Source organism: Mangrovimonas aestuarii (assembly GCF_028767185.1).
Lineage (GTDB): Bacteria > Bacteroidota > Bacteroidia > Flavobacteriales > Flavobacteriaceae > Mangrovimonas_B > Mangrovimonas_B aestuarii.
In genome coordinates this window covers 1-115,343 of sequence record NZ_JARACK010000003.1, presented here as the reverse complement: position 1 = coordinate 115,343, position 115,343 = coordinate 1, and the positions used below count along the sequence as shown (strand labels likewise).

General features: G+C 36.7%; 101 protein-coding genes (1 of these 101 running past the window's edge). 55 read left to right on the top strand and 46 right to left on the bottom strand.

The window, feature by feature from the left end; translation table 11 throughout:
• A protein-coding gene (locus PWU04_RS05225; RefSeq protein ID WP_274474796.1) for a lysophospholipid acyltransferase family protein crosses the window boundary here: on the top strand, window positions 1-325 show its final stretch. 446 nt of this gene lie to the left of the window's left edge; the window shows 325 of its 771 coding nt (coding positions 447-771); its start codon lies beyond the left edge, outside the window; the stop codon is at window positions 323-325.
• A gap of 44 nt (window positions 326-369) precedes the next feature.
• Here PWU04_RS05225 and PWU04_RS05220 read toward each other — a convergent pair whose 3' ends face one another.
• The 4 genes from PWU04_RS05220 to recA all read right to left on the bottom strand — a co-directional run bounded on the left by PWU04_RS05220 (window position 370) and on the right by recA (window position 3,808).
• A complete protein-coding gene (locus PWU04_RS05220) occupies window positions 370-1,692 on the bottom strand; it encodes an outer membrane beta-barrel protein (protein WP_274474795.1) in 1,323 nt (440 codons plus the stop codon).
• Entirely contained in the window at window positions 1,685-2,236 is a 552-nt protein-coding gene (locus PWU04_RS05215; protein WP_274474794.1) for an RNA polymerase sigma factor, read from the bottom strand. Before PWU04_RS05215 ends, PWU04_RS05220 begins: the two co-directional genes overlap by 8 nt.
• Before the next feature lie 24 nt (window positions 2,237-2,260).
• Complete coding sequence (locus tag PWU04_RS05210) at window positions 2,261-2,677, bottom strand: hypothetical protein (RefSeq protein ID WP_274474793.1); 417 nt, start codon at window positions 2,675-2,677, stop codon at window positions 2,261-2,263.
• A gap of 120 nt (window positions 2,678-2,797) precedes the next feature.
• Window positions 2,798-3,808, bottom strand: a complete 1,011-nt coding sequence (gene recA / locus PWU04_RS05205) for a recombinase RecA (RefSeq protein ID WP_274474792.1) — start codon at window positions 3,806-3,808, stop codon at window positions 2,798-2,800.
• A gap of 529 nt (window positions 3,809-4,337) precedes the next feature.
• Here recA and PWU04_RS05200 point away from each other — a divergent pair.
• The gene (locus tag PWU04_RS05200) at window positions 4,338-5,264 is read left to right on the top strand and encodes an OmpA family protein (RefSeq protein WP_274474791.1); all 927 of its coding nucleotides are present in this window, start codon (window positions 4,338-4,340) and stop codon (window positions 5,262-5,264) included.
• A gap of 434 nt (window positions 5,265-5,698) precedes the next feature.
• Here the strand turns inward: PWU04_RS05200 and PWU04_RS05195 are convergent, their stop codons facing one another.
• From PWU04_RS05195 to PWU04_RS05160, 8 genes are all read right to left on the bottom strand, one after another.
• Window positions 5,699-6,838, bottom strand: a complete 1,140-nt coding sequence (locus tag PWU04_RS05195) for an ATP-binding protein (RefSeq protein ID WP_274474790.1) — start codon at window positions 6,836-6,838, stop codon at window positions 5,699-5,701.
• Window positions 6,839-6,840: 2 nt separating this feature from the next.
• On the bottom strand, window positions 6,841-7,593 hold the full coding sequence (locus PWU04_RS05190) for an SDR family NAD(P)-dependent oxidoreductase (RefSeq protein ID WP_274474789.1): 753 nt from the start codon (window positions 7,591-7,593) through the stop codon (window positions 6,841-6,843).
• 5 nt (window positions 7,594-7,598) lie between these two features.
• On the bottom strand, window positions 7,599-8,462 hold the full coding sequence (locus PWU04_RS05185; RefSeq protein ID WP_274474788.1) for an aldo/keto reductase: 864 nt from the start codon (window positions 8,460-8,462) through the stop codon (window positions 7,599-7,601).
• Between the two features lie 352 nt (window positions 8,463-8,814).
• A complete protein-coding gene (locus PWU04_RS05180; protein WP_274474786.1) occupies window positions 8,815-9,813 on the bottom strand; it encodes a HupE/UreJ family protein in 999 nt (332 codons plus the stop codon).
• Window positions 9,800-10,690, bottom strand: a complete 891-nt coding sequence (locus PWU04_RS05175) for a peptidylprolyl isomerase (protein WP_274474785.1) — start codon at window positions 10,688-10,690, stop codon at window positions 9,800-9,802. Before PWU04_RS05175 ends, PWU04_RS05180 begins: the two co-directional genes overlap by 14 nt.
• Before the next feature lie 17 nt (window positions 10,691-10,707).
• On the bottom strand, window positions 10,708-12,609 hold the full coding sequence (locus tag PWU04_RS05170) for a DUF3604 domain-containing protein (protein WP_274474784.1): 1,902 nt from the start codon (window positions 12,607-12,609) through the stop codon (window positions 10,708-10,710).
• A gap of 251 nt (window positions 12,610-12,860) precedes the next feature.
• Window positions 12,861-14,762 carry a DUF3604 domain-containing protein gene (locus PWU04_RS05165; RefSeq protein WP_274474783.1) on the bottom strand — a complete coding sequence of 634 codons (1,902 nt, stop codon included), beginning with the start codon at window positions 14,760-14,762 and terminating at the stop codon, window positions 12,861-12,863.
• A gap of 268 nt (window positions 14,763-15,030) precedes the next feature.
• On the bottom strand, window positions 15,031-15,855 hold the full coding sequence (locus tag PWU04_RS05160) for a THC0290_0291 family protein (RefSeq protein ID WP_274474782.1): 825 nt from the start codon (window positions 15,853-15,855) through the stop codon (window positions 15,031-15,033).
• Between the two features lie 214 nt (window positions 15,856-16,069).
• Here PWU04_RS05160 and gdhA point away from each other — a divergent pair, with 214 nt between their 5' ends.
• The 3 genes from gdhA to recO all read left to right on the top strand — a co-directional run bounded on the left by gdhA (window position 16,070) and on the right by recO (window position 20,601).
• Window positions 16,070-17,413: an NADP-specific glutamate dehydrogenase gene (gene gdhA / locus PWU04_RS05155; protein WP_274474781.1), complete on the top strand. Its 1,344-nt coding sequence runs from the start codon at window positions 16,070-16,072 to the stop codon at window positions 17,411-17,413.
• A 123-nt stretch (window positions 17,414-17,536) separates the two neighbouring features.
• Window positions 17,537-19,882: a type IX secretion system anionic LPS delivery protein PorZ gene (gene porZ / locus PWU04_RS05150; protein ID WP_274474780.1), complete on the top strand. Its 2,346-nt coding sequence runs from the start codon at window positions 17,537-17,539 to the stop codon at window positions 19,880-19,882.
• A complete protein-coding gene (gene recO / locus PWU04_RS05145) occupies window positions 19,882-20,601 on the top strand; it encodes a DNA repair protein RecO (protein WP_274474779.1) in 720 nt (239 codons plus the stop codon). The genes porZ and recO overlap by 1 nt, the downstream gene beginning before the upstream one ends.
• A 25-nt stretch (window positions 20,602-20,626) precedes the next feature.
• Here recO and PWU04_RS05140 read toward each other — a convergent pair whose 3' ends face one another.
• Entirely contained in the window at window positions 20,627-24,697 is a 4,071-nt protein-coding gene (locus tag PWU04_RS05140) for a choice-of-anchor D domain-containing protein (RefSeq protein ID WP_274474778.1), read from the bottom strand.
• Window positions 24,698-24,776: 79 nt separating this feature from the next.
• On the opposite strand from PWU04_RS05140, the gene PWU04_RS05135 reads away from it, so the two are divergent.
• Window positions 24,777-25,250: a regulatory protein RecX gene (locus PWU04_RS05135; RefSeq protein ID WP_274474777.1), complete on the top strand. Its 474-nt coding sequence runs from the start codon at window positions 24,777-24,779 to the stop codon at window positions 25,248-25,250.
• An 83-nt stretch (window positions 25,251-25,333) separates the two neighbouring features.
• On the opposite strand, the gene fbp is transcribed toward PWU04_RS05135, so the two are convergent.
• Entirely contained in the window at window positions 25,334-26,344 is a 1,011-nt protein-coding gene (fbp, locus tag PWU04_RS05130; protein WP_274474775.1) for a class 1 fructose-bisphosphatase, read from the bottom strand.
• Between the two features lie 121 nt (window positions 26,345-26,465).
• On the opposite strand from fbp, the gene PWU04_RS05125 reads away from it, so the two are divergent.
• From PWU04_RS05125 to PWU04_RS05115, 3 genes are read left to right on the top strand one after another with little or no spacing between them, the layout of a single operon-like run.
• Entirely contained in the window at window positions 26,466-26,945 is a 480-nt protein-coding gene (locus tag PWU04_RS05125) for a GNAT family N-acetyltransferase (protein WP_274474774.1), read from the top strand.
• Window position 26,946: 1 nt separating this feature from the next.
• Window positions 26,947-28,197, top strand: a complete 1,251-nt coding sequence (locus PWU04_RS05120) for an aspartate kinase (protein ID WP_274474773.1) — start codon at window positions 26,947-26,949, stop codon at window positions 28,195-28,197.
• A gap of 46 nt (window positions 28,198-28,243) precedes the next feature.
• The gene (locus PWU04_RS05115) at window positions 28,244-30,058 is read left to right on the top strand and encodes a lysophospholipid acyltransferase family protein (protein WP_274474772.1); all 1,815 of its coding nucleotides are present in this window, start codon (window positions 28,244-28,246) and stop codon (window positions 30,056-30,058) included.
• Window positions 30,059-30,159: 101 nt separating this feature from the next.
• Here PWU04_RS05115 and PWU04_RS05110 read toward each other — a convergent pair whose 3' ends face one another.
• The 3 genes from PWU04_RS05110 to PWU04_RS05100 are packed head-to-tail and all read right to left on the bottom strand — an operon-like array spanning window position 30,160 to window position 32,316.
• Window positions 30,160-30,546 carry a VOC family protein gene (locus PWU04_RS05110; RefSeq protein ID WP_274474771.1) on the bottom strand — a complete coding sequence of 129 codons (387 nt, stop codon included), beginning with the start codon at window positions 30,544-30,546 and terminating at the stop codon, window positions 30,160-30,162.
• A 20-nt stretch (window positions 30,547-30,566) separates the two neighbouring features.
• Window positions 30,567-31,031, bottom strand: coding sequence for a DUF1801 domain-containing protein (locus PWU04_RS05105; protein ID WP_274474770.1), 465 nt, complete (start codon window positions 31,029-31,031; stop codon window positions 30,567-30,569).
• Window positions 31,032-31,068: 37 nt separating this feature from the next.
• Complete coding sequence (locus tag PWU04_RS05100; protein WP_274474768.1) at window positions 31,069-32,316, bottom strand: porin family protein; 1,248 nt, start codon at window positions 32,314-32,316, stop codon at window positions 31,069-31,071.
• Window positions 32,317-32,505: 189 nt separating this feature from the next.
• Between PWU04_RS05100 and PWU04_RS05095 the strand changes: the two genes are divergently transcribed.
• Entirely contained in the window at window positions 32,506-33,021 is a 516-nt protein-coding gene (locus tag PWU04_RS05095; protein WP_274474766.1) for a ferritin, read from the top strand.
• A gap of 292 nt (window positions 33,022-33,313) precedes the next feature.
• Here the strand turns inward: PWU04_RS05095 and PWU04_RS05085 are convergent, their stop codons facing one another.
• Window positions 33,314-33,646 carry a single-stranded DNA-binding protein gene (locus PWU04_RS05085; protein WP_274474764.1) on the bottom strand — a complete coding sequence of 111 codons (333 nt, stop codon included), beginning with the start codon at window positions 33,644-33,646 and terminating at the stop codon, window positions 33,314-33,316.
• A gap of 764 nt (window positions 33,647-34,410) precedes the next feature.
• Between PWU04_RS05085 and PWU04_RS05080 the strand changes: the two genes are divergently transcribed.
• The 3 genes from PWU04_RS05080 to PWU04_RS05070 all read left to right on the top strand — a co-directional run bounded on the left by PWU04_RS05080 (window position 34,411) and on the right by PWU04_RS05070 (window position 35,931).
• A complete protein-coding gene (locus tag PWU04_RS05080; protein WP_274474763.1) occupies window positions 34,411-34,971 on the top strand; it encodes an HNH endonuclease in 561 nt (186 codons plus the stop codon).
• Between the two features lie 10 nt (window positions 34,972-34,981).
• On the top strand, window positions 34,982-35,332 hold the full coding sequence (locus tag PWU04_RS05075; protein WP_274474762.1) for a hypothetical protein: 351 nt from the start codon (window positions 34,982-34,984) through the stop codon (window positions 35,330-35,332).
• Window positions 35,333-35,412: 80 nt separating this feature from the next.
• Window positions 35,413-35,931 (top strand): hypothetical protein, encoded by a 519-nt coding sequence (locus tag PWU04_RS05070; RefSeq protein ID WP_274474760.1) that lies wholly within the window; start codon window positions 35,413-35,415, stop codon window positions 35,929-35,931.
• Between the two features lie 2 nt (window positions 35,932-35,933).
• Here the strand turns inward: PWU04_RS05070 and PWU04_RS05065 are convergent, their stop codons facing one another.
• Window positions 35,934-36,404, bottom strand: coding sequence for a CBS domain-containing protein (locus tag PWU04_RS05065; protein ID WP_274474758.1), 471 nt, complete (start codon window positions 36,402-36,404; stop codon window positions 35,934-35,936).
• A gap of 122 nt (window positions 36,405-36,526) precedes the next feature.
• Between PWU04_RS05065 and PWU04_RS05060 the strand changes: the two genes are divergently transcribed.
• Window positions 36,527-38,824 carry a M28 family peptidase gene (locus PWU04_RS05060; RefSeq protein ID WP_274474757.1) on the top strand — a complete coding sequence of 766 codons (2,298 nt, stop codon included), beginning with the start codon at window positions 36,527-36,529 and terminating at the stop codon, window positions 38,822-38,824.
• A 55-nt stretch (window positions 38,825-38,879) separates the two neighbouring features.
• Here the strand turns inward: PWU04_RS05060 and PWU04_RS05055 are convergent, their stop codons facing one another.
• The 3 genes from PWU04_RS05055 to PWU04_RS05045 form a co-directional block, all read right to left on the bottom strand.
• On the bottom strand, window positions 38,880-40,976 hold the full coding sequence (locus tag PWU04_RS05055) for a M13 family metallopeptidase (protein WP_274474755.1): 2,097 nt from the start codon (window positions 40,974-40,976) through the stop codon (window positions 38,880-38,882).
• A gap of 141 nt (window positions 40,977-41,117) precedes the next feature.
• Window positions 41,118-41,684 (bottom strand): nuclear transport factor 2 family protein, encoded by a 567-nt coding sequence (locus PWU04_RS05050; RefSeq protein ID WP_274474754.1) that lies wholly within the window; start codon window positions 41,682-41,684, stop codon window positions 41,118-41,120.
• Window positions 41,647-42,168, bottom strand: a complete 522-nt coding sequence (locus PWU04_RS05045) for a hypothetical protein (protein WP_274474753.1) — start codon at window positions 42,166-42,168, stop codon at window positions 41,647-41,649. The genes PWU04_RS05050 and PWU04_RS05045 overlap by 38 nt, the downstream gene beginning before the upstream one ends.
• A 135-nt stretch (window positions 42,169-42,303) precedes the next feature.
• Here PWU04_RS05045 and PWU04_RS05040 point away from each other — a divergent pair, with 135 nt between their 5' ends.
• The 4 genes from PWU04_RS05040 to PWU04_RS05025 all read left to right on the top strand — a co-directional run bounded on the left by PWU04_RS05040 (window position 42,304) and on the right by PWU04_RS05025 (window position 46,006).
• Entirely contained in the window at window positions 42,304-43,266 is a 963-nt protein-coding gene (locus PWU04_RS05040) for an NAD-dependent epimerase/dehydratase family protein (RefSeq protein ID WP_274474752.1), read from the top strand.
• Window positions 43,267-43,302: 36 nt separating this feature from the next.
• On the top strand, window positions 43,303-43,890 hold the full coding sequence (locus PWU04_RS05035; protein ID WP_274474750.1) for a HupE/UreJ family protein: 588 nt from the start codon (window positions 43,303-43,305) through the stop codon (window positions 43,888-43,890).
• A gap of 95 nt (window positions 43,891-43,985) precedes the next feature.
• Window positions 43,986-44,417 carry a deoxycytidylate deaminase gene (locus tag PWU04_RS05030; protein WP_274474748.1) on the top strand — a complete coding sequence of 144 codons (432 nt, stop codon included), beginning with the start codon at window positions 43,986-43,988 and terminating at the stop codon, window positions 44,415-44,417.
• Window positions 44,417-46,006 (top strand): S41 family peptidase, encoded by a 1,590-nt coding sequence (locus tag PWU04_RS05025; RefSeq protein ID WP_274474747.1) that lies wholly within the window; start codon window positions 44,417-44,419, stop codon window positions 46,004-46,006. Before PWU04_RS05030 ends, PWU04_RS05025 begins: the two co-directional genes overlap by 1 nt.
• A 56-nt stretch (window positions 46,007-46,062) precedes the next feature.
• Here the strand turns inward: PWU04_RS05025 and PWU04_RS05020 are convergent, their stop codons facing one another.
• The 3 genes from PWU04_RS05020 to PWU04_RS05010 are packed head-to-tail and all read right to left on the bottom strand — an operon-like array spanning window position 46,063 to window position 47,459.
• Window positions 46,063-46,671: an FAD-dependent oxidoreductase gene (locus PWU04_RS05020; RefSeq protein ID WP_274474746.1), complete on the bottom strand. Its 609-nt coding sequence runs from the start codon at window positions 46,669-46,671 to the stop codon at window positions 46,063-46,065.
• Between the two features lie 3 nt (window positions 46,672-46,674).
• Window positions 46,675-46,875, bottom strand: a complete 201-nt coding sequence (locus PWU04_RS05015) for a hypothetical protein (RefSeq protein ID WP_274474745.1) — start codon at window positions 46,873-46,875, stop codon at window positions 46,675-46,677.
• 2 nt (window positions 46,876-46,877) lie between these two features.
• Window positions 46,878-47,459: a MarC family protein gene (locus PWU04_RS05010; protein ID WP_274474744.1), complete on the bottom strand. Its 582-nt coding sequence runs from the start codon at window positions 47,457-47,459 to the stop codon at window positions 46,878-46,880.
• A 129-nt stretch (window positions 47,460-47,588) separates the two neighbouring features.
• On the opposite strand from PWU04_RS05010, the gene PWU04_RS05005 reads away from it, so the two are divergent.
• A complete protein-coding gene (locus PWU04_RS05005; RefSeq protein WP_274474743.1) occupies window positions 47,589-48,155 on the top strand; it encodes a DUF3109 family protein in 567 nt (188 codons plus the stop codon).
• Between the two features lie 3 nt (window positions 48,156-48,158).
• Here PWU04_RS05005 and PWU04_RS05000 read toward each other — a convergent pair whose 3' ends face one another.
• Window positions 48,159-50,156, bottom strand: a complete 1,998-nt coding sequence (locus tag PWU04_RS05000) for a tetratricopeptide repeat-containing sensor histidine kinase (protein WP_274474742.1) — start codon at window positions 50,154-50,156, stop codon at window positions 48,159-48,161.
• Between the two features lie 3 nt (window positions 50,157-50,159).
• Window positions 50,160-50,900, bottom strand: coding sequence for a LytR/AlgR family response regulator transcription factor (locus PWU04_RS04995; protein WP_274474741.1), 741 nt, complete (start codon window positions 50,898-50,900; stop codon window positions 50,160-50,162).
• Window positions 50,901-51,520: 620 nt separating this feature from the next.
• On the opposite strand from PWU04_RS04995, the gene PWU04_RS04990 reads away from it, so the two are divergent.
• Both PWU04_RS04990 and PWU04_RS04985 read left to right on the top strand, forming a co-directional pair.
• Window positions 51,521-52,501, top strand: a complete 981-nt coding sequence (locus PWU04_RS04990) for a ribonucleotide-diphosphate reductase subunit beta (protein WP_274474740.1) — start codon at window positions 51,521-51,523, stop codon at window positions 52,499-52,501.
• Between the two features lie 207 nt (window positions 52,502-52,708).
• Window positions 52,709-55,174, top strand: a complete 2,466-nt coding sequence (locus PWU04_RS04985; RefSeq protein ID WP_274474739.1) for a ribonucleoside-diphosphate reductase subunit alpha — start codon at window positions 52,709-52,711, stop codon at window positions 55,172-55,174.
• An 80-nt stretch (window positions 55,175-55,254) separates the two neighbouring features.
• On the opposite strand, the gene PWU04_RS04980 is transcribed toward PWU04_RS04985, so the two are convergent.
• The 12 genes from PWU04_RS04980 to PWU04_RS04925 form a co-directional block, all read right to left on the bottom strand.
• Entirely contained in the window at window positions 55,255-56,160 is a 906-nt protein-coding gene (locus tag PWU04_RS04980; RefSeq protein ID WP_274474738.1) for a DUF3078 domain-containing protein, read from the bottom strand.
• Between the two features lie 85 nt (window positions 56,161-56,245).
• Entirely contained in the window at window positions 56,246-56,749 is a 504-nt protein-coding gene (locus PWU04_RS04975) for a DUF2480 family protein (RefSeq protein ID WP_274474737.1), read from the bottom strand.
• Window positions 56,749-57,075 carry a DUF59 domain-containing protein gene (locus PWU04_RS04970; RefSeq protein WP_274474735.1) on the bottom strand — a complete coding sequence of 109 codons (327 nt, stop codon included), beginning with the start codon at window positions 57,073-57,075 and terminating at the stop codon, window positions 56,749-56,751. The genes PWU04_RS04975 and PWU04_RS04970 overlap by 1 nt, the downstream gene beginning before the upstream one ends.
• 1 nt (window position 57,076) lies before the next feature.
• Complete coding sequence (locus tag PWU04_RS04965; RefSeq protein WP_274474733.1) at window positions 57,077-57,499, bottom strand: SufE family protein; 423 nt, start codon at window positions 57,497-57,499, stop codon at window positions 57,077-57,079.
• A 38-nt stretch (window positions 57,500-57,537) separates the two neighbouring features.
• Window positions 57,538-57,987, bottom strand: a complete 450-nt coding sequence (locus PWU04_RS04960; RefSeq protein ID WP_274474732.1) for a hypothetical protein — start codon at window positions 57,985-57,987, stop codon at window positions 57,538-57,540.
• Between the two features lie 81 nt (window positions 57,988-58,068).
• Entirely contained in the window at window positions 58,069-59,142 is a 1,074-nt protein-coding gene (locus PWU04_RS04955) for a zinc metalloprotease (protein ID WP_274474731.1), read from the bottom strand.
• Window positions 59,143-59,372: 230 nt separating this feature from the next.
• A complete protein-coding gene (locus tag PWU04_RS04950; RefSeq protein ID WP_274475014.1) occupies window positions 59,373-60,587 on the bottom strand; it encodes an aminotransferase class V-fold PLP-dependent enzyme in 1,215 nt (404 codons plus the stop codon).
• Between the two features lie 34 nt (window positions 60,588-60,621).
• Complete coding sequence (gene sufD / locus PWU04_RS04945) at window positions 60,622-61,935, bottom strand: Fe-S cluster assembly protein SufD (RefSeq protein WP_274474729.1); 1,314 nt, start codon at window positions 61,933-61,935, stop codon at window positions 60,622-60,624.
• Between the two features lie 47 nt (window positions 61,936-61,982).
• On the bottom strand, window positions 61,983-62,738 hold the full coding sequence (gene sufC, locus PWU04_RS04940) for a Fe-S cluster assembly ATPase SufC (protein WP_274474728.1): 756 nt from the start codon (window positions 62,736-62,738) through the stop codon (window positions 61,983-61,985).
• Window positions 62,739-62,743: 5 nt separating this feature from the next.
• A complete protein-coding gene (locus PWU04_RS04935; RefSeq protein WP_274474726.1) occupies window positions 62,744-63,151 on the bottom strand; it encodes a hypothetical protein in 408 nt (135 codons plus the stop codon).
• A gap of 14 nt (window positions 63,152-63,165) precedes the next feature.
• Window positions 63,166-64,614 carry a Fe-S cluster assembly protein SufB gene (gene sufB, locus PWU04_RS04930; RefSeq protein WP_274474725.1) on the bottom strand — a complete coding sequence of 483 codons (1,449 nt, stop codon included), beginning with the start codon at window positions 64,612-64,614 and terminating at the stop codon, window positions 63,166-63,168.
• Window positions 64,615-64,664: 50 nt separating this feature from the next.
• Entirely contained in the window at window positions 64,665-64,994 is a 330-nt protein-coding gene (locus PWU04_RS04925) for a HesB/IscA family protein (protein ID WP_274474724.1), read from the bottom strand.
• A 166-nt stretch (window positions 64,995-65,160) separates the two neighbouring features.
• On the opposite strand from PWU04_RS04925, the gene thiL reads away from it, so the two are divergent.
• On the top strand, window positions 65,161-66,216 hold the full coding sequence (thiL, locus tag PWU04_RS04920) for a thiamine-phosphate kinase (RefSeq protein WP_274474723.1): 1,056 nt from the start codon (window positions 65,161-65,163) through the stop codon (window positions 66,214-66,216).
• Here the strand turns inward: thiL and PWU04_RS04915 are convergent.
• The 3 genes from PWU04_RS04915 to PWU04_RS04905 all read right to left on the bottom strand — a co-directional run bounded on the left by PWU04_RS04915 (window position 66,197) and on the right by PWU04_RS04905 (window position 68,013).
• Window positions 66,197-66,457, bottom strand: a complete 261-nt coding sequence (locus PWU04_RS04915; RefSeq protein ID WP_274474722.1) for a hypothetical protein — start codon at window positions 66,455-66,457, stop codon at window positions 66,197-66,199. The two genes, thiL and PWU04_RS04915, sit on opposite strands and share 20 nt — an antisense overlap.
• Before the next feature lie 61 nt (window positions 66,458-66,518).
• Window positions 66,519-67,295 (bottom strand): alpha/beta fold hydrolase, encoded by a 777-nt coding sequence (locus tag PWU04_RS04910; RefSeq protein ID WP_274474721.1) that lies wholly within the window; start codon window positions 67,293-67,295, stop codon window positions 66,519-66,521.
• 61 nt (window positions 67,296-67,356) lie between these two features.
• Window positions 67,357-68,013: a hypothetical protein gene (locus PWU04_RS04905; protein WP_274474720.1), complete on the bottom strand. Its 657-nt coding sequence runs from the start codon at window positions 68,011-68,013 to the stop codon at window positions 67,357-67,359.
• 104 nt (window positions 68,014-68,117) lie between these two features.
• On the opposite strand from PWU04_RS04905, the gene PWU04_RS04900 reads away from it, so the two are divergent.
• Window positions 68,118-69,440 (top strand): aspartate kinase, encoded by a 1,323-nt coding sequence (locus PWU04_RS04900; protein ID WP_274474719.1) that lies wholly within the window; start codon window positions 68,118-68,120, stop codon window positions 69,438-69,440.
• Between the two features lie 64 nt (window positions 69,441-69,504).
• Here PWU04_RS04900 and PWU04_RS04895 read toward each other — a convergent pair whose 3' ends face one another.
• Entirely contained in the window at window positions 69,505-70,797 is a 1,293-nt protein-coding gene (locus tag PWU04_RS04895; RefSeq protein ID WP_274474718.1) for an aminopeptidase P family protein, read from the bottom strand.
• 168 nt (window positions 70,798-70,965) lie between these two features.
• Here PWU04_RS04895 and PWU04_RS04890 point away from each other — a divergent pair, with 168 nt between their 5' ends.
• From PWU04_RS04890 to PWU04_RS04820, 15 genes are all read left to right on the top strand, one after another.
• Window positions 70,966-71,841 (top strand): hypothetical protein, encoded by an 876-nt coding sequence (locus tag PWU04_RS04890; protein ID WP_274474717.1) that lies wholly within the window; start codon window positions 70,966-70,968, stop codon window positions 71,839-71,841.
• Between the two features lie 128 nt (window positions 71,842-71,969).
• Complete coding sequence (locus PWU04_RS04885) at window positions 71,970-72,650, top strand: succinate dehydrogenase cytochrome b subunit (RefSeq protein WP_274474715.1); 681 nt, start codon at window positions 71,970-71,972, stop codon at window positions 72,648-72,650.
• Between the two features lie 12 nt (window positions 72,651-72,662).
• A complete protein-coding gene (locus tag PWU04_RS04880; RefSeq protein WP_274474714.1) occupies window positions 72,663-74,675 on the top strand; it encodes a fumarate reductase/succinate dehydrogenase flavoprotein subunit in 2,013 nt (670 codons plus the stop codon).
• A 9-nt stretch (window positions 74,676-74,684) separates the two neighbouring features.
• Window positions 74,685-75,431, top strand: a complete 747-nt coding sequence (locus PWU04_RS04875) for a succinate dehydrogenase/fumarate reductase iron-sulfur subunit (protein ID WP_274474713.1) — start codon at window positions 74,685-74,687, stop codon at window positions 75,429-75,431.
• 242 nt (window positions 75,432-75,673) lie between these two features.
• On the top strand, window positions 75,674-76,747 hold the full coding sequence (locus PWU04_RS04870; RefSeq protein WP_274474712.1) for a helix-turn-helix domain-containing protein: 1,074 nt from the start codon (window positions 75,674-75,676) through the stop codon (window positions 76,745-76,747).
• Between the two features lie 316 nt (window positions 76,748-77,063).
• A complete protein-coding gene (locus tag PWU04_RS04865; protein WP_274474711.1) occupies window positions 77,064-77,618 on the top strand; it encodes a hypothetical protein in 555 nt (184 codons plus the stop codon).
• A gap of 135 nt (window positions 77,619-77,753) precedes the next feature.
• Window positions 77,754-78,677, top strand: coding sequence for a tRNA epoxyqueuosine(34) reductase QueG (gene queG / locus PWU04_RS04860; RefSeq protein WP_274474710.1), 924 nt, complete (start codon window positions 77,754-77,756; stop codon window positions 78,675-78,677).
• Between the two features lie 55 nt (window positions 78,678-78,732).
• On the top strand, window positions 78,733-81,027 hold the full coding sequence (locus PWU04_RS04855) for an NADP-dependent malic enzyme (RefSeq protein ID WP_274474709.1): 2,295 nt from the start codon (window positions 78,733-78,735) through the stop codon (window positions 81,025-81,027).
• Between the two features lie 56 nt (window positions 81,028-81,083).
• On the top strand, window positions 81,084-81,665 hold the full coding sequence (gene ruvA / locus PWU04_RS04850; protein WP_274474708.1) for a Holliday junction branch migration protein RuvA: 582 nt from the start codon (window positions 81,084-81,086) through the stop codon (window positions 81,663-81,665).
• A 6-nt stretch (window positions 81,666-81,671) separates the two neighbouring features.
• On the top strand, window positions 81,672-89,153 hold the full coding sequence (sov, locus tag PWU04_RS04845) for a T9SS outer membrane translocon Sov/SprA (RefSeq protein WP_455027818.1): 7,482 nt from the start codon (window positions 81,672-81,674) through the stop codon (window positions 89,151-89,153).
• Window positions 89,154-89,219: 66 nt separating this feature from the next.
• Window positions 89,220-89,600 (top strand): glycine cleavage system protein GcvH, encoded by a 381-nt coding sequence (gene gcvH / locus PWU04_RS04840; RefSeq protein WP_274474706.1) that lies wholly within the window; start codon window positions 89,220-89,222, stop codon window positions 89,598-89,600.
• A complete protein-coding gene (locus PWU04_RS04835; RefSeq protein WP_274474705.1) occupies window positions 89,572-89,967 on the top strand; it encodes a VanZ family protein in 396 nt (131 codons plus the stop codon). The genes gcvH and PWU04_RS04835 overlap by 29 nt, the downstream gene beginning before the upstream one ends.
• Before the next feature lie 63 nt (window positions 89,968-90,030).
• Window positions 90,031-90,756 (top strand): energy transducer TonB, encoded by a 726-nt coding sequence (locus PWU04_RS04830; protein ID WP_274474703.1) that lies wholly within the window; start codon window positions 90,031-90,033, stop codon window positions 90,754-90,756.
• Between the two features lie 105 nt (window positions 90,757-90,861).
• The gene (locus tag PWU04_RS04825; RefSeq protein WP_274474701.1) at window positions 90,862-91,656 is read left to right on the top strand and encodes an energy transducer TonB; all 795 of its coding nucleotides are present in this window, start codon (window positions 90,862-90,864) and stop codon (window positions 91,654-91,656) included.
• 109 nt (window positions 91,657-91,765) lie between these two features.
• Entirely contained in the window at window positions 91,766-93,862 is a 2,097-nt protein-coding gene (locus PWU04_RS04820) for an energy transducer TonB (RefSeq protein ID WP_274474700.1), read from the top strand.
• Window positions 93,863-93,981: 119 nt separating this feature from the next.
• Here the strand turns inward: PWU04_RS04820 and PWU04_RS04815 are convergent, their stop codons facing one another.
• The gene (locus tag PWU04_RS04815) at window positions 93,982-94,155 is read right to left on the bottom strand and encodes a hypothetical protein (protein WP_274474699.1); all 174 of its coding nucleotides are present in this window, start codon (window positions 94,153-94,155) and stop codon (window positions 93,982-93,984) included.
• A 73-nt stretch (window positions 94,156-94,228) separates the two neighbouring features.
• Between PWU04_RS04815 and cyoE the strand changes: the two genes are divergently transcribed.
• The 15 genes from cyoE (at window position 94,229) to tsaB (ending at window position 107,388) form a co-directional block, all read left to right on the top strand.
• The gene (gene cyoE / locus PWU04_RS04810; protein WP_274474698.1) at window positions 94,229-95,122 is read left to right on the top strand and encodes a heme o synthase; all 894 of its coding nucleotides are present in this window, start codon (window positions 94,229-94,231) and stop codon (window positions 95,120-95,122) included.
• A gap of 2 nt (window positions 95,123-95,124) precedes the next feature.
• The gene (locus PWU04_RS04805; RefSeq protein ID WP_274474697.1) at window positions 95,125-95,706 is read left to right on the top strand and encodes a cytochrome c oxidase subunit 3; all 582 of its coding nucleotides are present in this window, start codon (window positions 95,125-95,127) and stop codon (window positions 95,704-95,706) included.
• A gap of 45 nt (window positions 95,707-95,751) precedes the next feature.
• Complete coding sequence (locus PWU04_RS04800; protein ID WP_274474696.1) at window positions 95,752-96,738, top strand: cytochrome c oxidase subunit 3; 987 nt, start codon at window positions 95,752-95,754, stop codon at window positions 96,736-96,738.
• 20 nt (window positions 96,739-96,758) lie between these two features.
• Window positions 96,759-97,139, top strand: a complete 381-nt coding sequence (locus PWU04_RS04795) for a cytochrome C oxidase subunit IV family protein (RefSeq protein ID WP_274474695.1) — start codon at window positions 96,759-96,761, stop codon at window positions 97,137-97,139.
• 66 nt (window positions 97,140-97,205) lie between these two features.
• Window positions 97,206-97,922 carry a hypothetical protein gene (locus tag PWU04_RS04790; RefSeq protein WP_274474694.1) on the top strand — a complete coding sequence of 239 codons (717 nt, stop codon included), beginning with the start codon at window positions 97,206-97,208 and terminating at the stop codon, window positions 97,920-97,922.
• Window positions 97,915-98,658 (top strand): SCO family protein, encoded by a 744-nt coding sequence (locus PWU04_RS04785; RefSeq protein ID WP_274474692.1) that lies wholly within the window; start codon window positions 97,915-97,917, stop codon window positions 98,656-98,658. Before PWU04_RS04790 ends, PWU04_RS04785 begins: the two co-directional genes overlap by 8 nt.
• Window positions 98,651-99,187 (top strand): DUF420 domain-containing protein, encoded by a 537-nt coding sequence (locus tag PWU04_RS04780; protein WP_274474691.1) that lies wholly within the window; start codon window positions 98,651-98,653, stop codon window positions 99,185-99,187. The genes PWU04_RS04785 and PWU04_RS04780 overlap by 8 nt, the downstream gene beginning before the upstream one ends.
• A gap of 5 nt (window positions 99,188-99,192) precedes the next feature.
• On the top strand, window positions 99,193-99,414 hold the full coding sequence (locus tag PWU04_RS04775) for a hypothetical protein (protein WP_274474690.1): 222 nt from the start codon (window positions 99,193-99,195) through the stop codon (window positions 99,412-99,414).
• Window positions 99,415-99,558: 144 nt separating this feature from the next.
• Window positions 99,559-100,260 carry an ABC transporter ATP-binding protein gene (locus PWU04_RS04770; protein ID WP_274474689.1) on the top strand — a complete coding sequence of 234 codons (702 nt, stop codon included), beginning with the start codon at window positions 99,559-99,561 and terminating at the stop codon, window positions 100,258-100,260.
• Window positions 100,253-101,482: an ABC transporter permease gene (locus tag PWU04_RS04765; RefSeq protein WP_274474688.1), complete on the top strand. Its 1,230-nt coding sequence runs from the start codon at window positions 100,253-100,255 to the stop codon at window positions 101,480-101,482. The genes PWU04_RS04770 and PWU04_RS04765 overlap by 8 nt, the downstream gene beginning before the upstream one ends.
• 6 nt (window positions 101,483-101,488) lie before the next feature.
• Entirely contained in the window at window positions 101,489-102,754 is a 1,266-nt protein-coding gene (locus PWU04_RS04760; protein ID WP_319946477.1) for an ABC transporter permease, read from the top strand.
• A gap of 27 nt (window positions 102,755-102,781) precedes the next feature.
• Complete coding sequence (locus tag PWU04_RS04755) at window positions 102,782-103,900, top strand: efflux RND transporter periplasmic adaptor subunit (protein ID WP_274474687.1); 1,119 nt, start codon at window positions 102,782-102,784, stop codon at window positions 103,898-103,900.
• Window positions 103,901-103,969: 69 nt separating this feature from the next.
• Window positions 103,970-105,400 carry a TolC family protein gene (locus PWU04_RS04750; protein WP_274474686.1) on the top strand — a complete coding sequence of 477 codons (1,431 nt, stop codon included), beginning with the start codon at window positions 103,970-103,972 and terminating at the stop codon, window positions 105,398-105,400.
• Between the two features lie 5 nt (window positions 105,401-105,405).
• Window positions 105,406-106,707, top strand: a complete 1,302-nt coding sequence (locus PWU04_RS04745; RefSeq protein ID WP_274474685.1) for an efflux RND transporter periplasmic adaptor subunit — start codon at window positions 105,406-105,408, stop codon at window positions 106,705-106,707.
• Between the two features lie 3 nt (window positions 106,708-106,710).
• On the top strand, window positions 106,711-107,388 hold the full coding sequence (gene tsaB, locus PWU04_RS04740; RefSeq protein WP_274474684.1) for a tRNA (adenosine(37)-N6)-threonylcarbamoyltransferase complex dimerization subunit type 1 TsaB: 678 nt from the start codon (window positions 106,711-106,713) through the stop codon (window positions 107,386-107,388).
• On the opposite strand, the gene PWU04_RS04735 is transcribed toward tsaB, so the two are convergent.
• Window positions 107,385-108,191 carry a mechanosensitive ion channel family protein gene (locus PWU04_RS04735; protein WP_274474683.1) on the bottom strand — a complete coding sequence of 269 codons (807 nt, stop codon included), beginning with the start codon at window positions 108,189-108,191 and terminating at the stop codon, window positions 107,385-107,387. The two genes, tsaB and PWU04_RS04735, sit on opposite strands and share 4 nt — an antisense overlap.
• Window positions 108,192-108,314: 123 nt before the next feature.
• Entirely contained in the window at window positions 108,315-109,217 is a 903-nt protein-coding gene (locus PWU04_RS04730) for a NifU family protein (RefSeq protein ID WP_274474682.1), read from the bottom strand.
• 252 nt (window positions 109,218-109,469) lie between these two features.
• On the opposite strand from PWU04_RS04730, the gene PWU04_RS04725 reads away from it, so the two are divergent.
• Both PWU04_RS04725 and PWU04_RS04720 read left to right on the top strand, forming a co-directional pair.
• On the top strand, window positions 109,470-112,541 hold the full coding sequence (locus PWU04_RS04725) for a choice-of-anchor L domain-containing protein (RefSeq protein ID WP_274474681.1): 3,072 nt from the start codon (window positions 109,470-109,472) through the stop codon (window positions 112,539-112,541).
• Between the two features lie 373 nt (window positions 112,542-112,914).
• Window positions 112,915-115,343 (top strand): choice-of-anchor L domain-containing protein (locus PWU04_RS04720; RefSeq protein WP_274474680.1); only part of this gene is annotated, 2,429 nt, incomplete at its 3' end.

Below are 115,343 nucleotides of genomic sequence, written 5' to 3'. Positions count from 1 at the left end.
AAGTGTTTGTATTTTTCCAGAGGGAGGTGTTCCAGATGAAGAAATATTCTTAGATGATTTCAAAGATGGTGCATTTAGGTTAGCCATTAATCATAAAATACCGGTTGCTCCTTTAACCTTTGCAGACAATAAAAAGCGTTTTTCATATAACTTTTTTAGTGGAAGTCCTGGGCTCATGCGGGTTAAAATACATCGTTTTCTTCAGACCAATACATTAACCGTTGCTGATACCAAAGCACTTAATGTGCAGGCTTGGGAAGTTATTTATGATCAATTGATTGTATTTAATGGTAAAACTAAAGCCGCTCAATTAGAGCGGCCTTAATCATCATTGCTCCCCAAGGCACAGTAAATGGGGAAACCATCTAACTAAAACTTAAAACTAAAGCCTGTATACACCCCTAAAAAGTAAGGTTTAAAATCTCCAGAGGTGTTTTTAAAAGTGTTTAATTGATATTTAAAAGTAGGTTCTAGATTTAATTTAAATCGTTTGCTGAACTTGTAATCCAATCCTAAACCTAAATTTGCACTATAACTAGTTTGGTTAATATTATTAGCTTCCCCCAAATAGTCACGAGAACCACTAACTTCTGTATAAATGGAGTTTTTGTTTAAGAATAATGAGCTAAATCCACCTATAAGATTTACCCCTAATCTTCTTTCACTTAACTTATACTCCAATTCTAAAGGTATTTCCAAAAAGCCCATTTGCTGGTCAATACTTCCTTGAACCTCTTCCTTAAAGGCTGTAGCTTCATTCGAAGCAAACGAACTAGAGCTTGTCACTGATACCTGATCTCTGCTTGTTGAAACATTTTGTAATTCTTGACTTTGAGGGGATCGACTTAGTGCATCGTACACATAAACGTTTGTAGTATTGTAGCCTAGAGCTACATTGTTTATTCCTGAGCGAATGCTCAATTTATCAGTTATGGAGTAGCTTGCTTTAAAACCATAGCTCATGTTAACATCGCCTTGTTTTTTATTTTCATTGAACTGAGGGTCGATTGAAGACCCTTTACCTAAGGTGTTGAAGTAAACAGGAGCTACATTTGGCGATACTTGCCAGCGGAGATAATCTTTGGACTCTTTTATTGTATTATCAGTTTGGGCAATAGCTTCCTCGATTGTCAATTCTTCTGTTTCAGTATTTTCTATGGTTAAATTTGAGTTAGGAAGCGGACTGTTAAATGAAAAAGGATGTGTGGTTAAATATGATGTTGAGATTAAATTTGGTAGTTGGTTTTCTGCTGTGTTTTTTTCGCTTTTATTGATTTTTGTTGATGCAAGAGCATTATTTTGGTTAAAACCTGAGTTTTTATGAGGGTCTGATTTTATTTGGTTTAGCACCGAGTTTATAGGTTCGGGTTGTGAATGAGTTTGTCTCTCTTTAAAATCAATCTTTGAATCTTCTTTTTGTTTTATAGATGGATTAATTTGCTCTTCCTGCGAATTAACTATAGTGGGATTGTTTTCAACACTGTTAAAGGAGAATCTGCTCCCAATAATGAGGGATAAGAGCAATAAAGCTGCTACACCTGCATAGCGCCACCAAATTGGGACAATACGTTTTTTTCTTTTATCGTTGCCTAGTTCTTTTTGGATGTTGTCCCAAACTTTGTCACTTGGTTTAGCTTCAAAGTTTTTAAATTGTTCCTTAAACAGGCGATCTATATGTTTCTTGTCATTCATTATATAGCTTGCTTAATCGTTTTACCTTATCCTGCTCTATTTTTTCCTTAAGTATATATCTTGCTCTTGCCAAATTGGATTTTGAAGTACCTGTACTTATTTCTAGCATTCTTGATATTTCCTTATGTGAATAGTCGTCAAGTACATAGAGGTTGAATACTAGCCTGTAACGGTCGGGAAGCTGTTGGATTAGCCCCAGTAAGTAATCTAAGGATAAGCTTTCTTCCTCAATGGAGAGTGTAACTTCTGTATCTTCTATTTCTTCATGAACCAAACTAAACACTCCTTTTTCTCTGTAGCGCTGTAATGCTGTGTTGATGACGATTTTTTTCATCCAGCCTTCAAAGGAACCTTTATGTTTATATTGAGATATTTTATTGAAAATAGTTAAAAAAGCATCCTGGAGGTTGTCTTCAGCCTCTGAGTAATTGCGTGAGTATTTTAGACAAACAGAAAACAACTTGCCCGAAAAGAGCTTGTAAAGTTCGCTTTGCGCATTAGTGTTATTACGCTGGCATTGCTTTATCAGTTGTTCTAAGGTCAAATGGTTGTTTTGTTTGTTAAAAATCTATTCTGTTACCGGTATTTCATAAGTTAAATATTGGTCAACATCATTTTCATCTACACCCTGCCAGAATTTAAAAATATACGTTCCCGTTTGAGTGACTATAAAATTAAAAGATTTTTCCTCTAGGTCGTTTTCCAGATTTTGACAGTTATCCCGAACTTCAACCCAATTCACTACTGCAATAGTGCGTTCGTTTTCAGATTTTTCAAAATAGAATTCACTAAAATAGTGGCAGGTTGTTGGTCTGAAATACTCTACCGTAATCGTGTAGGTTTCACCTAACTGGAACGACTCAGGAACTTCTGCATTTTCTATTGGGATGAATTCGTAGTAATAATCATTGTAATTATTATCATCGTCAAGACTGCAGGATGAAATCATTAATGCCAATACACTTAAAAACAGTAATTGCTTCATTACTAAATTAATAATTTTATTGTTTAGTAGTTAGATGTTTGTTTGCGGAAATGGTTGCGTTGGCCAAAAAAAAATCCCGGAAAATGTCCGGGATTTTATTATATAATTATAAGAAGGGAATTAAGACTCTGAGGCAGCGGCAATAACTTCTTTTATTTTAACCTCCAATTCCTCCATCAACTCTGGATTGTCTTTAATAATGGCTTTTACAGCATCTCTACCTTGGCCTAGTTTAGTGTCTTGATAACTAAACCAAGAGCCACTTTTCTTGATGATATCGCTTTCTACGGCAATATCGAGAACTTCTCCTACTTTTGAAACACCCTCGCCATACATGATATCAAACTCAGCGGTTTTAAATGGTGGTGCTACTTTGTTCTTAACAACCTTAACTCTTGTTTTGTTTCCGGCAACCTCACCAGCACTGTCTTTAATCTGGGTAGAACGTCTTATATCCAGTCTCACAGAGGCATAGAACTTAAGTGCGTTTCCACCAGTTGTAGTTTCTGGATTTCCAAACATCACACCGATTTTTTCACGTAATTGGTTAATGAAAATCATCGTACAGTTAGTCTTGCTTATTGAGGCTGTAAGTTTACGTAGGGCTTGAGACATTAAACGGGCTTGAAGTCCCATTTTAGAATCCCCCATTTCTCCTTCTATTTCACTTTTTGGGGTCAATGCAGCAACAGAATCAACTACAATTATATCTATTGCTCCAGAGCGAACCAAGTTATCGGCAATTTCTAAGGCCTGTTCTCCATGATCTGGTTGTGAAATAATTAAGTTGTCTATGTCAACGCCCAATTTTTTAGCATAAAACCTGTCGAAGGCGTGCTCTGCATCTATAAAGGCAGCAATACCACCAGATTTTTGTGCTTCAGCAATAGCGTGAAGGGTTAGTGTTGTTTTACCTGAAGATTCAGGTCCATATATTTCGATGACACGACCGCGTGGATACCCGCCTACACCTAAAGCCAAATCAAGGCCTAGTGACCCAGAGGAAATCGCTTCCACATCTTGAATGGCAGCGTCGCTCATTTTCATTACTGTTCCTTTTCCGTAGGCTTTATCTAGCTTGTCCAGTGTAAGTTGGAGTGCTTTTAGTTTTGCTTCTTTTTCTTTGCTCATTTCCATTGTTATCTTAATAGATTTCACGCTAAAATAATACTTCTTTTATGAGCACACAATTTTTAACACGCAACCTTTTTTACTACAACGCATCTATTTTGTAACTGTAGGGTTATGAAGGTGTCGTGAACAGGTTGTGTGTAATTATTTATAGTTTGTGAAAGAACCTAACCCTTCTGGTTTTGAGGATTTGATAATTGAAAATTATTCAATGATGAAATTTTTAAGAAGAACCTTGCTTGTGAATTCTTGCGGCCCATTAAAACTGGCTGTCGTAAGTAGTGGCTGTAAAGCCGATGGCGGCTAACTCGTTTTACCTTTTATTGATTTTAAATAAAATAAATAGTAATAACGAGTTAGTCTTTAAAAAGCACTTTGAAACACCTCAAAGTGCTTTTTGTTTTTATTGAGTTTTACGTTGATTGTGGGTAAGGCCTTTGTTGACTGAAAGACAATGATTTTGAAATCATGTGTTTTGTCGATTATTATCTGCTTTTTGGGGTTATTCTATTGATATTTAATATATTAAATGTCTATTTTTTGGTTTGTTATGAAGGTTAAGTTGTTTTATCTTTTCTGTATTGTTGTCGTTACGGGGATTGGTGTGGCCTTAAATTGGTCAATCTGCTGTAAGAATAATCTTTCTGCTTTCGAGAACCAAAAGAACAATAAAATAGGCGAACTTCCAGTTTATCCCTTTTCAATTACCGATCAGGATGACCTGTTTGAATACCATTGTAAAGACAATCTCATGTTTTATGTCTCCGATTATAAAATTATGAAACCTTTGGAAAAGAGTGTAATTATTGGAGTTGATTCCTTAGGGGCTTATTTGAAGAGATCGCCTTCTAGAATGGTCAAGGTAACAGGTTTTTACGGTAAAAATGAAACAAATACTTCTGCTTTATCAAGTCTTGGGCTTGCAAGAGCCTTTCAGGTGAGAAACTTTTTGGTTTCCTACGGGGTGCCGTCTAACCAAATAGATGTTGCAGAAGAGCAGCGGGATTCGTTACAAATGTATAATAAGATTTGTATAGGTCCTTTGTCTTTAGTTGTTTTTGAAAGGGATGCTGTTTTGGAGGAACAGTTAAAAGCTACCTTTGATAAGGTTAAAGCTAAGCCTTTGATCTTGTACTTTAAAGCTGATGGGAGCACTATTGAACTTACGGTAGAACAGCGTGAGAAAATTTCGGGTTTGTTTAAGTATTTGAGTATGAATGTAGAAGCTAGTTGTAATATTGTGGGATATTCATATGATATAGAAAATCACGAAGATAATATGGTTTTGGGAAGAAGCTTGGCCAATTTTGCTAAGACATTTTTGGTGGCTCACGGTTTGCCAAAAAGTAGTGTAAATGTGGGAGGCAGAAGAGGATGGGACGAACCAGAAGCTAATGGAAATAAGGCTGAAGAATATAATTTAAAGAGCCGTGTGGTTATAACAGTCGATAAATAAGTTAAAGATTAATATGAATTGGTGTATTATAATCCCTTTGTTTACTGGACTCTTCGGAGCTTTTTTTGGTTATTTGTTAGGTATAACAATATCTAAAGATGGAAATAAAGTTGGTATAGATGTTTGGAAAAATAGGGTGAAAAAATTAGAACAGGAACTGAGCGACTCCAGGGATTCTAAATAGGGAATTGGCAGGTATGGATTTGACTTTTTGATATAAAAAAAACCGCCCAGGTCATGAGCGGTATTTTTAAATAAGAGTTGGTTTTTCAAAAACCTTGTTCCTTTTAGCGCTAGCCTTGCAGAGACAAGATTGTTTTGTACTGATTATTAGCTGGAGTAAAAGTATGTTTTATTATATAATCAGCTAGGGTAGGTAGGTATTGTTGGTTGGTAAAACTATATTGTTGGTCAGTTTTAGTGTATATTTTGACTTAGTTGTATTTCATTTTACGTAGAATTCGCATCACATCTTTATAAAGAATGTAGACTTCTTTACTATGGGCTCTAATGTAGGGTTTGGCTTCAGTAAGCTTGTCAATAGCTTCATGAAACAGGTTTAAGTAGCATATTAAATATGTGGCGGGTAGGTTTTTAAGGTCTTTTTCCTCATTTGAAGTAAGTGTAATTCCTTTTTTTAATTTTGAGAGTAAGGCATTGTTGCTATTGTATATGTGATGAAGAACTTTTTTGTCGTATTGCGGGGGTTGAAATAGTAGCTGAGTTTCTATTGAGTAGGAAGCGTTGTTGTTAAATTTTATTAGTGTTTCTTCAAGTTCGTAATATTTGTAAGAGTTTTGGAGCCCAAGATGAACATATTCTACAATTTTGAAATAATCGTTGTCATAGGTAATGGTAACTTCGTCTTGATTTGAGAAAAAAAGTCTAACCTGCTCGTTTACCAATTCAATGTCTACACGTGAAAAATAAACTTTATCCTTGACTGCTTTTTTCTGGCCGGCCCAACAAACTACGAAGTACTCTTTGAAAACCTTATATTGAGGGTTGTAATCTTGGCGTTTGTTCATGAATAGGAAAACACCATCCAGAGTATGTTCAATGTTGTTTTGTGCGTGATCTTCAATAGATTTTACAATAGGAGAATTTGTGTCCTTTATCTCAATGTCAAAAACTTTAGGCATGCTCATGCTACCATCTCTAAAAAAAACGGAACCTCCATAATACTTCCATATGTTTTTACGCAGGGAAGTAACCTCATTGTTTCCTTTAGGTCTTATGGTTACCAACCCTACAACTTTGTCATCGGGGAGATGGGGGAATGGTATGTTTTCGTATTGAACAATAGGGGGGTTGGTTAGATAGGCATTAATTAGGTTTTGGATTTTACTATCGTCAAAAAAATCAACACCAATTATTTTGTTGTCGTCATCCTGAACCCCAATAACGATATATGAATTGTTGTTGGGGTTGCTGTTGGAGAGCGCACAGATATGTTTGAGAAATTTAGCCTTTCCTTCCTTTTCACCAATATCAATACGGAGCTTTTTGTCGTAAAAGCTGTTCTCGTCATTATGGGCCAAAAGGTTTTTTATCAAAAGGCGTTTGTTAATCATTTTTATAGGTTTTTCTTTACCGTTGTACTGTTGGCCTGTGCTGTGGGAAATACCAAAATATCGGCAAGATTAACGTGTGCAGGACGCGATACGGTAAAGTAGATGATGTCGGCTATGTCTTCTGGTTGAAGTGCTTCGTAACCTTTATAAACATCGTCGGCTTTTGCGTCGCCTTTGAACCTTACTTTAGAGAATTCGGTTTCTACAAGTCCAGGATTAATTGCTGATACTTTAATGTTATAAGGATTAAGGTCTATGCGCATACCTTCGGTAATAGCCAAAACAGCGTGTTTGCTTCCGCAATATACATTGCCTTTAGGGTAAACCTCCTTGCCAGCAGAAGAACCTATATTTATTATGTGGCCCGATTCCCTTTCTGTCATTTGTGGAATAATAGCTTTGCTCACATAAAGAAGTCCTTTTACATTAATATCCATCATTGCATCCCAATCTTCAATAGCGCCTTCATGTATTGGATCTAAACCATGCGCATTTCCAGCATTATTGATTAATATGTCGATGGTTTTAAACTCATTGGGCAGCGACGCTATCGCTTTACTCACTGCTTCTTTATCTCTTACATCAAAAGTGAGTATGTAAACATTGGTTTGTGTTTTGAGTTCATTTTTTAAATTTTCTAATCGGTCCTTACGGCGACCGCATAGAATAAGGTTGATGCCGTGTTTTGCAAATTCGTAAGCCGTAGCTTTCCCTATGCCACTGGTTGCTCCAGTTATCAGTGCTGTTTTATTCATTTGTTTTAAGGTACTTTATGGCCTTGGCTGGCTACTAGTATTAAAAACCAGTCCTCCAAATCCAAGGTGATGTTTGCTGCTCTGGCAGCATTGGTTATTCTTGTGTTATCTGTTGTTCCAAAAACTGGATGTATGCCAGCAGGGTGTTTTAAAATCCAAGCCAGTAAAAGTTGGCTTATGGAGGCATTGTACTTTTCGGTTAAAGGTTCGAGCTGATTTAAAATTCTTTCGCTTTGTTCGCCTTTAGTTTTAAAAACACTTCCCAAAGGTGACCAAGCCATAGGGGTAATGTTATTTAAAGTCATCTGATCTAAGCTTCCATTGTGCATTGCTTCATGTTGTGTGATAGAGAACTCAATTTGGTTAACCGAAATAGTTACAGTCGAAGCAATAAGTTCGGTTTGTGAAGGTGTAAAATTAGAAACGCCAAAATCCTTGATTTTTCCAGATTCCATTAAGAGTGTAATAGCTTTAGATATTTCCACAGGCTGCATTAACGGGCTGGGCCTGTGTAATAAAAGCAAATCAAGGTAATCTGTTTGGAGGTTTTTGAGTGAGTTTTCAACAGACCAAATAATGTATTCAGCTCTATAATCGTAATGCTTAACCTTATTGTTTCGGTTTTCAGTAAGATATTGTATGCCGCATTTGGAAATGAACTGTACGTCTTCCCGTTTTATGTTGCTTTGTTTATAAGCTTTGCCAAAATCCGCTTCAGTGGTATAACCGCCATAGATATCGGCATGGTCAAAAGAAGTAATACCATTATCCAAGCAATGATGAATAAGGGTGTTCATTTGGGATGTTGATAGATTTTTACCCCAACTGCCCCAAGTCATGGTTCCGGCTATTAATTTGGAATAATTCAATAGGAAATAAACATTATGTTATATAAAATCAAAACACCCTAAAAATAATTAAAGCGAACTAAACATTAGTAGTGATAAAAGGAAATTTGGAAAAATTGTTTATGAAGCTGGTTTTGTGGTTGTTTATGTAATACCCATGAATCCAATTAACTGATTGTGTTAATTGGTTAAGAGTTATTAGATCAGGGATAACCGTTAACAAAGAATGACCATCTCATAAGTTTCTTTTTGTTAGTGACGGTTTTGTACTTAATTATCCGGGAAAATAAATAATTCAAATAGGTTCATGTTTTTAGAAATTGATATTCATTACTCAATTATTAATAGAGTGAAAGAAAAGGGTCTAGCTTTTTTAAATCCAAAATCCGATTATACGTTCTAAAGTCCAAAAGGCGGCAATCGATCCTATGGCATAAGCGGGAATTTGTTTTAAAGTTGGAGACCAATCTTTTTTAAGTGATAGAATTTTAAGAAGGCCCAAAACAACCACTACAAAAACAATTTGTCCCAATTCTACTCCTACATTAAAAAAAGCCAATGCTAATGGAATTTCCGTTGGAGGTAAGCCTACTTCAGCCAATGCTCCAGCAAAGCCAAAACCATGAAGTAGTCCAAAAGTAAAGGCTACCAACCAAGGCTTTTTGCTGGTAAGTGTTTCTTTTCCTTGAATGTTTTTTATTATCTCTGAAGCCAAAAAGACAATACTTAACGCAATGACTGCCTCCACCGGGGGGGCGGGTAAATTAGCAATTCCTAAAACAGCCATACTTAAAGTGATGCTATGTGCAATAGTAAAGGCTGTAATGGTTTTTACAATTTTTTTAAATCCTACGGTAATAATGATTAGGGCCAATACAAATAACAGATGGTCAATACCAAACCAAATATGTTCTACTCCCAATACCAAGTAGTTTTTTATTACGGATAGTTTGTCCTCTGCCTTGGGGAAATTGCCGCTATTGGAACTGGGTTTGAGCATAAGTGAAATTTTTTCTCCATTCAGGTATGTCCCGGTAACCAATACATCCACCAAAGTTTTTTCAAGACCATTTATAAAAACCTTCTGGCCATACAAAGGTTTGTCTGTTTTCAGTTCGAATGTATAAACCATAGCACCATCCATTATCTTGGGGAGTTCGGTTTGAATCAAATCAGTCGCCTCCGGAAAAACCGGCTGCAGCCTAATTACCATTTCTCCTTTTCTGGGCACTTTCCAATAGACCTGAAATGTATTTTCGTCTATTTGGTTCAAGTGTAAAGAGGCAGGCCGTACTTCGTGAGCCATGCTGTTAACTCCAAAAAATAAAAGGAACAAAAGTATTAGGTAATGGTGTGGTTTATTTGCTTTCATTGTTTTGGTTTAAGGTGGCAAATAGTTTCCCTTTATCAAAGTCCTTAAAATTTTCAGACTTGATAATGATGTCATAATTCTTTTTCAGTTCCTTATAGATAAGTTCCTTGTTCTTGGATTCTATGGCGTATTCATAGTCTCTTTTAACGACGTCACGAATTTCCTTAAGAGCAGGAATGTATGCTGGGGTTTTAGCACTAATAAAAACCAAATGCTCACCAAAACCTGAGGTAATGGGGCCGGCCCATTCATTTGTTGGGAGGTCTTCTAAGCTATTATAAAAATCGGTGCCTAAATTTCTGATTATGTCATGTTCAGAGGCGTTTGTAAAATTTAATGGAATCGAAACGTTGTCGCCTTTTCCCTTTATGTTTTTCACAGCGCTTTTTTCATTTTTGTTTAACACTTCTTGCGCCTTGTTAAACGGGGCTTCATGAAAGGAAGAAGTGAAAAGTTCATGGTTAAAACTATACTGACAATTTACCCGGAACTTTTCCTTGTTTTCAGTATAGTATTTTTGCAGGTTTTCGTCGGTAACAGGGGCCATCATTTTTGTTAAATCGCTGGTCATGAATTCCATTTTCTGAGACAGACGGCGCTTCACTATTTCGTCGTTGTGGTCCAGATTCATTCTAAGCGCTTCCCTGTAAAGAACTTCCTGTTTAATGTAGTTCTCTACCAAATGTTGCATTTCTTCATCTGTGGGTTGACGTTTCCATTGAAGTTCCCAGAGGGCGTTTATGTGCTCCAACTTATTATCGTCTATAACAATCTGGTTTTCATTATTCTCGTTTGGAGAAAAAAGAAAATACACTGCAAAAATTGTAGCGCCCAAAAGCATAAAGTGGAAAAGGGGCTCTTTAAATATTTTTTTCATATTGTAGGTGTTTTGTTTTATTGAGGAATATACCATATAGGGGAAGTGTATGCTCTTTCCTGAAGTGTTGTGGTTACTTCTTCTTCCAGTTCAAGGTTGAATCGCACAGCATCATAGGCCGTCCATCTGGGAGTGGGTATTTCCAGAACGCGTAAATAATAAAACGCCTTTAAGGAAGGGTCAAAATCGGGGTCTGTCCAAACTGTTTTCAGTTCTTCTGCACCAATTGTATTGCTCCAGGTTGCATCTTCCAGATTTACAGTATTACCTACATCCGGTAGTTTGCCATCAGCAGAGATTTGGCGCTTATCCTGATCTCCCCAAACCACATTATATATTTTTTCATGGGTTTTACCATCGGCGTCCAGCCAGCCTTTTACAACCTGTACTCTGTCTAAATTGGCACCTTCGGCATCTTTTCGTGCATAAATCATAAAGTTTGGAGTCGCTTCTTGATTTGCTTTAAGGTCACCTCCCATGGGTACACCTTTTTGATATCCTATTTCTGCCATATTATTGGCGTTTAAATCGTCTTCGCTATAGCCATAGCCTGCAAAGAATCTTACAGTCATGCGAGGACCGGTAGAAGCATAGGTTTCTCTTCGCTTCATGGCATCCCATAATGCTTCGCGAGTGTTGGATGTTGCCCAAACGCCCGTATACCCTGATGCGCCTAACTTCCAGGCCATAATAAATCCCGATGGAAAGTCTAATGCTTTTTCTTCTGTACGTTCCGGACTGGGCTCTTCATTTGCGTATTTTCCCCAAAAATTATCTTCTTCAGCGGCACTCATACCGGTATGGGTGTCGGTGCCACCTACTAAGCCATATTTAAAGGGATTAACGCCTACTTTTTCTTCAAGTTTTAACCCATTTTTTAAGGCCTCCCGGATATATTCGGTTTTTATCATGCTTTGCTTTTTAGGAACCATTACCAAATTACCTTTGTCCCATAATTCAAAGTCCGCAAATTCATCATTAGGCGATAAAAGTGGGTGGGATTCACTGGTTCCCTTACCTTGAGTTGTTTCATATAACACTTCATATTTGTTTCGTAAAGCCGCTAGCTCAGGTGTTAATGGGCTGCCGTCGAAAGCGGTTTCTTGGAACATTAATCCATTGGATAAATTTCCGTTATGTGGGATGGCTAAAACCTGCCCTCCTGTTGTTTCTTCAAAATTGGCCATCCATTTCCAAAGTTCTTCAGGGTTTTCAGAATCGAATGTGGTCATTGGGCTAGCCTGTTTCCCTTTACTGGGGCCATCTCTATAAATTACGTTTCTGTGTAAATTATTTCCACCTCCGTAATTAGAAGTCCATTCGTAAGAGATAAATGCGGTAAATTTTCCGGGATCGTTGTATTTTTCAACAATGTCGATGTTTCTGTTCCAAGTAGTTTTGGCAAACTCAGGGTCGGTAAATACCTCAGGAAGATTATTGTTAGATTGTCTATTGATTAGATCCATCATGACTGCAGCAGCTTTTTCGCCCCCTGCATTAATGTCCTCATGATATTGAGCAACTATAGGGTCGCCCATTACTTTCGGGTCTCCTTCAATTACAGCGTTGATCACTCCCGCACCATCGGAATGGTCGGTAATGGCAACCCAATCTAATGCCCTATTTAGTTTGGCTTTTTTATTCGTATTACTGGTAATTTCCTCCCCTCTGGCAAAGCGTAAGGCTTCTTCCGGGCCTACCCGCGTTCCTGCGGCTCCTGCATCGGCAGACCAAGCCGTATGTACATGTTGATCACCCCAATATACATCACGGTTGGGGTTTTCCTTTACCTCATTGGTAGTTGTAGCGGTGGTATCGGTAGCGATGCCTTCATTTTGATTGTTGGAGCTTCCTTCTTGTTTGCAGCTGTTAAAAATGAGTAGAGCAAAAAAGATAATTAAAACAAATACGTTTTTCATGGTTTTAATTTTTTTATAAGGGTTAAGGAGGGATCACTATATTTTGTTGATTAACTGGTTTTGTGCAATAGAAATGGTGCCTTTTAAATGTACATAAAATATTTCAAAAAAAAACATATAAAGGTTTGTTAATGAGTGTTTTGTTTATAGGTGGTGAAGGGTCTAAAAAAACAATTGTAAGAGCAGCCTTTAAACTATTCTTACAATTGTCATCAAATGAAAAAATCTTTCTTTTTTTAGTTTGTAGTGTATTACGGCGTATACCAAATGGGAGAACTATAAATCCTTTCTTGAATAGTGGCTGGATGATTAGTTTCTTTGACATCAATATCCAGTTCAATAGCGTCATACAAAGAATATCTGGGTGTTGGAATCTCCAAGACTCTTACATAATAAAAAGCGCTTTGACTAGGGTTAAAGTCTGGATCTGTCCAATACACTTTTAATTCGGCCTCGCCAATGGTATTGGTATATTTACCGGTTTTAATGTCTACGGTGTTTCCTACTTTTACGTTTCCATCTGTTCTGCCATCAGATAAGGCAACATCATATATTTTCTCATCGGAAGTGCCATCTGCATTCAACCAACCCTTTACCACTTGAATTCTATCTAGATTGGCACCATCAGGATCTTTTACTGCGGATATCAAAAAACCAGGGGCCGTGTCATTTGCAGTTTTATTTAAATCGCCACCCATAGGAACGCCTTTGCCATAGCCTGTTTTTACCATTTCAGCATTCAGGTCACTTTCGGTAAAATTATAGCCGCCAAACACACGTAAGGTGATGCGTGGCCCGGTGGTAGCATAGACTTCTTTACGTTGAAAGGCATCTACAATACTCTGGCGGGTATTACTTTCGGCCCAAACGCCCACCCATCCGGCAGCACCCATATCCCATCCTTTGGAGGAACCAATGCCTGTGGGGTGTGCACGTTTTTTAGGTTCGGAATCATGTTGACCTTTCCCTGCAAAGTTGGTTTCTTCAATGGCAGACATTCCGGTATGGGAATCGGAGCTTCCAACAAATCCAATTTTATAAGGGTTTTTGCCAATTTTCTTTTCAAGTTCTAATCCAGTCATCAAACCAGAGCGTACATAATCTGCTTTGGTTGGAGCAGGTCGTGTCCCATCTGGGGTTAGAGCAAAATCATAGGTTTCAAAATCGGCAAACTCATCGTTGGGCGATAGAGCTGGGTGGGTTTCAGAGTCTCCTTTAATTTGGGTAATCTCTACAGAACGCTCCCACTTCATTCGGGTTTCAGCATAAGCCTTATCCACAGGTTTACCATTCAAACGGGTTTCGGGAAACATGAGTCCCAAACTAATATTCGGGTTATGGGGTATCGCAACGAATTCTGCTCCAGTACGCGCACTTGTTTCGTCTAGCCAAGCCCATAGATTTTCAGGGTCGTCACTGTCAAGTGCGCTATAAGGAATGAACTGATTTGCAACGTCACCTCCTTGAGGCATAAATACCACGCGGTGTAAATTGGCACCACCATTGTTTGAGGACCATTCCCATCCTATGAGAGAGGTAAAGGTTCCGGGGTCATTATGAGCTTCGGCAGTTTCAATATATCGCGACCAGGCTTCAGAAACCTTTGTGCCACCAAAATCACCAACAAGATCTTTACTCGTTAGATTAGCCTCGTTAGGTTGGTCGAAAGCTGCATAATTTAGGATATCGTAGATTTTTTGCATGTTTTCTTCCGATTTATTTGGGGCAATTCCTAAAAAGGCCTTTCCTGTTTTTGTGTCGCTTATTCCTGCGGTATTTTCATACATTAAGGATATAGAGCCTAGCAATTCCGCATGGTCTGCAACTACAAGAAAATCTAAAGGTTTACTTATTTGCATGGTTTTCCCAGTAGTTGGGCTGGTAACTTCCTCTCCTTTTGCAAAGCGGTAAGCTGTATCTGGTGTTGAGTTTGGCGTGCCAAATAAATAAACGTCAAACGAATTCCCTGTGTGGTTGTGGGTTTCTCCCCAATACACATTTTTTAAGGGGTTGGACTCAGGAATGGTTTCATCTGAAGTTGTTGCAGGTTGCTCTTGATCTACAACCGTCTCATTGCTAGAGTTGGTGTTTTTTTTGCAACTTAAAGTGATGAATAGAAATAGAACCCCAAAAAGCAATGACAAATTTTTCATAATAGATAGAATTTAGAAATTAAGTTGTGGGGTAGAAAGGGAAAGTAAAGTTGTGCTAACCGTAAAGTTAAAAAAAAACAGGGTTTAATGGGGTGGCTTGTAGTTTTTTAGGTGTAAAAGTAATGGGTTGCTCTGGTAAGGGCTGTTAATGTTTTTGGTAACCCTAAAAAAGCAAGATTATTCTGGTAGTTTACTTAACGGATACTTAATGGATACTGTATGGATAGAGTATCCATAATATATGAAGTAAAATATGGGAAATAGGAAGTTAGTCCAGATAATAAATATACCCAAAATTAAGCCAGACCAACCAATCGTTAAATTTGTTGTAGCTAAGTTGGTGGTTTAATCCATCAACCCAATCATCAAAATACAATTGCCATCGTAAGTCTAACATTAAATCAGATAAGGTAGTAAGCTTATACCTTACTCCAACACTGGTAACCATAGACCATGTGGTGCCGTGTTCAGGATTGATTGAGCCCGGTTCCCAATAGGAATAAAAATTACTGGGGTCATTAATGTTGCCTACATCGTTTGGTCCCATTGTATCGATAAATTCAGGGCGGCGCACATAATCTGTGCTAGCTTGGGGTTTGAAAGCTGTATAGTGAACACCTAAACTGAAGAAAGGAGCGAATCTATAACTAAATGCCTGAAATGAGCGAATGCTTCTTGGGAAGTATTCCAGCTGCGTACCAATGTCAAAATTCTCAGCAACACCGTGATGTCCTCTAAGTCTATCCGCATTATCACTGGTGCGGTGAGGTTTTATCCAAGTGCCATGGTGGTCAAGTACGGTATAGTTCCAGGAAATTTCGTTTCTAATTTTAAAATGATCGTTGAAATAAGTTTCAGTAGAATAACAGTTACAGTCTGCCCGATAAGCAAAGTTTATGTAGTGTATAATTCCAATGCCAATACCTGAGTTGCCAAAGTTGGTTTCCTCGTCATTACGACTTCCAAAATCGGCTCTGAATTGCACGGGTCCTATTATCGCACCAATTTCATGGGAAAAACCCAATTGAGGATAAGCAGAAACCGTGAAAAAGAGTAAGCAAAATAGTGCTCCAATTAGGGGTAGTTTAGGCATGAGAATATGCAGTTGGGTTAAAACGGCTTAGCTTAACAAATATAGGAAAAGGAATTTATCCTACAAATTTTATCAATGCCTAAACTGAGCAATAAATAAGCCTAACTATAATTATTTGTGAAATTGAAAAAAAATGAACTTAATCATTTAAGATACTGTATATTTGCGGGGAATTAACAACCTAAGTATAGTAGTACTACAATTTTTTACATAAATGAAAAATAAAATTGATGCATTTTTAGATCTTGTTAAAAAGACTAATGGTAGCGAACCTGAGTTCTTACAGGCTGTACACGAAGTGGCAGAAACTGTAATTCCGTTTATTGAAGAGAACCCACAGTATCAAGGTAAAATGTTACTTGAACGTATGGTTGAGCCAGAGCGCACAATTATCTTTAGAGTACCATGGGTAGACGACCAAGGTAATACACAGGTTAACCGTGGTTTCCGTGTTGAGTTTAACTCGGCTATAGGGCCATATAAAGGAGGGTTAAGATTTCATCCTTCTGTGAACTTGAGCATCCTAAAGTTTTTAGGGTTCGAGCAGGTGTTTAAAAATTCTTTGACTACTTTGCCTATGGGTGGAGGAAAAGGAGGAAGTGACTTTGATCCAAAAGGAAAGAGTGATAATGAGGTTATGCGTTTTTGTCAATCATTTATGACTGAGTTGTTCCGTCATATAGGGCCAAATACAGATGTTCCTGCAGGAGACATTGGAGTAGGTGGTCGTGAAATAGGATATATGTTTGGGCAATACAAAAGACTTAGAAATGAGTTTACTGGTGTATTGACTGGAAAAGGAATGACTTACGGTGGTTCTTTAATCCGTCCTGAAGCTACTGGTTACGGATGTGTGTACTTTGCTAAGAATATGTTGGCTACTATCGGGCACACTTTCGAAGGTAAAATGGTTGCTATCTCTGGTTCTGGTAATGTAGCGCAATACGCTTGCGAAAAAGCCACGGAATTGGGTGGAAAAGTAGTTACTATGTCTGATTCATCAGGATTTATCCATGACGCAGACGGTATAGATGCTGAGAAATTGGCGTTTATCATGGAACTTAAGAACGTGAAGAGAGGAAGAATTAATGAATACTGTGAGGTTTACCCATCAGCTACTTTCCACCAAGGAGAGCGTCCTTGGAGTGTAGCTTGTGATGTGGCTTTACCATGTGCTACCCAAAACGAATTGAACGGAGAGGAAGCTAAGGCATTGGTAGCTAATAAAGTTATTGCTGTAGCAGAAGGTGCTAATATGCCAACAACTCCAGAGGCTATTGAGGTATTCCAAAAAGCAGAAATATTGTTTGCTCCAGGTAAAGCATCAAATGCTGGAGGAGTAGCAACATCTGGATTGGAAATGAGCCAAAACTCACTACGTCTGAATTGGACACGTGATGAGGTTGATGCTAAATTGAACCAAATTATGGACGATATCCATGAAGCTTGCGTTACTTATGGTAAGCAAGAGAGTGGTTATGTAGACTATGTAAAAGGTGCAAACATTGCTGGTTTCGTAAAAGTGGCAGATGCTATGTTAGCTCAAGGAGTAGTGTAAATCATTATTCACAATAAAAACAAAAAGCCCTCCTTGAACAAGGAGGGCTTTTTGTTTTTATGTATATTATTTTAATTTAAAAACCGTTAGATATGGATATATTTGAGCGTTTAAAATAAAAATATGATTAAAAGAATATTAATCACCCTAATATGTGTATGGTCTATTGTATGTAAGGGGCAGGATTATTCCCAATCTTGGGAGGGCTTTTTTTCCTACTACAACATTAAAGATATTACCCAAAGTTCATCAAAAATTTATGCGGCATCAGAAAATGCAGTGTTCAGTTATGATGGTCAAACGCATCAAATGGAGGAGCTAACTACTATTAATGGGCTTTCTGGGGAAACAATATCAACCATTCATTATAGCACAGAATTTGGACTTTTGATGATAGGGTATGAAAATGGACTTATAGAAATTGCTTTCGATAATAATGATGATATATTGAGTATTGTTGATATTGTGGAAAAAAATACGATCCAACCCGATAGGAAATTTATAAACCATTTTAATGAGCATAATGGTAAGGTATACATATCATCTGGTTTTGGAATATCTGTTTATGATTTAGAGGGATTGGAATTTGGAGACACCTATTATATTGGTGATTTCGGTTCTCAGGTAGCTGTTGAGCAGACCGAAATTTTTGGAGACTTCATTTATGCTGCTTGCCGAGATAATAATGGGTTTAAGCGTGCTTTGTTTAATGGCGTTGACTTAATTAATTATCAGAATTGGAGTACTATTTCATCAGGGAATTTTTTAGCTGTTCAAGGAGTTCAGAATGAACTTTACGTTGTGAGGAATGATAATAGTTTGTTTGAAGTTAACGGCGCCAATTTGTTGTTGAAAAATCAATATAGCCAAGAGCCTAGAGATGTGAGAAATGTGATGGACTATCTTATTGTGACGACTGCGCAAAAAGTATTCATTTACGAAAGTGATTTTACGTTAGTATCATCAATTCCGATGTTATCCGATTTTAATACTAAATACACATCTGCATTGATTTTTGAGGATAACATTTACATAGGTTCAGAAGATTTTGGTGTGCTGTCAACAAATTTGTTTTCTTCAGAAGCATTAGAGGAAATCCACCCTGAAGGTCCCTTGTTAAATAGTGCGTTTTCAATTACTGCTTTACCTAATCAGTTATGGGTGACTTTTGGGGATTATACAGAATATTTTGACCCTTACCCATTAACCAGGCAGGGTGTTAGCCACTTGATAAATGAGGAATGGGTTAACATTCCTTACGATAGTCTTTTGGGGGCAACCGATCTCAACTGGGTAAGTGTGAACCCTTTTAATTATAATAAAGTTTATATTAGTTCATTCTTTAGTGGATTGTTGGAGCTTGATTCAAACTCTGCTGAAATTTTATATAATCAAACCAATAGTAGTCTTGAGTCATTATCAGTCCCAGGGAATCCGGATTATGTTGATGTAAGAGTTGGAGCATCTGCATTTGATTCCTCAGGCAAGTTATGGATGATGAACTCAAGGGTTCTAGCACCTCTTAAATCTTATGATCCTAGCAGTGGTCAATGGCAATCATTTGATTTTTCTGATATTTTTCCTGATTCAGATTCTGAACTTGGCTTTAATGATTTGGCCGTTGATAATAATGGTACAAAGTGGATTGGAGGGAATAATTTTGGAATTATTGGTTATAACGAAAACATCAGTGGGACTAATCTTAAATACTTAAGGTCTGAAGAGTCTAACATGCCTTCTTGGGCTGTTAAAGCTGTTGCCTTAGATGAAAACAACCAAGTTTGGATAGGGACAGCAAAAGGTCTGAGAGTGTTGTATAATACTTCAAACTTTTTTAGTAATCCTAATGTTCAAGTGAATGAAATCGTCATATTGGATGAAGGTGAGCCTGCTGAGCTTTTGTATCAACAATACATAACAGATATAGAAGTTGATGGGGCAAACAATAAGTGGATTAGTACTAATGATTCAGGGGTGTTCTATTTGTCTTCAGATGGGCAAGAAACCATATTTCATTTCACAAAAGATAACTCCCCTTTGCCATACAATAGTGTTAGGGATGTTTCAATAGACGCATCAACTGGTAAAGTGTATTTTGCTACAGACAAAGGCTTGGTGGCATTTTTTTCAGGTAGTTCAGAACCAAAGAGCGGGTTGGAGGATGCTTTCGTATATCCTAATCCTGTAAGACCAACTTTTAATCTGAATTTAGATAAGGTAAAGATTAAAGATCTTTCAGAGAATGTAAATATAAAAATTACAGATATAGAAGGGAACATTGTGGCAGAAGCCCAATCGGGAACCAACTTGAGGTATAAGGGATACAATTTGGAAATTGACGGAGGTACGGCATATTGGAATGGAAGAAATCTAGCTAATAATGAAGTGAGATCAGGCGTTTATTTGATAATGATTTCCGATTTGGATACTTTCGAAAGTAAAGTCCTTAAACTAATGGTGATAAGGTAATGTTAGTTGCAACTAAGGTTATAGTTTTATCAAAGTTTAGATATAGGGACAATGATCTTATAGTAAAATGTTATTCTGAAACCAGTGGTGTAGTAAGCTATTTGTTAAGAGGAGTTTTAAAAGGGAGGAAGGGGCATGTAAAAGTAGCTTATTTCCAGCCATTATCTCAATTGCAATTGGTAACCGATTATAAAGAGAGTAGGTCATTGCAGTTTGTTAAAGAGGTTAAGACGGCCTATATGTATAGTAGTCTTCATACTCAGGTTCAAAAAAGTGCGATTGCTATGTTTTTGTCAGAAGTGCTAACTGAAGCATTAAATGAAGAAGAACCCAATAATACACTATTTCAGTATTTAGAAGCATCGTTGCAATGGCTGGATACACATGAATCGTTTTCAAATTTTCATTTATTGTTTCTTTTGGGACTAACTAAACACTTGGGGTTTTATCCTGATTTAAATCAAACGGAATCACAAATATTTTGTTTGGTGTCAGGTCAATTTGAAAGAGAATCTAATGAAGCTTATGTTGTTTCAGGAGAGAACCTTCAATTGTTAAAAAAACTGTTGAGTACAGCTTTTGATAACCTTTCTAATATTAAGCTGAATGCCAAGCAGCGTCAAAGTTTTCTTGAAATGATGTTGCTATATTATGAATTGCATTTGGGGCATTTTAAAAAACCTAAATCGCTTGAAGTTTTCAACCAGGTTTTTCATTAAGTCTTTAGTTGTAATTTTCATGTCTTCATGGAGCGCGTATTATAAACTTCTTGGTAATTTTAGCTCCGTTTTCCAATCTAATATCGGCAAAGTAGATGTGTGGGTATGCAAAGGGATGGGTAAGTTGGTAATAATTTTGATTTGTCTTTTTATTAAAAAGTAGCCTGCCCAGGTTGTCATATATTTTGATATGAATAATAGGTATACTGTTTAGGCTTTTAAATGCTATTTGATTGTCCCCATTTGAAATGACCAACACATCATTATTTAAATTATTATTGGAATTCGAGTTAAGAGTTTCCTCAGAAAATACTATTTCGAACCTGTTGTTAAATGTCCCTGTTCCTGAAGTGAAATTGTATTCACTTTCCTTCAGATTCCATAATACCCCTAGTAAATTGTCTTTTATGTAAACTGGAGTGTTTTCCATAAATGATCCTGAGTACTGGGCGATATTTAAATTGTAGCTGATGGGTGATTCAGCGTTTGAAATGAATCCTAGGGGAATGGTTTCCTGAAGCGTTAGACTGGAGCTGGATTTTCCTTGAATGGCCAGTTTTATTGGGTTGTCCGGGATTTGGCTATAAAAACAAATCGTGTTTCCGCTAGATGTGCTTCTAGGCGCATCAAAAGCCATAGCGTCAAGGCCATCGGTTGCACCAGATACATAAGCAATAAGGATTTGACTAAAGAGTCCGCCTTCGGTAGTTAGGTTAAGCCAAAGTTTATTGTGAGGTTCCTCATCATCTATAGTTACTTTAAAAAACTGTTGGTTACTTGTGTTGTCTGCCATTCTCATACTATTATTGAACTCTAAATTGCCATTGCTTAGTCCATTGACAAAAAAACCTTGTCCAGATGGAATAAAGTTGTTTGGAATTATGCCGCTAGATCCTGCAACATTTCCACTACCAGAAGTTATAATAGCATAATCACTTTGATTGAAGTTTAAAGTTTCATTCCCAGGATTATTAGCGTTTGGCGGTAATGACTGAGACCAAAGGTAGGCAGCCCCATCAATAATTAAGGTGTTGATAGAGTGTAGTGAATCAAAATCAATAGCTGAAGGGTAGGGGTTTCCTATAAAGTTCCAATTGTTACCGGGGTTTGGATTAGCGATAATTGGAGTTGTTATTAAGCCATTATTAAAGGAGCCTGTAAATGTTATGGTTTCAGAAGTGGGATAGCTGTATTGAGGTGATGCTGTAGCGGCATAACCGGTTCCGGCTTGCAAAATTGAGCTTCCAGAAGCTATTTGCCAATCGTTGTCATCATCATCAATATCATCGCCATTACTGTCCTCAAAGCTGCTGGCATCAAAATAAAAGCGGCGATTAGGAGGGGTGTTGGGGAAAGCTTCTTCAATTGTGAGGTCAGACACAGGAGAACTCCAATAGGTATAATAATACCAAGCTTGTTTTATAGGTGTTTCTTTTGTGACGGAAGCAACACCGTTGTCTAAAATCAAAAAATCAGAGGAGTCGTTATTTTGAACCAATGCACCCTGTGTTTCTACAATTAGGTTACCATAAACCCAAATGTCTTTATCTATTTCCAAATAGGTGTTGTTGGCAATGTTTAGTGTATGCCCTTCATTTATCAATAAATTACATGCTGAAAATGAAGCATCGGTTTCTGTGTTATAGTCTCCATTTAATACAGCTATTGTATTGTTGTTTGGTATTCCGTTGGTCCAAGAGTTGCCATTCCAAAATGTGGTTTCAACTTGTAAATGTATTGCTTCACTAGAGCTGGAGCATAATTGGTCGTCTTCTCGAATTTCACAATAAAAATTGTAGCCATCCAGATTGGACGTGTCTAATATAGTCAACTCATTTGAGGCAAAACCTGAATAAATCTCATTATCCGTAATGGCAGACCACCCCGTTTCATTTGGTGCAGAATAATACCATTGATAGGTTAATGAGTTTCCTCCAATATAGCCTTCAGTAGCCAAGGTAGTAAGACTGTATGTTAATGAGCAATTGCTAGGAGATAAACTTGGTTGCAGGATTATTTCAGGAGGAATTCCAGTAGAAAAATCATAACTGTTGATATCGCTATAATCCGCTGGAGAAAATATGTGCCAGTCATTTGGGTTCCAAATAATGCTTGGAGCTGATATTTCCTGATTTTTTCGCCTATAAGTGTAGTTATTTGACGATGGCGTAAAAGGATTTCCGCTAGTATCACCCCAGATGTCTATACAATTATTGTTATGAAATAATCTAACATTATCATCCTCATTAAGTCCAATTCCAAGTTGATTTAAGTAAATGTCCGGTAAGTGACCGCCAACAGCACTGTCTGCTTCAGGAAATCCAATCGCAATTAAATACGTGTCGTTGTTAGCTAAGTTTCCTGAAAGTATAATTGTTTCTGTAGCAGAATTAGAGCCATTGTGGTAAACTCCTAAAGTGTAATTATCTAGATTAACAGCGCTGCCAGTGCCATTGTACAGCTCTATGAAATTATGAGATCCAGTGTTTTTATCGTTAACTTCACTTATAAAAAGATTTGATGGAGAGCTGCCATTGTCACCTTCGCATCCAGATATGTAACTGTTTATTACAGTAAAAAAGGCATCGTTAAGGCAATTGTAGAGGTCGCTTATTATTAGGTTTCCCGTAGTTGCATTTTCAGGAATGGTGACTTCCAAAGTGTTTGAATCAATATAATTAACAGATGCACTGTTGCCATTGATGGTTGCCGAGGAGGTTTCGCTAAAATTGTTCCCTAAAGCTGTTACTACAGTGCCAATAGGTCCGCTTTGAGGGTAAATCGTTAGTGCATTTGCATAACATTGGCCGTTACCTTGAATTTGAAAAGTATAGTTAGATTCATCATTATCGCTGCTTGAAATATTTATTGTGGTTGTTCGAGTACCTGTATTTGATGGGTTAAATTGAACATCAAAGGAAATGTATTCGCTTGACAGAAGCGTTGATGGGCTTGGATTTGTTGTAATGGTAAATTCCGAAGGGTTTGAAGAGGAGATACTTGTTACATCTAGATTTGCTGTGCCTTCATTTCTAATGTAATAAGTCTTAGGTGCAGTGATATTACCAATGTTTGTTGAGGCGAATATAGTATTATAGCCTGTTGTGGCCATTGCTCCCGATGGAATTGATGCAAAGGTATTGCGTTCAACATCAATTTCTGGAGCCGGAGTATAGCCCTCTCCTTCTAAGTTAATAGTGCAACTCCCTTCAGTATTATCGTTGTTGTTTATGGTTAATAGTGCTGATTTCATTTCTGCTGAGGAGGGCGTGAATTGAATGGTGACTTCTTCTGTGTTTCCGGGTGGAATGGAAAATGGAGCAGTCGGGGAAATTATACTAAACTCATCTGAATTAGTGCCTGATAGGGTAAATGTAGAAATGTTAAGATTGGCTGTTCCTTCATTAAAAATATTAAAATTCGAAGTGGTCGCCAAATTTGCTTGTTGGTATCCAAAATCAATGTTATAGCCACAATACTGATAATTGGAATTGTCATCTATTAACTGTAATTCAGGATGGGATGTTGTCGTATTTACAGACCCGTAAACTATAATGCCTTTGTTTGAAGGGTGGCGTTCCTCAATATCAAACGTGCCAGTGTTTCCTGAGGCATTATAGGCATGTAGTCTAAAAGTAATGGTGCTTGTAATGTTCTGAAATGAATATAGATTGATACCATCGTTATTTTCTCCGCTCTCATTAATAGTGTTGTCGGTAAAAATTGAAGAAAATCCACTACCAGTGTTTATTTGGATTTCCAATTGGGTTGGTCCTGTTCCACTTCTATCGTAGCGAATATCCATACTGTGTAAGCTAATTTGATAGCCAGGATCAGGGGTTAATGTCCATTCCAGGTAATCTGTAGGGTCAATTGTAGATGAGGTTGTCCAGTTTTTGGAATTATAAGTGATTCCATTGGCTTCAAGAATACCAGGTCCTCTACAAATTCCTGAAGCGGTAATATTGGGGTTGGTATATACTGTTCCGCTGCATGTAGAATCAGAATCAGAGTTAAAAGAAGCTATTTCTTGTGCATTGCAAAAACTGCTTATCCAAAGAAAAAGAAGAATGCTTAGAGTATGTTGTGTTTTCATCAGTACATTTGTTTTAGCTTATTCTTAGGGGGAGAATGCTATTACTGATGCAGGGAGACTGTTAGTTTATTTAATTAATATGTTCAACAAATACAAAACATTTACGGTTGATGAGGCAATATCTAAAATGGAGCATTTTTGTGCCTATCAGGAACGTTGTCATCAGGAAGTTCGACAGAAACTTGTTGAAATGCGAATGATACCAGAAGCAATGGATATGATTGTTGGTCATCTACTGCAAAACAACTTCCTTAATGAGGAGCGGTTTTCCAAAACATTTGTGCGAGGAAAGTTTAGAATTAAAAAGTGGGGCAAAAGACGATTAATTCAAGAACTTAAAAAAAGGGAGATATCCAAATTTAATATAAATCTGGCAATCAGAGAAATAGAAGATGGTGAATATTTAGAGGTTTTTAATACTTTGATTGAAAAGCGATGGGAATCCGTTATGGAGTCAGATGTCTATAAAAAGAAGAAAAAAGTAGCCGACTATATGTTATATAGGGGGTGGGAAAGTTCTTTGGTTTACGAAAAGTTAAGTGATCTAGGGTGAAAATCTTTATGCTAATAAAATGGAAAAGAGGCTGTTCTATCATACTAGGCAGCCTCTTTTTTTTTTTGTGTAGTTTCTTATTTTTATTTTTGTCCGTTTTGCATGAACTCTTCAGCTTTTTTGACCATATTCTTGCTTCCGCAGAAAAGAGGTACGCGTTGGTGAAGTTCTGTTGGCTCGATATCCAAAATACGCTGGAAACCATCACTTGCTTTTCCATTGGCTTGTTCTGCCAAAAACGCCATTGGGTTACATTCGTATAATAAGCGTAACTTCCCATTGGAATTTTTAGAGCTTTTTGGATAAATATAAATTCCTCCCTTAATCATATTTCTGTGGAAATCTGAAACCAAAGATCCTATGTATCTAGAAGTGTAAGGACGGTCGCCTTCTTCTTTTTGGCAATATTTAATATAATCTTTTACGCCTTGAGGAAAATGGATATAATTCCCTTCGTTGATTGAGTAAATCTTTCCGTCTTCAGGGAATTGCATATTTGGGTGCGATAGGTAAAATGTTCCTATGGCTGGATTTAATGTGAATCCGTTAACACCTGCGCCTGTTGTATAAACCAGCATGGTTGAGGTTCCGTAGATTACATAGCCAGCTGCAACCTGGTTACTTCCCTTTTGCAAAAAGTCTTCCATGGTTACCGGAGTTCCTACAGGGGTAACCCTGCGGTAGATTGAGAAAATAGTTCCAACCGATACGTTTACGTCAATATTTGAAGAACCATCTAAGGGGTCAATTAAAACAACATATTTATTTTGATTGTTTTCGTCCTGGCTGTTAATGGTAATGTAATTGTCTTCCTCTTCGCTGGCAATACCGCAAACAATGTTTCTATTGGTTAATGTTTGGATAAATTTATCGTTGGCATAAACATCAAGCTTTTGTTGATCTTCACCCTGAACGTTTGTTTCTCCAGCGGCACCAATAATATCAACCAAACCAGCTTTGTTAACTTCGTGATTAACCACTTTTGCAGCTAAACGAATTCCGTTTATAAGTCGTGAAAGTTCTCCTGAAGTATATTTGAATGCAGCTTGGTTTTCAATGATGAATTCTCCAAGGGTTTGATTTTTACGAGACATGAAGTGCTTTGTTTAATTTGCTGCAAATATCGTATTTTTATGTAAAACTATAACGTTTTAGAAATAGTTTGATCGGCTTTTATATTAAAGATTAAACTATATTTGGAAGAATTTATTAGAGATGACTTGTTCAGTACGATTGGCCCAAAAAACAGATATGGCCGATGTGTTACAGCTTATTAAGGAGTTGGCACATTTTGAAAAAGAGCCCGATGCGGTTGAACTCACCGTAACAGACTTAGAACGTGATGGGTTTGGGGAAACCCCTGCGTTTACATGCTTTGTAGCGGAAAATCAAGACCAGATAATTGCTATGGCGTTAGTATATATGCGATATTCTACTTGGAAAGGACCGGCACTTCATTTAGAAGACTTAATTGTAAAAAAAGATTTGCGAGGTGAGGGTATTGGAGGATTACTTTTGGATGAGGTTGTAAAACACGGGCACAAGCTTGGTGTTAAACGTATTTGTTGGGAGGTACTGGACTGGAACGAATCGGCAATAGCATTTTACAAACAGCGCGGAGCTAAAGTGAAGCGTGAATGGGATGTTGTGCAGCTGGATGAACAGGGCATCCGTAATTATATTTCCAATTTATAAGATGTTTGTATTTAAATTTGGAGGAGCCTCCGTAAAAGATGCAGAAGGGGTGCGAAATCTTGCTTCTGTTCTGAAGGAAGTGGGATATAAAAACACATTGGTAGTAGTGTCGGCTATGGGTAAAACCACTAATGATTTGGAATGGGTAATCGACACTTATTTTCAAAGACCAGAACAGCTAGAAAGTGCACTGCAGGAGGTGAAAAAATTCCATAATGCAATTCTTTTGGATCTTTTTAAAGATAAAAAGCATTCCATTTATACTCAGGTTTCATTGTTATTTGATGAATTGACTGGATTTTTTGATAGGAACAAATCTCCAGATTACAATTTCGTTTACGATCAAACAATTTGTTATGGTGAACTGATTTCAACGACGATTGTTAGTGCCTATTTAAATGAAATTGGAATAGTGAGTAAATGGATTGATGTACGTGATTGTATAAAAACAGATAATTATTATCGTCGCGCAAACGTAAAATGGGAGGAAACCCAAGTTAATGTTTTAGCTAATCTCGACCAAAATACTTTGAATGTTACTCAAGGTTTTTTGGGTAGTGACGAAAATAACTTTACAACAACTCTAGGTCGTGAAGGGAGTGATTATACTGCAGCTATATTTGCTTACTGTCTTAATGCTCAAAGTGTTACTATTTGGAAAGATGTACCAGGAGTGCTTAATGCCGATCCGAGATATTTTAATAAAACCCAATTGCTCAACAAAATATCTTATACCGAAGCTATAGAGTTGGCATTTTATGGAGCTTCAGTAATTCACCCTAAAACCTTGCAGCCTATGCAGCGAAAAGAAATTCCTTTACATGTTAAATCGTTTGTCAATCCAAAAGAGCATGGAACTATGGTGAGTAAGGATCCTGAATTAGATCCTCAAGTGCCTTGTTTCATTGTGAAAAAAGGACAAATTCTTATTTCACTGTCGTCATTGGACTTTTCATATATCGTAGAGGAAAATATTAGTGATATATTTAATCTGCTGCATTTGTATAAGATGAAAGTAGATGTTATACAGAATTCTGCCATTAGTTTTTCTGTATGTGTAGACGACAACTATAAAAATCTAGAAAAATTATTACATCATTTAAAGGCTAAGTTTATGGTAGATTGCCGTAAGGAGGTGTCTTTATATACAATCAGGCATTATAATCAAGAAGCAATAGAGCAATTGGAAAAAGACAAAGTGGTATTATTAAAACAATTAACTCAGGAAACTGTACAAATAGTAACAGAATAAACATTTTGTTACATTTGTTATTGCTCCAATTTAAACTTAAAAAACTATGGGATTAGTTACCGCCAAGGAAGTAGCCAAAGCAATCCATGCTGACAAGTATGGGGTTTTAGGTACATTTTCCGGATGGCTACTTATGAAAGCCCTTAAAATATCAACACTAAATAAAATTTATAATCGTAATAAGCATTTAAGTCAGCTTGAGTTTTTAGATGGTATTCTGGATGAATTTCAAATTAAGTTTGAGATTCCTGAAGAGGACCTAAAGCGTTTGCCAAAGGAAGGCCCTTATATTACCGTTTCCAATCATCCACTTGGCGGAATTGATGGTATTCTTTTGTTGAAGCTTATGCTTGAACAGCGAGAGGATTTTAAGATTATAGCGAACTTTCTTTTGCATAGAATTGAGCCTTTAAAACCCTACATCATGCCTGTGAATCCGTTTGAAGATCGCAAAGACATAAAATCGAGTGTAGGTGGTTTTAAAAGTGCCATACAACATTTACGTGAGGGACACCCTCTTGGGATATTTCCAGCTGGTGAAGTATCCACCTACCGTGACGGAAAACTCATGGTTGATAAACCTTGGGAGCCGGCGGCAATAAAACTAATACAAAAGGCAGAAGTGCCTGTTGTACCTATTTATTTCCATGCCAAGAATAGTAGAATGTTCTATCAGTTATCAAAAATAAGTGACACATTCCGCACAGCTAAATTGCCGTCAGAATTATTAACTCAAAAACGACGAGTAATCAAGGTAAGAATTGGTAGGCCAATACCTGTTGCCGACCAACGTGACCATCAAAACTTAGATGATTTTTCGGAATACTTAAGACGCAAAACCTATATGCTTTCTAATTCCTTTGATAGTTCTGGTAAATTGTTGAGTAATTTATCGTCTACTTTAAAGGTGTCTAAACCGCCAAAGCGTATAGTTACTCCAATAGAGCCAGAGGTAATGAATACCGAGGTTGAGTCTTTAAGAGCTAATGACGCCCGTCTGTTAATAAGTAAAAATTATGAGGTGTTTTTAGCAAAACCTGATTCAATACCTAACATCTTGAGGGAGATAGGTCGTTTGCGGGAGATTACCTTCAGAGCAGTGGGAGAAGGTACCAATGAAGCGATAGATCTGGATAAATTTGATACCTACTATCATCATATGTTTCTTTGGGATAATGAACAAAAATGCATAGCTGGTGCCTACCGTATGGGCCTTGGGGCGCAGATTTATAAACAGTTTGGTATCGATGGGTTCTATCTTCAGGACCTATTTAGATTTGAGCCTGAATTATATTCAATGATGAGCCAGTCTATAGAAATGGGACGTGCATTTATTGTTAAGGACTATCAGCAAAAACCTATGCCGTTATTTTTGCTTTGGAAGGGGATTGTTCATACTACATTGCGTTATCCAGAACATAAATACCTTATTGGCGGGGTGAGCATAAGCAACCAATTTTCAAATTTCTCAAAGTCGTTGATGATAGAGTTTATGAAATCACATTATTACGATCCTTATGTAGCGCAATATGTGCGACCTAAAAAGGAGTTTAAGGTGAAGCTTAAGGATGCCGATAAGGATTTTGTATTTGATGAAACAGAAGCAGATTTGATCAAGTTTGATAAAATTATTGATGAAGTAGAACCAGGGAACTTACGATTGCCTGTACTATTGAAAAAATACATTAAGCAAAATGCCAAGCTCGTAGCATTTAATGTAGATCCACTTTTTAATAATGCAGTTGATGGTTTGATGTACATTAAAATTGCCGATTTACCAGAAAGCACCGTGCGTCCAGTAATGGAAGAATTCCAAGCAGAACTTGAACGTAAGTTTTCCGATAACGGGGAAGAGGAGTAGTCTAGTGAACACTAACGAGTCAAATATATTTTAACATAAAAAGCCCTTAAAGTAAGGGCTTTTTTTTATTGGGTATAAGGCTTGATTTAATTAACAATTGATTATTGGAAGGCGCTGTCCTTGGGCTCCCAAAGCTCTATTTTGTTGCCTTCAGGATCGAGAATCCAACCAAATTTTCCATAATCGTACTCTTCTATTTCACCAACGATAGTTACCCCTTCTTTTTTTAGGGTTTCTAAAAGTTCTACAAGGTTCTCAACCCTAAAGTTCATCATAAACTGTTTTTCGCTGGGTTTAAAATATTGAGTGTCTTCTTTAAAAGGCGACCATTGTGTAGAGCAATCATTGCCATCCTTATCCCTCCACCAAAAGGAGCAACCGTAATCGTCTACTGGTAGGCCTAAATGTTTTCCATACCAAGCTTTTATTCTGTCGGGGTTCTCTGTTTTAAAAAAGAACCCACCTAATCCTGTAACACGTTTTTTCATGAGAAGTTTTTTGCTAGTGATTATGCTTTAGATTTTTTTAAGTTGGTTTCATAGATGTTTATCCACTCTTCTACTGTCATTTTTGAGGCTAATTCACCTATTAATTCATAGGGAATCTCTTCAATTTTCTTAAATCGGATACAACTTTTGCCCATATCCAGCTTTCTTGAACAGTGTTTAGGGTATTCATTGGTAAACCATTCCATTAATTTGAGGCTGGCATAAATTCCCATATGATAAACTGCAATAAAATTCTTTTGTGAGGCGATGCTCATAAATGGTAAAGGGAGCTTTGGGTCACAATGATAACCATTGGGGTAGATATTATGAGGAACAATATAGCCAATCATACCATAACTAATGCCTTCCTTATACCCGTCAGGTAAATTGTCGTTAATAACCTGTCTTAACTTTTGCATTGCGTCTTTGCGCTCTCCCGGCAATTGATCTATATAGTTTTCTGGAGAATTGGCTTTATATTGCATAGTTGTTTTCTTTTAAATGATTAAGAGAAATTTATGGTTAAAATATTGTATAGCCAAAGACTATAGATGCACTTTGGTAATTAAAATTTTCAACATCGTGAGAAAGGTCTCTGGGTGTTGTAAAATTAATTTCAGCACTGTATTTATTCTTAAATTGATACCCTAATCCAAACAAAAAGTTATCGCTCATTCGGATTTTTGAATTTTGAATATCTTCTCTATCGGTCCGAACCGAGCTATTAAGTGGAGCATCATAAACATAAAACACATTAAAAAACAATTTGGAATCTGAGTTTAAAAAACTGTAATATCGAATACCTACAGGGAGTTCTATCGATCTATAATCGATATATACATTTGTTGTTTTTGGTCCAATAGAAGTCTCTTGGAATACAAGTTCTTGCTCACTTTCATAATATTGGAAGGCAGGGTCGAATGCTAGTGCCCATTTATTTCGGTTCAGAGGGAGGATATATTCTATTCCCAAACCAATTTTAAAATTAGTTTGGCTTTCAAATTCTGTATTCTTTTCATAAGGGTTTATGCCGAAATCCATTGAGAACCCTGCCTGATATACCCCTCCTTTTATAGAAATATTAAGGTAATCCCTCTTTTCTTTTTTCTTTTCAGTAATGTAATTGGGGTTAACACAGGTGTTATATTGGTTAAAAAACTTTACTAAATCTTTTTTGTTGTAGTCAGTATTTTCAATTTTATAAAGTGTAATGTCATCACACTTTAAGCGGTTCCAAAGTTGTTGTCTAAAATGGTTGTTTTCTGCTATTTTTCTACTTGTATTGATTTGACGACCTTCACTATAGGTTGGATTATATTTTTTATAGACTAATTGCTTGATGTCTGAATCTTTGGTTTTAAAAAAATAGCGGTAAAGATTTTTGTCAGTATAAGAATATAGTGATGCATCTCCTGTTACAAGAACTTTTAGGAAAAGTGTTTCCTCTTTGAACTCAGGTGCTTTTTTAGAGCTAATATTGTTAACGTTAGAACTAGAGCGGTCTATTAGGACTGTGGCTTTAATAAATGAAGAGTGATTATAAACGCCAAACTCTTTTATGGTTTTGATATCCTGTGTTTCTCTGGTGCCCCCCGTTTGTATTTGGTATTCAAAATCAATTGGATTACTCTTCCAGTCGGTGTTTTTTATATAACATTCAGTTCTTTGTCCTGTATTATCAATAAAGTATCCCTTATCGTAAGTTATTTGTGCAAATGAGCTAAAAATGAGTGATAGGAATAATAGTAAAGAACAAAAGTGTTTTCTCATAGTTTGTTGGTGGTATTGGTTATTTAATTGGGGTGCAAAATAGTAAAACCATTTAATTATTTGTTGTCTTTCTAGTAAACAAACAAGCTTGTTTAAAAGGGTTTTAAATTACTTAAAGAGCTGAAGTGATAGCTTAAAAAACTGTAATTTTATATGGAAAATTTATTACAAGATTAAAATTTTGGAATTATGTTGTCAAAAAATATAGAGAAAGCGCTCAATAAGCAAATTCGTATAGAGGCTGAGTCATCACAGATTTATTTGGCCATGGCTTGCTGGGCAGAGATTAAGGGTCTAGAAGGAGTAGCTAATTTCATGTATCGTCAATCGGATGAAGAGCGTGAACACATGCTTAAGTTGGTGAAATATGTGAACGAGAGAGGAGGACATGCCCATGTTTCAGAGTTGAATGCTCCAAACGTAACATTTAAGTCTTTTAAGGAAATGTTTGAAATGCTCTTTGAACATGAACAGTTTGTTTCGGGAAGTATTAACAATCTTGTTCATGAAGCTTTGGAGGAAAAGGATTATTCAACGCACAACTTTTTACAGTGGTATGTTGCAGAGCAGATTGAAGAAGAAGCAATGGCGAGAACCATCCTTGATAAAATTAACATGATAGGTGATGACAAAGGAGGGTTGTATCTTTTCGATCGTGACATACAACAGCTTACAGTAAATAGCTCGGCAGGTAATGGAATGTAATGTGTTAAAATTTGCTATTTTTTATTTAGAATAAATACAAATAATTATTTTTGCCCGAATTTTTAACCGAATTACTTTGGGCAAGAAGAAGGATAAAGAGAAGAAAGAGAAAAAGCTAAAGGAAAAAGCTATCAAGCAAATACAAGACACTGGTGGGCCAATTAAATGCAAAACCAAGTGTTGTAAAAAATATAAAAAGTCTGAAGCCAAGCGTTGTAAAAAATGTCCTTGCTTCGATTTGTTAAAAAAGGTAGCCTAAACCCAATTGCTTTTGGATTTAGGCTGTTTTTAATTATTTGGTAATCATAAGTAATTCGTTGCAAACTACTTCCGTATAATAACGTTTTTCACCATTTTTTGTTTCGTAAGTTCTGCTGGTCAACTTTCCTTCAACAGCAACTTCCTTTCCTTTACTCAGATATTTTTCAACAATAGATGCGGTTTTTCCCCAAGCAACAATATTGTGCCATTGGGTGTCGGTTATTTTTTCTCCATTGGCATCCTTGTAGCTTTCATTTGTAGCTAAAGAAAACTTTGCCAATAACTTACCACTTTCTAAATTCACAATTTCAGGGTCTTTTCCTAAATGTCCAATCAACTGTACTTTGTTTTTAAGTGTATTCATGATTTTTAATTTTATGATCTGATTAACAGATCGGTTTAACAGTTAAAACTATTGAGCTTAAAACTCAACAGGGCAAAGTTTTGTAATCGAATGATGTATAGTCGGTTATTAACTGTTTACATGCGATTTTATGTGTTTGTAATCGATTGTAACCGTTTGTAATCGGTTGTAAATGAAAGGAGCTAACAGAGTCTAGGAGCTTTGTAAGGAGTTTCCTTTTGTCGACAACGCCTAGCATATTACGACAAAGCAACGAAAGAAGCTTTTCTCCTGATTATTCGGGTTGTGGTAGTAGGTTTGTTAGTTGTTTTTTGCTTGATAAACAGTTAGTTGTATGTCTGGTGTTACTGGTGTTTTAACAAAATATTTGTCGTTTTATCGATTAAAATATTGCCTTGGTTTAAAATGAGTTAAGTTTGATGTCCCTATTGTTAAAACCTATAGCACAAATACTGACCTAGACTGCATTAAGCAAATCATTTCCGTGGATTCGTCCAGTTATGGTCAATTGAATGTAGATTAAGACCCTGAATCGATTCTTTTTCAAATGGCTTTATCCTTCAAGAGAGTTGTTTGAGTCAAAAATGTTCTGAAAATTGCCGTGAGAATGTTTTATAAAAGAGCTTTCTAATAGCCTTTTATTAGTTGCTGATGGGGAAATTCTACTCAGAATATTCCTTGTTTGAAGAAATTAACTTAACAACCCGGTTTGTTAAGAGTGATTGATTTTTGTGTTTTATTTTTTAATTCAGATTGTAAATGTTATGATTATTAACCTAAAAAACGAAAAATGGAAACGTTACATTTTACCTCAATGGAGGGATAATGAAGTTTATGATATTTCTTCTCATGGTAGAGTAATTAGCTATAAGTATAAAGAAGAAGGTGAGCTAATTAGCCTTTCAAACATTGGGGGGTATAAGGCCTTTACGGCTATCAAGAAAAATAAGAAGAACCATTTGGTATATGTACACAGGGCTGTCGCTTCACTTTTTCTTGAAAATGAAGAGGGTAAAAAATTTGTTATTCATAAAGATTTTGATAAGTCTAATAATGGAGTGGATAACTTGGCTTGGGCCAACCAAAAGGAATTAACGGCTCACAATAGTTCCAATCCCTTAGTAGTTGAAGCAAAAGCTAAGCGAAAGGTAAAAAGACCATATACCAAGCTTTCCGAAGGAAAAGTGAAATTAATTAAGAGAAAAATATTCGATCCCAATAGAAAGACCAGATTGAGGTTAATCGCTAAGCAGTTTGGTATTTCAGAAATGCAGCTTTACAGAATTAAATCAGGTGAAAACTGGAGCAGTGTGACCGATTTTTAAGTTTTGTATCATGAAAAGGCATTGTTTAGAGTGTGGTTCTGAGGTTATTGGTCGAATCGATAAAAAATTTTGTAATGATTACTGTAGAAATACCCATAATAATCGCGTTAATAAAGACGATAAGAATTTCATTAGAAATATAAATAATAGGTTGCGAAAAAATTGGAGAATTTTAGAGAGTCTTAATCCAAAAGAAAAGACAAAAACAACTAAAACCAAGTTAGAAGAGAGAGGTTTCGATTTTAAATTTTTCACTAACATTTACACTACCAAAGCAGGCAATGTTTACTATTTCGTCTACGACCAAGGTTATTTGCCGTTGGATCATGACTTCTTCGCATTAGTAAAACGGACTAATTGATTTTGTAAAAAAACTAAATTTATAAGATTATGAAGTTTAACAAATTAACAATTCTTGTTGTTTTAAGCTTTTTTTGCAGCATGAATTACGTATTTGCTCAGGAAGAAATGGAAGAGAAAGAGGTAGAAACGGAGGAAGAAATGAACAGGCATCAAATTGGTGTTATGATCGGTCATGTTCACATAAGCAATGGAGTAAAGCCAGATGGGAAAAAGTGGGACGCCCTACCTATGTTCAGTATAAACTACAATTATAGGGTTACTGAAAGTTGGAGTTTGGGGTTACATACCGATTTTGTCAACGAAACCTTTGAGGTTGAAGAACATTTGGGTTCTGGAGAAGAAAAAATATTGGAACGTGAAAGACCAATAGCGCCTGCGATAATGGTTGGTTATAAGCCAAGAGAGCATTTTACCTATATGTTGGGAGCAGGAGGAGAATTTGCCAAAGAAGAAGATCTTTTTCTATTGCGTGCGGAAGTAGAATATAGTTTGGAACTCCCAAATGAGTTTGAGTTTGCTGCTTCAATTGGCTATGATTTTCGATTTAATGCCTATGACTCATTGGCAATTGCTTTAGGTGTTTTAAAATCCTTTTAGAATTACTTGCTCCACTGTTCTCCCTTAAGCTTCATAGCTGCTTTAAGAATGTCTTTCTGACTAATTAATCCAATTAGTTTTCCATTCTCAACTATCGGAAATCGTCGTCTTCTGGCTTCCAAAAACTGTTTTGCGGCATCAAAAATGTTCATATTGCCATCAATAGTCTGCACCTCTTTAATCATATGTTTTTCAATAGGACTGTGTCCCATAGGCATATTGTAATATCGACTTTCAGAAATCTGTTTAATACAGTCGCCTTCAGAAATAATACCTACAAGTTCGTTTTTGTCGTTTACTACTGGTCCACCAGAAATTCTTTTGTGTATTAGAATCTCTATTACCTCTTCAATGGATTGATTGGGGGAAAACGTAGTAAGTGTTGTACTCATATAGTCCTTTACTTTAAAGGGAGTATCATCAATGTGTTTTTCTTTTGGATTTCTGGGGCCTTGAAAGCTCTTAATTCCCATGGTAATTCGGTTTTTAGGTGGTCCTACTAAAGTTACAGATTTTTATTGGTTTAACCTAAAAATAGTTTTCCCGCAATAATTTGCTATTTTTATACTAACCAACCTTTTAACAACCCTAGCTTATGCTCAGAAAAGCCGTAGCTTTTATCTTAATTGCTCTTGCAGTTTATGCTAGCTTTTACTTTTTAATGCCTCAATATGCTGTTTCGAAATCTCAAACGGAAGAGACTTTTTCTACCCAAAGAGCACTGGCAATTCTTAAACCTATTTCAGAAAAACCACACTTTGTAGGGAGTCGAAACCATGAATATGTCAGAAGCTATATAGTTGATGAGTTGACCAAATTAGGTTTGGAAGTGCAAGTTCAGGAAGGGTTTTCCATGAGTAAAGATGGTAATTTGTCGAAACCAAAAAATGTTATCACTCGCATACCCGGTAGGGATGATACCGAAAAAGGCTTGTTGCTAATGTCCCACTACGATAGTAATCCGCATTCTTCGTTGGGTGCTAGTGATGCAGGTTCGGGAGTTGTAACTATTTTAGAAGGGATCAGGGCTTATTTAAGTGAAGGTCGAACACCGAAAAACGATATTGTTATTCTTTTTACTGATAGTGAAGAGCTGGGTTTAAATGGAGCAGATATTTTTGTAAATAAGCATCCTTGGGCAAAAAATGTTGGTTTGGTGCTGAATTTTGAGGCTCGAGGCAGCGGTGGTCCGAGTTATATGTTAATTGAAACCAATCAAGGGAATGAAAAGTTAATGCAAGCCTTTGTAGAGGCTAATCCAGATTTCCCTGTGGCAAATTCATTAGCATATAGTATTTATAAAATGCTTCCGAACGATACCGACTTGACTGTTTTTAGAACAGATGGGGACATAGATGGGTTTAATTTCGCGTTTATAGATGACCATTATGATTATCATACGGTTCTGGATAATTATACAAGGCTAGACAGGAACTCGTTGGAGCATCAAGGCTCTTATTTAATGCCGTTATTGCATTATTTTTCCGAGGCAGACTTGACAATGCTGAAATCCCAATCGGATGATGTTTATTTTAATGTTCCACTATGGGGAATGGTGACATATCCTTTTTCTTGGGTTGTACCATTGTTATTATTGGCATATATCGTCTTTGTTTTTTTGGTGTTTTATGGAATTCATCATCGTCGTTTTACAGGAGCTGAAATCCTTCAAGGCGCTAAGGGCTTTTTTATGTCGTTTTTATTGTCAGGTCTAATAGGGTTTGTTTTTTGGGGAACTTTGACGTTTGTTTATCCAAGCTATGGCGAGATCCTCCAAGGGTTTACCTATAATGGCCATAGTTATATTGCTGCCATAATTTGTTTGAGTTTATCCATTTGTTTTTATTCCTATCACAAAGTTTTTAGACCCAGAAATACTGTTGGGTTATTAGTTGTGCCGTTGTTCTTTTGGTTGCTTTTAAGCACTTTAGTAGCATTTACTTTAAAAGGAGCTAGTTTTTTTATTGTTCCGGTATTTTTCAGTTTAGTGACATTGTTTGTTTTGATTCGTCAAAAGGAGCCTAACATCTTTTTAGTGGTTTTATTAAATGTGCCTTTAATTTTTATCATGGCACCATTTGTGAAAATGTTTCCCGTAGGTCTCGGATTAAAAGCCTTGTTGCTATCAGCGGTTTTTACGGTTCTTATTTTTGGACTGATGATAGCTGTTTTTGGTTTCTACATCCGAAAGAACTTGTTAGGACATTTCTTTATGGGACTTTGTTTTTTATACTTAATAATAGCACAGGTCAATTCAGGGTTTAATGAGGAGCAACCTAAACCGAATAGTCTGGTTTATCTGTTGAATGCTGATAACAACTCAGCACTTTGGGCATCTTATGATGGGCAGTTAGATTCTTGGACCAAAGCTAAATTAGGCGATAGTCCGGAAGAAGCAGGGGAGCTGTCATCAATTGCATTTGGAAGTAAGTATGGAACAGGATTTACCCATACCAATCCTGCAGAGATAAAGCCAATAGCAGAGCCAACCATTTTGATAGAAAAAGATACTCTAATAAAGGGGAATAGACGTTTAAGTATATTGTTGGTTCCAAATAGGCCTGTGAACAGAATAGAGCTATTATCGGGATTAAAACAACGAGTTTATGATATTGAAGCGAATGGCGTAAAGAGGGAATTGGGAGAAGGTAATGGGAGGTTATTTGAAAGCAATGAAAGAATATTGAGTTATTTTGTTTCTGATGGAGACACGCTTAAGTTGAATGTTACCGTACCAAATAAACAACAAACAAAGTTCTTGTTTTATGAAGCTTCTTTTGATTTGTTGAGTAATCCAATGTTTTCGGTTTCTAAACGAGAGCCATCAATGATTCCAAAGCCTTTTGTTCTTAATGATGCAGTAATTGTGAAAAAAGGAATTACAATAGAATAAAAAAGGCAGCTTAAACGCTGCCTTTCATTTTAATACTAATTCAAATAAGGTTTTTCTACCAGATTTTTACGCGATCTTCTGGTGCAAGATACATTTCGTCTTCTTCAGTAATATCAAATGCATTATAAAACGCATCGATGTTTCTTAAAGGTTGCATCGCTCTAAAAACTCCTGGAGAGTGTGGGTCTGTTTTTATTTGGTTTTTAAGAGCTTCGTCTGTGCTCAATGTTCTCCAAACTGTAGCCCAACTCATAAAGAAACGCTGTTCTGGTGTAAATCCGTCGATGTTTTCTGGTCTTCCATTATCTTTAAAGTCCATTTGAAGAGCATCATAAGCAGCATTTAAACCGCCAAGATCACCGATATTTTCACCAAGAGTAAATTTCCCGTTTACGTGAACTTCTGGTAAGGCTTCCAAATCGTCAAATTGAGAGGCCAATTTAGCGCCCAATTCCTCAAATTGTTTTAAATCCTCATCTGTCCACCAATTATTAAGATTTCCATCTTTGTCAAAACGAGCGCCAGAATCATCAAAGCTATGAGAGATTTCATGCCCAATAACAGCTCCAATACCGCCGTAATTTACAGCGTCATCTGCTTGGTAATTGTAGAAAGGAGGTTGTAAAATTGCCGCAGGGAATACAATTTCGTTAAATACAGGATTAAAGTAAGCATTTACTACTTGTGGTGCCATTCCCCACTCTGTTTTGTCTACAGGGTTTCCAAGTTTGGCCATATCCTCTTTAAAGTTCCACTCGCTAGCGTTCACCATGTTTTGAAGATATGTTCCGCCTTCAGCTGGACTTTTTATTTCTAACTCTGAATAATCCTTCCATTTGTCCGGATATGCAATTTTTATTTGAGTAGCTTGAAGTTTTTCAATTGCCTTTTTCTTGGTTTCAGGACTCATCCATTCTAGTTGACTTATACGGTTTTCGAAAGCTGAGATTACATTGCGAATCATTCTTTCAGCTTTTGCTTTTGCTTCTGGAGGGAATTTTTCATCCACATAAAGTTTTCCTAAAGCTTCACCAATGGTCCAGTTAAGGGTTTGAAGCGCTCTTTCGTCTCTCGGGCGTTGTTCTTTAGTACCGCGTAATTCTTTGCTGTAAAATTCCCAGTTTGCACGCTCAAGTTCGTCGCTTAGCATTCCTGCAGAAGTGTTTAAAGCTGTCCAACGTAGATATGCTTTCCAGTCAGATGGGTTGTTTTCAGCTAGAATACCTTGTAATGCTTTCATATAGTTAAGGTCGGAAACAATTACAGTGTCGATATCCTTGGCACCAATACCATTAAAGTACTCTTTCCAGTTGATAGCAGGAACCATGCTTTCTAGCTCTCCGATAGATTTAGGATTGTATCGTTTACGAGCATCTCTACGCTCTACTTTGTCCATTCTAGGCTCAGCCATTTTGGTTTCGAAGGCTAAAATTTGTTCCGCTTGACTTATTGCATCAGCTTCAGAGTCGCCTAAGAACTGAAGCATTCTCGCAACATGGTTGACATACTTTTCACGGACTTTTTTAGAATCTTCATCATCCTTTACATAATAGTCCCTGTCAGGAAGTCCCAAAGAACCTGTTCCTATGTATCCTGCGTTAATGTTACTGTTTTTAAGGTCGGCACCTACGCCAAACCCGAAAAATCCAGCGCCTCCTTTTGGTTCCATTTCAATTAAGAAGGCTTCAAGATCTTTTATATTGTTTATGCTGTTAATTTTTTCAAGATAAGGTAAAAGAGGTTTTATACCTTGCTCGTTTCTCGAAGAAGTATCCATAATGGTTTCGAAAAGGAAAACGGCTTTTTCTTGATCAGAGCCGGCCATAACCTTGATGTGGTTTAGGTCCTTGTCTTCAGACATTGCTGCTTGAAGAATAGAAAGAGCATCTTCATCGGTTTTTTGACGCAGCTCATCAAAGCTTCCCCAGCGTGATCTATCACTAGGAATGGTAGCTGTTTTCATCCAACTTCCATTTACATAATTATAAAAGTTGTCTTTAGGATTTACTAATGTATCCATGTTTTCAAGAACAAGACCGGGAGCGGGTTTTACTTCTGCAATCTCTTCTTTTTTTACGTCCTTTTTACATGCTGCCAAGCTTAAAAGGGCTATGGAGCCTAAAACGACGTGCTTTTTAAAATCGGTTTTCATGAGTTATTTTGTTTTAATCACACAAATTAATATTTATTCGATGCTCGAGTTGGGAATATGTTACATCTTAACAAAAAATTAATAAAAAAGCGCTTCGAGTTTGATTTTCAAAGCACTTAATCTTTCATTGTGAATTATTCACTAATCAGATAAAATTTGTTTTAGCAAAATAGTGTCTTTTTCTTTTTTGAGTGAAACGACATCTTCAACCAATTTGTTTGGAATAGTCATAGATAAGGTATAGTGGGTTATTTTCCATGTATCATTTCCTAGAGTTAGTACTCCGGAGCCTCTGCAAATACCCATTTGTGTGTTTAACAGCTCGTCAAACCAAACAATTTTTTTGTCTTTACTTATAAAAATATGACGATCAATAGTAGTAAAGCTCCAAGCCTTTCCTTTATCAAAATACGGTTTAGAATAAGTTTTGAATTCCTCTTTTGTCCAATGTTCAGCTGCATCAGTTCCAATAAAAATGGCGTTTTGGTCCATTAGCGAAAAATAAGATTCAAAACTCGCATTTGCAGCAGCCTTATGCCAATTGTCCAAAAGTGTGTTGGTTAGTTCTTTGATGATGTTATCGGAAACCGACTCATCATAAGCAGTTGAAGAGGATTTGCACCCTTGAAAAAAAGTAGTAAAACAAATAAAAATAACTGTTAAAACCGTTTTATTGTGGTTTTTGAATGTTTTGAGATTCTTTTTCAAACTTTTTATTGATTTGTAGGTTTAGATTAGAAAATGCAACTAGCACTTCCTTAATGTTGTTTATGCGTTCTATTTTGGTACTGTTATGTTGATTAATGCTGCTCTCGAGTTTAAGTATCATATTTTCTAGAGCGGTAAGTCTTGCTCGTACTGCTGGAGTATCCCCTTGTTTTGGTAATCCAGATTTTAGTCCCTCAATTAGAGTTTTGATGGCATCTGAATTATCGTAAAAAAAAGAAACATCGCCGGTTTTAAGTTGGTCGATATTGGTTTTGAGTTCAAAATATCTGTCCCATCCTTTCAAAGTTATTAGGGTAGGTGCATCTAATATATACTCATTGTAGCTTATGCTATCAATATCCTTAGCTGTAATCGATACGGTTACGATATTTTGTTCGATATCTATTTGGCTTTGATTAGTTTCATCTTTACAGGAAAACAATAAAACGGTAGAGAAGAGTCCAAGAAAAAGAAATCGTTTCATATTGATTTTTAGTTTGGTTACAAATATATCCCTTTAGCGGAATTTCCTATTATCAATTGCCTTAGGTTTTTTGTGTTAAATGGTTATTTCATCAATAAATCTTGTTATTTTTGACAACTTTAAAATTTGATGTAAATGGCACCCAAGATTTTAATTATAGGAGCATGTGGGCAAATAGGCTCAGAGCTAACCCAGAAGCTAAGAGGGATTCACGGAACTGATAATGTTGTAGCAGCAGATATTAATTATGGTAATTTGGATGTTGTAAATTCAGGACCATTTGAAATAGTAGATGCTCAGGATTATACAGCTGTGAAAGTTTGTGTGGAAAAACACGGTATTAATACTGTTTACCTTATGGCTGCTATGTTGAGTGCCACAGGAGAAAAATATCCTATGAAAGCTTGGGATTTGAACATGAGCTCATTATTCCACGTGTTAAATCTTGCTAAGGCTAAGGTTATCGATAAGGTTTTCTGGCCATCAAGTATTGCTGTTTTTGGGCCAACTACTCCAAAACAAAATACACCACAACGTACAGTTATGGAACCCACTACAGTATATGGAATTACCAAGCAAGTTGGTGAGCGCTGGTGTGAATACTATTATAACAACTATGGCGTAGATGTTAGAAGTATTCGTTACCCAGGAATCATTAGCTGGAAAACACAACCAGGTGGAGGAACAACAGATTACGCTATCGATATTTACCACAAAGCACTGACTGATGGACATTATGAGTGTTTCCTTGATAAAGGTACGGCTTTGCCTATGATGTTTATGGACGATGCCATTGAGGCTACCATCAAATTGATGACGGCAGTTGAAGTAGATGTAAAAGTACGTTCGTCATATAACTTAGCGGCTATAAGTTTCACTCCAGAAGAAGTAGAAGAGTCCATTAAAAAACATATGGAAGATTTTAATATAAGTTTTAAGCCTGATTTTCGTCAGAAAATTGCTGAAAGTTGGCCTCAGAGTATAGATGATACTTGTGCTCGTGAAGATTGGGGGTGGAAGCATACTTACGATTTAGATGGAATAACCAAGGAAATGTTGACTCAGTTGCAAAAGCTGTATGACGATGTTTCATCATAATTTGTAGACTTTTTCTAATGCCTTAAAATCACTTTAATGGAAAACTTCTGGTTTAATGTACAGTATGGTATTAACCATGTGTTAGATGTCAATGCCTACGACCATGTATTATTTTTAATTGCATTAACGGTACCTTATTTATTTCGAAACTGGAAGCGTGTTTTGTTCTTAGTGACTTTGTTTACAATTGGGCATACTGTTTCCCTTATTTTGGCGGCTTACGACATCGTAAGGGTAAATGGTCAGTTGGTGGAGTTTTTAATCCCTGTTACCATATTTGTTGTGGCGCTGTTCAATGTGTTTACTGCAGGGAAAAATTCTCAAAATGAGAAAGTTGGTGTGCTATTTTTCTCAACTCTTTTCTTTGGTTTGGTTCATGGATTGGGTTTTGCTAGGGAATTTAAAATATTGGTAGGGAAATCCGAGAATAAATTTCTTACACTTGCCGAGTTTGCATTAGGAATTGAACTTGCACAGGTAATCATCGTTTTTGTTGTACTCTTTTTAGGATTTTTAATGCAAACTGTTTTTAGGTTTTCAAAACGCGATTGGGTTATGGTTATATCTGCTGTTGTTGTGGGGTTGGTAATCCCTATGATTCTTCACAGCGATTTTTTAGCTTAATTTCAGCGTTATAGTCTAAATTTTTCATAAACTTTAAGAGCTTGGTTGTAATTAAAATACTAACCAAGTATCTTCGTTGTACTATTTAAATGCCTATGACTGAACATAAACAGCTTAAATACGATAGGGCGTATTTGAGGATTGCCCGAGAATGGGGAAAGTTATCATATTGTGAACGAAAGCAGGTAGGGGCAATTATTGTTAAGGACAGAATGATTATTTCTGATGGTTATAATGGTACTCCTACAGGGTTTGAAAATTACTGTGAAGATGATGAAGGTTATACAAAATGGTATGTGCTTCATGCCGAAGCGAATGCTATTTTGAAAGTCGCTGCATCGACCCAATCCTGTGTTGGTGCAACATTATACATTACCCTCTCTCCTTGTAAAGAGTGTAGTAAATTAATTCATCAAGCCGGTATTGTTAGAGTAGTTTACAGTCAGCCTTATAAAGACGATTCTGGTCTTCAATTTTTGAAAAAGGCAGGAATTGAATTAACTTTAATAGAAGATCTCAAAAACTGATGCGTATCCAAAAAAAATACTTGCCTTTAATAGTGGGAGCTGCTATTGCAGCTGGTATTTTTATTGGTGGTAAGCTTAATTTTCAAGATGCTCCCGATAGACTTTTTACAACTAATAGCAAGAAAGATAAACTTAATAGACTTATAGATTACATTGAATTCGAATATGTAGACGATGTAAATACTGATAGTATTGTTGACGTAACTGTTAACGGCATATTGGATAATCTTGATCCCCATTCAGTATATATTCCCAAAGAGGATATGCAACGAGTTGCTGAAAATATGAAGGGAGATTTTGTTGGAATTGGGGTTAGTTTTTACACCTACAGAGATACTATTACTGTAATTAGGCCTATTAAGGACGGGCCAAGTGATAAGGCAGGCATAAAGGGTGGTGATCGAATAATTATGGCAGATGGGGATACCATTTATGGAAAAGATCTTACCAATAAGGAGATAGTTGATGCTTTAAAGGGGCCAATTGATTCTAAAGTTAATTTAAAAGTATTCCGAAAAGGAGAGGCTAAACTTTTGGATTTTACAATAAAGAGAGATCACGTTCCGATAAAGAGTGTAGATGCGGCCTATATGATTAATGATACTTTGGGTTATATCAAGATTAATAGGTTTGCAGAATCTACCTTTAAGGAATTTAAAAAGGCCCTAAAAAAACTGAAAAAGGAAAAAATGAAAGCCCTTGTAATGGATTTAAGGGATAATCCTGGAGGTTTTTTAGGAGTTGCTGAGCAAATAGTCGATGAATTTTTAGAAGACGATAAATTAATCTTATTTACTAAGAACAAGAGAGGTCAGGTAGAGAAGACGTTTGCTACAAAAAAGGGAGATTTCGAAAATGGACAGGTGTACGTTTTAATAAACGAAAATTCGGCATCTGCCAGTGAAGTGATTGCCGGTGCGCTTCAGGATAATGATAAGGGTGTTATTGTAGGGCGCAGGTCTTATGGAAAAGGATTGGTGCAACGTGAAATGGATCTTGGGGACGGAAGTGCAGTACGCTTAACTGTATCTCGTTATTATACGCCTACAGGGCGTTCAATTCAGCGTTACTACGAAAATGGCCATAACAAAGATTATTTTGATGATTTACAGGAAAGGCTGGATAGTGGCGAATTGATTGATCCGGATAACATTCAAGTAGCAGATTCGCTCAAGTTTACTACTCCTAAAGGGAAGGTGGTTTATGGAGGTGGAGGTATTATTCCAGATGTATTTGTGCCATTAGATACCAGTATGCAAAATGAAACCCTTAGTTTTTTACAGCGTCGTGGATTTATGAGTTATTTTGTGTTTGAGCAGCTTGAAAAAGATCGTGAAGCTTATGCCAGTTATACTCGAAGTAACTTTATTGATAATTTCAAGGTTACTGATGATATGGTTGTTACCTTTCAGGATTATTTAAATCGTCGTATGGAAGTCAATCTTACTTTTGTAGCATACAACGATGCTGTAAAACAATATATAAAGGCTACTTTAGCCGATCAACTTTTTGGTGATGGTGCTTTTGAAGAGGTTTTAAACCAAAGTGATAGTATGGTTGATGAGGTTTTACAGTTAAATAAATTCTAGAAAGGGGAGATTCGATTCAAAATAATCCCGTTTTAGCCTGCTCACTTCTTATATAACTATGACTTTGCTTTATCGTGAACTTTGGTGTGTTTACCATTGTTCCAGAGCGTAAGGATATCGGTTGCTACCTGAGCACCACTCCCAGCTGCGATTGCAAATTGGCTTCGCCATCCGGCAAGAGTTCCTGCAACATACAATCCTTCAGTAACCAAATGGTCTCGGTTCTTTAACCATATTCTTTCTTTTTCGATATTGTCTTTTGGGTGAGGTTCAATATAGGGTTCTAAGCCTTTAATTGAGATTAGATTAGTATAGCCTACAGCAACAACAACAATTTTGCTTTCATATGAATTTTTATTGGTGATAACTTTATGTCCACCATTAAAAGGTTCAATAGCTTTGACTTTTTCATTATCTAGTTGATCAATATGCGGATAAAGTTGAGATAATTGTTTTTTGCCTTCCGATAAGATTGTTGCTCCTAAAGTTCCAGGAGCAATACCGAGTGCATTGTTAAGTAAAGCACTTTGCAAGTGAGAACTTTTTTGGTTTGTAAAAATGCCTGTTTTTTTGTTTTCGGTATAGGGGCGACCCTCAGCTGAGCCTAAAACCAAAGCGCAAGATAGGCCTGCCGCTCCACCTCCAATTATCAATGCATCGAACATAAGTTACTTTTTTTTGTGGTGGCTTTCAATTTTTTTAGAAATGCGAAGTATCTGAAGTAAAATAATGGCGCAAAGAGCAGCTATAATCGTTATTAGGGCTACTATGCTGTCGCCTTCCAATAGTGCGTTGAAATCCAGTTTTGTTGCATTGAAAATAATAAGTCCAATAGCAATAGCGGTAAGTATGTGTGTAAATATCTTCATCTTTAAACAAATAATGCCTTTATGTTGTGGGCAAATAGTTTAACTGCAATAGCTAATAAGATTACGCCAAATATCTTACGGATAATATTTATCCCGTTTGGCCCAATAAGACGTTCAATTTTTGCGGATGTTTTTAAAACAATATAGATGATAACAACGTTAAATATAACAGCTACTATAATGTTTTCTATTTGATATTCTGCTCGTAATGATAATAAAGTGGTTAAGCTTCCAGGTCCTGCGATTAGTGGAAATGCCAGAGGGAACACGCTGGCAGTAATAGCCGAGCTTTCATCTTCTTTGTACAAGGTGATCCCTAAAATCATTTCTAATGCAATAAAGAACAAGATAAATGAGCCTGCTACGGCAAAACTGTTAACGCCAATTCCAATAAGAGAGAGAATATTTTGACCCAAAAACAAGAAAATAATCATGATAACACCTGCTATTATAGAGGCTTTCTCACTTTGAATGTGTCCTGCTTTTTTTCTGAGGTCAATAACAATAGGTATATTGCCAATAATGTCTATTACTGCAAATAAAACCATAAATGCGGTAAAAATTTCTTTAATGCTAAAATGCATACGGTAACTTTTTAGTAATTGGCTGACAAAGGTCGTTAAATATTTTATTGAATTGTTAAAAATAATAAACTTTCCTTATGATGTCTTAATGTGTATCAGTTTTTAGAGTAATAGGACTATCTTTGCGGCATGTTTCAATTAGGTAAGACAATAGTATCGGAAGACATTTTAAGCAAAGACTTTGTTTGTAATTTGTCTGCATGTAAAGGGGCTTGTTGTGTTGAAGGGGATGCTGGAGCGCCTCTAGATGATGTGGAAGTAAAAATATTGAAGGAGGTTTATCCTAAGGTAAGACCTTTTTTAAGAAAAGAAGGGATTGCTGCTATTGAGGAGCAAGGAACTCATATTGAAACAAAAGATGGTGATTTAGAAACTCCACTTGTCGATGGAGCAGAATGTGCATATGTTATTTTTGATGAAAAAGGAACAGCGCTTTGTGCAATAGAGCAAGCATATAATGAAGGGTTGATTGATTGGAAAAAACCAGTATCATGTCATCTCTATCCCGTTAGGGTCAATGATTACAGTGAGTTTTCAGCTGTAAATTATAACAAGTGGAATATTTGTGATGATGCCTGTTCTTTGGGTAAAGAGCTTCAGGTACCTATTTATAAATTCGTAAAGGAGGCTTTAATCCGAAAATTTGGAGAGGATTGGTATAGTGAGCTTGAAAAAGTGGCAGCGAACTACAAATAGCTTTTATGCAGTCCTTAAAGCCGATGCGTTTATAGGTATATTGATTACTACCTTTGTTCCTGCAGGGGAATTATCAATGTTGTAAAGATCTTCAATTTTTAAGTGATACATGTTAGAGTAGCGTTTAGAGAAATTGGTCAGTCGTTCTTGAGTAATAGCAATTCCTACTGATTTTCTGTTTAAGGTTTTTTGCTTTTGAATGCTTTCAGAGGCTTTTCGCCCTACACCGTTATCTATTATGGTTATAGTGACAAATTCAGGTTTTAATTTTTCTACTCTCAAACTGATTTTTTTGATTCCTTTTTTTGATGATAAGCCATGCCATAGTGCATTTTCCAAAAATGGCTGTAATATCATTGATGGTACTCGTATGGATGAAGGATTTACTTCAGGAGAAATATGTACTTGGTATTTTATTTCATTGGAGAAGCGAATGTTTTCAATGTTCATGTATAATGCCATGGTGTCCAGTTCGTCTTCTAGTGATATGTCTTTCTCTTTTGATGATAAAAGTATTTTCCTGATCAATTTTGAAAACTTGTTTAGGTAGTAAACAGCATTTTCCCTTTCGTTGTTAATAATGTAAAGTTTAATTGAATTAAGGGAGTTAAATATGAAATGGGGATTCATTTGATTTCTCAACATGTCTTGTTCAAGCCTCAATATTTTTTTGTCACTATGTAGTTGTCTTTGTCGGTAAAGAATAAGGAGAACACAGGCGGCAAGAATTAGTCCGCAAATTCCAAGAATTAAGGTTTTTTTATTTTGTTCTAACTTTAGTTTTACAATTTCGTTTTCACTGGCCAAGGCTTTTATTTGATTGTTTTTTTTCTGACTCTCATGCTTTACGATTAGGTCGGTAAGGTACTGTTGGTCTCTTTCATTTGTGATAGTGTTCTCAAGATCGATATGTTTTTTGTAAAAGGAAAGTGCTTTTTGAGAATTGTGGTTAAGTTCGTACAGTTCTGATAATCTAAGGTAACACTTGCTTAAGAGGTCCTTTTTTCCTAATCTTTCAGCAATTTTCAACCCTTGCATTAGGTTAGATTTGGCTAAGCTGTATTTGTTGATTTTTGTGTAGGCTTGGCCTAGGTTAATGTAAGTTTTTGTTGTTAAATGTTCGTTGTTAAGTTCAATTGACATTCTTTGGGCTATAATAATGTACTCCAAAGCTTTTTCGGGCTCTTCCATTAGGATGTGGATTCTTCCAAGGCTATTGTATAATATGGATTTGCCATTCTCGCAATCTATTTCATTGTTAAAGCTCAAAGAAGTTTTGTAGTTTTTAAGAGCTTCGTTGTAAAGGCCTTTCTCTTCTAAATATATACCTATGTTATGGTAACAAGTTGCAAGAAAATTTTTGTCATTAAGTTCACGGGCAGTTACAAGAGCTTCTTTGAACAATTCCAAGGCTAAATCAAATTGTTTTAGTTTTATATAAAGTGTTCCGAGGTTATTTTGGCAGGTTGCTATTAAATGTTTTAGGTGCTCAGGTTGTTTTTGAACGGATTCTGCAATATCCAAAGCTTGTTTTAAGTAATCGATGGAGTTTTGAATAAGGTCCAATTTGTGGTAGCATACCCCTAGGTTCATCAATATGTTGGCGCGGAGTTGTTTGTTGTTTGTATGTTTGGATCTTATATTGGCTTGTAAAAAAAAGTCTATAGCCTTTTTGTAGTTGCCGTTATTTTTGTAATGGTTTCCTAATTGTTCAAGTGCGTAAGCTTCCCCTTCTGCAAATCCTTTCTTCTTGCTATGCTCGGCAAGATATTTCATTTTAACAGTGTCTTCAGCGTGTCTTTCAAATATTGAGTCCAGATTTGAGAAAAGGTTCTTTTTTCCCTCCCAGATGATTCGTTTTGATAGGCTTTTAAATTCAATGTCTTTAAAGTTCTCTTGTGAATATGTGTTATATGTTGAAAAGAAAATCAAGGACAAGCAGGTCCAGAAATTAAATGTAGAGACAGAAAACTTAGCCGTTATGGGATTTAGGTTTTGCATGTGTTAAAGTTTTTCCAGAAAATCTACTTTTCGCTGTCTTGCAACAGGTATTTTATGGTTGGAAGACATAATTACATAGCCTTCAGATTTTAAAAACTCTTTTACTTGGTCAATGTTGATTATGAAAGAATTGTGTATTCTGAAAAAGGTGTTTTCTGGTAGCAGGGCATTTACTTCTTTTAGTTTTTTTGTTAATACTAACTTTTGGTTATTGACCAAGTGCAGTGTGCTGTAATTTCCGTCTGATTCTACAAATAGGATATCTGTCTCTTCTAAAAAAATTAGTTTGCCATCTGTATTAACTGTAATTCTTTTCTTTTTTGATTCTCGATTGTATTTGTCGAGTAATTTTTCAAATTTTTGAATTTCTATGTATTGGGAGTTGTTTTGCTTAAGTTTTTCAATAGTGCTTTGTAGGTCGTCACTATCTATTGGTTTTAAAAGATAATCTAGAGCTTGTTGTTTTATGGCCTTTATGGCATACTCATCATAGGCAGTTGTGAAAATAACAGAAACATTGGTGGTGTCTATTTTTGATAGAAGTTGAAAACCATCCATTGTAGGCATCTGGATGTCTAAAAATAAACAGTCAATCTGACTTTTTGGATTTTTTAGATATTCAACTGCGTCCTCTGGGTTTGTAAAGGTATCCAATATTACGATGTCTTGCTTGAAACGTTTAAGTTCCCAAGTTAGTCCTTGGATTGCCTTGGGTTCATCATCTATAATTATAGCGTGTATCATAGTTGTAAAAGTAGTGATAAATTTAGAACAATTTGTAATCAGTATTGGTGGTTTGCTGTTCCGTAACAAGGGAGGGATGTTGTTTTTGTGTGAGTAAAGTAACATTACCAATTATACAGTATAGCTGTCCATTTATACAAAGTAATTTTTTAGTTAAAAAAGATTTGGTGTATATTTACATCAACTAAAGAGCTAATAAGACTTATTATTTAGTAATTGTTATTAGTCAATCTAATTTAGTCGGTGTCAACTGGCTTTTTTGTTAGTTTAGTTAATTATTGGGTGAAAAAAAAGGGCTGAGTTTTCAGTCCTTTTTTTTATGTTTTTAACAACTGTTTTTAGGGGGTAAAAAAGTGTTTTTTTTGTTGTTTTTTTGAAAGTTGCTTTAACGGTTTGTTGTAAAGCCTGTTAAGGTTTTTTTGGTGTTTCAATAGGCTGAAAACAAAGCTCGTATGTGACACTTTTCTGTCTTTGTTTTTGGTTTTTAATTCACAATTACTGTTAAAAACTTTTTAACAATCTTTATTGTTTTAGTTTTCTTTTTAAGTGTCATTTTTCAATCTTTGTTAATCCCAAGTCGTACTTAAAAGAGGTATAAATTATCAAACAAAATCATCAAAATGTCTCAAACTATAGAACCCATTTTGCAGGAAAATAAAGATAGATTCGTAATATTCCCTATACAACATCATGATATTTGGGAGTGGTATAAGAAGTCTGAAGCAAGCTTTTGGACTGCGGAAGAAATTGATTTACACCAGGACCTAACAGATTGGAGTAATAAATTGACCGATGACGAACGTTACTTTATTAAGCATATTTTAGCTTTTTTTGCAGCTAGTGATGGTATTGTGAATGAAAACTTAGCTGAAAATTTTGTAAACGAAGTTCAATATAGTGAGGCAAAGTTCTTCTATGGGTTTCAAATCATGATGGAGAATATTCATAGTGAGACCTATTCACTTTTGATAGATACTTATGTAAAGGACGAAAAAGAAAAAGATGTTCTTTTTAATGCCATTGAAAATTTCCCAGCTATTAAGAAAAAAGCTGATTGGGCTTTAAAATGGATTGAGTCTCCAAGTTTTGCAGAACGTCTTATAGCTTTTGCAGCGGTTGAAGGTATCTTTTTCTCTGGGGCTTTTTGCTCGATTTTTTGGTTGAAGAAAAGAGGTTTAATGCCTGGGTTGACATTTTCTAATGAACTAATTTCGAGAGACGAGGGAATGCACTGTGATTTTGCAGTACATCTACATAATAATCACTTGGTTAATAAAGTGCCGAAAGAAAGAATCAAAGAGATTATTGTTGATGCTTTGAATATTGAGCGTGAATTTATTACCGAATCACTTCCTGTAAGCTTGATAGGAATGAACTCGAAGTTAATGACTCAATATTTGGAGTTTGTAACCGATAGATTGCTTACCGAATTAGACTGTGAAAAGGTTTACAACTCCACAAATCCATTTGATTTCATGGATATGATTTCATTACAAGGTAAAACAAACTTCTTCGAAAAGCGTGTGTCTGAATATCAAAAGGCAGGTGTGCTTAATAAGGAAGAAGAAGATGATAAATTTAGCTTTGATGCCGATTTTTAGATTTGGGAATTTAAATCTGCGTTAACGACTAATACCCGATCCCTAATATTACACACCATTAAAAAAATGGTGTGTAATACCAGCGAAAACATTAATTGATAAATCCCTGGTTTTTCCTCAGCTTAAAAGTGAGGCGAAACTTAGCAAGGCGAACGACCCTTTTTTTGAAGGGAAATTGCCTGACAAAACTAAAAAAACCTGTATACTATGTATGTAATTAAAAGAGACGGTAGAAAAGAACCGGTGATGTTCGACAAGATCACCTCTAGAGTCAGAAAACTATGCTATGGCTTTAATGAACTGGTAGACCCTGTAAAGGTGGCCATGCGAGTTATTGAAGGACTATATGATGGTGTGACAACTAGTGAATTGGACAATTTGGCTGCAGAAACCGCAGCGACTATGACTACTGCTCATCCTGATTACGCTAGATTGGCGGCAAGGATATCGGTGTCTAACCTTCACAAAAACACAAAAAAGACATTTAGTGAAGTAATGACCGATCTTTATACATACGTTAATCCAAGAACAGGGAAAAAAGCACCTTTATTGGCAGACGATGTTTATGAAGTAATCATGGCCAATAAGGAGGAACTTGATTCTAGAATTATATATAACCGTGATTTTGGTTACGATTATTTCGGTTTCAAAACACTTGAGCGCTCATACTTGCTAAAATTGAACGGAATGATTGCAGAACGTCCTCAGCATATGCTAATGAGGGTTGCAATTGGTATTCATATGGATGATTTGGAAGCTGCAATAGAAACGTATGAGTTAATGTCAAAAAAGTATTTTACTCATGCGACACCTACATTGTTTAATTCAGGTACTCCAAAACCACAAATGTCTTCATGTTTCTTGTTGACCATGAAAGATGATAGTATTGATGGGATTTACGATACATTAAAACAAACAGCTAAAATATCTCAATCTGCCGGAGGTATAGGCTTGTCTATTCATAATATACGCGCAACCGGTAGTTATATTGCAGGGACTAACGGGACAAGTAATGGTGTAGTGCCAATGTTACGTGTGTTTAACGATACTGCTCGTTATGTAGATCAAGGAGGAGGAAAGCGTAAAGGAAGTTTTGCGATTTATGTTGAGCCTTGGCATGCTGACATCATGGATTTCCTTGATTTGAAGAAAAACCACGGAAAAGAAGAAATGCGTGCTCGTGATTTATTCTACGCAATGTGGATTTCAGATTTATTTATGAAACGTGTAGAGGAAAATGCAGATTGGACCTTGATGTGCCCTAACGAATGTCCTGGATTATACGATATTCACAGTGAGGAATTCGAGGCGTTGTACACTAAATACGAGGCTGAAGGCAAAGGAAGAAAAACCATTAAAGCTAGAGAGCTTTGGGAAAAGATTTTAGAATCTCAAATTGAAACAGGAACTCCTTATATGTTGTATAAGGATGCAGCTAACCGTAAATCAAACCAAAAGAATTTAGGGACTATCCGTTCTTCAAACCTTTGTACTGAGATTTTGGAATATACTTCTCCAGACGAAGTTGCGGTTTGTAATTTGGCATCTATTGCGTTGCCAATGTTTGTTAAGGATGGAAGCTTTGACCATAAAGAATTGTTCAAGGTTACAAAACGTGTAACCAAAAACCTTAACAAGGTAATTGACAGAAACTATTATCCAGTTAAGGAAGCAGAGAATTCTAACTTCCGTCACCGTCCTATCGGATTGGGTGTTCAAGGACTAGCAGATACATTTATTAAATTACGTATGCCGTTCACTAGTGACGAAGCAAAAGCGTTAAACCAAGACATCTTTGAAACCTTGTACTATGCAGCTGTAACTGCAAGTGTGGAAATGGCTAAAGTAGAAGGGCCTTACCAAACTTATGAGGGATCACCAATGAGTAAAGGAGAATTTCAGCATAATCTTTGGGGAATTAAGGATGATGAATTGAGTGGTCGTTGGAACTGGGAAGAATTGCGTAAGCAAGTCATGGAGTATGGTGTACGTAACTCACTGTTAGTGGCGCCGATGCCAACAGCTTCTACGTCTCAAATCCTTGGGAATAACGAATGTTTTGAGCCGTATACTTCAAACATCTATACGCGAAGAGTATTGTCTGGTGAGTTTATTGTAGTTAACAAACACTTATTGGAAGACCTTGTGGAACTAGGGTTATGGAGTGAAGGATTGAAGCAGGAAATTATGAGAGCTAATGGATCTATCCAGCACATCGATATTATTCCTCAGGATATCAAAGATCTTTATAAAACAGTTTGGGAGTTGAGCATGAAAGATATTATCGATATGTCACGTCAACGTGGTTATTTTATCGATCAGTCTCAATCTCTTAACCTGTTTATGGAAGGTGCTACTATGGCCAAGCTTACTTCTATGCATTTCTACGCTTGGAAGAGCGGCTTAAAAACAGGTATGTACTATTTACGTACTAAGAGTGCTGTAGACGCTATTAAATTTACTTTAGATAATAGTAAGAAGAAACATGAGCCAGAGGTTGCTCTAGATCAAAATATAGTTACCCAACAAAAGGAAAAGGCTGCTCAAAATGCTCAGAAGTTTGCGGAGCAAACTTCTGTAGATGTAGAGCCAATGACCGCAGAAGAAATGAAAACTTTAATTGCACAAGCCAAAGAAGCTGAAGGGGATGATTGCCTAATGTGTGGCTCTTAATATTATTGTTTTAAGTGTTAATAAAAACGCCTGTTTCATTTAATGAAACAGGCGTTTTTATTATATAGTGGTTTATCGGCTTAAAAACCAAAATTAACACCTAAGCCAAAAACTTCACGAATCTGAAAGCCTCTATAGGCGTTATCATCATAAATAGCCTGGAAGGCCAAGTTAGTCGTTAGGTATTTGTTGATTTTCATTACTAAATTCATAGTATAGTCAACATCTACGTTTTGAGGGTCTTCAAGGTAATTAGAGTATAAGTTTAGGATGTTTTCAATTGTAACGTTATCCATTACCTTAAACTTATAATAGGTGTTTATAGCAGCCCCCAACTCATATCTTAAAGTTTTGTTAGCGTCTACACCAAAATATTGCCGATCACTGTCTAATTGGTTTTCTGGGTTGTTAGCGTCTGTAAATTCACTGTGAACAAAAATGAATTTAGAAGTGGCTGGAGCAATGTTAACCTTTAGGTTTTCATTTTTTTTCCAAAGCATACCTGGCCCAGCTTGTAGATAAGCAGGAGAAAAGAAGTGACTGTAAACAATAGACTCGTCAATGTTTCCGTCTTCATCAATATAGTTACCCACATCCATTTGTGTTTTGAAATTGACAAAAAAGGAGTAGTACCAGTAACCTTTGGCTTGTTTTCCAAATAGTGAATTTATTTCAAGTCGGTCATCAGTTTTTCTGGATTCTTCTCCTTTTATTTTTGTCCTACCATAAGCAATGATTACTTTGTTGTCCCAGCTAATATCATCTTTCAAATAATTGAAGTCATAATTAATGCCAAGGTTTCCTGCAAAGTTGTTTTCTCCACCTGCTATCCAATTGCTATAAGCCGATTGATTTAAAAGAAATGTAAATGTTCCACCTTTTGTCCATCCTTGTTTAGGCGGTACTGAATCTTGAGGGACATCATTCTGGGCATTAGAGATAAAGCAAGTAAAAAGAAATGCTAATAGTAGTAATGGATTTTTCATGTGTATACGTTTTAGCGTTGTTTGTGAGGGTTTTACAACACCAATATACTAAAAAAGGGTCAGGTTTAATATAGGGAAAAAGGGATTATTGCCTAAAAAGAGGAACGGATGAACAGGCTTCTCCAAACATTATAGATTTAGCAACAGTTTTAAGTTTATTACAGGCCATAATGTAAGCGCTTACAGGAACAGGCTTTTTTGAGCATCCTTTTATGATAACGGGCCTGTCTTTAAACTCTTCTATGTCGAGAGTATCAATAATGTCATGATAAAGGGATGTTTCTAGGTCTTCTAGGGTTCCAAACACGTTGTTTTTGGCGTAATCAGATAAGTTTAGGCTAATAAGCATAAAAGCCCATGCAGGTACGATAGCGTCAGTTGAGCATGTTATTGCTACATAGCAATCTTGATATTGAGACCAATCATGCTCTTTAACCTTAGTTCTAAAGTCCTTTTCCCTAAGTACAAACCCCTCGAATAGCCAATCTTTAATATCAAAGAGAATGCGTTGCCCTTTAGGGTAATATTCTTCAAGATCAAAAGTGACCAACTTGCTGTTGGCCACTCTATTTATAATTTCGTCTGCCATTATAACATTCCAAGTTCTAGTTTGGCTTCTTCACTCATGAGATCTTGGCTCCAAGGTGGATCAAAAGTAATTTCCACTTCGGCATCCTTAACCATATCTAGAGATTTAACTTTTTCTTCAACTTCTAAAGGGAGGGTTTCTGCAACTGGACAGTTAGGTGTTGTTAAAGTCATAAGGATTTTAACTTCATGGTCTTCATTGACAAAAACGTCATATATTAGTCCTAGTTCGTAAATGTCAACAGGGATTTCAGGATCGAAAATAGTCTTTAGGACCTTTACAATTTTTTCGCCCAGTTCTTTTGTGTCTATTGTGGTATCGCTCATTTTAGTTCAATTGAGTTTGGTATGCAATTGCATACATTTTAAGTTGTTTTATCATACTGACCAATCCATTAGCACGGGTCGGTGATAAATGCTCTTTAAGTCCAATTTGGTCAATGAATTCTGTATCGGCATCAATAATGTCTTTAGGATGCTGATTTGAAAATACGCGAATTAATATTGCAATAATGCCCTTAGTGATAATAGCATCGCTATCTGCAGTAAAAATCACTTTTTCATCTTCCATATTGGCGTGTACCCAAACTTTACTTTGGCAGCCTTTTATCAAGTTGTCATCAACTTTGTATTGAGGTGCAATTAGTGGAAGGGATTTTCCTAAATCTATCATATATTGATAACGCTCTTCCCAGTCGTCGAACATGGAAAATTCGTCTATAATGTCGTTTTGTATCTCTTGTATAGTCACGGCTTCAATTTTATGCAAAAGTACAAATAGTAAATCTGCTAATCAACCTTTTGTGAAAGTGTTAGTACTTGGTTAATTAGTGGTGCAATTTCTTCGTTAGGATTACCTGCGTCAAATTCTGGAGTAGTATATTCAGTGCCATCGACAATTATTTTGAATTTTCCTATTGGAGCACCATCATAAAACCTCGCTTCTGATGGAGCCTCAAGATTCATTAGCTCATTTAGATTTAAAGCATTAATCTTTTCTTGAATTGATTCCCATTCCTGATTAGAACATGTTATTGTGGTAGGTTTGCTATTTCTTTCGTTTTGAACATACATCGTCTGATTTTTCACCTCTATATGATTGTAAAATCCTCGGCTTTCTGCAGAATAGTCTATCACAATATTTTTTTGATGTTTTACTTCTTTTATAGCAGTTTTAGATGTAGATGAACAACCGCCAATAACAATTGTGAAAAATAAAAGGAGTGTAGAAAGTTTCATAGTTGTGGTTTTTTGTATTTTAAAATACAAAAAAGACGCCAAAGTAGCGTCTTTTTGATGTTTTTATGGAGTGCTTATTTTCTAATTTACATTAAGCATCGAGTTTCGTGGTCCACCATCTGCAAATATTGAGCGCATTCTAGTTTTTTGTCCTTCAGTAAACATATACATGCAGGCGTCGTCTACATAATCCATGTAATTCATGGTCATATCATTAGATCGACAATGCTGCGTTGGGTAGTTAGGACAGCCATAATTTGGACGGTCTGATGTAGGTGTGTCACTAACAAAATCATCCTGATTACATCTACCATCGCCCCAAATATGACGAAGGTTTAAATAGTGCCCAACTTCATGCGTTGTAGTGCGTCCTTCATCAAATGGCGCAGCCACATAGCCTGTATCCCCAAAGAATTGCGGACCTACTACAATACCGTCTGTAGCTGATGGTCCCCCAGGGAACTGAGCATACCCTAAAATTCCACCTCCAATATTACAAACCCATATGTTCAAGTGAGTATCTGGGGTTATTGGTGGATAAGCTGCTTTTACGGCATCATTGGTTCCCCAAGAGCTCGTGGAATTTGAATAACGGTAAATTCCTGCTAAATTGAATTGTATTTCAGTGTCTGTAACAACCGAAGAGAATTCAGTGGGCACTTGGCTTAGGTCATTATTACTAGCGCTAAAATCATCATTTAGTATTGCAATTTGTGAATTGACTTGAGCTTCGCTAATGTTTTGTTGAGAGTTACTGTAAACGACATGAACGTAAACTGGAATGGTTATTGGGCCGAGGTTGTCTCCACCTCCATTATCTCCACCGTTATCACCTCCATTATTTCCTCCATTTCCGTTACCTACTCCATCAGGCTTTTTACCAGCCATCCATGAGCGCGAATTGTATTCTATATTATACATGTTCTGCTCTAAAGTTGGGTTTTCGTTTAAAAGCCTATTAAGGTTTACCATAGAATGACAAGATTTACCAAGACCTTGGGTAATTCTTTCAGTTTCGTCTATGTCGGCATCAGTGTAAACATAAAAATCGCTCATGTCTATTTGAGATTGCTCATAGTTTGCTTCATTTTGGTCGCTGTTACACGATGAGAACAGAAGCGCTAAGGCTGCCATCCCCAGAATCATTTTTTTCATAATGCATTAGGTTTTTGATTAATTACTGTTAAAAATATGAATAATTAACAAGAGATTAAGAAAAAATGTGTCAGGTGTGAGATATGTAGCTTAAATGGTCGCTATTCATTTTTAGATGGTTATGAATTTGTGACCTTAATGCATTTATTAATTAATGATATTCACTAAAACTGAAGTATTATTAATATAAACAAAAAGAGGGTGCTAATAAAAAGAATATTTTAAGGAAATTAACCCAACATCATCTGTGCTTTTTTCACACCTTTTACCAAGTTGTCAATTTCTTCCATAGTATTATAGAATGCAAATGAAGCGCGAACTGTTCCAGGGATATTGTAGTAAGCCATTATAGGTTGTGCACAATGGTGGCCAGTGCGGACAGCGATTCCCATTTTGTCCAGTAATGTACCTACATCGTAAGGATGAATGCCCTCTAGGTTAAAAGAAATAACTGAAGTCTTATGTTTTGATGTTCCGTAGATTTTGAGGCCGTCAATTTTTAGAAGCTCCTGTGTCGCGTATTCCAATAGTTCATGTTCATATTCGGCAATGGCATCAAAGCCAATGTTGTTCATATAGTCAATGGCAACACCAAAGGCAATACCGCCACAGATATCTGGGGTACCAGCTTCGAACTTATGTGGTAAATCAGCATAAGTAGTTTTTTCGAAAGTTACTTCCGAAATCATTTCACCTCCACCTTGGTAAGGAGGCATTTTGTTAAGCCACTCTTCTTTCCCGTAAAGAACTCCTACGCCAGTTGGTCCGCACATTTTGTGGGCAGAAGCGACATAAAAATCAACGTCCAAAGCTTGAACGTCCGGCTTTATATGAGGACAGGCCTGAGCGCCGTCAATAAGAACGGCAGCTCCTACGGCATGTGCTTTCTTAATAATAGTTTCTATAGGGTTAATGGTACCCAAGGCATTCGAAATATGGTTTACAAATACCAGTTTCGATTTTTCTGAAAGTAGCTGATCGTAAGCTTCCATATCCAACTCTCCCGCATCGGTCATTGGAATCACCTTAAGACTTGCTCCTGTGCGTTCGCATAGCATTTGCCAAGGAACGATATTGCTATGATGTTCTAATGCCGAAACTATAATTTCATCATTTTGATTCAAAAAAGGAGTAAACCCATTGGCAACCAAATTGGTTCCGTGGGTTGTGCCAGATGTGAAAATGATTTCGTGAGCATGTTTGGCGTTGAAATGGTTTTTAAGCTTCAATCTAGCCTGTTCATAGGCATCGGTAGCTTCTTGACTCAAACTATGTACACCGCGATGTATATTAGCATTGTAATGTGTATAGTAATGCGTAATGGCATCGATAACCACTTTCGGGGTTTGCGATGTGGCCGCATTATCAAAATACACTAAAGGTTTTCCGTTTACTTCTCGATTGAGAATTGGAAAATCTTTTCTGATGCTTGCGATGTTTAACATAGTTTTCATTACTTAATCAGCCAGTTTGTTTGAATTATAGGTTAAATCCAAGGTTAACACCAAGTTTATTGGCGATTAATTTATTGATACGTAGCTTAAGTTCAGGAATCTTAACACTTTCCAAAACGTTGTTGGCGAAAGCATACATTAAAAGAGCCTTAGCTTCTTTTTCTGGAATACCTCTAGAGCGTAGGTAGAACATTGCACTTTCGTCCAACTGACCAATCGTACAACCGTGAGAACATTTCACATCGTCTGCAAAAATCTCCAATTGTGGCTTGGTGTTTATCGTCGCTTTATCGCTAACCAAAATGTTGTTGTTAGCTTGGAAAGCGTTTGTTTTTTGTGCTTCTTTTTCAACAACTACCTTACCGTTAAAAACACCTGTAGCGCTCTCATCGAAAATACCTTTGTAGTCTTGGTGACTTTCACAGTTAGGTTCTATATGATGTACCAATGTGTTGTGGTCTACGTGTTGTTTACCTTCAATAATGGTAATGCCTTTTAACGTAGAATCGATACGTTCACCGTTCTGGAAGAAATTAAGGTTGTTTCTAGTTAACTTACCGCCAAAAGCAAAAGTATGTACAGAAGCATGGCTTTCCTGTTTTTGCTTGATGAAAGTGTTATCAATTAACGAAGCATTTTCATTGTCATTCTGGATTTTGTAATAATCCACAATAGCGCGTTTGTTGGTGAAAACCTCTGTAACACTGTTGGTCAATACCGGATTGTTTGTTAAGCTCTGGTGACGTTCAATTATTTGAACATACGAATTCTCATCAACAACAATAAGGTTTCTTGGTTGCAACATCAATGCCGCTTCATGCCCAGTTGAAAAGTGGATAATCTGGATAGGTTTTTCCACCATTTTATTCTTAGGGATATGAATAAAAGCCCCTTCTTGAGAGAAAGCTGTATTCAAAGCCGATAAGCTATCGTTTGTTGCAGCTTTATTGAAATAATTTTCAATTATCAAGCGATATTTTGGTTTGGACAAAGCAGCCGACATTAGGCAAACATCCATTCCGTCGTGGGTAGTTTGTGAAAGTTGAGAAGAGTACTTTCCGTCGATAAAAACAATATTATAAGTGTCTATATCATGGATAAAATACTTCTTTACTTCCTTATAATCCAAGGCATCTTCCTGCTTAGGGAACACACTGTAATTATGCTTAAGCACATTGTTTAGAGATGTGTACTTCCAAGCTTCCTGTTTTTTAGTTGGGAAACCTTGTTCTTCAAATATTTTTATTGCTTCGCTTCTTATTTCGTGAACCGGGTTGTCAATATCAACATGGTTTTCGAATGCTAGGAAGGAAGACACTAATTTATCTTTCAAATCCATTATAATCAATTTTAGTCTTATAAATCAAGTGGTACTTGATTAGAAAACTATAGGGTATTAGCTTCTTCTTTAATCCAATCGTATCCTTTCTCTTCTAATTCAAGAGCTAATTCCTTGGTACCCGATTTTACAATTTTACCATTGTAAAGTACGTGTACATAATCTGGAACGATATAATCTAAAAGACGTTGGTAGTGAGTAATAACAATTACAGCGTTATCCTTACTCTTCAATTTGTTAACTCCATTGGCAACAATACGAAGGGCGTCGATATCCAGACCAGAATCGGTTTCATCAAGAATTGCCAATTTAGGCTCTAACATTGCCATTTGGAAGATTTCGTTACGTTTCTTTTCACCACCAGAGAAACCTTCGTTTAATGAGCGTGACAAGAACTTTCTGTCGATTTCCAATAGTTCTGCTTTATCACGAATAGTTTTAAGCATTTCGTTGGCAGGCATTTCTTCAAGACCTTTAGCTTTTCTAGTCTCGTTGATAGCCGTTTTCATAAAGTTTGTAACCGATACGCCAGGGATTTCCACTGGATACTGGAACGAAAGGAACACACCTTTATGAGCGCGTTCTTCGGCAGCCAGTTCATCGATATTTTCGTTCTCCAATAAGATTTCGCCTTCACTTACTTCATATTCTTCCTTTCCGGCGATAACAGACGCTAATGTACTTTTACCAGAACCGTTAGGTCCCATGATAGCATGTACCTCACCAGCTTTTACCTCTAGGTTGATTCCCTTAAGAATGCCTTTGTCTTCTACTTTAGCGTGTAAATTGTTAATCTTTAACATGGTCTTTATTTTCCTAATTTGATAGCCTCGTGAGTATTCGGGCTTGTTTCTTTAACGTTTAATATTTCCTTGATTTCCACTCGGTGCTCCCAGCCATCAGTTCCTTCTGGTTTTGGAGTGATTTTTCCTCTTACTTCTACTGTAACAAAATCTGTTGGTTCAATTTTAAATGCCTGAGCCCTTTTGTTAAGCTCTTGCATCATTTCGTCTTGAACTACACCATAGATTTCACGGTGCGTTTGTAAAACAGCAGCATCTTCGTAGTAAACAAACTCACCTCTCAATAGGGTAAGCCCATCGTTCTGCTTTTCTGTTTTCTCGTTTTCGTTGAGAGGGGTTTCTTTTGTTTTTGAGTCGTTTTTACAAGCGAAAGTTATCGCCATAATTGTTAATAGTAAAAGCGTTTTTCTCATAAGTAGTTTGTTTATTATCCAACAGAACCTTCAAGGCTTATTTCAAGGAGTTTTTGCGCCTCAACGGCAAATTCCATTGGTAGTTTATTCAATACATCCTTACTGAAACCGTTTACGATTAGGGCAATTGCCTTTTCGGTATCTATACCACGTTGGTTGCAGTAAAAAATCTGGTCTTCTCCAATCTTGCTTGTTGTGGCCTCATGCTCAATTTGAGCCGATTTGTTTTTAGCTTCTATATAAGGGAAGGTGTGTGCACCACATTCATTACCCATAAGTAAACTGTCACATTGAGAGAAATTACGAGCGTTTTCTGCACGAGAACTTACCTGTACCAATCCTCGGTAACTGTTCTGAGATTTACCAGCAGAAATACCTTTAGAGATGATAGTAGACTTAGTGTTCTTACCCAAGTGGATCATTTTTGTTCCAGTATCGGCTTGCTGATAGTTATTGGTAACAGCGATAGAGTAAAACTCTCCAACCGAATTATCACCTTTCAATACACATGAAGGGTATTTCCAAGTAATGGCACTACCTGTTTCTACCTGAGTCCAAGAGATTTTTGCATTGGTTTCGCAAAGTCCACGTTTTGTAACAAAGTTGTAAACCCCACCTTTACCTTCGCTGTCTCCAGGGAACCAGTTTTGAACGGTAGAATATTTAATTTCTGCGTCGTCCAAAGCGATCAATTCTACTACAGCGGCGTGCAATTGGTTTTCGTCACGGCTAGGGGCAGTACAACCTTCAAGGTAGCTAACATAACTTCCTTCGTCGGCAACAACTAAAGTGCGCTCAAACTGACCCGTTCCAGCTTGGTTAATACGGAAGTAGGTAGATAATTCCATTGGACATCTAACCCCTTTAGGTATGTAGCAGAAAGAACCATCACTAAATACAGCACTGTTAAGGGCTGCGTAGAAATTGTCGGTTTTGGGAACAACGGTTCCAATGTATTTCTTTACTAATTCAGGGTGCTCTTGAATAGCTTCGCTTATTGAACAGAAAATAATTCCTTTCTCGGCTAATGTCTTTTTAAAAGTAGTTGCTACAGAAACAGAGTCTACAACCACATCCATTGCCACACCAGCTAATTTCTTTTGTTCATCCAAAGAAATTCCAAGTTTGGTGAAGGTTTCCAATAATTGTGGGTCTACTTCATCAAGGCTATCGTACTTTGGTTTTTTATTTGGAGCCGAGTAATAAGAGATTGCTTGGAAGTCTGGCTTTTTGTAAGTTACGTTAGCCCAATTAGGCTCTTCCATAGATTGCCATATTTTAAAAGCTTCCAAACGCCATTCGGTCATCCATTCTGGCTCGTTTTTTTTCTTTGAAATAGCACGAACAATATCTTCATTTAAACCAACAGGAAATGTTTCAGATTCTATATCAGTATAAAATCCGTATTCATATTCCTTGGTTTTTAACTCTTCTCTTAAATCGTCTTCGGTGTACTTAGTCATTACTAATTGTGTCAATCTTTCTTTTAATAATCAATTGTCATTTGAAGCTTTTACAATGAAAAGCTTTCTCCACATCCACATGTTCTGTTGGCATTAGGGTTGTTGAATACAAATCCGGTACCGTTAAGTCCGCCAGAATATTCAAGTGTAGTACCAACTAGATATAAAAAACTCTTTTTATCTACTATAATTTTTATGCCGTTATCTTCAAAAACTTTGTCGTCTTCAGCTTGTTGTTTGTCAAATTTCAAATCATAAGACAAACCAGAGCATCCTCCACTTTTCACACCTACGCGGATGAAGTCGGTTGCTGGGTTAAAGCCGTCATGACTCATCAGCTCAACGACTTTATTTTTAGCTGTTTCAGAAACTTTAATCATAATTCTAAGTGATTATTTCTAAATAGGTTGCAAATATACAATTTAAGTAGTGTTTTACCATATAACCTAACATTATATTAGTAAATAGGTTGATAGGATTTTTTGATATGATTTTCAGAGGGGTTTTTCAAGGTCTTATTATTGGAATAATCCTTAGATTTGCACTATGATTGAAGATAAAAACCAAGAGCGTACTCCGCTTAGTACTCTAGGGGAGTTTGCGCTGATAAACCATTTGACCGAAAGTTTTGAAATTAAGCACAAATCTACCGTAAAAGGAGTGGGTGATGATGCCGCTATTTTAGATCATGGCGACAGGCAAATAGTTGTTACAACAGATTTACTTGTTGAAGGTGTGCATTTCGATTTGAGCTATATGCCACTAAAACATTTGGGATATAAATCGGTTGTGGTGAATTTATCTGATGTTTATGCAATGAATGCTGAGGCTAAGCAGATTACCGTATCTATTGCCGTTTCTAACAGATTTCCTTTAGAGGCTGTTGAAGAGTTGTATGCAGGAATTAAAACTGCGTGTAATTTTTACAATATAGATTTAGTTGGGGGAGATACCACAAGTTCCACAACAGGTTTGCTTATTTCGGTTACGGCTATAGGTGAAGTCGATGAAGATAAAGTCGTGAAGAGAAGCGGGGCAAAGCCAAATGATTTATTGGTTGTTACCGGGGATTTAGGAGGTGCTTATATGGGGCTTCAGGTTTTGGAACGTGAAAAGGAGGTGTTTAAAGTAAATCCTCAAAGCCAGCCAGATCTTGAAGGTTATACTTATATAATAGAGCGACAGCTTAAGCCTGAAGCAAGAAAAGACATTATTCAATTATTAACAGATCTTGAGGTGAAGCCAACTTCTATGATTGATATTAGTGACGGATTATCATCTGAAATTCTTCACTTATGTAAAAACAGTGGGGTAGGTTGTGAGCTTTACGAAAATAAAATTCCTTTGGATCAACAAGTGATCTCTACCTGTGAGGAATTCGATATAGATAGTACTACGGTAGCTTTAAACGGTGGTGAGGATTACGAATTACTATTCTCAGTTTCTCAAGAAGACTATCCTAAAATTAAAGGAAACCCAAATTTAACCGTCATTGGTTATATGACAGAAGCTAGTGCTGGTATTTATTTGGTGACTCGTGCAGAAACCAAAATACCTATGAAAGCACAAGGTTGGAAGAACTTTAGTGGGAAATCAGAGTAGTGCTTTTTATACGCAATATTCTTTTGGAGTGGAACTCTTCTAGTATTTCATTGATTTCTCTGAACTGAGGTGTCAATTCAGTAAGTGTACCGTTGCCATTTGTGGTTAATTCTTTTTTGCAACATTTACAGGTGTATTCCTTTACGTGCTCGGTCACCCGTTTTGATACAACATACTTATGGCCGAACATCTGACAAATGAGCCTGGATACAGTTGGTTTTTTTGGGTTGTTAGTTTCCATAGGTTAAGTAGTTAGGAAATACTAACCTAAGAAAAATATTGTTAAAATAGTTAAAGCGTTATTAATTTTCGATGAAATGCATTATTGACTGCAGGAATTCGCTCTCATTTTCGATGTGACTCATGTGGCCATCAGGGAATTCAATGAATTTAGAATTTGTTGATTTTGCTTGTTCTAAAAGAAGTTTGTAGTCTATTACAGGGTCTTTTTGACCAGCAATAATTAATTTGTTTATTGAAGATTTAGCAAAAAGATCTACTCTATCTTTTCTTATTTTCATCCCTTCAAGAGCTGCGACAATACCTTGTAGGGGCATATTTAAAGCTTCTTTTTTAATATTATTTATTTTGTTTTCCAATCTGTATCGATTATCCGGTGAAAACAAATTTGCTATTGCCATACTTATAAAAGCTTTGTGGTTTTGCTTAACGGCTTCAATGGCTCTATCTCGATTGATCTTCCGTTCTAGGCTATCTTCACTTGCTGTAGAGTTCATTAAGCATAGAGAGGAAACAAGGTTGGGGGTGTTTTCTAAAACAGCCAGAGATACATAGCCACCCATAGAGTGGCCTATAAAGGAGGCTTCTTTGATATTGTGGTGACCTAAAACAGCTAATGTGGCATCAGCCATAGTTTCCATAGTGTGAATATAGCCTAAACACCCTGTTTTTCCGTGGCCAGGTAAGTCTATTGTGATAACTTGGTGTTTAGTTTTGAGGACTTGTGAAGTGTACTGCCACATGGTTTTACTTTCTAAAAATCCGTGCAGTAATACTATGGGTTTGCCTTGCCCTTCTATATTGTAGGAAATATTTATGCCTTTGTATTTTAATACCATTTTGGAAATCTATGAGGCAAAGATACTTGTTATTTGGAAATCTAAAGGTTTAACAAATTACCTAGTTGTTCAGGCGTTTTATTATAGAAAAGGCCTTGTCTACCAGATAATCTTCAACTAAAACAGTAAATTCATTTGTAGTAGATACGACTTCATATATAGAAACGCCTTCCCATGCCAAGCGTTTAAAAATTTGATAATATAGTCCGGCAATTCTAGAGTTATCTTCAGGCAGGCTAATGCTAATAGCAGAGAGTTCTTCTTGTTGTCCAATAAGTTTTTCCAATGCGAAACTCTCCAAGATATTTTCCTTTTCGGAAGAGGAAATGATAATGTTACTTTCTCTTATACCTCTGGTAAAAGCATAGAAGGTATTGGGTTTCGTGCTTAAGAGTTTTAATACTTTTGAGTGGCTTTCAATTAAAGTTTCAGAGTTTAGAAAAGTGAAATCACTCAAGTTTGATCTTACCGTGATGTCTCCAAGGTTTTTAAGCATGCGCTTTAATCGTGGTGAGTTGCCTAAATCCTTCGGAGGATTGTATCGTCGCAAGGCCATCATTATTGCTCCGCTCTTAACAGCTTTTTTGAGCATTTCGCTAACAGGTTCCTGAAGTTCCTTGGCTAAGGCAGAGTAATTGATGATGTCTTTAGAGAGGGCTTCTTCTAGGTAGGGTTGAGCTAAAAGTATTTCTTCAACGCATGATGCGATAGTCTTCATTTTGTTAATTATTTAACACGTTATGCAAATATAGAACATAAATTGCAATATTATTTGAGGTTCACGTATTGGTTTTACCTTTGTGCTCTCAAAATCAATAATCTATGTTTGTTTTAAAGTTTGGAGGAACATCTGTTGGGTCTGTAGAGAATATGACTCGTGTGAAGCGAATTGTTGAGCAGGGTGGGAGAAAAATTGTTGTTTTGTCTGCCATGTCTGGAACAACCAATGCTCTTGTAGAGATTTCTAATCTTATTAAATTTAGGGAGAAATATCTAGCCTTGGAAAAAATTAAAGCCTTATATGATAATTATCAAGATGTGATTTCACAATTGATAGTTGATACAGATTTAACGGAGGAGGTCTTAGATTATGTAAATGCTGTTTTTGCGGATTTACAGGGTTACGTTGAGCAATCTCATTCTGTTTTGCTTTATAATAACATCGTAGCAAAAGGTGAGTTGTTGTCAACATTTATCTTTACAAGGTTTTTGCAGCAAGAAGGGTTAAAGGCTAAATTGATTCCTGCTTTGGGCTTTATGCGAACTGATGTTAACGCTGAACCAGATGAATTTTACATCAAGCAGAATTTGGAGCGCTGGATGAATGGAGATGATAATATTGATATATTCATTACTCAAGGATTTATTTGTTTGGATGCCCAAGGCCAAGTTTCGAACTTAAAAAGGGGAGGGAGTGATTATACGGCCTCAATTATTGGAGCTGCTATTGAAGCTGAAGAAGTTCAAATTTGGACAGACATCGATGGATTCCATAATAACGATCCACGATATGTAAGTGATACCAATGCAATTTCCAATTTGTCATTTGACGAGGCAGCAGAGTTGGCTTATTTTGGAGCTAAAATATTGCACCCTCAAACTGTAATGCCTGTTATAGGTCAGAATATTCCGGTAAGACTTAAAAACACCATGGAACCAGAAGCTTACGGGACTTTGATTACCGAAAACGCAGAAGGTGAAGGAGTAAAAGCTATTGCTGCAAAAGATGGGATTACAGCGATTAAAATAAAGTCGGCTAGAATGCTTTTGGCGCACGGTTTCCTGAAAAAAGTATTCGACATTTTCGATAAATACGAAACACCAATCGATATGATTACTACTTCAGAGATTGCAGTTTCATTAACGATTGATGATGACGCTCATCTTGTAGAGATTGTTGATGAGCTTGAAAAATTCTCTAAAGTAGAAGTTGATACCCACAGGACTATTGTTTGTCTTGTAGGTAGTGCAATAGTTTATCATCCGGATACCCATAAGCTTTTCCATATTTTACAAGATGTTAATATAAGGATGATTTCATACGGAGGCAGTAATAACAATATTTCATTGCTTATAAATACAAGCGATAAGGTGGAGACCTTGCAAAAACTTCACGATTACGTTTTTGAACAAACGTTAGTCTAGTTAGTTGATGAAAAAAAAAGCGACCTGAAAGGGTCGCTTTTTTATTAGTTAAAATTCTGGAAGATTAAGAATTCATGATTTCTTCAATCTCATCTGCTTCAATCGGGATGTTTTTCATTAAATTAAATGGTTCTCCCTTTTCCTGAATCACTACATCGTCTTCAAGTCGAATTCCAAAACCTTCGTCAGGAATATAGATGCCTGGCTCTACAGTAAAAACATTGTTTGCTTGCATTGGTTCATGTAATAAGCCATAGTCATGGGTGTCTAATCCAATATGGTGTGATGTTCCGTGCATGAAGTATTTTTTATATGCTGGCCAATCTGGGTTTTCGTTTTGAATATCGGCTTTGTCAAGCAAGCCAAGTCCTAATAATTCAGAAGTCATTAGTTTTCCAACTTCCACATGGTAGTCAGCCCAAATTGTCCCAGGAACTAACATTTTGGTTGCATCATTCTTCACGCGATTTACAGCATTGTAAACTTCTTTTTGGCGGTCTGTAAAACGTCCTGATACAGGAATTGTTCTAGACATATCAGAAGAGTAATTAGCGTATTCTGCACCAACATCCAATAAGATTAAATCACCAGCTTTACATTGTTGGTTGTTTTGTATATAGTGTAGTACGTTTGCATTGTTTCCTGAAGCAACAATTGGGGTGTAAGCAAAGCCACGTGATCTGTTGTTTAGAAATTCGTGCATGAATTCCGCTTCTAGATTGTATTCCCAAACTCCAGGTTTAACAAAATTCAGAATTCTTCTAAATCCTTTTTCGGTAATATTACAAGCCTGTTGCATTAAGTCGATCTCAATTTGATCTTTTATAGAACGAAGACGTTGAAGGATTGGGTTGCTCTTTGCTACATTGTGAGCAGGGAATCTGTTCTTAAGCCATTTTGAAAAACGAGCTTCACGGGTTTCGGTCTCAACATTGGCACGATAATGTTCGTTGGTGTTGATGTAGACAGTATCACATTGGGTCATGATTTCGAAAAGGACTTTTTCCATGTCCTTAAGCCAGTAAACGGTTTTAATTCCACTTACTTCAAAAGCTTTTTCTTTTGTGAGCTTTTCACCTTCCCAAACCGCAATATGATCGTTTGTTTCTTTTAAGAATAAGATTTCCCTGTGTTTTGGATTGGGGCAGTTAGGGAAGATTACCAATACACTTTCTTCTTGGTCAACACCGCTTAAATAAAAAATATCGCGACTTTGCTGAAAGGGCATGGTGCTGTCTGCGCTAATAGGGTATATGTCATTTGAATTGAAAATAGCCAGACTGTTAGCTTTCATTTGAGTAGCAAAATTCTTTCTATTCTTGATAAACAATGAGCTGTCTATTTGATCGTATTTCATAGTAAATGTTTTTTGAAGGATAAAGGTATGAAAAGATAAGGAACCTCATATTGGTTTAACTTATTTTAGGGAATATCCGTTTGTGCAATAGGAGTTACAATAAAAAATGAATATATAGGTTTAAATAAATTTCTTTAATTGCATAAATATTTTAAAAATCCTAAGGCCATGAGAATTTTAAAAGTCCTTTTGTTATGCTCTATTTTGTTGTCTTTATCATGTAGTTCTGATGAAAACAATTGTTGTAATGATTCGAATGACCCCAAATTGATAGTGAAGTTTAAATTCGACCCAAATCAACAACGTTTGGATAATCTAGGTCAGCCTGCTGAACTTCCTCAAGGCCATGCTGCACAGTCTCCTGTTTTTACTAAAATGAGTGCAAATTATATAGAGTTGTCTCCAACAGCATATGTAGGCTTGGGAGATGGTGAGGTAATTTTTAATGGTCTTAAGACAGAGGAGGGTGGAGCAATGGCCATCGATTTTCAGAATTCGCAATTTGCTGGAAATAATGAAGTCTTTTTTGAGGTTCCACTTAATCAGGTTGCGTCAGGGAATTACAATTGGGTACGTGTTTCATTGGCTTATCAAGAAGGAGCAATAGATGTTCGCGCTAACGATATGGACTTAAATGGAACTTTAGCTAGTTTTGTTGGGTTTAATACGTATATCACTTCGTTCGATCTCAACGGAAATATTATTGAAGTAAACGATAATAAGTTACAGGGCTACTGGGCTTTCGAAACTATGGGCTACACCTTTGAAGGGCAAGCTCCAGAGGGTGCCACTACAGTACCTAATCCGTTGTTTGAAACATCTCCCATTCCGCAAGGCTCTTGTGTGGTAACCGGACAATTTGAAAACGGATTTACAATAACTGGTAGCGAAACTGAAGATGTAGTGGTTACGCTGTCTTTTTCTGTAAACAATAGTTTTGAGTGGGAAGAAGTGAATTTCGATGGAAAATATGAGCCAAGTGCAGGAGAGCAAGTTGTAGATATGGGAGTTCGTGGACTAATTCCTGTGATTGGTTATCAATAGTTTTTGTTTTAGGTGTATTTTAAGAGATCTGTTTAAAATCATTCTAAATATAGAATTAGAGGTCTATCTTTTTGTCTGTATAGTGAATGTGGGTTATTTTTGCTTGATTAAAAAATAACTTCAAAACAATGAGCGGAATTTTAAGTTCTTCGATAGGAAGAAAGTTTGCCATGGCTCTTTCGGCACTCTTCCTAATGATTTTTTTACTACAACATTTTGCAATCAATATCTTATCGGTTTTCAGTCCAGACACTTTTAACGAGGCGTCTCACTTTATGGGAACCAATTGGCTTATTCAATTTGTAATGCAGCCAGTATTGATTTTTGGTGTGGTTTTTCATTTCATCATGGGATTTGTATTAGAAATCCAAAACAAAAAGGCAAGAGTAATTAAGTATGCTAAAAATATGGGGTCGGCAAACTCTACATGGATGAGCCGTAACATGATTTACAGCGGGTTATTCATCCTAATTTTCTTAGTGATTCACTTTATTGATTTTTGGATCCCAGAAATCAACACCAAGTTTATCCAAGGAGACATGAGTGGTTTATTATCAGATGGTGAAGGATTCCGTTACTATGAGGAACTAACCCACAAGTTTGTTCCAATGTGGAGAGTAGCGCTCTATTGTCTAGGATTTGTGTTCTTGGCATTGCACTTATTGCACGGGTTCGATTCTGCTTTTCAATCGGTTGGAGCTAACAATAAATACACTAAAGCATTAAAAGGATTTGGGAAAGCTTACTCTATTGTTATCCCATTAGGATTTATTGTAATTGCTTTATTCCATCATTTTAACGCTCACTAAAACACATCTAATATGGCTTTAGATTCTAAAATACCAAAAGGTCCAATTAAGGATAAGTGGACTACTTATAAAGATAAAATTAACCTTGTAAACCCAGCAAATAAGCGTCATATTGACGTAATCGTTGTGGGAACAGGTTTAGCAGGAGGTTCTGCTTCTGCAACATTAGCAGAGTTAGGGTACAACGTAAAAGCTTTCGCTTACCAAGATTCACCTCGCCGTGCACACTCTATTGCGGCACAAGGAGGGATTAACGCTGCTAAAAACTATCAAGGGGATGGTGACTCTACTTACCGTTTGTTTTACGATACTGTAAAAGGTGGAGATTACCGTTCTAGAGAGGCTAACGTATATCGTTTGGCTGAGGTTTCTGCAAACATCATAGACCAATGTGTTGCACAAGGAGTTCCTTTTGCACGTGATTATGGTGGATTGTTAGATAACCGTTCTTTTGGTGGGGTATTGGTATCGCGTACGTTCTACGCTAAAGGACAAACGGGTCAGCAGTTATTACTAGGTGCTTATTCTGCAATGAACCGTCAGATTGCCCGTGGTAAGATTGAAATGTTCAACCGTCATGAAATGTTGGATGTGGTAATCGTTAACGGAAAAGCTAGAGGGATTATCGCAAGAAACCTTGTGACTGGAGAAATAGAAAGACATTCAGCGCATGCTGTAGTAATCGCTTCTGGTGGTTACGGAAACGTTTACTTCCTTTCTACAAATGCAATGGGAAGTAACGCTACTGCTGCTTGGAAAACACATAAACGTGGAGCATATTTTGCTAACCCATGTTACACGCAAATTCACCCAACTTGTATTCCTCGTTCTGGGGACTATCAGTCTAAATTGACTTTGATGTCTGAGTCGTTACGTAACGACGGTAGAATTTGGGTGCCTAAAAAGATGGACGATGTTATGGCAATTCGTGAAGGTCGCTTAAAGCCTACTCAAATCGCTGAAGAAGATAGAGATTATTACTTGGAAAGACGTTACCCTGCATTCGGTAACTTGGTGCCTCGTGACGTAGCTTCGCGTGCTGCTAAGGAGCGTTGTGATGCTGGTTACGGTGTTAACGCAACTGGAGAAGCTGTTTATTTAGACTTTGCTTCTGCTATTGAGCGTTACGGTAAGGAACAAGCCAAGTTGAAGGGGATTGAAAATGCTTCAAAACAACAAATTACTGAACTAGGAGAGAAAATCGTTGAGGCGAAATACGGAAACCTTTTCCAAATGTATGAGAAGATTGTTGATGAAGATCCATACAAAACGCCTATGATGATTTACCCTGCAACTCACTATACAATGGGAGGTATTTGGGTAGATTATAACTTGATGACTACTATCCCTGGTTGTTATGCTATTGGTGAGGCAAACTTCTCAGATCACGGTGCAAACCGTCTTGGGGCATCTGCTTTAATGCAAGGTCTTGCTGATGGATACTTCGTATTGCCTTATACAATTGGTGATTATTTGGCTGATGATATCCGTACAGGAAAAATACCAACAAATTCACCAGAATTTGATGCAGCCGAAAAAGAAGTTAAAGAGCGTTTAGAGTTCTTCGTAAATAATAACGGTGAGCATTCTGTAGACTACTACCACAAGAAACTAGGTAAGATCATGTGGGATAAAGTAGGTATGGCTCGTAACGAAAAAGGATTAAACGAAGCTATTAAGGAAATTAAGGAATTACGTGAAGATTTCTGGAAGAATGTAAAAGTTCCTGGAGGTATGAACGAAATGAACCCTGAGCTTGAAAAAGCAGGTCGTGTAGCAGACTTCCTAGAGTTAGGGGAGTTGTTCGCTAAAGATGCCCTTGTACGTGAGGAGTCTTGTGGAGGTCATTTCCGTGAGGAGTCTGTTGAGCTTGATGGAGAGCAAAAAGGTGAAGCTAAGCGTAAGGACGATGAGTTTGCTTATGTAGCGGCTTGGGAATACAAAGGAGAGCCTTCAAATGCTGTACTGCACAAAGAAATGCTTGAATTTAAAGACATCGAATTAAAACAACGTTCATATAAATAAGAAGACATTATGAATTTAACACTTAAAATCTGGAGACAAAAAGACTCGAATGCAAAGGGTCAAATGGTGGAGTATAAGGTAACAGATATTTCAGAGCATATGTCTTTCTTGGAAATGATGGATGTTTTGAACGAACAATTGGTGAACAAAGGTGAGGAGCCTGTAGCGTTCGATCACGATTGTCGTGAGGGAATCTGTGGAATGTGTTCTATGTACATAAACGGTGAAGCTCATGGTCCAGACCGTGGGGTAACTACTTGTCAGTTGCATATGCGTATGTTCAACGATGGTGATACCATTACCATAGAGCCGTTTAGAGCTAGTGCTTTCCCAGTTATTAAAGACTTAGTTGTTGATAGAAGTTCTTTCGAGCGTATTCAACAAGCTGGTGGATTTATCTCTGTAAATACATCTGGTAATACTCAAGACGCCAATGCTATTCCAATTTCTAAGGAAGCAGCCGATGAGGCTATGGATGCTGCAACGTGTATTGGTTGTGGGGCATGTGTGGCAAGTTGTAAAAACTCATCAGCAATGCTTTTCGTTGGAGCTAAAGTATCTCAATACGCCTTGTTGCCACAAGGAAAAGTTGAGGCTACTGAACGTGTTCTAAATATGGTAAAACAAATGGACGAAGAAGGATTTGGTAATTGCACCAACACAGGTGCTTGTGAGGTTGAATGTCCTAAAGGAATTTCATTAGAGAACATCGCTCGAATGAACCGTGAGTTCTTAAAAGCAACTTTTAAAGGATAATTTATATTCATCCTTTTATATAATATTTAAACCCCGAGGCAAGCCTCGGGGTTTTTTGTTTACCATTAGTTTATGGATTTTATGTTTATAATAAAATTCTTACAAAACTATATGTTTGTTGAACTAGCACAATTAGTTCAATTTTGTCATTATATCATCCTCGAAGAGAATGATATAATACTTTGTAGTATCTTTGTAAAGTCTTCCTAAGATCTCGTATGGCTGTTTAAATGTGATGGATTATGTCGCTTTATTTGGGGTTGTATTTTGAGGTTGAGGTAGGTTGTGTCCCTAGTAAAGGTTTAGTGCTTAATGGAGAGTCTTGCAAGCATATTGGGTTGTGGGAGGATAAGGAGAGTAAAAGGACTTATAGTTTGATTGAAGCTCCTGATAAATCAGCAATTATAAAATTGCATAATTTTTACAATTACCGTCTTCCAGTAAAAATTTTAGAAATAAATCTTCCCCAGGTAAAAGTTCTTTTTGAGAAAAGTCCAGGTCATAAAGAATTATTCTTTTCAGATGATAAAAAATCACTTTTAGATGCTCAATGCAATACTGTTTTTTTGTTGAGTATACAGACAGACGATCAAAACGTATTGGCGCATAGAGTTGGGGAAGTTAAAGCTCTTGAGCTGAAATATTACGTCCATGAGAGTGTAAAAAGGTCAATTTTGGCTAATAAAGGTCAGTTTTTAGAAACAAATTCCTTTTGGAATATAATCGGTTCGTTCACAACTGAAAATGACTCTTTGCTTTGTGCGACTAACGTTAGGGAGAATTTAGGCGTTGAAAATAAAGAACTCGGATTGCGAATTGTGCTACATGCAATTGATTTAGCAGAAGGAGAAGCTAAATCCTTAAGAAATCTGTTGATGTTTTTTAGCTCTTTGCTAGACTTCGGAGAAATTGTTGTTACATCGTCATTTTGTAAACTTTCAGATGGAGCAATTGGAGCTTGTAAAACTAGCCCTTCCTATTTGCGAGTATTATCCTCTGAAGACGAACTTTTTTTAAAGCTATTATGGAGTGTTTTTTTGAGGAATTGGCAAAACACAGATTTCAATGGTGGAGACTTCAGTAAGGAAATGTCAACGAGTAAGTCTGGGCTCTATAGAAAGTGTGTTAATGTAGCCGGAAAGTCACCAAATAGGTTGCTTAGAAATTACCGCTTAAATAGGGCGCTTAATCTTTTGAGGGATAAATCGAATAATATTTCGCAAATAGCATTTGAGGTTGGCTTTTCTACACCCTCTTATTTTTCAAAGTGTTTTAAGGATACATTTGGTATCAAACCCCAAGATTATTTACAGTAGGTTTTTGGTCATTTTGTTTCTTGATTTGGTTGTTTTGTAATAAGGTAAACAAGATTATATGGCTATATTTAATGAGTATTCTTCCCTAATTGTCCGTTTTCCCTTTATTAATTATTAGTACAAGTGTTGTTTGTAACTTTGTTGATGTGGTTGAATTTTTGTGCAATACTGTAAATAAAGTAAATCGGTTAATTATATAAATGTTGTATGAAACAATATTTAGATTGGTGAATGGAGTTAGGTATATGTATTATTATGTCTACTATAAGACTAATTGGTAGCAGTAACGGAATGTTTAATTTTAAACTGAACAGTTATGAGAGTTTTTTTAGTAGGTATGTTGTTATTGGGGTTTACCGCCCTAGGTTTTAGCCAGAATAAAAATGGCGAAGAGAAGGATGGTCTTATGTATGATGAGACTGAAGGAGTAGTTTTATCTGATGTTATTGTTACATCGCATAATGCTACATACTTAAATAATGTTTTGGATGATAATACCCCTAATCGTGCCAGAACTATGGCATTTAAGGTTGCCTCTTACGATATCAAGGAATCTGGTGAGTTTAGCAAAGATTATGATTTATATGAAGTTGTTTTCCGAGGTGTTGGTTCTGAAGATAGCAAGGTGATTGCAACCTATGATAATGGAGGTGTTATAATTCAAACTTTGGAAAAGTTTAAAGGCATTGTTCTGCCCGAAGTAATTAGAAATGCAGTGTTTAATACTTATCCGGGATGGGCATTAAGTGACACAGCTTATGTGGTTTCTTACTACAATGAAAAAAAAGCCGACAAAAAGTTTTTAGTGAGAATTAAAAATGGAAAGAAAAAAAAGAATCTTAAAATAAGTGCCACAGGAGAAATATTTTAAAACTAATTAAAGCATAGTAAAAAGACCGTCTATTATTAGTAGGGGGTCTTTTTATTTTAAATGATTGTGGTCGCAAGGGTAAATTAGGGATAAGTGTAAAAACATAATCGTAATTTCGCATTAATTAAAACAAATATGCTCTCTCAAGAAAAACATACCCAGCTCATAAAATCCGAAGCCAAACGTTTGGGGTTTTTGTCTTGTGGAATTAGTAAGGCTGGTTTTTTGGAAGAAGAGGCGCCGCGATTGGAAAAGTGGCTCAATAAAAATATGCATGGGGAAATGCGTTATATGGAGAACCATTTTGACAAGCGCCTTGATCCTACCAGACTTGTCGAAGGAGCTAAGTCCATTATTTCATTACTGCTTAATTACTACCCCGAAGAACAACAAAACAAAGAAAGCTATAAGTTGAGTAAATATGCTTATGGTACCGATTATCATTTCGTGATAAAGGATAAACTTAAGCAGTTATTGCACTTTATTGAAGAGGAAATCGGAGAAGTCTATGGTCGGGCTTTTGTTGATTCTGCGCCAGTGCTGGATAAGGCTTGGGCGGCAAAAAGTGGTTTAGGATGGATAGGTAAAAATAGTAATCTCCTAACTCAAAAAGTAGGTTCTTTTTATTTTATCGCTGAATTGATTGTTGATCTCGAATTGGAGTACGATACTCCTGTTACCGATCACTGTGGTACTTGTACCGCGTGCATTGATGCTTGTCCCACACAAGCTATAGTAGAACCTTATGTGGTTGATGGCAGTAAGTGTATTTCATATTTAACCATTGAACTCCGTGATAATATTCCCTCTGAGTTTAACGAGCAAATGGATGGTTGGATGTTTGGTTGTGATGTGTGTCAGGATGTTTGTCCGTGGAATCGCTTTTCAAAGTCTCATAATGAGCCCTTGTTCAATCCACAACCTGGTTTATTGGATATGGATAAAAGAGATTGGGAGGAATTGACCGAAGAGGTCTTTAGAAAGGTGTTTAAAAAATCTGCAGTTAAGCGCACTAAATTTTCAGGCCTCAATAGAAACATCAATTTCATAAAAGATTAGGCGTTTCCTAAGTAGGATTATTACCTTTGTGAGTTCACTAATTAACTAAAAAGCTATGAGTAAACAGAGAAGACGTAGAGAAGCATTGGTATATCATGCTAAGCCTACGCCCGGTAAAATTAAAGTAGTACCTACTAAAAGGTATGCTACCCAAAGAGATCTGTCGTTGGCTTATTCGCCCGGTGTAGCCGAGCCTTGTCTTGAAATAGAAAAAGATAAAAACAATGTTTATAAATATACCACCAAAGGGAATTTGGTGGCTGTAATCTCTAACGGGACTGCTGTTTTGGGGTTGGGTAATATTGGTCCGGAAGCTTCAAAGCCTGTGATGGAAGGTAAGGGATTGTTATTTAAGATTTTCGCAGACATCGATGTATTCGACATTGAAGTGGATACCGAAAATATAGAAGAATTCATCCAAACTGTAAAACAAATTTCGCCGACTTTTGGAGGTATTAACCTAGAGGACATCAAGGCTCCGGAAGCGTTTGAAATTGAACGTCGTTTGAAAGAAGAGCTAGATATTCCTGTGATGCATGATGACCAACACGGAACGGCAATTATTTCTGCTGCTGCTTTATTAAATGCACTAGAGCTTGCCGAAAAGAATATTGAAGATGTTAGAATTGTAGTGAGCGGTGCTGGTGCGGCAGCTATTTCGTGTACAAGATTATATCAAGCTTTTGGAGCTAAGCGAGAGAATATTGTTATGTTAGATAGCAAGGGGGTTATTCGCCAAGATCGTGATAATTTAACCGATCAAAAGGCTGAATTTGCTACCCATAGAAAAATTGATACACTTGAAGAAGCTATGGCAGATGCTGATGTGTTTATAGGTCTGTCTACTGCAAATATTGTTAGTCCCGAGATGTTGAAGAGCATGGCAACCGATCCTATTGTATTTGCCATGGCTAATCCAGATCCTGAGGTCGCCTATGATGTTGCTGTAGCTACAAGAGAAGATATTATTATGGCAACTGGTCGTAGTGATCACCCGAATCAGGTGAATAATGTACTTGGATTCCCATTTATTTTCCGTGGAGCGCTCGATGTTAGGTCAACAAAGATTAATGAGGAAATGAAAATGGCCGCTGTAAAAGCCTTAGCTAACCTAGCTAAAGAACCTGTTCCAGAGCAAGTAAATATAGCATATGGGGAAACTAGAATGGCTTTTGGAAGAGACTATATCATTCCCAAGCCATTTGATCCAAGATTGATTGGAGAAGTGCCGCCTGCTGTAGCTAAGGCAGCAATGGAAACTGGCGTTGCCCAAGAACCTATTGAAGATTGGGAAAAGTATAAAAATTCTTTACTAGAGAGAATTGGGGCAGATAATAAAATGGTTAGATTGCTCTTGAACCGTGCCAAAACCAACCCTAAGCGTGTAGTATTTGCAGAAGCTGATCAGCTAGATGTGTTAAAGGCAGCTCAAATCGTTCATGATGAAGGAATCGCTTTTCCAATTTTATTAGGACGCAAGGATATTATTAAGGATTTGATGGAAGAAATCGAGTTCGATGCCGATGTTCAAATTATTGATCCTAAGTCAGATGAAGAGCGACCAAAAAAAGACGAATATGCAAAGGTGTATTGGGAGCAAAGAAAGCGCCGAGGAGTGACTTATTATTCAGCAAGGAAGTTAATGCGTGAGCGTAATTACTTCTCAGCCATGATGGTAAATCAAGGTGATGCCGATGCTGTTTTAACTGGTTACTCAAGGAATTATCCATCGGTGGTTAAACCTATGTTGGAATTAATTGGCATGGCAAAGGGGACTACAAGAGTAGCAACCACAAACTTGATGATGACTGAACGCGGTCCACTTTTCTTGAGTGATACCTCCATAAATATCGATCCGTCAGCTAAAGATTTAGCTAAGATAACCCATATGACCTCACAAGTGGTAAAAATGTTTGGTCTAGAGCCTGTTGTTGCAATGACTTCGTATTCAAACTTTGGATCGTCAAACAATGAAAGGGCCTCAAAGGTAAGAGAAGCTGTGGCTTATTTACATAGGTATTTCCCTGATATGATTGTTGATGGGGAATTACAGACCGATTTTGCACTTAATAGTGAGATGCTTCAGGATATCTTTCCGTTTTCTAAATTGGCGGGACGTAAAGTAAATACATTGATTTTTCCAAACCTTGACGCGGCCAATATTACCTATAAATTACTTAAGGAATTAAATAAATCGGAGTCTATCGGGCCAATAATGATGGGAATGCGCAAACCAGTGCACATTCTTCAGTTGGATGCAAGCGTAGATGAAATTGTTAACATGACGGCCATTGCAGTTATCGATGCTCAGCAAAAAGAGAAGCGAGAGCAGCAAATGAGCTCAAAATAAAGCACTTTGGTATGCCGATAATTTTATTACATTTGAGGTTTGACAAATAGAAATTAATGATCACACATATCCAAGGTAAACTTGTAGAGAAAAATCCGACAGATGTTGTCGTCGATTGTAATGGGGTAGGATATTTGTTAAACATTTCATTGCATACATTTTCCAAGATTCCCAATCAAGAGAACATTAAACTGTTTACGCATCTTCAAGTTAAAGAGGATGCCCATACGCTTTATGGGTTTTCGTCTCTTGCAGAGCGCGAGATTTTTCGATTACTTATCTCAGTTAATGGTATTGGTGCTAGTACTGCAAGAACAATGCTTTCTTCATTGTCCCCTAAGCAAGTCCGTGAGGGTATTGTTGCAAACGATGTTGCTTTAATTCAGTCTGTTAAAGGGATAGGAGCTAAAACTGCCCAGCGTGTCATACTGGACTTGAAGGATAAAATCCTTAAAATATATGATATTGACGAAGTTTCTATTGCTCAGGGCAATACCAGCAAAGAAGAAGCGTTATCTGCCTTAGAAGTGCTGGGATATACTAAAAAGCAGTCCGAACGCGTTGTTGATAAGATATTGGCGGCAGAACCAGAAGCAACAGTTGAAACCATCATTAAACAAGCGCTTAAAAACTTATAATAGATTTTGGATAAGACCAACCATAATTCATATTATTCATTAAACTACATTCTAACTTTCTTGGCTTTTATGGTATCTACCATAGCAATGGCCCAAGATGATCCTGTAACAGAACAAGACTCTACCAAAACAGGATATAGTTTAGGGAAAATAGATATTCCAAACCCTCCTAGTATTTCTAGTAAGTATACCTACGACCCTATAACAGATAGATATATCTATACAGAAACAGTAGGTGAATTCAATATTAATTATCCGGTCATACTAACCCCAGAGGAGTTTGAAGCGTTGGTCGCTCAAGAAAGTCTTAAGGCCTATTATAAGGAGAAAATTGATGCCTATGATGGTATAAAGGAAGGGGCCGAAGAAGAGCAAAAAAACCTATTACCTGCTTTTTATGTAAATTCCAGTTTTTTTGAAACTATTTTTGGAGGCGACACAGTAGAGGTTATCCCTCAAGGTTCGGTAGAAATGGATTTGGGTGTATTATTCTCTAAACAGGATAATCCTGCTTTTTCTCCCAGAAATAGAAGTAATTTTACTTTCGATTTCGATCAACGTATCAGTTTGAGCTTGTTAGGTAAAGTCGGGACGCGTTTACAAGTAAATGCAAATTACGATACCCAATCTACCTTCGATTTTCAAAATGTTGTCAAGTTGGAATACACTCCTACAGAAGACGATATTATCCAAAAAATAGAAGTGGGTAATGTAAGCATGCCCTTGACCAATTCCTTGATTACTGGAGCTCAAAGTTTATTTGGAGTGAAAACTCAATTACAATTTGGGAGAACTACGGTAACTGCAGTATTTTCTGAACAAAAGTCAGATACAAGAACAGTAGTTGCTCAAGGAGGAGGGACTCTTGAAGAGTTTGAGTTTTTTGCTAGGGATTATGATGAAAACCGCCACTTTTTCCTTTCTCAGTATTTTAGGGATAACTATGATAAATCACTTTCTAAATATCCATATATAGCAAACAATATACAGATTACCCGAATAGAAGTTTGGGTGACAAATAGAAATAATTCCACAGACAACGTAAGAAACGTTGTGGCATTTCAGGATATTGGGGAAACAGATAAGATTTTTAATGATCAGTTAAACATTTTCAATCCAGGTGGTTCCTATCCAGACAATGGAAATAACGGGTTCGACCCAACTAATGTTGGTGGAGCAGGATCTCAACTTAATGATGCTGTTCGTGACATTGCTACGGTCCAATCAGGAATATTAATTCCAGGAACCAATGAAGGTTCAGATTATGGGAAGTTGGAAAATGCCAGAAAATTAACTCAAGGTTCGGAATATACGCTTCATCCTCAATTGGGGTATATTTCTTTGAACCAAAGACTCAATAACGATGAAACCCTTGCTGTGGCTTACCAGTTTACGGTTGGAGGACAAGTATATCAAGTTGGAGAGTTTGCTAATGACGGGGTTCCCAATACCGATGATGATGGTGACGGAATCCCCAATATTGCCGATGTCGACATAAATGGCGATGGAACTCCAGATAATGGAACCGACTCTGATGGTGATGGTATAAACGATAATTCTGACGTTGATCAAACTGGAGGTAATGATAATGACGGTAATGGTATTGATGACGCTGTTGTTGTTGCACAAAATGGAACCCAAACCTTGTTGCTTAAAATGCTTAAAAGTAGCATTACTAATGTGCAACAACCTATTTGGGATTTGATGATGAAAAATATTTACGACACTGGGGCTTATCAGTTGGAGCAGGAAGAATTTAGGCTTAATATTTTCTATAATGAAGCTTCTGCTCTAAACTATATTAAACCAGTTGAGGGTACGGTTTTCCCTCCCTTCGATCCAGACAATACTCCAGATCCAGATGATGGATACTTAATAACCGAAACGCCCTTAATTCGTTTATTCAATTTAGATCGATTGAATTATAACAATGATCCACAGGCTGGCGGTGACGGATTCTTTGATTATGTTCCAGGTATTACGGTAATCCCTCAAAACGGAAAAATTGTTTTCACTAAGGTAGAGCCTTTTGGACGTTATCTGTTCGATATACTTGATGATGATGGAACGGGTAACAATAATCAAGATTATGAAGATGGTGTCTTTAACCCCAATCAGAACAAATATGTTTACGATGTGCTTTATAAGAGCACTAAAACGGCTGCTCTTGAGGCTGTAGAAAAAAATAAATTCCAATTAAAAGGCCGCTATAAATCAGCAGGAGGAGAAGGTATTCCCATAGGGGCGTTTAACGTGCCTAGAGGATCGGTTAGAGTAACAGCAGGAGGTCGTGTTCTTGTTGAGGGGATTGATTATACTGTGAACTATCAGTTGGGACGTGTGCAAATTTTGGACGAAGCACTTAAAGCATCGAATACGCCTATTGAGGTCTCTACAGAAAACAATGCCGTTTTTGGTCAGCAAACCAAACGTTATATGGGCTTAAATGTAGAACATCGTTTTAATGAGAACTTTGTTCTGAATGGTACGGTTATTAATTTAAGGGAGCGACCTATTACCCAAAAGGCCAATTATAGTACAGAGCCTATCAACAATACTATGTTAGGTTTTAATGGGAACTACTCTACAGAGGTTCCGTTTTTAACCCGAATGGTGAATAAGCTTCCAAATATTGATACCGATGTGCCATCCAATCTTTCCGTTCGTGGTGATTTTGCATATTTAAAAGCAGGAGCGCCGAAAGGAACTGATTTTAACGGAGAGGCTACGGCATATATTGATGATTTTGAAGGGTCTCAAAATTCAATAGATTTAAGGTCCCCTCAATCTTGGTTTCATTCCAGTAGGCCATTAAATCTGAATGGAACAGATGTTTTCGACGCTAACGGTATAGAAAACGGATTTGGAAGAGCGCGATTAAACTGGTATATGATTGATCCTGTTTTTTATAGCAGTCAACGTCCAGGAGGTATTACAGACGACGATTTATCAAGTCTGTTTACTTCAAGGGTGTTTATTCAGGAGCTATTCCCAGACCAGGATCTTGTTCAGGGCCAAACTACGGTTTTAAACACTTTAGACTTGGCTTATTACCCTGATGAACGTGGTATTTATAATTTCGATCCAAATGCTCAGGATGGTCAATTGGACAATCCAACGGATAGTTGGGCAGGAATTACAAGGCAGTTAACATCTACAGATTTTGAACAAGCAAATGTAGAGTACATTGAATTTTGGTTACAGGATCCTTTTCAGGAAAACTCTAACAATCCTGGAGGTAAGTTAGTGTTTAACTTAGGAAACGTTTCAGAAGATGTTATAAAGGATGGTCGTAAACAATATGAAAATGGATTGCCATCAGACGGTAACGTTAGTATGTTGCCCCAAACGGTTTGGGGAACCGTTGTGCCTCAAAACCAATCTTTGGTCTATACATTCGACACTACTGGTCAGGAGCGAACAAATCAAGACGTCGGTTATGATGGTTATGATGATCAGGAAGAAGCTGCTCAGTTTGGGGCTGCTTTTGGTGAAGACCCTGCTTTAGATAACTATACATATTTCTTAAATACTGATGGAGATTTATTTGAACGTTATAGAAAGTATAATGGAGTACAAGGAAACTCTCCCGAAACATTTACAGATACAAATCGAGGGAGTACTACACAGCCTGATGTAGAGGATATTAACCGAGATAACACAATGAATACCATTGATAGTTATTTTGAATATATTTTAGATATTAAACCAGAATATCTTCCTGAATTTGCAGACGAAATTGATGATTTACCAGATACTAACCCACTAAGAGAATTTATTGTTGATGTAAAGAACAAAACTCGAGACATGCCTAACGGAGATACTGATGTTCCTGTAAGATGGTATCAGTTTAGGGTGCCGGTAAACCAGCCAATAGAAGTGTTTGACGATAATGTACAGTATCCTCAATTTAAGCGATATAATGGGATATCAGATTTCCGATCGGTACGTTTTGCCCGTATCTATTTAAACGAGTTTACCCAGCCAACAGTAATGCGTTTTGGTGCTTTGGATTTGGTTCGTAGTGATTGGAGAAGATATACGCAAATACTTAACAATGATAATCAAGAGTATGAAGACACCGATTTTACTATCGGAGTAATAAGCACTCAAGAGAATGAAGGTAACTATGTAAGCCCACCAGGGGTTTACGAAGAGCAGCTTTTTAACAATAATACCGTTGTTGATCAAAATGAGCAATCTATGGTGCTTAATGTTTGTGACCTTCACGGAGAGGATTCCCGAGCTGTGTACAAGAATATAAATCTAGACATGCGCCAGTACAAAAAGATTCGCATGTTTATGCATGCAGAGGGGCAAGTTGTTGATGGGTTGGAATCTAATGAAATGGTAGGATTTATTAGAATGGGTAATGACCTTAACGAAAACTATTACCAAGTAGAAATTCCGTTGCAGGTAAGTATACCAAACAGTACGGATCCTAATGAAGTGTGGCCGGCAGATAATGAAATAGATTTACCGCTCAAGTTATTACAGGAAATAAAAGCTAAGTCTATTTCTGCTGATGGAATTACCAGTGGTGAAGCTATTTTCTACGATGTGGTTGATGGTGGTTTAACAGAAAACTCAGTTCCTGAATTTTCAGAACACACTCCTGGCCAACAGCGGGTAGCAATTAAGGGTAATCCTAACTTTGGAAGTATCCGTACCTTAATGATTGGTATAAAGAATCCGGCGGATCCAGGTTTAAATGATGATGCCTGTGGAACATTTTGGTTTAACGAGTTACGTTTGTCCGATATGGATAACGAAGGAGGTTGGGCCGCTGTTTTAAGTATGGATTCAAATATTGCCGACTTTGCTAACATTAGTGCTACTGGGAGAACAAGTACTTCTGGTTTTGGAAGTATTGAGCAAACTCCAAATGAGCGAAGCCGAGAAGATGTAAAACAGTATGATGTTGTAACCAATGTAAATATAGGCCAATTATTGCCTAAAGATTGGGGGATACAAATTCCGTTTAATTATGGAGTTGGAGAAGAAATAATAACCCCTAAGTACGATCAGTTTTATGGAGATATAGAACTCGATACGCGATTGGACAATGCCGAAAGCGATGAAGAGCGAGAAGAGATATTGAATGCTAATGAAAATTATACCAAGCGAAAGAGTATCAACTTTATTGGAGTCCGAAAGAATCGTACAACAGAAAAGCGTCCTCATTTTTACGATGTTGAAAACCTTACGTTGAACTATTCTTATAATAAAGTTGAGCATCGTGATTTCGAGATTGAGAATTCGGTGGATAAAACGGTTCGAGCGGGGGTAAATTATTCTTATAATTTTAATCCTGTTGTTGTAGAACCTTTCAAAAAGAATGATTCACTATTTACAGGAAAGAATTGGAAACTGCTTAAGGATTTTAACCTTAGCTTGCTTCCAGCAACTTTTTCTGTTAATACAGATATCAACAGGCGATTTAACCAACAGAAATTCAGAGAGGTTGATTTGACTGGCGATAACCTTCAGCTTGAAACACTTTATAAGCGAAATTATACATTTGATTTCCAATACACCATCAATTATAATTTAACTCAAAGTTTGCAGCTTAACTTTACGGCATCTAATAATAACATCGTTAGAAACTATTTTGTAGATAACGATATACGTCGGGGAGAGCAAGACCCTACTTTAGGTGTGTGGGATGGTTTCTTTGATTTTGGAGATCCCAATCGTCAGTATCAGCAATTAGGGATTAACTATGATATCCCACTGTATAAAATACCCGCATTAAGTTTCCTAAGAGCTACCTATTCTTATACAGGAGATTTTCAGTGGCAAAAAGGGTCTGACGAGATTAACCCGTGGACACCACCGGTAGATCCGGGAGAAACGACCCAGAGTTATAATCTAGGACACAGCATACAGAATGCGAATACCCATAACATTAACTCTACTTTGGACATGAACAAGCTTTACCGATATATTGGCTTAGTGAAAAAGCCAGTAAGAGGGAGTCGTGATACCAGAAGTAGAGACAGAGCGAATGCGCCAGATGATGCAAAAGACGATCAGCAAGCTAAAACGAAAAGTAATGGAGGGACTAAGTTATTAAATGCAGGGATTGATTTATTAACAAGTGTAAAACGTATACAAGTTAACTACAGTGAAAATAACGGGAATTTCCTTCCTGGTTATTTGCAAACTCCTGGATTTATTGGAACATTCAAGCCTACCTTCGGATATACTTTTGGTAGCCAAAGTGATGTGAGAAGTCTTGCTGCGCGTAACGGTTGGTTGACTACATATCCGGAATTCAATCAGCAGTATACCGAGGTCCACAACCGTCAATTGGATATTGCGGCTAATATAGAACCAGTAAGAGATTTGAAGATTGACTTGGTAATGAACCGTCTATATTCGGATAATTATACAGAAAACTATAGGGTAGAAGATTATACTGGGCCAGACGGTGTTCCAGACGGTATTCCAGATTACAACTCCTTAACTCCAAATGAGTATGGTAATTTTAATATATCCACAATAATGCTTGGTACTGCGTTTGGAAAAAGTGATGAATTCGGATCTGATGCATTCGATGACCTTAGAAACAATCGATTAGAGATAGCCAGACGAGTAGCTGCCAGTAAAGGGGTAGATATGTCCAATCCGGATAATTTTGAGAATGGAGATGTTAACGGATTCCCATTAGGGTATGGTAAAACAAGTCAGCAGGTGTTATTGCCTTCATTTTTGGCTGCTTATACAGGTAAAAGTGCTAGTAGTATTAGTTTGAGTTCATTCAGGGACACACCTCTTCCAAACTGGGATGTTAAGTACACGGGATTAATGAAATTTAAATGGTTTAAAGAGAAGTTTAAACGTTTTTCTTTAACTCATGGTTATCGCTCCACTTATACGATCAATCAGTTTAGAAGTAATTTGGATTATCAGGATATTGATTATGGTATATCTTACAATAATCAACCTGACGATGTTTTAAATCAATCGGGAGATTATAAAAGTAAGCAGATTTATAGCAACGTGAACTTGTCGGAAATGTTTACTCCCTTAATTCGTGTTGATTTCGAAATGAAAAACTCGATTAAAATTCTAACGGAAATTAGAAGGGATCGTTCCCTTTCATTAAGCTTTGATAATAACTTACTAACCGAGATACAAGGTAATGAGTATCGGGTTGGATTGGGGTATCGTTTTAAAGACGTTAGACTAAAATCCAAATTAGCAGGTCCGAGACAAACTATAATGAGTGATTTGATTATGCAGGCCGATATTGCAATCCGGGATAATAAGACTATTATTAGATATTTGGATGTAGAAAACAACCAAATTACCTCAGGGCAGACTATTTGGGGAGCAAAGTACACGGCAGAATATGCATTTAGTAAGTACTTAACCGGTATTTTCTATTTTGATTATTCCTTCTCAGAATATGCCATATCAACTGCTTTTCCGCAAACTACAATACGTTCTGGGTTCACCTTGAGATATAATTTCGGTAATTAACCGATAAGGTTTGAAAATTAAGCAGCGAATAAATACTTTTGCGATAATAAACTTTAAACTAAAAAAATGAATATTCCATCAGAGTTAAAGTACACTAAAGACCACGAATGGATCAAGGTGGAAGGCGATATTGTAACCGTAGGGATTACAGATTTTGCTCAAAGCGAGCTAGGAGATATTGTTTACGTTGAGGTAGACACCTTAGATGAAACCTTAGATGCCGAAGAAGTATTTGGAACTGTTGAAGCAGTTAAGACTGTGTCAGACTTGTTTTTGCCTGTATCGGGTGAAATTATTGAATTTAACGAGTCTTTAGAGGACGAGCCAGAGAAAGTTAACAACGATCCTTATGGAGAAGGTTGGATGGTAAAGGTAAAATGCTCTGATGTGAGTGAACTTGACAATCTACTTTCTGCAGATGATTATAAAGAGCTTATCGGCGCTTAAAAAACTATCAATTTTTATAGTTGCTTGCTATACGGTGGCCTTGGCCACCGTTAGCCTTTTAAACATAAGCAATCTTCCAAAAATAACCGAGAACAATAGTGATAAAATATATCATTTGGTAGCTTACGCTATTTTAATGGTACTATGGTTTAATGCCTTGTTTTATCGAATTGGTTTAAAAAGGGGGAAAGCACTTTTGTTTGCTGCAATTATCTCTATTGTCTTTGGTATAATTATTGAGGTGTTACAGGACACGGCGACAGATGTTAGACAGGCTGACATTTTAGATTTTGTGGCCAATTTTATCGGTGTCGTTGTAGGGGGGCTTTTTATCATTTTGAGGAAAAGACTTAACATGAAAAAATAGTAATCACTTGCTTTTTTGCCAAATAATTGGTTATTTTAGCAGTCTTGAAAAACAGAACAAATTATGGAACCTAAGAAAAATCCTAAAGCAAATGTTGGACGTAACAGCGGGCTTTATTTTGCGATTGGATTGGCGTTAATGTTGTTCATTACAAACTACGCCATCAATTACAAAACCTACGAAAAGGAAGCGATTGACATAGGTCAGTTGAGTGTTGATGAGGAATTGGACGAAGAAATTCCAATCACTCAAACTCTTCAAGCACCACCGCCACCGCCACCACCGCCACCAGCACCTTCTGAAGTAATTGAAGTTGTTGAGGACGAGGTAGAGGTTGAGGAAACTATTATAGAATCAACTGAAACAGATCAGGAAGAAGAGATTGTAGAGGTTGAAGATATTGAGGTTGATGAAGGCATAGAGGAAGTTGTTGAGGTTCCGTTTGCTGTTATCGAGAATGTACCTGTTTATCCTGGTTGTGAAAAAGGGTCGAATAATGAGAAAAGAGCATGTATGTCTGAAAAGATTGCTCAGTTTGTTAACCGTAAGTTTAATAAAGACCTAGCGAGTGATTTAGGGTTAAGTGGAAGACAACGTATTAGTGTTATATTTAAGATTGATAAAAATGGTAATGTAACCAATGTGCGTGCTAGAGCACCACACCCAAGACTAGAGGATGAAGCTAAGCGTGTAATTGAGATGCTTCCTAAAATGCAACCTGGTAAGCAACGTGGTAAACCGGTAATAGTACCATACTCTCTACCAATCTTGTTCCAAGTTCAGGACTAAATAAGTAAAATGACTATATAAAAAATCCCGCTACAGATGTAGTGGGATTTTTTTTGGTACGCTTATTGCATTTTGTGAAAATATTAACAGTTTAAATTTAATATTATGAATTCACAAAACAATTCTAGCAAATCCGTTCGGCAAAACGGAGGGGCTAAACAAACAACGCATAAACGCGATGTAAATTTACAAAAAAACTCAACCCTGTACTTTCAGATTGGACTTATCCTGTGCTTATTGGCAACTTATGGTCTTCTTGAAATGGATTTTGAACAAAAAACTATTAATCTCAGTGATTATCATGCCACGGTTATGGAAGATGAAACCTATAGTTTTAATGAGAAATTAAAAATTTATGTTGAAGAGAAACCAGTATCTCAAAAAAAGAAAGTCAAAACCCAATTAATTGATGTAATAGACTTACGCAAAGACGATGATCCAGTTCTTGACACTAAAGAGTTTATTACTGGTCCTGAAGTAACAGATGACCCTCCAGTTGAATTAAAGGATATTCATTTAGTTGACAAGCCCGATGAAGTTGCGTATGGAATTCTAGGTGTTGAGCGCGTACCCATTTATCCAGGATGCGAAGACTTAAAAGATAATAACGCTAGAAGAAGTTGTATGTCGGAGAAATTAACTCGACTCATTCAAAGAAAGTTTAATACTGATTTAGCTAATGATTTAGGATTGCAAGGTAAACAAGTTATCTATACCCAGTTTAAGATTGGAAAAGATGGTAATGTTAAGGATGTAAAAGTAAGGGCGCCACATCCAGCTTTAGAAAATGAAGCCGAGCGCGTAATTAATAAAATACCTGAAATGACACCTGGCTTACAAAGCAACAAGGCTGTTGACGTTATGTATAGTTTGCCAATTGTCTTTGTTGTTAGAGATTGATTTATTAATCATGTGTTAATAAAGCCGCTACTCTATTTTGTGTAGCGGTTTTTTAATATTCATTCTTCAAAAAGTAGTATCTTTCCGCTTTAATCCCCACGGTTTCTGTATGAGATACCTTTACATTTTTCTTTTTATTTGTGTACAGTGGTCTGTTGATGCCCAAGAAAAATTGCTTCCCGAAAAACCGCCTGTTTTCCCAGGTTGTGATAGTTTGGCCGTAATCGATTTAGAAAGCTGTTTTAATAAATCACTTTTTGCTAGAATAAAAGCCGATTTTCAGGTGCCTGAAGATTTAGTCAATTCTAATTATCAAGGAGATGTTGTTGTACTGTTTGAGATAAATGCAAAGGGGGGATTCCAAGTGATTTATGTCGATGCCATGTACGAGTCTCTAAAAAGTGAGACTCAAAGGTTTTTTAGAGATTTGCCCAAAGTTGAACCAGCTAGTTATAATGGCAAGCCCACATTTAAGCAATACACTATAGCCATTCCTATTCCGTTGGATGGAAGTGGTCGAAATATTATCGATGCTAAAGCAAGAGGAGTAGTTCAACTAGAACAAGAGGCTAAGCAGGAATATGATAAGGTAAGTGAAGGTAAAGTGCCTTTTGAAGATAAGGCCTTGACAAGCCAATTGAATATTCCATTTGTGCATAGTTATTATGCTAGGTTTGAGCGAAGCATGAACTTGGTTGGAACAAATAGTCATACAGCAAGCAAGCCTTACATGTATGAGGATGTTTCAGTATATCAGGATTTAAAAGCCGATCAAGAGGCGTTAAAGCAAGATAGATCTACTTGGTTTGGAAGAAAACTTTGGAATGAACATTTTGTGCAGTTACAGGGAAAAGATTATTGGTTTACCGTAGACCTTATTTTCGATTTTGAAGTAGGGAAGGATTTTGATGCCGATTTTAACTCTACGTTTAACAATACACGAGGACTTTATTTTCAAGGAGGATTGGGGAAGAAGTTTAATTTCTTTACATCAGTTTATGAAAGTCAAGGGCGTTTTGCACAATATTTCAATCAATACGCTGAGAGTTTAAAAGCCTTTGGACCAGATCCGGCTATTATTCCTGGGCGTGGTATTGGTAAAGGGTTTAAGGATGATGCATACGACTATCCGGTAGCCGAAGCTTATTTGTCCTATACTCCAGCAGATTTCATTAATGTTCAATTTGGACATGGTAAAAACTTTATAGGAGATGGTTATCGCTCTTTGTTTTTGAGTGATGCAGCAAGTCCTCATACCTATTTAAAGCTTAATACAAAGTTTTGGAAAATTAAATATACCAGCACTTGGATGTGGTTGCGTGATGTGCGCCCTGAAGTGGTTGTTGAGGATGCCTTTTTAACCAAATACATGGCAAATCATTATTTGAGTTTAAATGTATCCAAACGATTGAATGTTGGGTTGTTTGAATCGGTGATGTGGACCGATGTAAATGGACGAGGTTTCGATATTAATTATGTCAATCCAATAATTCTATTCCGAGCTTTGGAGTTTGAAAGTGGTCAAGGTGCTGGAAATGCAATATTAGGCCTTTCCATTAAATATAAACTCTCAGATAATGTGTATGCATACGGACAGTTTGTACTTGATGAATTTTCTTTAAGCGATGTAAAGGCCGCTGAAAAAAGTTGGAAGAATAAGTGGGGGTATCAATTTGGACTAAAATATTTTAATGCCCTTAATGTGGATAATCTAATGCTTCAGTTAGAATACAACCAGGTGAGGCCTTATACCTACAGCCATAATACTATTGTATTGAATTATGGTCATGCAAATCAATCTATGGCGCATTTATGGGGGTCTAACTTTAGGGAATTCATATTGATTGGGCGCTATAACTACCAGCGCTGGTATGCCGATGCCAAAATTATTATTGGGACAAAGGGATTTGATTATAATACTGAAGAGGATAATTTTAGTTACGGTGGAGATATTTACCGTAATTATAATGAACGTCCTTATGATAACAATGTGAAAATAGGTCAAGGGATAAAAACCAATATTTTTAATGGAGAGCTTCAATTCGGCTATTTGGTAAACCCAGCAACCAATTTAAAATTGTTTGCAAGTACCATTGTAAGGAATTTTGATCCTAATGCTCAAACAATGGATGTTTATCAAAACAATACGTTCTGGTTCAACCTAGGATTGCGAACCGACCTTTTTAATTGGTATTTTGATTTTTAATTTATGATGAAGCTCGAAATAATTTCTACAAAGAATTTAAGATTGCTAATATTTGCATCAGTATTCATAAACATTTTGTTTGCACCAAGTTTAAGTTTTATAGAACAAGATAATAGGTTTTATGTTTCATTAGCTTCTTTGGTTATTGCTTCAATAGCAATTTGGGCTTTGATTGGAAGAGGAGCTATTCTTGGGCAGCGTTTAATTCTGATGGCGTTCTTTGTGTTCTTGTCTGTTGCCTTAACCCTAATCCAGCTGTTGGTTTGACTTTCTAAGAGCTTCAAAATTAACATAGAAATGCCATTGTTGAATAGGAATTATTAAAGTATCTTTGCACCCGCCTTTAAGGCGTCAAAGTAAAGTACATTGAGCGATACAAAAACGTCATTAGCAACAGCTTCTATAATTTCAGACTTTAAAGAGATCACAAAAATGCGTTTGGCATTAAGCGTGGTATTCTCATCAATTGCGGGATATCTTTTGGGAGTTGAAGTTGTTGAGATTAAAACATTGATTCTTTTAGCCCTTGGAGGGTATTTTATGGTAGGCGCATCAAATGCTTACAACCAAATCATAGAAAAAGATTTGGATGCTTTGATGGATCGTACCAAAAACCGTCCAATTCCTGCCGGGCGTATGTCTGTTAACACTGCCTTTATCATAGCTAGTATATTTACTGTTTTAGGAATAGCAATACTTTATAATATTAATCAGCAAACCGCAATGTTCGGTGCGATTTCTATTTTCCTTTACACTTGTGTTTATACACCCTTAAAAACAAAAACGCCTTTAGCTGTATTTGTTGGTGCCATTCCAGGAGCTATTCCATTTATGTTGGGATGGGTTGCTGCAACAAACGACTTCGGTATTGAGCCGGGAACATTGTTCATGGTTCAGTTCTTTTGGCAGTTTCCTCATTTTTGGGCTATTGGATGGTTTTTGTATGAAGATTATAAAAAAGGAGGCTTCTTTATGTTGCCAACAGGCAAACAGGATAGAGGAACCGCAGTGCAGACCATTATGTACACCATTTGGACTGTGTTGGTTTCAATAATTCCTGTATTTGGATTTACAGGAAGACTTCAATTAAGTATAGTCGCAGCAGTGATTGTATTTTTATTGGGAATGGGGATGTTGTATTACGCTATACAGTTATTTAAGAAAATGACTGTTTTGGCAGCAAAGCAGCTTATGTTGGCAAGTGTATCGTATATCACCCTGCTTCAAATTGTTTATGTAGTAGATAAATTTTTAAGATAGTTATGGATTTAACCCAAGGTACGGTAGAAGAAAAGAATAATAGAGCCAAGAAGATGATGCTCTGGTTTGGTATCGCTTCGCTAATTATGTCGTTTGCGGGATGGACTAGTGCCTATGTAGTAAGTAGTAGTCGTCCAGATTGGTTAAAGGATTTTCAATTACCAAATGCGTTTATCATAAGTACTGTATTGATAATTATTAGTAGCATTACATTCGTGGTTGCTGCTAGAGCTCTAAAAGTTAATAATAGGAGTTTAACTTCTATCATGCTTTTGGCTACATTGGGCTTAGGGATAGCCTTTGTCTATAACCAGTTTATGGGCTTTCAAGAGATTATCGATGCAGGTTATAATTTTACCGGACCTACAAGTAATGTAACGATGTCTTACATTTACCTGATTGCTATGATGCATATATTGCACGTGGTAGCGGGACTAATCTGCTTGTTAGTGGTAATTTATAATCATTTTAAACAGAAGTACAGTGCAACGAAAATGCTTGGTTTTGAACTTGCAGCAACATTTTGGCACTTTGTTGACTTATTGTGGCTGTATCTGTTTTTGTTTTTATACTTCTTTAAATAAATAAATTGATTATTTTTGTGCAACTTTATTAACTAAACCTTAAGTATGAGTACTACAGTAGTAAATGCTGAAACAGAAGGCAAAACTTGGGGAGGCGGCGACAACCAACCTCTTGGTGCAAGTTACGGTAAAATGATGATGTGGTTTTTCATCGTTTCTGATGCATTAACATTTTCCGGATTTTTAGCAGCTTACGGATTTTCAAGATTCAAATTTATTAATGAATGGCCAATTGCCGATGAGGTCTTTACTCACGTACCGTTCTTACACGGGCAAGAGTTACCTATGATTTATGTGGCCTTCATGACCTTCATTCTTATTATGTCGTCTGTAACTATGGTGTTAGCTGTAGACGCTGGGCATAAACTGAACAAAGCTAAGGTTACTTGGTATATGTTCTTAACTATTATTGGAGGTTTAATATTCGTTGGTTCTCAGGCTTGGGAATGGGCAACCTTCATTAAAGGTGATTACGGTGCTGTTCAAACTAAAGGAGGGAACATTCTTCAGTTTGTGGATACAGATGGACATAGAGTTGCTTTACGTGATTTTGTAACGGCAGAGCACAATACTAGAACTCAGCACGAAAATAAAACTGGTATTTGGTTTACTAGTGAAGATGCTTTGCCTTCGTACACTATGGAGGACGTTATAAAAGGTTTAGAATCTCACGATAACATACTTGTTAGAACACAACAATTGACTGATAACAACCGTCACAAAACGGTCCTTTCAAGAGAAGAGTCTCTTGCTGTTATCAAGAAGAACGGTAAAGCCGTTGTAGAAGGAGCTAACCTTCACGTAAACGAATACGGTTCACCTTTGTTTGCAGATTTCTTCTTCTTTATTACTGGTTTCCACGGATTTCACGTGTTCTCTGGAGTGGTGATTAACATCATTATTTTCTTCAACGTAATCTTAGGAACTTACGAAAGAAGAAAGAGTTACGAAATGGTAGAGAAAGTTGGACTTTACTGGCACTTTGTAGATTTAGTTTGGGTATTTGTATTTACATTCTTCTACCTAGTTTAATCAGAAAAAGCATTTAAGAAATGGCACACGGACATAAATTAGAAATATTAAGAGGAACTGTTAAGTTTAAAAGTAATACCCAGAAAATTTGGGGTGTATTAATCCTTCTTTCCATCATCACCGCTGTTGAAGTTGTTTTGGGTATTTATAAGCCTGAAGTTTTGATGGCGCACGTTTTGGGGATGAAAGGTCTTAACTGGATATTCATCATCCTAACAGTAGTGAAAGCTTACTACATTACTTGGGATTTCATGCACATGCGTGATGAAAAACCAGCGCTTAGACGTGCTGTAGTGTGGACAAGTATTTTCCTTATATGCTACCTTGTTTTCATCCTATTGCAAGAAGGTGGGTATGTTTTTGATGTATACGATAAAGGATTCATTAAACGCGATTTTTAAAAAGCGTTAAACAGATAATAAAAAGACGGTTTTTCAACCGTCTTTTTTTATTTTTGCACCATGAAAATGAAGCAAGTAAAAAGAAATGTGGTTTTGGGAATATTATTCTTTCTGCCAGTAACATTTCTCCTTTTTTTATACCCTGCCAAGCACAATTATACACCACTTGACATAGTAGGAGGGCAGGTAGAGGAACTTCATGGCTTTAATTCCGATTCTGAGGAAGAGATCAATTTACAAGGCCATATTACCGTTTTAGCTTTTTTTGGAAATAAACCTGAAGATCATTTTATAGCAGCTTCTAATTTAAAGGAACTGGTATACGATAAATTTAAGGGGTTTAAGCGTTTTCAAATTATTGTCGTAATGCCAGAAGGTTATCAAGAGGCAGCCAAGACATTAGAGGCTGAAATAAACGCTTATGACGACCTTAGGTTTTGGCACTTTGTTTTTGGGACACAGAATAATATTAAAGGGCTTTTTAATAGTTTGAAATATAAAACACCTTTGGATGGTAAATTGTCAACTTCCGAAATATTTATTGTAGATAAAGAACTAAACCAAAGAGGACGTATTGATGACCGTACCGATAATGAAGTTGAAAAACATAAGCCTGTCTTCGGGTTGCCATCTTACAATAGTATTGAAGTTGCTGAGATAAAAAATAAAATGAGTGAAGATATTAGAATTCTTTTTACTGAATATAGGCAAAAGCGAAAAGGGGACTTCAATTCATCAATAAGACGTGATAACGAACTAAAAGCTGTAGACAATAATGGCTAAAAGTAACTATACTTACATTGGTTTTGCATTTATTATTTTGATTTTTGGAATCATTTTTATTCCAAAAATAGTTGATAGGGTAAAGAACAATGATATTTCCCGTAACGATAGAATGAGTTCTGGGTTAGATAACAATTATAGCCATGATAATAGGCTGGTGTATTTGAATGTTAATGGGGAACGCAAAAAAGTACCTGCTTTCAAATTTGTTGATCAAAATGGAAAGATCATCACTAACAATGATTATTTAGGTAAAGTGTATGTGGTTGAATTCTTCTTTTCTACATGCCCAACTATTTGTCCAAAAATGAACAACAATTTAGTTGATGTTCAAAGCGCATTTAAGGGTGTTGAAGACTTTGGTATAGCCTCATTCACCATCAATCCAGACTACGATACCCAAGAGGTATTAAATGAGTATGCCGAAAAATATGGTATAACAAACCCAAATTGGCATCTAATGACTGGCGATAAGGATATGATTTATGAGTTGGCAAATACCGGTTTTAATCTCTATACTTCTGAAGAGCCTGAAGCAGCCGGTGGTTTTGAGCATTCTGGAAATTTTGCACTTATTGATAAGGAAGGTTTTATTCGTTCTAGAACAGATGCCTATGGAAATCCAATGATATATTACAAAGGAACTATCTCAGAAAAAGAACGATTTGATGAGGATGGAGCTAAAGAAGAGATTAGTTTATTGAAAGAAGATATTAAAAAGCTATTAAATGAATAAGCCACAAGATATTATTACAGATCAGAAAAAGTACAATAAATGGATTACAGGCTTATCTATTGCTGTTCCTGTGGCTGTTGCAGCTTTATTTGGGATTAAAATCCCAAATGTTGAACCTTTAAAGTTTTTACCGCCAATTTATGCGTCTGTAAATGCATTAACTGCCTTTGTTCTTATTTTGGCATTTATTGCAGTACAAAACAAAAAAATTAAATTACACGAGAGACTGGTTAAGACAGCTATAGCTCTTTCTGTTAGTTTTCTTGTAATGTATGTAGCTTATCATATGACAAGTGATTCAACTCCTTATGGAGGAGAAGGAGCTATTAAATATATGTACTATTTTATTCTCGTTACGCACATAATTATGTCGGTTGCAGTAATTCCTTTTGTATTGATTACGTATGTGAGAGGGATTACTAATGACGTTGAGCGCCATCGTAAAATTGCTAAAATTACTTTCCCCTTATGGCTTTATGTGGCAGTTACAGGCGTAATTGTTTATATTATGATTTCTCCCTACTACTAATTTTTATGAAACAGACTTTATCATTTGTAGTTGTTCTATTGCTGTTGGTTATTGTGCCAGCAGAAGCCCAATGTGCTATGTGTAGAGCTGTTTTAGAAAGTGATCAGGATCAGAGTGCTGCCGAGGGTATAAACAATGGCATTGTATACCTAATGGCCATTCCATACATACTTGTTGCAGGTATTGGTTACATAGTTTATTATAAGTATTTTAGAAGTAAGTCCTAAATTCTTTTTGTTTTTCCTTCTTTGTATGTAACAATTTCTGATTACTACAGTCTTAATAGTGTCAGCAAGAATATTATTCTTAACAGTTTGTTAGTATAGATCCCGTGTGATTTTGCGTAAACTTGTTGGAACTAACTACTGCTCATGATACAGATTAAAGACTTACATAAATCCTATCAGGTAGGTAACAGTGCTCTTCATGTTTTAAAAGGCATCAATTTTTCAGTTGAAGAAGGAGAGTTGGTAGCCATTATGGGCTCTTCAGGGTCAGGTAAATCTACCTTGCTCAATATTTTGGGTATGCTCGACGAAGCCGATTCTGGTGAGTATAATTTAGATGGTGTTCCCATAAAAAACCTTAACGAAACCAAAGCTGCGAAATACAGGAATAAGTTCCTTGGTTTTGTGTTTCAATCTTTCAATTTAATCAATTATAAAAGTGCTGTTGAAAATGTTGCTCTGCCGCTATATTACCAGCGTAAAAAAAGAAAAGAGCGTGAAGAAATAGCATTAAAGTATCTTGATAAAGTAGGGTTAAAGCCTTGGGCAACACATCTTCCAAGTGAATTGTCTGGAGGTCAAAAACAAAGGGTTGCAATAGCTAGAGCATTGGCTGCAGAACCTAAAGTGCTTCTTGCAGATGAGCCAACAGGAGCACTTGATAGTAAAACCTCATATGAGGTAATGGATATTATTCAATCTATAAACGATGAAGGAAAAACGATTCTTGTCGTGACACATGAAGAAGATATTGCTCATATGTGCAAGCGTATTGTGCATTTAAAAGATGGTGTTATTGTTCAAGATGAAAAGATAGAACAAGTAAGAGCGGCGAAGTATGTTTAATAGAGACCGTTGGCGTGAGATTTTCGAGGCAATGGGAAAGAACAAGCTCCGCACTTTTCTTTCGGGATTTACTGTGGCTTTGGGGATACTTATTTTTACAGTGCTCTTGGGTATGGGAAATGGGCTTTTTAATAGTTTTCTTACCTCATTTGTAGACGATGCCCAAAATGTGATTTTTATTCGAGCAGGGCGAACCTCAAAGCCTTACAAAGGTTTTCAACAGAATAGACAGATTCAATTTAAAAATGAAGATTTAGAATTCATCAAGAGTAATTATTTGGGAAAGGTTGAGTATGTAACTCCTCGAATCTACAGAAACATAAATGCACGATATAAACGGGAATCGGGCTCATATTCCGTGAGAGCTGTAAATCCTGATCATCAGTACTTGGAGAAAACCATTATGATGAAAGGCCGTTACTTAAATGAATCAGATATCAATAAACGTGAGAAAAATGTTGTTATTGGTCGTTTGGTTGAAAAGGATTTATTTAAAAACGAGTCTGCGTTAAATAAATATTTGGAAGCAGATGGTATTGCCTACAAAATAGTAGGAGTATTTCAGGATGATGGTGGTGATAATGAAGAGCGTATAGTTTACATGCCCTATACCACTGTTCAATTGCTATTTGGTAATAATGATTATATCGACCAAATTAATGTGTCCTATAATATTATGATGAGTATAGATGAGTCAATTGCATTTGCGGAACTGTTGGAAAAGGATCTGAAAACTAAATATCATGTAGCACCAGACGATCAAAGTGCGGTGAGGGTTCATAGTTTTTCTGAAGATGTTAAGGAAACTATGGTCATTTTAGGAGGGATATATATGGTGATTTTTATTATTGGTATTGGCACACTCATTTCGGGTGTGGTTGGTATTAGTAATATCATGGCATTTACTGTAAAAGAGCGGACAAAAGAGCTCGGAATAAGAAAAGCTTTAGGAGCATCACCTAAGTCTATCGTAGGTATGATTCTTCAAGAATCTATTTTAATTACCGCCATAGCTGGTTATATAGGATTAATTGTAGGTATACTCACTCTTAAAACTATAGGGAATAAATTGGAAGATTATTTTATTCTTAACCCTTCGGTAGATACATCTATTATTTTGGGAGCAACATTAACATTGGTGTTTTTTGGGGCTTTGGCAGGTTATATTCCAGCAAAGCGTGCGGCAAAGATTAAACCGATTATAGCTTTGAGGGACGATTAGAAAAATATGATGCGATTTATATTCCAAAGAGATACTTGGCAAGAGATTTACGGAGCTATCCGAAAGAACAAAATCCGTACTGTGATTACAGTTATTGGCGTATTGTGGGGTGTCTTTTTGTTTATTATACTATTAGGGTTAGCTAAAGGGCTGGATAATGGATTTAAAAGTCAGTTTAACGACTTTGCAACAAACACCATGTTTCTTTGGGGACAACGCACCAGTATTCCTCATAAAGGTTTCGAGCGGGGGCGCAATATGCAATTAACACTAGAAGATGTAGAGTTGCTTAAGGCGAAAGTAAAGGATATCGAATTAATTGCCCCAAGAAATGTCACCGGACAGTGGGGATCGCCACCTGGACAATTTCTAAGAGGATCTAAATCTGGAGCTTTTAGAGTATTTGGGGACTATCCTACAATTGATAAGGTTTCTAAAAAGAAAATATTTGATGGTGGCCGATTTATCAATGAAGAAGATATAAAGTATCAACGTAAAGTATGTGTTATTGGTGAAGATATCTACAAACAATTCTATAATAAAGGTGAAGAGGCTGTAGGAGATTATGTGAGAATCAATGGCATTTATTTCAAAGTGATAGGTGTTTACAAGCCCAGTCAGCAAGGGTTTGAAGGAGACGATTCCATTTATATGCCCTTTACAACTTTTCAAACTGTATTTAATCAAGGCAATAGGATTTCATGGATGGTGATTACCGCCTATGCCAATAGGAATATAGTTGATGTTGAGAAAAACATAAAAGCTGTTTTAAAACAAACCCATAATGTGCATCCCGATGACACACAGGCTTTTGGGAGTTTTAATCTAGGTAAGCAAGTAGCTAAGGTTAATGGGTTTTTAAGTGGGATGAAACTCATTACTTATATCGTTGGAATAGCAACTCTTATTGCAGGGGTTATAGCAATTGGGAATGTATTGCTAATTACAGTGAAGGAGCGTACTAAGGAAATAGGGGTTAGAAGAGCTCTGGGAGCAACTCCTGGTGAAGTTAGAGGGCAGATTATGTTAGAGTCCATTGTGCTAACTTTTATTGCTGGATTACTAGGTTTTATTTTTGGGTCGTTAGTACTTTGGGGGGTTAATAAAGCCATTGAAGGAAATGATGACGCCCCCATTGTAAATGCTTCTGTAGATATAATGGCTGTAGTAGGTGCTTTATTGGCAATTGTACTTTTGGGAACGCTTATAGGCTTGATTCCAGCACAAAGAGCAGTGAGTGTAAAGCCCATAGATGCTTTAAGGGAAGAATAACCATTAATTAAATAGATCAATCAGAAAATGAAAAAGATTTTTAAAATCATAATTTTAATAGTGTTTTTGGCTCTATTGGGGTTTTCAGGTTTTAACCTGATTCAATCTAATAGTAAGTCACCAATTATCTATAAAACCGAACAAGCCTTTAATACAGATATTGAGGAAAAGGCTGTAGCAACAGGGAAAGTAATTCCAGAGGACGAAGTAGAAATTAAGCCTCAAATTTCAGGAATTATTCAGTCTATACATGTAGAAGAAGGTGATAAAATCAAAGCAGGTGATCTTATTGCAAAAGTAAAGGTGGTTCCCAACGAGCAATCATTAAACAGTGCTAATGGTCGGGTTAAAAACTCTCAGATTGTGTTAAACAATGCCGAGATTGAATACAGTAGAAATAAAGCACTTTTTGAGAAGGGAGTTATTTCCAAACAAGACTTCGACAATGTTTCACTACGCTATAATCAAGCTAAGCAAGATTTAGCAAATGCTAAAAACGATTACCAAATTATCAAATTGGGATCGGCAGGAGGATCTTCTATGGCGAATACAAATATCCGTGCAACTGTAAGTGGAACCATCTTGGAAATCCCTGTGAAGGAAGGCGACCAGGTTATAGAAAGTAATAACTTCAACGAAGGAACTAGTATTGCAACAATAGCTGATTTGTCTAAGATGATTTTTGAAGGGAAAGTAGACGAATCAGAAGTAGGGAAACTCGAAATTGGAATGCCTTTAATCGTGAGTTTGGGTGCAATTCAAGATAAGGATTTTGATGCCAAATTAAAGTTTGTTGCTCCAAAAGGTAATGAGGAACAAGGTGCAGTACAGTTTAAAATAGAGGGAGATGTTTATTTAGATGACAAATATTTTATCAGAGCAGGATATAGCGCTAACGCTTCTATTACATTAGAAGAAAAGAAAGACGTTCTTGCTATAAAAGAAGCTTTATTACAATTTGACAGAGAAACTGAAGAGCCATATGTAGAGATTGAAACAGGAGATCAGCAGTTTGAACGTAAAGATGTGAAAATTGGTCTTTCTGATGGCATCAACGTTGAAATTCTGGACGGAATAAACAAAGAAGATAAGATTAAAGTTTGGAACGAAACCGAACCTATTAAAAAAGAAACTGCTTCCAATTAATAAGTAATATTTTACCTTAACTAAGTAGATTTGTAACACTTTTACAAAGTCATCGACATATCTTACATTATGAGAAAACTAACCATCATCATTTGTGCATTAATAGGTTTTTCCTCATTTGGACAAACTAAAAAATGGACCCTTCAGGAATGTGTGGATTATGCCTTGGAAAACAACATATCCATTAAGCAAAGCGAATTGGATGTTAAACAAGCCGAAATCAATAAAAAGGATGCAATAGGAAATTTTTTCCCAACACTCAATGGTTCAGGATCGCATTCATGGAACATTGGTTTAAACCAAAATATTACTACCGGTCTTTTAGAGAATCAAACTACTCAATTTACATCTGTCGGTCTTACTTCTGGAGTAGATATTTTCAAAGGCTTACAAAATCTTAATCGTTTACATAGAGAGAATCTTTCTATATTGGCTAGTCAATATCAGCTGGACAATATGAAAGATGATATTTCCATTATGGTAGCCAATGCTTTTTTACAAATTCTCTTTAATAAAGAGCAGTTAAAGGTGCTGCAAACACAAAATAATATAAGTTTACAAGAGCTTAATAGAACGCAAGAGCTTGTAAATGCAGGAGCTTTGCCAAAAGGTGATATTTTGGAAATACAGGCTACAATAGCCACTCAAGAACTGCAGCTTGTAAATGCTGAAAATGCTGTAATAATATCAAGAGTAAATTTAGCTCAGCTGCTGCTCCTTGAAGATTACCAAACATTTGATATTGTTGATGCTGATTACGATGTGCCTTTAAGCGATGTTTTACAAAAAGGGCCTGAGGCTATTATTGAAAAAGCCAAGGATACCCGTTATGATATTAAAATTGCAGAAACAAATACGGAAATAGCAGAACGCGACCTGCAAATTGCTAGAGGAACTTTATGGCCTACATTGAGAGGTTTTTATAATTATTCAACAAGAGCATCTTATAGTGACAGAATTGTTGGGTATGAAATCGATGCCAATAACCCTTTGTCCCAAATTGGGGTGGTTCAAGGAACCGGTGAGGTCGTGGTAGCTCCAAACTATTCTGGAATCATTGATGGTCCAGCAAATGTGTTTGACCAGTTTAGTTTAAACGACGGGCATAATTTTGGGCTTCAGTTAAGTGTCCCTATATTTAATGGGCTTTCTTTTCGTAATAACATAAAAAGAAATAAAGTAAATTTGGAGCGATTTAAATATCAGCTGGAGCAATCAAAATTGGATTTAGAGTCAACAGTGTACCAGGCTTATAACGACTGTAAAGGAGCTTCTAAAGCTTATGAGGCAGCTCAGAAAACATTGGCAGCCAGAGAGCAAGCGTTTAATTATTCGCAAGAAAGGTATAATGTTGGATTACTGAATTCATTTGATTACAGTCAGTCCCAAAATCAACTGGAGGTAGCACAATCGGAAGTAGTAAGAACCAAATACGATTATATATTTAAACTGAAAGTATTGGAATATTATTTTGGAATTCCAATAACCGATATTTATTAGCCAATATGAGCAGAAAAACACTAACCATTATTATCATTACCATTGTTGCGTTATTAACACTACTAGTAGTAGGGAAAAAAGCAGGTTGGTTTGGAAAACAGGGGAACTTTAAAGTGGTTGACACCAAAGTTATCGAGGCCATCGATATCATTGAAACTGTTTCTGCAACTGGAAAAATCCAACCAGAGGTAGAGGTTAAGTTGTCCAGCGAGGTATCTGGTGAAATTATTGAGTTACCCGTAATGGAGGGGCAACAGGTAAAGAGGGGTGATTTGTTGGTTAGAATCAACCCAGATATTTATCAGTCAAACCTTCAGCGTTCTCAGGCCACTTTGCAAAACTCCAGAGCAGGATTAAATCAAGCAGAGGCATCGCTTAAGGAAGCCAAAGCCAATTATAAAAGAAATCAGCAGTTGTTCGAAAAGGGGATTATTTCAAAGGCAGATTGGGATAAAATCATTTCGGCTTACGAAATAGCAGAGGCCAACCGTCAATCAGCCTATTACAATATACAGAGTGCAAATGCTACTGTTACTGAGGCCAAAGATAATTTAGATAGAACAACTATTTATGCACCGATGAGCGGAACTATCTCCAAATTGGATGTGGAATTAGGGGAGCGTGTTGTAGGAACTCAACAAATGGCTGGGACTGAAATTATGAGAGTTGCAAATTTGAACAATATGGAAGTTGAAGTTGATGTTAACGAAAATGATATTGTTAAGGTTAACATTGGAGATACGGCTATTGTTGAAGTGGACGCTTATCTTAAAAAAGAGTTTAAAGGGCTTGTAACAGAAATCGCAAATTCAGCTGACGAAGCACTTACAGCAGACCAAGTAACCAACTTTAAGGTTAAGGTTCGTATTCTTGAAGAATCATATAAAAACCTTTTGGAAGGTAAGCCAGATGCCTATTCACCATTTAGACCGGGAATGACCGCAACGGTTGATATTATAACAGACAAGCGAAACAAAACAGTTGGGGTACCTATTAGTGCCATTGTTATAAAAACAGATACAACATCAGCTAAAAAAACAGAAATGCCGAAAACGGATAATAATGGAGAAGAAGAGAAGTTTGAATGTGTTTTTATTAAGAAAGGTGATGAGGCAAAATTGCGCGTGGTAAAAACAGGTATTCAAGACGATAGTAATATAGAGGTGGTTTCTGGGCTAAGCGAAGGTGAAGAGGTGATAATAGGGCCATATAACACTGTATCCAAAACATTGAAAACTGGCGATAAGGTAGAGGATAAAAAGAATAAGGATTTTTCTACTGAGGATATTAATGAAACAGAATCGTAAATAGTGGGAATCATTTTAAGTATTGAAACTGCGACAACAAATTGCTCCGTTGCTTTATCGAGGTATGGAGACACTTTTGCTCTATTAGAAGATTATGATAATAATTATTCTCATGCAGAACGCCTCCATGTTTATATAGATAGAATTCTAAAAGAGAATAAGTTGTCAACGGGAGATTTAGATGCGGTTGCTGTTAGTAAAGGACCAGGTTCTTATACAGGTTTACGAATTGGTGTTTCGGCAGCAAAAGGTTTATGTTTTTCCCTAGACAAACCATTAATATCTGTTCCTACACTCGAAGCTTTGTCCCGTCAAGTTAAAACAGAAGATGGTTTTATCGTTCCAATGCTCGATGCTAGGAGGATGGAAGTTTACTGTTCTGTTTTCGATTCTGAATACAACAGTCTCAAGGATACGGAGGCTAGAATTCTTGACGAAAACTCATTTGAAGAGTACCTAAATCAAGGTAAGGTTCATTTTATTGGAAACGGAGTCGAAAAAACAAAAGCATTACTTTCTCATAAAAATGCTGTTTTTCATCAGGGCAAATTGCCTTCAGCCAAAGAGATAGGATCACTTGCCTATAAAAAGCTCAAAATAAACAATATTGAAGACGTTGCTTATTTTGAGCCTTATTACTTAAAAGATTTTATAGCTCTAAAGCCTAAGTCTAAAGGTTAGCCTTGTTTTTGAATTTCAACAGAATGTGGGTAAGGAATTTCAATGCCAGCAGTATCGAGAGCTAATTTAATGTTTTCGGTATGCTGAAAGTAAACATCCCAGTAATCAGTTCCTTTTACCCAAGAGCGTACGGCAAAATTAACCGAGCTGTCCGCTAATTCACTCACAGCTACCATAGGCGCAGGGTTTTTAAGTACCTTAGGGTTTGCAGTAATAGTTTGCATTAAAACTTCTTTGGTCTTTTTTATGTCGTCATCATAGCTCACACCGATAGTAAGATCTACGCGTATATTTTCTTCTGCAGAATAGTTTCTTATATTTCCATTTGATAGAGCGCCGTTAGGTACAATTACCAAACGATTTTGTGGGGTGTTTATTAGAGTCGTGAATATTTGAATCTCCTTTACAGTACCCATTTCACCTTGCGCTTCAATAAAATCACCTACTTTGAAAGGTTTGAAAAGCATGATTAATACACCGCCAGCAAAATTTGCCAACGATCCTTGAAGAGCCAAACCAATTGCCAAACCAGCTGCACCAATTATGGCTGCAAAAGAGGTGGTCTCAACTCCTAAGTTGGAAGCAACAACAACAAACAAAAGAATTTTTAAAGTCCAACTCAAAAGGTTGGTTAGAAATTTCTGAAGTGTAATGTCTACATCTCGCTTCTTCATAATTCGCTTGGCAAGATTCATCAAGATGTTGATGATAAACAAACCAGCAAGAAGAATAACAAAAGCCGAAAGGACTTTTGGAGAATATTCAACAATCCAATTCTTAAGTTGTGATAAATAACTTTCCATAATGTACGTGTTTATTTACCCAAAACTAATAAAAAAACGCTTCCTATCAAGAAGCGTTTTATTTCATTCTGTGCGAGTGGCTTTTCTTTTAGTTAAAAGACACTTTATTATGGACAAATTGTATTATCCGTTTATAGCCTCCACAGTGTTTACCTTGTCCTTAAGCATTTCCTTAAGCATGTTTTCTATACCGTTCTTTAAGGTAAATGTAGACGATGGACAACCACTACAGGCGCCTTGCAAAATAACCTTTACGGATTTATTTTCAGCGTCGTACGACTCAAATTGTATGTTTCCTCCATCACTGGCTACAGCTGGTTTTACATATTCCTCTAATATGTTTATGATTTGTTTTGAAGTTTCGTCGAGGTTTTCAAAACTAGCATCAAGTTGTTCGGGGGTTTTGTTTAATATTTCCTTAGCCTCTGGCAAAACAACATCTTTCCCGTTTTCAATGAACGAACGAATAAATTCACGAATTTCCAAAGTGATATCATTCCACTCGGCAACATCAAATTTGGTGATTGATACGTAATTCTCATCTAAAAACACACTTTTAACAAATGGCAAATGAAATAACTCTGTAGCTAAAGGTGATAGTTTAGCCTCGTCTATTGAAGTGAATTCAAATGATGCCGTAACCAATTTTTTGTTGGCTACAAATTTCATTACGCTCGGGTTAGGTGTGCTTTCTGCATAAACCGTTACTGGTACTTTTTTAGGCTGCGCCGTTTCCTGAACCACAATACCTCCATTATTTAAATACTCTTGAATTTGAGTTGCTACCTCATCTTGAACATCACTCCATTCAACAATATTATAACGCTCTACAGCAATAAAGTTCCCCGAGATGTAAACCTTTTTTACAAATGGTAAATAAAATAACTGTTGTGCTAATGGTGAAGGTTTCGCTTCATCAATATTATTGAATTCAAAACTTTGGTGCTTGGTAATAAATTGATTGCACTCAAATTTTATTATAGTGGGTGTGTTGGTCTCTTTTATTTGTATTGTGTAATTGCTCATAGCTTAATTTTTGGCAAAATTAGTAAATTGAAGTCGAAATAATTAGAATTTCGTTGATGTTTAGAGATATAGATTGTCTTTATGCTTTCTGTATTACGAAACAAAGAATAGAATCACTGCGTTAATTTCAGTTAAACATTATTTATTTTAACGAAAGTTTAGTGTTATGTTGAAAATTTATATATTCGCAAGTTAAGTGATGTTAAGTAAAATTTAACATTATAGATAAAGCCTAAAATTAATCTCAACCAAATGAAAAAGATTCTACTTTTTTTAATGATGCCTTTTTTATCCTTTGGAGTATTTGCTCAGGATATTATTATGCAAGATGGAACCTTCAACCAATGTACAGGTTCCTTTTTCGATCCGGGAGGACCTAACTCCAATTATACTCCTGGAGGAACAATAATAACAACTATTTGCCCAGACTCCGGTACAGGTACACTAACAATAGATTTTTCTGTGTTTAGTTTACAGCCAGGTTTTGGTACTCTTACTATCTATGATGGAGCAGATACTTCAGCTCCTGTAATCGGGTCATACCAAGGCACCAATAGCCCTGGTGAAATTACTCCAAGTGATACTAATGTTTCGAGCTGCCTGACTTTTGAGTTTTCTAGTTTTGGGTCATTAGGAGCTCCAGGTTGGGAGGCCAGTATTAACTGTTTGGTAGAGTGTCAAGACATCGTTGCTAGTATCGATTCTACAGACCCTCCAGCAGATGGGAGTGGTGTCATAGAAGTTGAAATCGGACAAAACATAGATTTTTTTGGTAGTGCAACGTTCTCAGAATCGGGAGCCGGAGCCTCTTATAACTGGATTTTTGGAGATGGTGGAGCTATGTCTGGTACAGAAGTAAATCACGCTTATTCTTTTGCGGGAACATATACGGTTACTTTTACTGTTAGTGATCCAAATCCAACAGGTTGTTTCAATCAAGACACTATTACTGTAAATGTGCTTCAGGGGTATGTTTCTGTTGACGCCGATCAATATACAGATGAGGAATTGATTTCCGATATCCTTTTGGGAGGCGCTTGTGCAGGTATGGATAATTTAGTAACTCAAACTGGAACTAATTTTGGTGATGTTGATGGAATAGGGTACTTTGAAAGAAGTGGTGCCAATTTCCCATTTGAGTATGGAATAATTTTACAGTCTGGAGACTGTGAGCAAGCTGAGGGACCTGAATCAGGTATCATTAGTACTGGAAATTGGCAAGGAGATGCTGATTTAGAGGCTTTGATGCCTTGGGTTGATCCAGGTACAACAAACGATGCAACATATATGGAGTTCGATTTTGTGCCATTAACCGATTTCATCAGTTTTAATTATATTTTCGCTGCAGAGGAGTACGGTACATATCAATGTGGTTTCTCTGATGCATTTGCGTTTTTGTTGACAGATATGACAACTGGAGTAACTACTAACTTAGCTGTTATCCCTGGAACTACAGAGCCTGTGTCTGTGTTTACAGTTCGTGATCAAGCATATAATTCTAGTTGTGAGTCTGTTAATCCAGAATATTTTGCTGCCTACTTTGGTACAGGAGGTTTTCCAACAGATAATGCTCCAATTGACTTTAAGGGGCACACCGTGCCATTAACGGCTTCATCTGCAGTAACTCCAAATAATCTATATAAGATAAAATTGGTTGTGGCTGATGATAATGATCATGCTTATGATTCTGCTGTATTTATTGAGGGAGGAAGTTTCGATTTAGGTGGAGACCTCGGTCCAGATATTACTATTGCAAATCAAAATACTACTTGTGAAGGGAATTCTATAACCTTAAATACCAATATTTTTATTGGTGATGGAAACCATGTTTGGTATAAAGATGGTGTGGAAATTGCCGGAGAAGCAAGTTCTTCGTTAGTAGTTTCAGAATCGGGAACCTATTCTTTCAGTTTAGATTTAAATGGATCGTGTGATGCTACAGACTCTATTATTGTGGAGTTTTATCCAAACCCGGAAGTTCAGGATATTTCAAACTTGTTTATTTGTGATTCAGAACCGCAGCCTTACCTTTTTGATTTAACAGTAAACGATGCTATAATTACCGGAACACAAGATAATGCTGCAGATTTTGTGGTAACTTACCATATCTCTCAGGAAGATGCAGATGATGACGAAGGTCTTATTACAAACCCAGAAGCTTACCCGGGTGCTAATGGTGAAATTATTTACGCCAGAATAGATTTTCCATTTTCAGACTGTTATGAAGTGGCTACTTTCGAATTGACTGTTGGTGATGGGTTGCCTTTAGGTGCTCCGCAAACCTTACAAGGTTGTGATGATGATAATGGTAGTGCTTCATTTAATTTAACATTCAATGAAGAAGATATTTTAGCAGGTTATACTGGAATGACAGTAACTTATTATACATCTCAGGCAGATGCAGATGCGGGATCGAATCCTATTGCTAATCCAGATGATTATACTTCAACTGGTGAAACTGTTTATGTAAGGGTTGAGGATACAAGTGGAACAACCTCAGACTGTTTTGGTACAACAAGTTTTGATTTAGAGGTTATCCCTGGTCTGGAGCTAGGTCAGGCTAATGATTTGTCTGATTGTGCATCAAGCGATGGTACAACTATTGTTGATTTAACTCAAAACGAAGCCGATATTATTCAAGGTATTAGTGACGTAACGGTATCGTATTTTACTTCTCAGGAAGATGCTGAAAATAATGCCAATGCAATTTCAGACCCAACATCTTATGAAACAGCAGGTGAAACTGTCTATGTTCTAGTGGAAGGTAATACAACTTCATGTACCGCTATAACTACATTTGAGACCTTTGCAGATGAGGTGCCAGAAGTTAGTTTCGATAGAGACTACCAGATTTGTGCAACAGCAATTTCACCGGTAACGGTAACGGCAGATGCTGATAATTTCTCTGAAGATGAAGTTATTATTACGTGGTTTAAAGGAACTGTTGAAATTCCTGGTGAAAATGAGTTGTCACTTCCAGTTTCACAAGCGGGGACTTATACTGTTCAAGTAGAATTCATTGATTCTGGTTGTGTCAGCTCTGCAGACGTTTTGGTGGAGCAAGTTGAAAACTGTATAATTCCTCAAGTTATTACGCCAAACAATGACGGGTTCAATGATAATTTCGACCTAAGCGGTTTGAACGTTACAGAAATTAATATATACAACCGATATGGTACTCTAGTGTATTCTAAATCAGACTATACAAACGAGTGGTTTGGCCAGTCTGATGGAGGAGATGAGTTGCCAGTTGGGACCTATTTCTTCACTATGAACTATGGCAATAATGAAGTATATACATCTTGGGTGTATGTAAATAGGTAATTTCCTATAAACTAAGTAAGTAATTATAGGTGTGAAAATATTTTATTAACTAATTGTCATAAGGTGCTTTATAAATTTTTAAAGCACCTTATTTTTTTATTTTATCAATGATTTTGGGTTTTTTGAGAGGATATTAAAAACAATAAATACAATATCAAGTATGTTATTAACGTTAAATATTTGTAAGACGTCGCTTCCTTGAAGGATTAATTAAAAATTATTTAACAATTTCCTTAAAATTTACTAAATTTCGCCTCCTTTAAAATTGGGTTGAAACTATTTAAGCATTGTTGACATTTCCAAAAGGTTTATTTTTTTGAGAATGAGGTGTTTTCATTGTTAATTTTTTTTGGCCCCAAAAAAGTAACATCCAATGAAGAGAATTTTACTTGTATCTACTTTATTTCTAATGTGCCTGAATGTCTTTTCTCAAGACCTCTCAATGGCAGATGGAACGTTTAACGCCTGCTCCGGTACCCTGTTCGATAGTGGTGGGGAATTTGGTAACTACGGAAACAATGAAACTACTGTAATGACCATTTGTCCTGATGCTTCAGGAGACTTTGTTCAATTGGTTTTTCAGACTTTCAGCACGCAGATTAACGCAGACTCGTTAACAATTTACGATGGTGATAGTACAGCTGCTCCACAATTAGGAACTTGGTCTGGGGGTGGATCGGCAAACAGTCCTGGCACTGTAACAGCCTCACCATCCAACACAAGCGGGTGTTTAACTTTAGAGTTTATCAGTGATGCGGCAGCTTCTGGCCAAGGTTGGAGTGCCGACATACTTTGTGGTATGGCTTGTCAAGACATTACTGCTTCTATTGATAGTACAAACCCTCCTGCTAATGCAGATGGTGTAGTAGTTGTTAGTCCAGGAGATAGCATTACTTTTTCTGGTAGTGGTACCTTTTCAGACGACGATTCTTCTGCTACTTATACCTGGTCATTTGGAAATGGAAATTCACTAACGGGGCAAACCGTAACTTACGTTTATCCGTCAACACCAGGTGTTTATACTGTTACGTTCACAGCTTCAGATAACAATCCAACAGGGTGTAGTGGTACAGATACCATACAAGTAGAAGTGCTAGCGCCTTATGTACAGGTTGACGCAGACATGTTTACAGATATTGAACTTGTACAAGATGTACTTATTGATAGTGGCTGTGCCGATACCGATAATATTGTGGGGGTTACAGGTACCAATTTTGGAACTTCTTTTGACGGTATTGGATATTTCTGGAAAAGTGGCTCTAATTTTCCTTTCGATTACGGGGTGATTTTATCATCTGGTAAATGTGAGGACGCTGCTGGTCCTGAAACAGGAAATGCTAGTAGCGGAAGTGGTGCTTGGCCTGGGGATGCAGATTTAGAAGGCTTAATGCCATGGGTAGATCCTGGAACTACCAATAATGCTTCTTATATAGAATTTAGCTTCATTCCACTGGCAAATCAAATTAGTTTTGATTTTATTTTTGGATCAGAAGAATATGGAACCTACCAATGTGGATATTCAGATGCTTTTGCATTCTTGTTAACAGAAGAGGCTACTGGAGTTCAAACCAATTTAGCCGTTGTTCCAGGAACCACTACACCTATATCTGTGTTCTCAGTAAGAGATAATCAATGGAATGGGGGGTGTGCTTCTGCTAACGAACAATATTTCGGCGAGTATTATGGCTTTGGAGGGTTGCCGGCTGCTAATGCCCCAACTAATATTAAGGGAACTACAGTGCCTATGACCGCAATAGGTAACGTAACGCCATATACGCTTTATACGATTAAACTGGTAGTTGCCGACGATAATGACTCGATTTTAGATTCAGTTGTTTTTCTAAACGGAGGTAGTTTTAATTTAGGTGGTGAATTAGGAGACGATCTTACCATTGCTGCTAATAACACTTATTGTGAAGATGAGGGTGTTACTTTAAGCACAAATGTTCCTGCTGGAGATGGTGACCATATTTGGTACCATGACGGAATTGTGATGACAGGAGAAGTAAACCACACAATTACGGTATACGAGTCTGGTACTTATGCTGTAGAGATTATTCTTTCTGATGATTGTTTTACTTCAGATTCTGTTTATGTGGAATTTTATCCAAGCCCGGAAATTGTTGAAGTAGAGGATATGGCAATGTGTGATCCTGGTGCTCCACCTTATATGTTTGATTTAACCTATAACGAATCTCTTATACTGGGAACTCAGGATAACGCTGATGAATTTGAGATTACTTTTCATAATTCTCAAGCCGACGCTGATGCCGATGTAAACCCAATTCCAACACCAGAGACTTACTCAGGTACAGATGATGAGGTGATTTATGTTAGAATTGACTATCCTGGAGCAGATTGTTATGCTACTGCTACATTTACTTTAGATATTCTATTCTCACCAATTTTGAATCCTGTAGCGGATTTGGAAACTTGTGACGATGTTAGTAATGACGGTACAGAGGCTTTTGATTTAGATGCCCAAACGTTGGCAATTCTTGGTCCAATTGAAGTTGCCAACTATACAGTTACTTACCACGATTCTTTCGCAGATGCAGATGCAGGAGTTGATGCATTGGTAAGTCCATATAATAATATTCCTGGAGGACCACAACCTATCTATATCAGATTGGTGCATACAGTTAACGGTTGTCCAACCGTTCCAGATACTCCAGTATTTAACTTAATTGTTCACCCACGTGCTGAAGCAACACAACCTGATAATATGGTAGTTTGTGACGACGTGAGCAACGATGGTTTTGAGACCTTCGACCTAACATCACAGAATGCAGCCATTCTTGG

What these genes read in the sequence shown, in the direction of transcription:
- PWU04_RS05220 (WP_274474795.1), bottom strand. Translation starts at nt 1,692, where the DNA reads ATGAATGACAAGAAACATATAGATCGCCTGTTTAAGGAACAATTTAAA.
- PWU04_RS05210 (WP_274474793.1), bottom strand. Translation starts at nt 2,677, where the DNA reads ATGAAGCAATTACTGTTTTTAAGTGTATTGGCATTAATGATTTCATCC.
- recA (WP_274474792.1), bottom strand. Translation starts at nt 3,808, where the DNA reads ATGAGCAAAGAAAAAGAAGCAAAACTAAAAGCACTCCAACTTACACTG.
- PWU04_RS05200 (WP_274474791.1), top strand. Translation starts at nt 4,338, where the DNA reads ATGTCTATTTTTTGGTTTGTTATGAAGGTTAAGTTGTTTTATCTTTTC.
- PWU04_RS05195 (WP_274474790.1), bottom strand. Translation starts at nt 6,838, where the DNA reads ATGATTAACAAACGCCTTTTGATAAAAAACCTTTTGGCCCATAATGAC.
- PWU04_RS05190 (WP_274474789.1), bottom strand. Translation starts at nt 7,593, where the DNA reads ATGAATAAAACAGCACTGATAACTGGAGCAACCAGTGGCATAGGGAAA.
- PWU04_RS05180 (WP_274474786.1), bottom strand. Translation starts at nt 9,813, where the DNA reads ATGAAAGCAAATAAACCACACCATTACCTAATACTTTTGTTCCTTTTA.
- PWU04_RS05175 (WP_274474785.1), bottom strand. Translation starts at nt 10,690, where the DNA reads ATGAAAAAAATATTTAAAGAGCCCCTTTTCCACTTTATGCTTTTGGGC.
- PWU04_RS05170 (WP_274474784.1), bottom strand. Translation starts at nt 12,609, where the DNA reads ATGAAAAACGTATTTGTTTTAATTATCTTTTTTGCTCTACTCATTTTT.
- PWU04_RS05165 (WP_274474783.1), bottom strand. Translation starts at nt 14,762, where the DNA reads ATGAAAAATTTGTCATTGCTTTTTGGGGTTCTATTTCTATTCATCACT.
- PWU04_RS05160 (WP_274474782.1), bottom strand. Translation starts at nt 15,855, where the DNA reads ATGCCTAAACTACCCCTAATTGGAGCACTATTTTGCTTACTCTTTTTC.
- gdhA (WP_274474781.1), top strand. Translation starts at nt 16,070, where the DNA reads ATGAAAAATAAAATTGATGCATTTTTAGATCTTGTTAAAAAGACTAAT.
- porZ (WP_274474780.1), top strand. Translation starts at nt 17,537, where the DNA reads ATGATTAAAAGAATATTAATCACCCTAATATGTGTATGGTCTATTGTA.
- recO (WP_274474779.1), top strand. Translation starts at nt 19,882, where the DNA reads ATGTTAGTTGCAACTAAGGTTATAGTTTTATCAAAGTTTAGATATAGG.
- PWU04_RS05140 (WP_274474778.1), bottom strand. Translation starts at nt 24,697, where the DNA reads ATGAAAACACAACATACTCTAAGCATTCTTCTTTTTCTTTGGATAAGC.
- PWU04_RS05135 (WP_274474777.1), top strand. Translation starts at nt 24,777, where the DNA reads ATGTTCAACAAATACAAAACATTTACGGTTGATGAGGCAATATCTAAA.
- fbp (WP_274474775.1), bottom strand. Translation starts at nt 26,344, where the DNA reads ATGTCTCGTAAAAATCAAACCCTTGGAGAATTCATCATTGAAAACCAA.
- PWU04_RS05125 (WP_274474774.1), top strand. Translation starts at nt 26,466, where the DNA reads ATGACTTGTTCAGTACGATTGGCCCAAAAAACAGATATGGCCGATGTG.
- PWU04_RS05120 (WP_274474773.1), top strand. Translation starts at nt 26,947, where the DNA reads ATGTTTGTATTTAAATTTGGAGGAGCCTCCGTAAAAGATGCAGAAGGG.
- PWU04_RS05115 (WP_274474772.1), top strand. Translation starts at nt 28,244, where the DNA reads ATGGGATTAGTTACCGCCAAGGAAGTAGCCAAAGCAATCCATGCTGAC.
- PWU04_RS05110 (WP_274474771.1), bottom strand. Translation starts at nt 30,546, where the DNA reads ATGAAAAAACGTGTTACAGGATTAGGTGGGTTCTTTTTTAAAACAGAG.
- PWU04_RS05105 (WP_274474770.1), bottom strand. Translation starts at nt 31,031, where the DNA reads ATGCAATATAAAGCCAATTCTCCAGAAAACTATATAGATCAATTGCCG.
- PWU04_RS05100 (WP_274474768.1), bottom strand. Translation starts at nt 32,316, where the DNA reads ATGAGAAAACACTTTTGTTCTTTACTATTATTCCTATCACTCATTTTT.
- PWU04_RS05095 (WP_274474766.1), top strand. Translation starts at nt 32,506, where the DNA reads ATGTTGTCAAAAAATATAGAGAAAGCGCTCAATAAGCAAATTCGTATA.
- PWU04_RS05085 (WP_274474764.1), bottom strand. Translation starts at nt 33,646, where the DNA reads ATGAATACACTTAAAAACAAAGTACAGTTGATTGGACATTTAGGAAAA.
- PWU04_RS05080 (WP_274474763.1), top strand. Translation starts at nt 34,411, where the DNA reads ATGATTATTAACCTAAAAAACGAAAAATGGAAACGTTACATTTTACCT.
- PWU04_RS05075 (WP_274474762.1), top strand. Translation starts at nt 34,982, where the DNA reads ATGAAAAGGCATTGTTTAGAGTGTGGTTCTGAGGTTATTGGTCGAATC.
- PWU04_RS05070 (WP_274474760.1), top strand. Translation starts at nt 35,413, where the DNA reads ATGAATTACGTATTTGCTCAGGAAGAAATGGAAGAGAAAGAGGTAGAA.
- PWU04_RS05065 (WP_274474758.1), bottom strand. Translation starts at nt 36,404, where the DNA reads ATGGGAATTAAGAGCTTTCAAGGCCCCAGAAATCCAAAAGAAAAACAC.
- PWU04_RS05060 (WP_274474757.1), top strand. Translation starts at nt 36,527, where the DNA reads ATGCTCAGAAAAGCCGTAGCTTTTATCTTAATTGCTCTTGCAGTTTAT.
- PWU04_RS05055 (WP_274474755.1), bottom strand. Translation starts at nt 40,976, where the DNA reads ATGAAAACCGATTTTAAAAAGCACGTCGTTTTAGGCTCCATAGCCCTT.
- PWU04_RS05045 (WP_274474753.1), bottom strand. Translation starts at nt 42,168, where the DNA reads ATGAAACGATTTCTTTTTCTTGGACTCTTCTCTACCGTTTTATTGTTT.
- PWU04_RS05040 (WP_274474752.1), top strand. Translation starts at nt 42,304, where the DNA reads ATGGCACCCAAGATTTTAATTATAGGAGCATGTGGGCAAATAGGCTCA.
- PWU04_RS05035 (WP_274474750.1), top strand. Translation starts at nt 43,303, where the DNA reads ATGGAAAACTTCTGGTTTAATGTACAGTATGGTATTAACCATGTGTTA.
- PWU04_RS05030 (WP_274474748.1), top strand. Translation starts at nt 43,986, where the DNA reads ATGACTGAACATAAACAGCTTAAATACGATAGGGCGTATTTGAGGATT.
- PWU04_RS05025 (WP_274474747.1), top strand. Translation starts at nt 44,417, where the DNA reads ATGCGTATCCAAAAAAAATACTTGCCTTTAATAGTGGGAGCTGCTATT.
- PWU04_RS05020 (WP_274474746.1), bottom strand. Translation starts at nt 46,671, where the DNA reads ATGTTCGATGCATTGATAATTGGAGGTGGAGCGGCAGGCCTATCTTGC.
- PWU04_RS05015 (WP_274474745.1), bottom strand. Translation starts at nt 46,875, where the DNA reads ATGAAGATATTTACACACATACTTACCGCTATTGCTATTGGACTTATT.
- PWU04_RS05010 (WP_274474744.1), bottom strand. Translation starts at nt 47,459, where the DNA reads ATGCATTTTAGCATTAAAGAAATTTTTACCGCATTTATGGTTTTATTT.
- PWU04_RS05005 (WP_274474743.1), top strand. Translation starts at nt 47,589, where the DNA reads ATGTTTCAATTAGGTAAGACAATAGTATCGGAAGACATTTTAAGCAAA.
- PWU04_RS05000 (WP_274474742.1), bottom strand. Translation starts at nt 50,156, where the DNA reads ATGCAAAACCTAAATCCCATAACGGCTAAGTTTTCTGTCTCTACATTT.
- PWU04_RS04995 (WP_274474741.1), bottom strand. Translation starts at nt 50,900, where the DNA reads ATGATACACGCTATAATTATAGATGATGAACCCAAGGCAATCCAAGGA.
- PWU04_RS04990 (WP_274474740.1), top strand. Translation starts at nt 51,521, where the DNA reads ATGTCTCAAACTATAGAACCCATTTTGCAGGAAAATAAAGATAGATTC.
- PWU04_RS04985 (WP_274474739.1), top strand. Translation starts at nt 52,709, where the DNA reads ATGTATGTAATTAAAAGAGACGGTAGAAAAGAACCGGTGATGTTCGAC.
- PWU04_RS04980 (WP_274474738.1), bottom strand. Translation starts at nt 56,160, where the DNA reads ATGAAAAATCCATTACTACTATTAGCATTTCTTTTTACTTGCTTTATC.
- PWU04_RS04975 (WP_274474737.1), bottom strand. Translation starts at nt 56,749, where the DNA reads ATGGCAGACGAAATTATAAATAGAGTGGCCAACAGCAAGTTGGTCACT.
- PWU04_RS04970 (WP_274474735.1), bottom strand. Translation starts at nt 57,075, where the DNA reads ATGAGCGATACCACAATAGACACAAAAGAACTGGGCGAAAAAATTGTA.
- PWU04_RS04960 (WP_274474732.1), bottom strand. Translation starts at nt 57,987, where the DNA reads ATGAAACTTTCTACACTCCTTTTATTTTTCACAATTGTTATTGGCGGT.
- PWU04_RS04955 (WP_274474731.1), bottom strand. Translation starts at nt 59,142, where the DNA reads ATGAAAAAAATGATTCTGGGGATGGCAGCCTTAGCGCTTCTGTTCTCA.
- PWU04_RS04950 (WP_274475014.1), bottom strand. Translation starts at nt 60,587, where the DNA reads ATGTTAAACATCGCAAGCATCAGAAAAGATTTTCCAATTCTCAATCGA.
- sufD (WP_274474729.1), bottom strand. Translation starts at nt 61,935, where the DNA reads ATGGATTTGAAAGATAAATTAGTGTCTTCCTTCCTAGCATTCGAAAAC.
- sufC (WP_274474728.1), bottom strand. Translation starts at nt 62,738, where the DNA reads ATGTTAAAGATTAACAATTTACACGCTAAAGTAGAAGACAAAGGCATT.
- PWU04_RS04935 (WP_274474726.1), bottom strand. Translation starts at nt 63,151, where the DNA reads ATGAGAAAAACGCTTTTACTATTAACAATTATGGCGATAACTTTCGCT.
- sufB (WP_274474725.1), bottom strand. Translation starts at nt 64,614, where the DNA reads ATGACTAAGTACACCGAAGACGATTTAAGAGAAGAGTTAAAAACCAAG.
- PWU04_RS04925 (WP_274474724.1), bottom strand. Translation starts at nt 64,994, where the DNA reads ATGATTAAAGTTTCTGAAACAGCTAAAAATAAAGTCGTTGAGCTGATG.
- thiL (WP_274474723.1), top strand. Translation starts at nt 65,161, where the DNA reads ATGATTGAAGATAAAAACCAAGAGCGTACTCCGCTTAGTACTCTAGGG.
- PWU04_RS04915 (WP_274474722.1), bottom strand. Translation starts at nt 66,457, where the DNA reads ATGGAAACTAACAACCCAAAAAAACCAACTGTATCCAGGCTCATTTGT.
- PWU04_RS04910 (WP_274474721.1), bottom strand. Translation starts at nt 67,295, where the DNA reads ATGGTATTAAAATACAAAGGCATAAATATTTCCTACAATATAGAAGGG.
- PWU04_RS04905 (WP_274474720.1), bottom strand. Translation starts at nt 68,013, where the DNA reads ATGAAGACTATCGCATCATGCGTTGAAGAAATACTTTTAGCTCAACCC.
- PWU04_RS04900 (WP_274474719.1), top strand. Translation starts at nt 68,118, where the DNA reads ATGTTTGTTTTAAAGTTTGGAGGAACATCTGTTGGGTCTGTAGAGAAT.
- PWU04_RS04895 (WP_274474718.1), bottom strand. Translation starts at nt 70,797, where the DNA reads ATGAAATACGATCAAATAGACAGCTCATTGTTTATCAAGAATAGAAAG.
- PWU04_RS04890 (WP_274474717.1), top strand. Translation starts at nt 70,966, where the DNA reads ATGAGAATTTTAAAAGTCCTTTTGTTATGCTCTATTTTGTTGTCTTTA.
- PWU04_RS04885 (WP_274474715.1), top strand. Translation starts at nt 71,970, where the DNA reads ATGAGCGGAATTTTAAGTTCTTCGATAGGAAGAAAGTTTGCCATGGCT.
- PWU04_RS04880 (WP_274474714.1), top strand. Translation starts at nt 72,663, where the DNA reads ATGGCTTTAGATTCTAAAATACCAAAAGGTCCAATTAAGGATAAGTGG.
- PWU04_RS04875 (WP_274474713.1), top strand. Translation starts at nt 74,685, where the DNA reads ATGAATTTAACACTTAAAATCTGGAGACAAAAAGACTCGAATGCAAAG.
- PWU04_RS04870 (WP_274474712.1), top strand. Translation starts at nt 75,674, where the DNA reads ATGTCGCTTTATTTGGGGTTGTATTTTGAGGTTGAGGTAGGTTGTGTC.
- PWU04_RS04865 (WP_274474711.1), top strand. Translation starts at nt 77,064, where the DNA reads ATGAGAGTTTTTTTAGTAGGTATGTTGTTATTGGGGTTTACCGCCCTA.
- queG (WP_274474710.1), top strand. Translation starts at nt 77,754, where the DNA reads ATGCTCTCTCAAGAAAAACATACCCAGCTCATAAAATCCGAAGCCAAA.
- PWU04_RS04855 (WP_274474709.1), top strand. Translation starts at nt 78,733, where the DNA reads ATGAGTAAACAGAGAAGACGTAGAGAAGCATTGGTATATCATGCTAAG.
- ruvA (WP_274474708.1), top strand. Translation starts at nt 81,084, where the DNA reads ATGATCACACATATCCAAGGTAAACTTGTAGAGAAAAATCCGACAGAT.
- gcvH (WP_274474706.1), top strand. Translation starts at nt 89,220, where the DNA reads ATGAATATTCCATCAGAGTTAAAGTACACTAAAGACCACGAATGGATC.
- PWU04_RS04835 (WP_274474705.1), top strand. Translation starts at nt 89,572, where the DNA reads ATGATTATAAAGAGCTTATCGGCGCTTAAAAAACTATCAATTTTTATA.
- PWU04_RS04830 (WP_274474703.1), top strand. Translation starts at nt 90,031, where the DNA reads ATGGAACCTAAGAAAAATCCTAAAGCAAATGTTGGACGTAACAGCGGG.
- PWU04_RS04825 (WP_274474701.1), top strand. Translation starts at nt 90,862, where the DNA reads ATGAATTCACAAAACAATTCTAGCAAATCCGTTCGGCAAAACGGAGGG.
- PWU04_RS04820 (WP_274474700.1), top strand. Translation starts at nt 91,766, where the DNA reads ATGAGATACCTTTACATTTTTCTTTTTATTTGTGTACAGTGGTCTGTT.
- PWU04_RS04815 (WP_274474699.1), bottom strand. Translation starts at nt 94,155, where the DNA reads ATGTTAATTTTGAAGCTCTTAGAAAGTCAAACCAACAGCTGGATTAGG.
- PWU04_RS04805 (WP_274474697.1), top strand. Translation starts at nt 95,125, where the DNA reads ATGGATTTAACCCAAGGTACGGTAGAAGAAAAGAATAATAGAGCCAAG.
- PWU04_RS04800 (WP_274474696.1), top strand. Translation starts at nt 95,752, where the DNA reads ATGAGTACTACAGTAGTAAATGCTGAAACAGAAGGCAAAACTTGGGGA.
- PWU04_RS04795 (WP_274474695.1), top strand. Translation starts at nt 96,759, where the DNA reads ATGGCACACGGACATAAATTAGAAATATTAAGAGGAACTGTTAAGTTT.
- PWU04_RS04790 (WP_274474694.1), top strand. Translation starts at nt 97,206, where the DNA reads ATGAAGCAAGTAAAAAGAAATGTGGTTTTGGGAATATTATTCTTTCTG.
- PWU04_RS04785 (WP_274474692.1), top strand. Translation starts at nt 97,915, where the DNA reads ATGGCTAAAAGTAACTATACTTACATTGGTTTTGCATTTATTATTTTG.
- PWU04_RS04780 (WP_274474691.1), top strand. Translation starts at nt 98,651, where the DNA reads ATGAATAAGCCACAAGATATTATTACAGATCAGAAAAAGTACAATAAA.
- PWU04_RS04775 (WP_274474690.1), top strand. Translation starts at nt 99,193, where the DNA reads ATGAAACAGACTTTATCATTTGTAGTTGTTCTATTGCTGTTGGTTATT.
- PWU04_RS04770 (WP_274474689.1), top strand. Translation starts at nt 99,559, where the DNA reads ATGATACAGATTAAAGACTTACATAAATCCTATCAGGTAGGTAACAGT.
- PWU04_RS04765 (WP_274474688.1), top strand. Translation starts at nt 100,253, where the DNA reads ATGTTTAATAGAGACCGTTGGCGTGAGATTTTCGAGGCAATGGGAAAG.
- PWU04_RS04760 (WP_319946477.1), top strand. Translation starts at nt 101,489, where the DNA reads ATGATGCGATTTATATTCCAAAGAGATACTTGGCAAGAGATTTACGGA.
- PWU04_RS04755 (WP_274474687.1), top strand. Translation starts at nt 102,782, where the DNA reads ATGAAAAAGATTTTTAAAATCATAATTTTAATAGTGTTTTTGGCTCTA.
- PWU04_RS04750 (WP_274474686.1), top strand. Translation starts at nt 103,970, where the DNA reads ATGAGAAAACTAACCATCATCATTTGTGCATTAATAGGTTTTTCCTCA.
- PWU04_RS04745 (WP_274474685.1), top strand. Translation starts at nt 105,406, where the DNA reads ATGAGCAGAAAAACACTAACCATTATTATCATTACCATTGTTGCGTTA.
- PWU04_RS04735 (WP_274474683.1), bottom strand. Translation starts at nt 108,191, where the DNA reads ATGGAAAGTTATTTATCACAACTTAAGAATTGGATTGTTGAATATTCT.
- PWU04_RS04730 (WP_274474682.1), bottom strand. Translation starts at nt 109,217, where the DNA reads ATGAGCAATTACACAATACAAATAAAAGAGACCAACACACCCACTATA.
- PWU04_RS04725 (WP_274474681.1), top strand. Translation starts at nt 109,470, where the DNA reads ATGAAAAAGATTCTACTTTTTTTAATGATGCCTTTTTTATCCTTTGGA.